Raw genomic sequence first — 115,343 nt, 5'->3', positions numbered from 1 at the left:
GCCCGTGATGCCGTTGAAGCGCCAGTTGCCGGGCGTGCCCTTCGGTTCGTGGAAGATGCCGTAGAGCGTGCCGAGCGCGCCCGCGAGTCGAGTCGCGCCGCTTGCCGCTCTGTCGTAGACGAGGACTTGCTGCTTCGGGCTGTTATCGGCAATGAGAATTTGTCCCGCAGGCGAAATGGCGAGGTCAGTCGGCACGGTGCCGGCGGGTAACGCGAGCGTGCCCGCCAATGGCGCGCCTGTCGACGAATAGTGCAGCACGCTCACGCTGCCCGTGCCGAAGCCGCTCATCACCCAGATAGTCGAGTCGGTATCGATTGCGATGCGTCCCGGTGCAGCGACATTCCATGAGCGCAGACGTCGCATCGTGTTTGCGTCGAACACGACGATCTGGTTGCCGTAGGTATCCGACGCATACAGTTCGGCGTCCGTCGCCGCGAGACCGCGAATGCCCGCATCGGTGCCTGTCGCGACGGCATTCACGCGCAGAAAGCTGTTCTTCGTCGCGTTTGCGCTGTTGCCGATGCCGCTGTCGAACGGCGCACCGACCGCGATGTTCGCAAGCGAGCGGCGCGTGATGCCGAACCACGTCTGTCCGTTCGGCGGATAATCCGCGCCGACCAGCCCATTGTTCTGATTGCCGATCGACATCGCCGCGTACACGTAAGCGTTATTCGACGCAATTGCGTCGCCGCCCGCCGCGCCCCAGCCATGCGTTGCGCCGGCAACTGCAATTTTGTCGCCATTTTTATAGGCGGCAATTTCGCTTCCGCTTTCGTCCCATGGCGAATTGGTGAATACGGTGCCATCCGGCGCAACGTTAATCGCCTGAATGTCCTGCTGCATCCATTTGCCGTCGCCGAATCCAAAACTATTGCCTATCCACGATGTCGTGTAGGTCAATTGCGATTGCGCAGCAGCGCCGAGGGGAATCAGGCTGCCGAGCGCGAAAAGCGCGGCAGCGAGGCGGGTCGAGACTTTCACGGTCGTGTCCTTGCGAGAAGCAAAACGTTTGCAAATGCAGATAAAGCGTTTCATCGATGTGCTTATCGAAGCGCATTTGCCATTCCGTACGAATTAATATCCAATTCGCATGGAATAGATTTATTGTGCTTGTTATCTTCTCAAATCAGAACGCGACCGTTTCTCCTTAAATAATTCGTTTAGCGATTTTTTCCGCTTTTATTCGAATCGAATTGGCATTAGCTTGAAGCATCACGCAGCGCGCGCACGTCGCACGAACAGACGCTGCGTGACGCCGAACGCGACGAGATTGCCCGCCACCACCAATACGAGTCCGACGACGGCAAGCGCCGACCATCGATAGCCTTCGAACACCGTCGACACAGCCAGCGCGACGAACGGAAACAGCACCGTGCAATACGCGGCGCGCTCCGGCCCGATGCGCCCGACCAGCATCAGATACGCGGTGAAACCGATCACCGAGCCGGGCACCGCGAGATAGACGAGCGCGCCGAGATAGCGCGCGTCCGTCTCCAGCGCGAACGGCAGACCGGCGGCGAGACTGCCGACCGTCAACACGCTCGCGCCGATCAGCATCGCCCAGCTGTTCGTGACGATGGGATGCAGACCCATCGACTGCATGCGGCTAGACAGCAGATTGCCCGCCGAAAAGCACATCGTCCCCGCGAACGCGACGGCAAGACCAAGCCACGCGGCGTGATCGCCGAGATGCCCGGCCATCTGCTGCAACGACAGACACACGATGCCCGCCAGTCCGAGCACCGCGCCGACAATGGCCGTCGGCTGCAACGGGCGGCCCATGAAAAGCCGTCCGTTGAGAGAGTTCAGAAGCGGCGCGGTCGAAAACACGACAGCCACGAGCCCGCTAGGCACGACGCTTTCCGCGTAATAGAAGCACAGGAAGTTCACGCAAAACAGCGCGAGACCCTGCGCGGCGAGAAAACGCCACGCCGCGCGCGGCGGCCACATCGGGCGACGCATGATTTTCAGCAGCGCGAACAGCACGATGGCAGCGAGCCAGAAGCGGCACGCAATCGAGACGGACATCGGCACGGCGCCGAGCTGCCACTTGATCGCGATCCAGGTCGTGCCCCAGATGAGCACGGTCACAACATAAAGAAACAGATTCATTGCAATAGGGCCACACAATACGAGTTGGCCCCGACTATGCACCTGCGCACGTCCGTTCGATTGTCCAGAATTGCGCACTTTTGGCATATCGCAGGGAGCGAAATGCGTGCTGGCCGTATACTCGATGCAAGCACTTAGTCTCCGCGTCCCCTTTTCGTTTCGCCGCATCCACGTGAACACACCGCTCATCCCCACGACCGACCCAGCCGATCCGCCATTCGGCCTGCATTCGGTCTGCAAGACGCTGAGCGACTCCAATGCGACTCTCGAACGCTTCGCGTGGCTGGGCGATCAGCTCGCCGTCGCGATCTGGACGCGCGAAACGAAAGAAGCCGAAACGGTGTACGACCAACCAGGTCATCACACGCTCTCGTGCTATCTGGACGGTGGCTATCGCACCGAGCGCCAGAAGCTGCCGGGGCGCTATGGCGCGCCGAGCCGCTTGTGCGCGCTACCCGGCGATCACGAATCGCGCTGGTGGGTACGCGGCCACATGCATTTCATGCATCTGTACTTCCTGCCCGAGCACTTCACGCAGCGCGCGATCCGAGAACTCGACCGCGAGCCGCGCGAACTGACGCTTGCCGACCGCACGTACTTCGAGGACGAGCACATTGCCACGCTCTGCCAGTCGCTCGCGAACGACGCGTGGGACGACGCCGACGGCCGTCTGCGCGCAAACGAAACATCGCATGAAATCCTGAGCCTGTTACTGCGCTCGCAGGGCGTACACCGTGCGAATGCGGTGCTCAAGGGCGGTCTTGCGGTGGCGACGCGCCGCCGGTTGCGCGAGTACATCGACCAGAACCTGACGCAACCGTTGACGCTCGGCGAACTGGCCGCCGTCGCAAATCTCTCCGAATTCCATCTTGCGCGGATGTTCCGTGCATCGTTCGGCTTGCCGCCGCATGCGTGGATTGCGCAGCAGCGACTCGAACGCGCGCGCACGCTGCTGCGCACGACAGCGTTGCCGCTCATCGATATCGCGACGCAATGCGGCTATGCCAACGCGAGCCACTTCGGCCACCGGTTCCGTCAAGGCGTCGGCGTGTCGCCCGCCGCCTGGCGCCAGGCGCTGCGCGCCGGCTGACATTTCGCGCCTGCGTCGCGTCCCGTTCGGGCGTACGCTGTTCTCCCATTCTCCATGTGCTGTCGCCGACGCGGTCTTCGCGTACACGCGTTCGCCATCGCTTCGTCTCGTCATGGACTCCGTTTGTCTATTTGAGACAAATAGTCTACACTCGACAGCAATCAACCTGCGCCGCGAACGTCTGACCAGCCGCGCCCTAGCCACTGCTTTCACACGAGGACAGAACTCATGCAAATCAGGGAATTTGGAGTCGAACGCTGGATGGATCTCTACGAGAACCAATGCGAGTTGAACCTGGCGGAAACGTGCGTCGAATCGCTGACGGTTGGCGAACTGCTGAAGATCGCGGGCAAGGAAGACGCGCTGCTCGGCGAGATTCTGCCGATGAAGCTGACGTATGGCGCAATCGACGGTACTGAGCGTTTGCGCAGCAATGTCGCGTCGCTGTATGAGAAGCAGGGCGTGCCGAATGTGCTGATTACGCACGGGGCGATCAGCGCGAATGCGCTGGTTTATGAAACGCTCGTCGAACCTGGCGATCATGTGATTTCGGTGCTGCCTACGTATCAGCAGCATTATTCGATTCCCGAGAGTTACGGCGCGAAGGTCGACATTCTGCGTTTGCGTGAAGAAAACGGCTTTCTGCCTGATCTGGATGAATTGAGGCGAATGGTCACGCCGACCACGCGCGTCATCGCGATCAACAATCCGAATAACCCGACTGGGTCGCTGATGGATCGCGAGTTTCTCGTGGAGATTGTGGCGATTGCGCGCTCTTGTGGCGCTTATGTGCTGAATGATGAGGTGTATCGAGGTACGGATCAGGAAGGGACCGGTTTTACTGCGTCGATTGCGGATGTGTATGAGAAGGGTATCAGCACGGGCAGCATGTCGAAGACGTGGTCGTTGGCGGGCTTGCGGGTGGGCTGGATCGTTGCGCCTGTTGAACTGCTACAGCGCGTCAGGACGCATCGGGACTACAACACGATTAGTGTTGGGATGTTGAATGATCTGTTGGCTTCCATTGCGCTGGAAAATCGCAAGGCGATTCTGGAACGTAATCACGGGATTCTGCGGACTAATCTCGCGGTGCTGGATGCGTGGATTGCTAAGGAGCCTTTGCTTTCTTATGTGAAGCCGAAGTCGGGGACTACTGCTCTTGTGAAGGTTAATGTTGATATGACTTCTCGTCAGTTCTGCGTTTCTTTGCTTGAGAAGACTGGGGTGATGTTTACGCCTGGTAGCGCGCTGGATGTTGAGGGCTATGTCCGGATTGGGTACACGAATAATCGTGAGGTGCTGGTGGCGGGGCTCGCGAAAGTGTCCGAGTTTTTGCGGGGTGTAGCGCGCTGAGATTTTTTTGCGCCTGCGCGGCGCGGCGGGTTGCGGTTTTTGCCTTTGCGGTGGGATCTGGGTTTTGGCTATGCGCTGGAATTCGGGTTTTGGGTTCGTGGCGCGGCTGGTTTGGTTTGCCTGTGTTTGCGCTGGCATCCGCGTTTTGTTAGCTTGCTTCAAGCGTCGCCCCTGTGCGGGGCGGCACCTACTTTTCTTTGCCGCCGCAAAGAAAAGTAGGCAAAAGAAAGCGGCTAACACCGCCAGTTCTAGTGTTTGCCTGAGGGCCCTCAACGGGTCTTACGCTTCACACGGCAATCACGTGACCTATGTTCGTTGCCAACGCTCTTGCGGTGCGCATCACCCGCTTCACGCACCCGCGTCCGAGCACGCCATGCCAGATAGTCCACCGCCGCCCAGGTGGCAAACTGTGTGTAGGCCGTAGCACCTCACACGCCTCACTTCGGACCGATTGCGCACGTGTCCCTCCATGTAAGAGCGCTAACGTGTACGTCGCGACAACCTACACACAGTTTGCCACCTAGGCGGCAGATACCATTCGCTGCCGTTTGCCCTTGTTCGGGTGTTTGAAGTGGGTGAGGCGCTCATTCGAAGCGTTGGCAACGACCGCGAACAGAAATGCTGCCGTGTGAAGCGTAAGACCGGTTGGGGGCCCTCAGGCAAGAAGAAATGTTGGCGGTGTGAGCCGCTTTTGTGGGGGCCCTCAGGCAAGAAGAAATGTTGGCGGTGTTAGCCGCTTTCTTTTGCCTACTTTTCTTTGCGGCACACAAGAACTGGCGGTGTTAGCCGCTTTCTTTTGCCTACTTTTCTTTGCGGCGGCAAAGAAAAGTAGGTGCCCCCCCACAGGGGCGACGCCTGAAGCACGCTAACAAATCGCGGATGCCAGCGAAAAAATAAAACACCAAACGGCATGCGCAGCAAACACCACCACCCAGCGTCGCAGACAAAAAAGAACCACTACCCTAAAGCCCGCACCAAAACCCGCGCGACATGCAGCGCGCTCACTCCTGCTCCATCATAGATCTGATGCCGACAACTAGTCCCATCCGCGACCATCAAGGTATGAGCGTCGATCGCACGCGCCGCAGGCAGCAATGACAATTCAGCCATCGCCATAGAAGCCTCGTAATGCTCCGCCTCATACCCAAAACTCCCCGCCATCCCGCAACACGAAGATTCAACCATCGACACCTTCATATCAGGAATCCACTTCAAAACAGTCTGCACGGGGGAAACCGCATCAAATGCTTTCTGATGACAATGCCCATGCACCAACACCTGGCTCGCGTCGTCAAGCGGCTTCAACTCGAGCTTCAATCGACCAGCCTTGTGCTCACGCACAAGAAACTCTTCAAATAGCATCGCGAGTTTCGACAGTCGCTCTGCCTCTTCCCCAAAACCATATTGAAGAAACTCATCCCGCAACGACAGCAAACAAGAAGGCTCCAACCCAACCACCGGCACACCACGTTCGACAAAAGGCCTGAACGCATCGAGCATCCGGCGGGCCTCGTGCTTCGCCTCATCGACGAGTCCTGCCGCAAGGAAAGTTCTTCCACAGCAAAGCGGACGCTCGCCCTCAACCGTATTGAAGTACACGGTATAACCCGCCGCTTCGAGCACCTGTTGCGCAGCGCGTGCATTCTCCGGCTCGATACTGTTGTTAAACGTATCGACGAATAGCAGCACTTCTTTTTGCGCGCTCTGCGCACCCACCGAAGCAGCCTTCACATATCCACTACTCAAAAAAGGCTTCACAAACCGTGGCAACGACCTCTGCGGCGCAAGTCCCAAAGAGCGCTTGAACCATGGCATATCAGCCGCGACCGAAAACACTCCAGGCAAACGCGCCGCCAACGCCGCATAACGCGGCATAAACGCGATCATCTTTTCCCGCAACCGCAGCCCATTCTTCTGTGCCCAAGCGGCACGCGCCTCGATCTTGAACTTCGCCATATCGATGCCCGTCGGGCAGTCGCGCTTGCAGCCCTTGCACGAGACACACAGATCAAGCGTGTCCTTCACATCCTGACTCGCGAGCCCCTCGTCACCCAGCTGCCCCGACAGCGCAAGCCGCAACGTATTCGCCCGTCCGCGCGTCACATGCTGCTCGTCCTTCGTCACGCGATAGCTCGGACACATCGTGCCCGCATCGAACTTGCGGCAATGACCGTTGTTGTTGCACATCTCGACGGCTTTCGCGAGACCGCCCGCCAGATCGTTGCCCGTGCCACGCGCGGTCTCAACGCCCGTCATCGGATCACGCTCCACATTCCACGTCGACCAGTCGAGCGCAGGCGTCAACGACTGGGCCTTGTAGCCTGGCGCGAAGCGAAAGTTACTCGCATCGTCCATCTTCGGCGGACGCACGATCTTGTCCGGGTTCATCCGGTTGTTGGGATCGAACAGCGCCTTGATCTCGCTGAACGCCCGGTTGATGCGCGGACCGTACTGCCACGCCACCCATTCGCCGCGACACAATCCGTCGCCATGTTCGCCGGAATACGCGCCCTTGTATTCGCGCACCAGCGCCGCCGCTTCTTCGGCAATGGCGCGCATCTTCGTCGCGCCGTCGCGGCGCATGTCGAGAATCGGCCGCACGTGCAGCGTGCCGACACTCGCGTGCGCGTACCACGTCCCTTCCGTGCCGTTGCGATGAAACACCTCGGTCAGCCGGCTCGTGTATTCAGCAAGATGTTCCAAAGGCACCGCGCAGTCTTCGATGAACGACACGGGCTTGCCGTCGCCCTTCATGCTCATCATGATGTTCAGACCCGCCTTGCGCACTTCCCATAGCGCCTTCTGCTCGCCTGCGTCAGGCATCTGCACGACCGAGTCAGGCAGACCGAGATCGGCCATCAGTTCGGTGAGTTGCTTGAGCGATGCGAATTGTTCGTCGCGGTTCTCGCCTGCGAACTCGACGAGCAGAATCGCTTCGGGCCTCCCGACCAGCGCCTTCTCGATCACCGGCCGGAACGCGGGATTGCTCATAGCCAGATCGATCATCGTGCGATCGACCAGTTCGACGGCGACGGGCTTGAGCTTGACGATGTGCTGCGTCAGGTCCATGGCCTGCCAGAACGTCGGAAAGTTCACGACGCCCAGTGTCTTGTGCGCAGGCAGCGGCGCGAGCTTCAGCGTCAACTGGCGGCTAAACGCCAGCGTGCCTTCGGAGCCGACCAGCAGATGTGCGAGATTGGCAAAGCCATCATCGGTATAGGCGCGCGGGTTCTGACAATCGAACAGATCGATGTTGTAGCCCGCCACGCGCCGCAACACTTTCGGTACCTGCGCGACGATCTCATCGCGTTCGCGCAACGCAATCGCCTTCACGTCTTCGACAATCTGTTGCAAACGCGCGCCCTGCGGCGCATCGCGCAGCGAAGCGAAATGCGCTTGCGTGCCGTCCGCGAGAATCGCGTCGATCGCTTCGACGTTGTGAACCATGTTGCCGTATTCGATCGAACGCGAACCGCACGAATTGTTGCCCGCCATCCCGCCGATCGTGCATTGCGCCGCCGTCGATACATCGACCGGGAACCACAAACCATGCGGCTTCAGCCATGCATTCAGATGATCGAGCACGATGCCCGGCTCGACCGTCACGGTGCGCTTTTCCTTGTCGAACGCGATGACCTGATTGAGCCATTTACTGGTGTCGATCACGAGCGCTTCGCCGACCGTCTGCCCGCACTGGCTCGAACCCGCGCCGCGCGCGAGCAGTGGCACGCGTTCGCTGCGCGCTACGTCGAGCGCGACGAGCAGATCATCCTGATCGCGCGGCACGACCACGCCGATGGGCATGATCTGATAGATCGACGCATCCGTCGAATAACGTCCACGGCTCGCGGCATCGAACAGTACATCGCCGCGCAATTCCTTGCGCAGGCGGTTCGCAAGCGGCGTGCTCAGGCGCGCCGACGACGGCACGAGATGAATCGGCTTGACCAGCAGAGAATCGGCGTTCGACATGTGCTTCGGCCTATAAAAAGCGAGGCGTGTAATACGAAACTATTCGAGCGTGACGCTGACGGGCGCAAGCCCGTCGATCTGCCCACGCGCAGTGCCCGCATGCTGCGGAAAGAACATGCCCGTATACGAACCCGTCGTGACGATCATGTCCGGCGTCACCGCAATGCGATGATGCTGCGTGCAGTGATTGACGAGCCACGTCAGCAGCCGCCGCGGATCGCCGCACGGATTCGAAGGCGTCGCCTTCACGACACCCTGTCCTTCGAACGTGAAGCCCAGCGCGGGCGCAACGAACGGAAAATCGCGCCGGTACTTCGTGAACTCGCCGACGATCAACGCACCGTGATTCTGCAAATCCGCGAGTTGCGCAAGCTTGTCGACGTTCGGCCACTGCGCGAAGCGGCTCGCGACGATTTCGATGGTCGCGGCCATCGAATCGATTGCATCGAGCACTTCGACTTCGTGATACGCATTGGCCGAAGGTTCGAAATGCCGCCCGAAGCGAAACGCGATCTCCAGTTCGAGGCCAAGCGGCGTGTAGTGCGCGCGCGGCAGACGCGCACCATCGGCATGCAGATCTGAAGAAGGCAGCGGCGCGCCCTGAATCGCGCCTTCGGCGGACTTAGCACCGATCTTCCAGCCGCCGATTCGCGCGCCGTGGATCGCCAGCAACTCGTGCTGGGTCGCGTAAGCGGCGCTCATGTCGGCGGGAATCAGTTCGGGCGAGAGCGACGCGAGCGTCGTGTGATCGGCGCGTGCGTCGGCGAGTTGTTGAGTCAGCATGGTCATTCAAACGTTAGCGAGGCTCACGCGTTAAAGCGCGTGGCGGGTTGTGTACTCGGCTCTGCGCCGGTTTCGAAACGGCTTTCGGGTTGCATGCGGAACGCAAGCACGACGCCGATCGCCATCAGCAGCATGCTGCCCGCGAACGGCAACTCCCAGCTGCCGAACGTATCGATCAGATAGCCCGACAGCACAGGCGAAATGATCGCCGCGAGCGCCGAGCCCGTGTTCATCATGCCGCTTGCGGTGCCCGAGTATTCAGGCGCGATGTCCATCGGGATCGCCCACATCGGACCGATCGTCATTTCGGCGAAGAAGAAGCCCGCCGACAGACACACCATCGATACATAAAGATTGTGCGTGAGCATCAGCGGCACAAGCGACGCGAGCGTGAGCAGCATGCAGATCGACACCATCCAGCTGCGCGCGCGCCTGAGGTTGCCCGTGCGCTCGAAGACCTTGTCGGTGACGATGCCGCCCAGCGTATCGCCGATCACGCCCGCGAAGAACACTGCCGAAGCGAATATCGCCGACTTCTTCAGGTCGAGTTGATAGCTATGCAGAAAGTACTGCGGAATCCAGCTCAGGAACAGCCACAGCGTCCAGCCATAGCAGAAGTACACGATGGTCACGGGCGTCATGCGTTTGAAAAGTGCTTTCCACGGCACGTTCGCCATCTTCGCTTTGGGCGGCGGCAAGAAGTCGAGTTCTTCCTGCGTGATGCGGCGATGTTCTTTCGGATACTCGGTGAACGTCAGCGCCCAGACGACGACCCACAGCAGACTGAACGCGCCGCAGATATAGAACGACTCGCGCCAGCCCCACGTCGTCATCACCAGCACGATCACGCCGGGCGCAACGGCATTGCCGATGCGCGCCGCCGCGTGCGTGATGCCTTGCGCGAAGCCGCGCTTTTCTTTCGCGACCCAGCGCGACATCGCAGCCGTCGCGGCCGGAAAGGTCGCGCCTTCGCCGAAGCCGAGCAGTACGCGCGCGAACAGCAGCGAAACGAGTCCACCCGCGAAGCCCGTCAGCAACGTCGCGAGCGCCCAGATCGCGCCGCACGCAATCAGCGTGCGCTTCGCGCCGAAACGGTCGCTCACCCAGCCGCCGATGATCTGAAACACGAGATAAGGATACGCAAAGGCCGAGAAAACAAGGCCGATTTCCGTATGCGAAAGATGAAACTCCTTGCCGAAGCCCGCCGCCGCCGTGCTGACGTTGACGCGGTCAAGGTAGGTGATGAAGTACATGATGCATAGCATCAGTAGAACGATACTGGTCGCACTGGTTACACGAAACCGCTTCATCGTCTGTCTCCGTTGCTGGCGGACGGGGCATTCGCACGGCGTGTTCGGCCTTCATGCCGCGCGAGCCGCCGTCCGCAGGGTCTGCCGTTGGCGTTGGTCGCGTTTGTGGTTCGCTTGCGTCTTTGTCTTTCTGTTCGCTGCTGTGCGTCGCGCTGGCCGGGCGCGTGGGTGCTTCGAGGATTGCGTCTGAGATGAGGGAAGCAACGTGTCGCCGTTTGCGCTTCCTTCGTCGTATGGTTATCGGCAGCTGATGCGGCTGCTTAAGTGGCCCATCAAGCGGCTGCTTTGAGCTTCGTGGCGTTCGGCTGCGACATCAGGAACTCCATCGCAGCAGGCAGGCCGCTCGCCGCGACAGGCACGCCCGCGATCTGGAGGCCCATTTCGACGCCTGAAAGCGTCGCCATCAGCGTGAGGTCATTGCAGTCACCAAGATGCCCGATGCGGAACATGCGCCCTTTCATCTTGCCGAGGCCCGTACCGAGCGACATGTCGAAGCGTTCGTAAATGACCTTGCGCACCGCATCGGCATCGACGCCATCCGGCATCATCACACCCGTCAGCACGGGGCTATACACGGACGGATCGGCACATTGAATCTCGAGGCCCCATGCGCGCACCGCACGGCGGCAGGCTTCGGCGAGACGGTCGTGCCGCGCGAACACGTTGTCGAGCCCTTCGCCGAGAATCATGTCGAGCGCCTCGTACAACCCATACAGCAGGTTCGTATTCGGCGTGTACGGCCAGTAGCCGCTCTTGTTCATCTCGATGATTTCGGTCCAGTCCCAGAACGCGCGCGGCAGTTTCGCCTGCTTGCCCGCTTCGATCGCCTTCGGCGACACGGCATTGAAGCTGATGCCGGGCGGCAGCATCAAGCCCTTCTGCGAACCCGACACGGTGACGTCGACGCCCCATTCGTCATGACGATAATCGGCACACGCAAGGCCCGAGATCGTATCGACGAGCAGCAGCGCCGGATGGCCCGCTGCGTCGATCGCGCGGCGCACGGCCGCAATATCGGACGTCACGCCCGTCGACGTTTCGTTATGCACGACGCACACGGCCTTGATCGCATGCTGCGTGTCCTCGCGCAGCCGCGCTTCGATCATTTGCGGCTGCACGCCGCGCCGCCAGCCTTCGATACCCGGCAAGCCCAGAAACTCCGGCTTCAGGCCGAGGTTCTCGGCCATCTTCTTCCACAGCGTGGCGAAGTGGCCCGTCTCGAACATCAGCACGTGATCGCCGGGACTCAGCGTGTTCGACAGCGCCGCTTCCCATGCGCCCGTACCCGACGCGGGATAGATCACGACAGGCTGCTGCGTCTTGAAGATCTTCTTGATGCCGTCCAGCACTTTCAGGCCCAGCGCGCCGAATTCCGGGCCGCGATGGTCGATGGTCGGATAGCTCATCGCCCGCAAGATGCGGTCGGGCACCGGGCTCGGACCCGGAATCTGCAAAAAGTGGCGGCCTGCGGGATGAAAGTCGAGTTTCAGCATCGGTCGATCTCCTCGATTGAATTTTGCATGCAAAAAACTATAACAAACGATTCGTGACAATCCCAAGGCGGTGTTTACCCTCGCAGCCAGCTAGAGGGTTGGATGCTTTAAAATCGGTTCAAATCGTGCTTGAGGATTTTTGTATGCAAAATTCGGACATTGATGCAGGCCTGACACCGCCTCCCCTGATGCCGAAGGTCGAACGCCAGCGTTTGCACGACACGGTGGTCGAACACATCCGGCGCTTCATCGTCGAAGGCACGCTGGAGCCGGGCAAGAAACTGAACGAACGCGAACTGTGCGAAACGCTCGGCATTTCGCGCACGCCGTTACGTGAGGCGCTCAAAGTGCTCGCGGCGGAGGGGTTGATCGATATCGAGCCGAATCGCGGCGCGTCGGTGTCCAAAATGGACGAAGCGGAATTGCGCGAGACGTTCGAACTGATGAGCGGGCTCGAAGCGTTTTCCGGCGAGCTTGCGGCGGAGCGCATGACAGCCGTCGAACTCACCGAAATCAAGGCGCTGCATTACGCGATGCTCGCGTGCCGCGCGCAGAACGATCTGGCCGGTTACTACAGCCGCAATCAGGCGATTCACGACAAGATCAACGAGGCCGCGCGCAACTCCGCGCTGCGTCAGACGTATATCGCCGTGAACCGTCGTTTGCAGGCGCTGCGCTTTCGCTCGAACTTCCAGATTCCGAAGTGGGACAGCGCGATTCACGATCACGACGAGATGCTCAAAGCGCTGGAGGCGCGCGACGGCAAGCGTCTGAGTGCGATCTTGCGGCAGCACTTGCTCGACAAGCGCGATGCCGTGTTGCAGGTGCAGTCGCGCGAAGATGCGGCGGCTGCGAAACTGAAGGCTTAAAAGCAAAACGCACGGCTCGATGCCGTGCGTTTTTTCTATCGCATCACCGACGCGTCACGCGCCAGCGCTCCCCGTATGGTCCTTCTGACGCAGCGATTGCGGCAGGCCATACAGAATGATCAACGCGCAGATCAGGCTCAACCCGCCGATCACATACAGCGCAGGCGTCGTGCTACCCGTCACGTCGCGCACGCGGCCCACCATCACCGGGCTGACGATACCGCCCAACTGACCCAGCGTATTGATCAGCGCGATACCGCCCGCAGCGCCCGCGCCCGTCACGAGCTTCGGCGGCAGCGCCCAGAACGCGGGAATCGAAGCGATCACGCCTGCGCCGAGCACAGCGAGCGCCACGACGAGCATCACCGTCTGCTTGTCGAAGAAGCCCGCAGCAAAGAAACCGATTGCCGCCATCACCAGCAGCCCGCTCACGAACTTGCGACGCTCTCCCGAAGCATCCGACAAACGGCCCACGATCACCATGCAGATCGCGCCGCAGATATAAGGCACGGCCGTCAGCAGACCGATGATGGTCGGGTTTTGCGTACCTGCGACGCGGATGAGATGCGGTGCCCAGAAATTCAGGCCATACGAAGCGATCTGAATCAGGAAGTAGATCAGGCCGAGCGTGAGGAAACCGGGCGTGCGAATCGCACCGAGCAGCGAGTGACCCTGCGTGGTCGGCTGCGTCTGTTGCGCGATCTGGCTCGACAGATACGTCTTCTCGGCAGGCGACAGCCAGCCAGCGTCTTCGATGCGATCCTTCAGCACCTTGAGCACGAGAATGCCGAGCACGATACAAGGCAAGCCGCCGAGCAGGAACAGCCAATGCCAGCCGCGAATGCCGAACACGCCGTCCATCTGACCGAGCACGAGACCCGAGAGCGGCGCGCCGACAAGACCCGAGAACGCCGAGGCGAGAAACAGCAGCGACGTCACGCGTCCGCGATAGCTCGCCGGAAACCACAACGTCAGATAGTAGAGCACGCCGGGCGCAAAGCCCGCTTCCATCGCGCCGATCACAAAACGCAGGCCGTAGAACTGCCATTCGTTCTGGACGAACACCATCGCGGCCGTCGCGAGACCCCACGAAATCATGATCCGCGCAATCCACCTGCGCGCGCCGACCTTGTACAGCAGCATGTTGCTCGGCACTTCGAACAGCACGTAGCCGATCACGAACAGACTCGCGCCAAGGCCGTATGCCGTATCCGAAAAGCCGAGATCGCTTTGCAGCTGGAACTTCGCGAAGCTGATGTTGATGCGGTCGAAGAACGCGAACAGATAGCAGATCATGATGAGCGGCATGAGCCGCCATGTGACCTTCTTGATGATGTCGGCTGTGGCCGCTAGTTTGTCGTCACGGCTGCCCGCCGCGACTGCGCCTGGTGTGCTCATGTTTGTCTCCTTGTAGGCCGGATTCGTCGTCCGGTCGTCGGTGTGGTTCAGTCGGGTGATGTTCAGATAGCGCGCACGTAATCAGGTACGGGATGCACGTCGCAATTGCGGCCCGCTTTCATCAGTTGGCCTGGCACGTCGTGACCGAGCAACGCAGGCAGCGTGCGCGACAGCGCGATCAGCTTTTGCAGATCGATGCCCGTCGGAATGCCGATTTCGTCGCACATGTTGACGAGGTCTTCGGTGCAGATGTTGCCGGACGCGCCCGGCGCGAACGGACAACCGCCCAGGCCGCCGAGCGCCGCGTCGAAACGGCGTGCGCCAACTTCATACGCGGCCAGCACGTTCGCGAGGCCAAGGCCGCGCGTATTGTGAAAGTGCAGCGTGAGCGCATCGGCAGGCACGCGTTGCAGCACGCGCTTGACGAGCCGCGCGACCTGGCGCGGATTCGCCATGCCCGTCGTATCGGCGAGCGTGATGCCGTCGATGCCCATTTCACGGTACGTATCGACAATCGACACCACGCGGTCTTCGTCGATCTTGCCTTCGAACGGGCAACCGAACGCTGTCGCCACCGTCGCATTCAACGACACGGGGAAATGCTTCGCGAGCCGCACGATATCGCCGAATGCGACCAGCGACGCTTCGCAGCTCATCCGCATGTTCGCGCGGTTGTGCGTCTGGCTCGCGGACATCACGAGGTTCAGTTCATCCGCATGTGCATTCAGCGCGCGCTCGGCGCCCTTCACGTTCGGCACCAGCGCGACGAAGACCACGCCCGCGCGGCGCTCAATCTGCGTGAACACCGCTTCGCCGTCGCGCAACGCGGGAATCGCTTTCGGCGAGACGAACGAACCGGCCTCGATGCGCGTAAAGCCCGCTGTCGACAGTTGATCGATCAGCGCGATCTTGTCGGCCGTTTCGACCCATGTCGGTTCGATCTGCAAGCCGTCGCGCGGCGCGACTTCCTGCACGATCAGCTTGTCGAATGTTTCGCGTTCGAAGTTCATTGCACGGCTCCTTCGCGGCGCAGCCGCTCGATTTCGCTTTGCTCATAGCCGAGATCGGCGAGCACGCTCGACGTATGCTCGCCGAGCGCCGGACCTTGCCAATGCACTTCGCCGGGCGTCTCCGACAGCTTCGGCACGATGCCCGGCATCTTCACCGACGCGCCACCCGGCAAATCAGCCTTCAGCAACATCTCGCGCACCTGATAGTGCGGATCGGCGACGATGTCGGCCACCGAATAGATGCGGCCCGACGGCACTTCGGCGCGTTCGAGCGCGGCCAGCACGTCGTCTATCGATTGATGCGAGGTCCATGCGGTGATCGCGGCATCGAGCATCGCGCTTTGCGCGACGCGGCCGTCGTTGCGGGCGAGTGCGGGATCGTCGGCGAGATCGGCACGGCCGATCACCTGCATCAGGCGCTTGAAGATCGGATCGCTATTGCCCGCGATCACGACAAAGCCGCCATCTTCCGTGCGATACGTGTTCGACGGCGCGATGCCCGGCAGCGCGCCGCCGCTGCGCTCGCGCACATGGCCGAGCAGATCGTATTCGGGCACGAGGCTTTCCATCAGGTTGAAGACGCTTTCGACCAGCGACACGTCCACGACCTGTCCATCGCCCTGCCCCGTCTTCACGCGCAGCAGCGACATCAGCGCGCCGATCACGCCGTGCAGCGAAGCGAGCGAATCGCCGAGGCTCACGCCGACACGAGCGGGCGCGCCATCGACTTCACCCGTCGTATAGCGGATGCCGCCCATTGCTTCGCCGATCGCGCCAAAGCCCGGCCGATCGCGATACGGGCCCGTCTGACCATAGCCGGAGATGCGGACCATCGTGAGCTTGGGGTTGATCGCGTGCAGCACGTCCCAGCCAAGGCCGAGCTTTTCGAGCGCGCCGGGGCGCAGGTTTTCGATGACGACGTCGGCGTCGGCGGCCAGACGTTTGACGACATCGGCGCCTTCTTGCGACTTGAGATTCACGCAGATCGACTTCTTGTTGCGCGATTGCAGATACCACCAGAGCGAGGTGCCTTCATGCAGCTTGCGCCATTTGCGCAGCGGGTCGCCCGTTTCGGGTGCTTCGATCTTGATGACTTCGGCGCCGAACTCGGCGAGCAGGCGCGCGGCGAACGGCGCCGCGATCAGCGTGCCGATCTCGACGACGCGAATACCCTGTAACGGACCACTCATGATGCTGTCTCCAATCTTGTTTCAGGTTGGAGACAAGGTTAGAAGGGGCGGCGCCAGAGCGTCCAACCGCATTTCGCCAAGGACCGTTCGCGTTCCGCGAACGCTCGGCGCTAAGCCTTGCCGGACAAGGCTTCGACGGAGCTCAGATGGTCGAACAGCAGCCGCGCGACGGGCGACAGACGCGCCGAATCGCGCGTCACGATGATGAGGCTGCGCTCGGACCATTCGTCTTCGAGCGCGACCGACACGAGACCCAACGGCCGCCCCATGATGCGATACACGTTGACGGGCAGCACGCCGACGCCCATGCCCGCCTGCACCATCCGGCACACGGCGTCGAAGCCCGGCACGTGAATGCGCAGCTTCAGCGCCTTGCCCGCCTGGCGCGCGGCCATGTGGGTGCGGGCGTTGATCGAACTGGCCGAATGCAGGCCGACGTGATCGCTGTCGAGCGTTTCTTCGAACGCGACGCTCGCGCGGCCGGCCAGCGGATGATCGTCGCGCATCACGACGCACAGCGTGTCGTGCCGGTAATGCGTCACCTCGAGACCGCGCGCATCCGCTTCGCCGGAACAGATGCCGAGATCGGCGAGACTGTCGGCCACGGCCTCGACCACGCCGCCGCTTGGCCGCTCTTCGAGATCGATCTTCACGCGGTCATTGACGGCCAGAAACGCGCGCAAATCCTCGGGCAAGAACTCGACGATCGCGGAGAGGTTCGCCATCATCCGCACGTAGCCGCGCACGCCGCTCGCGTGGCCCGCGAGTTCGATACCGATGTTCTCGATGCCGCGCATCACGCGGCGCGCGTGATGCAGCAGTGTTTCGCCCGCGGGCGTAAGCGTCATGCCGCGCGCGTTGCGCTGAAACAGCGTCGCGCCGACGGCCTGCTCCAGTTCGAGCAGCCGCTTGCTCGCTGCGGAGACGGCGATAGCCTCGCGTTCCGCGGCGCGCGTCAGCGTGCCTTCCTCATAAACGGCGATGAACAGTTGCAGCGTCGTGAGGTCGAGGCGGCGAAGCAGGTTCTTAAGGACCATGGCGGCAGTCGGATCGTACTGACAGAATATTCGCAATTGTGCTGCAAATGTCGTCCGGGTGCTCCGAAGTGAGCGATGGTTATCAACAAAGGAGGTTCGCGCACCCCCTCGTTCAGGGTAGTTATCCTGATTAATTCGCCTGACACACTGTCGTTCGAAAGGTGGGCGTAAGGACGCTGTCGCACGACGGCCGGCCTGCCTGTTCCATAACGGGAGACATGTATGTGTTCAAGCAGGCGAAGCATGATGGGCGCGATGCTATTGCTGGCCGCGAGCGGCGCTGCGGCGGAAACCGGTGTGACGCTGTACGGCGTGGTCGACGTCTTCGGCCAATACCTGAACAACGGTGGCAAGGGGTCGTGGTCGGAGCGCAGCGGTGGCAACAGCGGCTCGTACTTCGGGCTGAAGGGAACCGAGGATCTGGGTGGCGGCCTGAAGGCGGTCTTCAACGTCGAAAATGGCTACAACGTCAACAACGGCGCGTTCTTCGGCGATTCGACCGCGATGTTCTATCGCCAGGCGTGGGTGAGTCTCGCGCACGAAAAGTATGGCTCGATCACCTTTGGACGCCAGTATCAGCCGACATTCTGGGCGCTCTATCCGAGCGACCCGTTCCGCGCGAACGAAGTGCTGTCGCCGCTGGCTGCCGCCGCAACGACAGTCGACCGCAACACACTCGCCGTGCAAAGCGCAGGCGGCCGTTCGAGCAACGCCGTCATCTACAAAAGCCCGAACGTGGGCGGCGCGCAGTTCTGGGGCATGTATGCGCTCGCAGCCAGCGTCACCCAGCCGTTGCCGCTTTCCACGGGCAACATGCTCGATCTGGCCGCAACCTATTCCGGCTACGGTCTCTATGTCGGACTGGCGTATCAGAACCAGCATCCGGGTTCGAAGACGGTGCCGGGTTTGCCCGCCATGCTTCCGTCTCTGTCCACCGAGCATTTCACGAGCGCGCTCAGCTATCGCGTCGGCATCGTCAATCTGCAGTTCAACTACGGCTATCACCGGCCCAAAGATGCGGCCGCTGGGTCCCTCGCCGCCCGGCTCAACGCGGCCCATTCGTTCAGCATCTCCGAGCTTGGCGCGACGATCCAGGCCACACCCGCCGATGCTATCGAAATCGCGGGCTTCCAGCGCGTCGTGCGCGGCGCGCACGACAACACATGGAGTGTGCAGATCGGCGCGGACCACAGTCTCTCCAAACGCACAGCGCTGTATGCACGCGGCGGCTACATGCGCAACAACGGAACGGCCACGATGAGCTGGCCGGGCGTCGCGGTGTCGAGCCCTGGCACTAGCCAGACACTCGCGGTGGCCGGGATGACGCATCGCTTCTGAGCGCGAATCGCGCCGCTCAACCATTCAATCGATAAAAGGACCACAAATTGAAGATCATTCGAGCCGCTCATATTGTCGCTGGCGCCATGGCCGTCGCGATGTCATGTCATGTGTGCGCGCAGGCGAGCAGTGTCGCAAGCGTATCCGGAACGGTGGCGAGCCCGACCACGGTATCGAGCAAGACAGCTGACCGCGCGCTGCGCAAGCGCGTGCTGACAGCGCTTGCGCGCGCAAAGGGTTTGCGTGCGACGGGCATTACCGTGCGCGCGCGCAACGGAGCAATCCTGCTGGAAGGCTGGGTACCCGAAGAGGCGCAGCTCGAACAGGCAACGCGAGTCGCTCAAGGCGTGCCCGGCGTGGCTTCCGTGCAGAATGCGCTCACCCTTTCGACCTTCTGAGAAGCGCGATCCATCGGAAGATTTCCAGGCGAGGCCGCAACCGATCCTGCAAGGCCGGGCAATCTGACGTCGGGTCATCCAGGGCCGGGTCTCGTGCGACACGGGATCTGGCCTTCTGCTTGCTCCGAATCGGCTGATAAGCATATTTGCTATCCTCTTCCATCGTCATCGACTTGCCTGGGCCGTCCTGACCGGTCAGCGTGCAAGTCGTCTGCTGCCGTTTTCCATTACGCGTTGTCTGCGAGGTCACTGAATGCCGAGCGTTGCCATAGCGATCTTTCCGGGCGTCCAGGCGCTGGATGTCGCCGGTCCTCTCGATGTGTTCGCCGAGGCGAATCTGTTCATCGACGGCAAGGACCGCTATGAAGTGGCGCTGCTCGCGGCGGACAGCGAGCCGCTGCGCGCATCCAACGGCATCCGGCTCGTCGCCGACGAAACCTTCGATCAGCAGCGCAGCACGTTCGATCTCGCGTTGATCGCAGGCGGTCCCGCGTTGCCGGAGAGCACGCCCGACACGCGCCTTACCGCCTGGCTCGCAAACGTCGCGTCGCAATGCGAGCGCTACGGTTCGATCTGCACGGGCGCGTTCGCGTTGGGCCACGCCGGCCTGCTCGACGATCGCAACGTTACGACGCACTGGCAGCACGCGCAGCAGCTCGCGGCGCAGTTTCCGAAAGCACGCGTCGACTTCGACCGCATCTATCTGCGCGACGAGCGGCTCGTGACGTCGGCGGGCGTGACGGCGGGCATCGACCTCGCGCTGGCGCTCGTGACCGAAGATCACGGCCCGCAGACGGCGTTGAAGGTCGCGAAACGCCTCGTGGTGTTTTCGCAGCGCCAGGGCGGGCAGTCGCAATTCAGCCCGTACCTCACCGCGCCTGCCGACGAAGCATCGCCCGTTGCGAAGATCCAGACCCATGTGATGGCGAACATCCGCGACAACTTCACGGTCAGGCAACTCGCGGATGTGGCGGGCATGAGCGCGCGCAATTTCGCGCGCATCTTTGTGCAGGAAACGGGCGTGACGCCGCATGAGTTCGTCGAGCGGGCGCGGATGGATGCGGCGCGCAAGCTGCTCGAAAGCAGCGGCGCGGCGCTCAAGACGATCGCCTACGATTGCGGCTTCGGCACGGCGGACCGCATGCGCATCGTGTTCACGAAGCGCATCGGCGCGACGCCCAAGCAATACCGCGAGCGCTTTCGGCACGAATAGGCGAAGCGGCTGCACACGTCGAATGCGCGTGAGAAAATGATGGGCTGGTCAACGGTCTAATTGAATATCGGGCATATCGACATGAACGCTACTACTTCCGTTCGCGCCATCGTCACGGGTCATACGCGCGGTCTCGGCGAGGCCCTCGCACAACGGCTGCTTGCACAAGGCATCGCCGTGCTCGGCATTTCGCGCTCGCGCAATGAAGCACTCGCAAATCAGGCGGGCTTCGAGCAGGTCGCGGTCGATCTGGCGGATGCCGAAAGCCTGACGCAATTTCTCGCGGGCGACACGTTGCGCAACTTCCTGAAAGGCGCGCAAACCGCGTTGCTGTTCAACAATGCGGGTATGGTGCAGCCGATCGGTCCCATCGAAGCGCAAGACGTTGCCGCGATTGCGCAAGCCGTGACGCTGAACGTGTCGGCGCCGTTGATGCTGGCGAGCGCGTTCGCCACGGCGAGCCCGGACGCGAGCGACCGGCGCATCGTCCATATTTCCAGCGGCGCGGCGCGCCATCCGTATTCGGGCTGGAGTATTTACTGCGCGACGAAAGCCGCGCTCGATCATCATGCGCGCTCCGTCGAGCTTGACCAGAACCGCGCGCTGCGCATTTGCAGTGTCGCGCCGGGTGTCGTCGACACGAACATGCAGGCGGAGATTCGCTCGACAGGCCTGGAGAAATTCCCGATGCGCGAGAAGTTTGAAGAACTGAAGCGCGAGGGGAAGCTGGCGACACCGGAAGAGTCGGCGGGCAAGCTGGTTGATTATGTGTTGAGCGACACGTTTGGGGCAGTGGCGACGGCGGATGTGAGGGAGTTGCCGCAGGGGTGAAGGTTCGGTGAACAGTGCGTCGAGCTTGTTGCTCGACGCGCCGTACATTAACTCGACGAAGGCCGGCGCTTCGAGCGCGACGACTTGCTTCGCGCCGCATGCTCCGACTGCGACAGGAACGCGACCACCGTGTCGTAGCAATGCTGAAACGTCGGCCGGTACTCCAACGTAATGATCTTCTCGAACTCCACCTCCAACCGCTCGCGGTGTTCCTGCAACCGATCGATGATTATCTGTGCGCGCTCGCGCAACACTTTCGCCTCGCGCTCGCACTCATCCGGGCACCGTTCGAGCACGAGCGCCATGTCGAACAGATCTCGACTCGTGAAGCCTGCGGCGCGGTAAAAAGCCTTCTTTGCGACGATCTCAACGGGTGTTTCGGTCGTCACTGTTCTGCCGCGAATCTTCCTGACGGCCGTCGGCTCGCTCGTCAACGTCGGCGAAATGACGAAATCAATGTCGCCGCCCTTGCCGATTATCTTCAGGTAGTGCGCTGCCTCGACGTACTCTGTCGCGAACTCCTCAGCTGTATTGTTCAGGCGCGGCGAAAAGAACGTCAGGTACTGTGGATCGGTGATGAAGATATCGATGTCCTTGCTGTACCTGTGGTTGAAGTCCAGCATCAGCATCGTCCCGCCACCAAACCGCCACTTCGGCGGGCGTTCCCCAACCTTCTCGCATGTGTCGATCAACGCGACGGCATGATCGAATAAGCTCTCCCACGTTTTAGTATCGATATCAGGCAAGGCAAAATTCCTCGGGGACATTCAGTTTGCGTCGGGCGGCCCATTCCTTGAGCTTTTGGCGAATCAATTTTCGCGTTGCTGCGTCGTATCCGGCTATCACCTTCTCGAACAGCATCGGCGGCGATTCCTCGACTGCGTAGTCGATGTGTGTCCGCCAGCGCGGCGGGACGTCGCCCGTCAGCAGGAAGTTTTCCATGATCAGCGGCGGCAGATCGCCGGCATAGCTCGTCGAAGCGGTTTGGCACAACGCGAGCAGCGCTTTTGAAAAGCTCCCGGCTTCGTCGGGAACGATTTCGATGCGCTCGCCCAACCGCGACAGCACCGTCAGAAGTACATGCGTGCCGACATTCCGGCCGGCCTCCAGATCCGCGACCACACGACGGTTCACGCCTGCCACGCGAGCAAGCGACTCCTGCGTCAGACCAGCAAGTTTCCTTCGTTGCCGGATCTGCTCGCCAACAGCGGCGGGAGAATGGGATGGGATGAGCGGGTTCATGTACGTTTTATAGTACATTTTTTGCACTTGCACAACGATCCGAAGCAGAGCGTGTACGTGACGGCGACCAACCTTGAAGATCGCGATCGCGTAAATTCAATCTCCTGAAAACCCTCACCTTTGGGTCATAAGCGAGTATCACGCGTGTCATGAAGAGCAGGTCGTGGCCTTCCCATCGAAGCCAAAAGCGCCGAATCTCGCGGAAAACCGGGCTTTTTCGACCCTGCGACCGCGACAGACCACGCATGCGGTGAGTGAAAATCATCTCACTCGCCTCACTCCCGAAAACCCTCACCTCAAAGCAACTCGGGCCACGACACGCAATCACCCGCGCATCGTGGCCCGACTTTCAACTCATCAAGAGAAGCTTAAGCCTCCAGCTGCTCCAGCACCTTCCCCTTCGTCTCAATCCCCAGAAACTTCACAACAAGCGCCGCACAAAACGGCACGACAGCCAGCAGATAAAACGCCATATCCAGATTCCCGCCGACCATCGTCTTCGACACCAGCGTCGGCGCAAAGATCGCGGCGAGCTTCAACCACGCGCCGCCGACGCCGCACCCAAACGCGCGAATACTCGTCGGATACAACTCAGGCGTGTACACATAAGCCGTGATGAACCCACACGCCAGCCAGCCGAGCGCGAACGCACAGCACGTCGCGACCACATACACGGAAGCGTCATGAAACACGCCCGCCAACACCAGCGACAACGCGCACAACATGAACGACCAGTTGATGATCGGCTTGCGTCCGACCTTATCGACGAGCATCGCGCACAGCAGCGAACCGAGCACGCCGAGCACGGAAGCGGCAACAGCCAGATTCAGCGCGAGCTGCAACGGCGCGTGATACACCGTGCGATAAATCGTCGGCAGCCACGTCGACAGACCATACTGGATCACGCCGCACGTCATCCACAGCATCGCGACAGCCGCCGAGCGCTTCCAGTACACCTTGCCGAACAGGTCGCTCATCTTGCGCTTCGGGTGACGCGCAGCCATCGCTTCGAAACCGGCGGGATCTTCTATCGGCGGCAGCGCGGTTTTGGCAGTACGCTCGAACGCATGCACGGCATCGGCGGCTTCGTTCATGCGGCCACGTTCAGCGAGCCAGCGCGGCGATTCGGGTACGAGCTTGCGCAGCACGAAGAACAGAATCAACGGCATGCCGCCGATAAAGTACATCGCCTCCCAGCCAAAGCGCGGCACGATCCACGCGCCCAATGCATTCGAAGCAAGCAGGCCGACCGGGAACACGATCTCATACAGCAGCACGAACCGCCCGCGTCCATGTGCGCGGCAGATTTCATTGATGTACGTCGCGGCAACGGGCAACTCGCCGCCAAGACCGATGCCCTGCACGATGCGCAACACGAAGAACACCGCAAACGTCGGCGCGAAGCCGCACGCAATACTCGTCACGCCAATCAAACCTGAACTCAGCGCGATCGCCTTCACGCGGCCGTGACGCTCCGCGTACCACGGAAACAGAAACGCGCCAATCAGCTGGCCGACCGAGCTCGCGCCGATCATCAGGCCCACGTCCCACGGCGTCAGATGCCATTTGCCGATCAGGATCGGCAGCGTCGCGGCGATCGCGATGACATCGAAGCCGTCGAAGAACGTCGCGAGGCCGATCAGAATGCGCGCGCGCACCAGCATCGCGTTCGCGGGCAATCGTTCGAGCCGCGCAATGATCGAGCCGCGCGTCGCGGGATGGGAGACACCGGCGCTGCTGTGTGCCTCAAACGTATTGTCGATAGTGCTCATGCGTCGTTTCTCCGCCCCGTACTGTGATTAGGCAAGCGCTTTGTCGGCGTCGGCCAGAGCCGCGACGTCGACCGTGCGCCCCTGGGTCATCCATTTGCGCGCGAGCTTCAGGTCGCGCGGCGTGTTGATCGCGATCACGCCGCGCACGCCACCGTCCGCGACATGAAAGAGCGTCGCGCGGCGCGCGCTGACATCGCCGCGCACGACGAGTTCGGCATCGGCGGGAATGTCACCGAGAATCTGCAGGTTCACGTCGTATTGATCCGACCAGAACCAAGGAATCTCCGCATACGGTTCGAACTGGCCGAGCGCGGCCTTCGCGACGACGATCGCCTGGTTCTGCGCGTTCGCCCATGATTCAAGGCGGACGCGCCGCTTCAACCACGCGCTCGGATGATTCGCGACATCGCCGCAAGCGAAGATGCGCGGGTCGTTCGTCATGCCGTGTTCGTCGACGACGATGCCGTCGTTCACGGGCAAGCCTGCCGCTGCGGCAATCGATGTATGCGGTGTGAGCCCGATGCCCGCCACGGCGAAATCCGCATCGATGGATGTGCCGTCCGCGAGCGTCGCGCGCACTTTGTTTGCGTCTTCAGGATGCGTGTCGAGCGATGTCAACGCGGCGGACAAACGCACGTCGACGCCATTCGAACCATGCAAGTCGAGCAGGAAGTCCGAAACAGCAGGCGGCACCGAACGCGCGCACAGACGCGGCGCGCCTTCCACCACCGTCGCCGCCACGCCGAGCTTGCGCGCTGTCGCCGCGACTTCGAGACCGATCCATCCACCGCCGATCACGAGCACATGCTTGCTTGCGCGCAAACGCTCGCCGAGCGCCGACGCTTCATCCAACGTACGCAGATACGCGATGTGATCCGTCTTCACCAACGACGCCGGCAGCTTGCGCGCCGCCCCGCCCGTTGCGATCACGAGGCGGTCGTACTGCACTTCGCGGCCCGATTGCGTGCGCACGATGCGTTGCGCGCGGTCGATCTGCGTTGCAACGTCCGGTTGCCATGCTTCGACGTTGAGCGAAGCGAAATCGTCGGTGGCGAAGAGGCGCACCGTGTCGATATTGGCATCACCCGACAGCACCGCTTTCGACAGCGGTGGCCGCTCATACGGCAGATGAATTTCATCCGCGATCATCACCAGACGGCCTTCGAAGCTCGTCTTGCGCAGCGTCTTCACGACCCAGCCCGCAGCCTGGCCCCCGCCGATCACGACGATCGTTTGCGGTACGTCCGCGTTGCTCACAGCGTTTGAAATGGCAGCGTCAGTCATGTTTGCGCTCCGTCATGAACTTGCCTTCCGGCGCCTTCGCGTTCTTCTGACGGCGCGTGTTGCCGTCGATGCCGCCGTCGATCGCCCATTCGGCGAACACGGTCGGACCCGGTTCGAAATCGCGCGGCTGCCATTCGGGTGTGAGTTGATCTTCGTCGGCGTAGTACTCGATCAGGCCGCCCGCCGGATTCTGGAAGTACCAGAAGTACGCGGACGAAACGGGGTGACGCCCCGGCCCGAGTTGCGTTTCCCAGCCGCGACGGCTGATGTGCATGCCGCCGCCGAATACTTCGTGAATATCGCGCACAGTGAACGCGACGTGGTTCAGGCCGCGCTTTCCCGTGGGCAGTTGCAGCAGAAAGATGTCGTGATGGCCGCCGTGCGGCGCGCAACGCATGAATGCGCCGCGGCCTGGATAACGGTCCGACATTTCGAAGCCGAGTCGTTCCTGATAGAACTTCTCCTGCTCCGCGAGGCAGTTCGTGAAGAACACGACGTGGCCCACTTCGACGGGTTCCGCGCGTTCGTAGATGGGACTCGGGGTATCGACACGCAGCGTCTGGCCCCACACGTTCGACGGCGAACCGTGTACATCGACGGCGCGCTTGCGCGTCACTTCGATGCGGATCGCCATGCCGTTCGGATCGATGCAGCCGACGGCTTCATCGTTCGAGTAGTAGCCCGGCGTGCCCTTCAGGCTCTCGCGGTACGTGTCGAGGTCAGCGGGCGCGGCCACGCCCCACGTCACTTCGCGCAGCGTCGGACCTTCTTCGAATGCGGGCGGCAGCGACGGGTCGCTTGCCAGCACCGCGAGCACTGTGCAGCCGTTCAACGTTTCGAAGCGCGCGCGCGTTTCGTCGTGCGCGGTTTCCTTCATGCCCCAGTCGGCGAAAAAGCGCCGACAGGTCTCAAGATCCGTCACACCGTACGTGATCTGTTCAATGCCGAGAATGCTCATGTTGCGTGCCTCTTCAGTTCGCCCACGCCAGCGGGGCGTCGTTCAAGCCCCAGTAGAGGCTCTTTTGCTGCATATATTCACGAATGCCCAAGCGGCCTTTTTCGCGGCCCATGCCGCTTTCTTTCCAGCCTGAGAACGGCGTCGAAATCGAGAACAACTTGTACGTGTTGATCCATACGGTGCCCGCTTCGAGCGCACGGGCGACGCGCCATGCGCGCTTGTAGTCGCGCGTCCAGATGCCGGCGGCGAGACCGAATACGCTGTCGTTCGCTTCTTTCAGCAGCGATGCTTCGTCGTCGAAGGGCATCGCGACTAGCACGGGCCCGAAAATTTCTTCCTGGCAAATGCGTGCGTTGTTCGACAGGCCTTCGAGAATCGTCGGCTGATAGAAGAAGCCCTGCTCGCGGTTGTTGCCTACAGGCCGCTCGCCGCCGCACAGCAAACGCCCGCCTTCTTCGAGGCCGAGGGCCACATAACGCTCAACCGACTCGCGATGCTTCGCGGAAATCAGCGGCCCCATCTGCGTGTTCTCGCTCGCGGGATCGCCGACGCGCAACTCACGCGCTTTCGCGGTCAGCCGCTTCATGAACTCGGGATAGATCGAGCGCTGCACGAACAGACGCGAACCCGCAATGCACGCTTCGCCCGACGAACTGAAGATGCCGTACAGCACACCGTTCACTGCATGATCGAGATCGGCGTCTTCGAAGACCATCGTCGGCGACTTGCCGCCCAGTTCTAGCGACACGGGCATCAGCTTGTCGGCTGCGATGCGCGCGATGCCGCGTCCCACTTCTGTGCCGCCTGTGAACGACACTTTCCTCACCAGCGGATGACGCACCAGCACGTCGCCGATCACCGAGCCCTTGCCGGGCAGCACGCTCAGCACACCCTTCGGCACGCCCGCTTCCTCGCAGATGCGTGCAAGCGCGAGCGACACGAGCGGCGTTATTTCAGCGGGCTTCAACACGACGGCATTGCCGGCAGCCAAGGCGGGCGCGAGCTTTTGCGCATCGGAAGCGATGGGCGAATTCCACGGCGTAATCGCCGCGATCACGCCGATCGGCTCATGTACGCTCATCGTCAGATAGTCGCCGCGCGAAGGCGTTACGTCTTCATCGAGCGTCTCGAGGCACGCCGCGAAGTAGCGGAACGTGTTCGCCGCGCTCGCAACCAGCACGCGCGTCTCGCCAATCGGCTTGCCGTTGTCGCGGCGTTGCAGCTGCGCGAGCGCTTCGTGCTTCGCCATGATCAGATCGGCGATGCGATACAGGATCAGCGCGCGCTGATGCGGCTTCAGACCGGACCAGTTCGGCTTGCGCCACGCGATGTCGGCGGCTTCGACGGCTTCGCGCGCATCATCGGCATCGGCCGTCGTGATTTCGGTGTTCACCGAGCCGTCGGCGGGATAGATGCTCGCGTACAGCGCGCCGCGGCCACGTTTCCACTCGCCGCCGACGAAGATGTCGGCGGAAGGCACGAGGCTCGAAATGATGTCGGTGTGGGGCATGTCGTACTTCCTTTGACTATCGATCTTCAGATCACGCAGCGGGCCGCGCGATTGCGCAGCGCGCGGATCGCGCTGAACGCGGTCAATGCAGAGGTCTTCGGATTGTCGGGCAGCGGCTTGCCACTCATTTCGAGCGACATCTCGCCGAACGCGCCGCGCGCGACGATGCGATGCACGTTGCGCGTCACAGTGGGATCGGCGATCAGACGCACCATCGTCTGATCGAGGCCGAGACCCGCGAGCGCGACGGTCGCCGCGACATTCGCGTTCTTCGGATACAGGCGGGCCGCTTCACGCGCACTGCCTTCAAAAATCACGCGTGCTTCAGTCAGCGCTTGCAGATCGCAGAGTTGCTCGGCGGGCGTGCCGAGCCAGCCCGTAGGCGGCTTGCGGCCGATGTATTGCACTTCGTCGAGGCCGCCGAGCTTCGCCGCCGCGAGCGCATCGATGCCGCCGATTGCACCTGACAACAGCGTCACCGTTGCATGACCTTCATCGGCGGCGGCGTTCAGCGCTTCGAGCAGGCTCAGATCCGACAGCGCGCCGATCGAAGCAACCGCGCAATCCGTGCCCGCCTTCAGCAGCGGCACGACATGGCTCACCAGCGCGCCGTGTCCCGCGCATTCGAGCGCGAACTGCGGACGCGACTTCAATGCATCGACGGACCACACCACGTCCACATCCGGTCCGACCTGCTCGCGCACGGCGTTCGCCTGATGCTCGGGCACGATCACATGCGACACATGCACTTGCGGATCGGCGGCGACGGCGTGATACACGGTCTGACCGATCGCGCCGAAGCCGATCATCGCGATGTCGAGCGGCGTGTGATGATTGATGCCCGCAACGTTAGGCATGTTCAGGCTCCTGTTTGCGCACGGGCGGGCCAGCGAAGGCCGTGGCGAATGAACCGACCGACAGCATGTCCACTTCGACCAGCACCGGCCCGTTCTTCGCGATGCCTTCGCGGATAATGTCGTCGGCTTGATCCAGCGACGAAATGCGGTAGTGCGTGAGGCCGAAGCTCGCGCAGAACTGCGCAAAATCCGGTTGATGCAGCTGCACGTAGCACCGGCGGCCGCCATAGTGCGCGTCCTGAATGTTGCGGATCACGCCATAGCATTGATCGTTCATCAGCACGATCATCACGTTCGCGTTCTCCTGCACAGCCGTCACCAGTTCGCCGACGTTGACCATCAGGCCGCCATCGCCGACGAGGCAAACGGTCTTCGCCGCCGCATCCGCGAGCGCCGCGCCGATGGCCATCTGGATACCCTGGCCGATGCCGCCGCCCAACGCATGCACGCCCGCGCGCGGCTGGAAGATCTTCAGCATGCGGTTGCCCCACGTGCTGTTCGAGATCGTCACGTCGCGTACCCAGTTGTAGTCGCGGCCAACCGCATGTTGCAACGCGTCGACGAGGCGCTTGTACGGTCCCAAACCCTTACCCGTTTCAGCGACAGCGACTTCGCGCGTCGCAGCGAGATCGCCTGCAAATGCAGGGTCGATCTTCATGCGGCCTTCGAGCAGCGTCGCGAGTTGATTGAGCACGGCGACTGCGTCGCCATGAACGAACAGCTCGTTGCGATAGCCACGGTTGTCGGCGAGTGCGTCGGCGTCGACGCGGAACAGCGGCTGCGGCAGCGCGAGCTTGTACTTGAGCGTCTCGTTGCCGCGCAGACGCGAGCCGACTACGAGCAGCGCATCGCAGGTCTTGTAGAACTTCTCGACGGTCGGCTGCACGTTGAATGCGCCGAGCGTCGCGGGATGATCTTCGGGCAGCACGCCACGGCCCTGCACGCTGGTCACGACGCCGAAGCCGAGCTTCACGAGGCGCTCGACCTGCGCACGCGCATGACGCGTGCCTCCGCCGAGCCACAGCAACGGACGCTTTGCTTTCGCGAGTTCGTCGGCGAGCTGCTCGACGCGCTTCGTGTCGTGCGTCAGCGTGCTGACGTGCGGCGCGGCCATGTCGACGGGCCATTCGATTTCGGCGGCCTGGATGTCGATAGGAATCTCGACACTGACAGGGCCGCTCGGCGCAGTTTGCGCGACGCGCACGGCTTCGCGGATCGTTGCCAGTGCGGTCTCGACCGAGCGCACGCGGTACGCGGCCTTCGAAATCGACGAGAGCATCGCCAGTTGATCAGGCGCTTCGTGGATGTACGCGAGATCCTGATCCAGATACGTCGATTCGATCTGACCGGTGATATGCACGAGCGCCGTGCCTGCCGTCAGCGCTTCGACCATCGCGCCCGCCGCGTTGCCCGCAGCCGTGCCCGTGCTCGTGAACGCGACGCCGAGGCCGCCCGACACGCGCGCCAGCCCATCGGCCATGTTCAGTGCGCCCGCTTCGCCGCGTGCGCCGACATAGCGAATGTTGCCGCGCGTATTGATCGCGTCGAGGATCGGCATGTTGTGGATCGAGATCACGCCGAATGCGGTTTTGACGCCGCATTGCTCGAGGAAAGCGGCGATCAGCTCGCCGACGGTGGTTTTGTTAGACATGACGTGCAACGCCTCCGGAAACATCGATATGGCTTCCCGTCGTGTACGACGACAGGGGTGTAGCGAGATAAAAGAGCGCTTGTGCGGCCTCTTCAGGACGGCCGAAGCGGCCGAGCGGAATGTGCTTCGTGCGCGCGAGTTCGCCGGTCCAGTCTTCCCAGCTTTGACCCGGCTTTGCCTGCGTCTGATAGCGGCGGCGCCATTGGCCCGACTCGACGATGCCGATCAGAATCGAGTTCACGCGAATGCGCTGCGGCGCGAGTTCGACGGCAAGCGACTTGATCAGGTTCTGCACGCCCGCGCGCGCCGACGAGGTCGCGACCATATGCGGCTCGGGCTGCAGTGCGAGCAGCGAATTCACGCAGACGATCGAGCCGTTTCCTTGCTGCGCGGCTTGCGTGAGCATCGGCAGAAACGCGCGGGTCGGTCGGATGACGCTGAAGTACTTGAGGTCCAGTTCTTCGCGCCATGCTTCGTCGCTGGTATCGGCGAAGGTCGATACGCGGCCCTGGCCTGCGTTGTTCACGAGCATGTCGGCGCGGCCGAAGCGTTGCTGTACATCGTTCGCAAACTTCGTGACCTCATTCGCGTCGAGCACGTTGCAGCGCGCGGCGAGCAATTGCGCTTGCGGAAACTGGGCGCGCAGTGAAGCTTCTGCGCTCGCGAGCCGGTCGGCGTCGCGACCGCAGATCGCTACCGATGCGCCCGCGCGCAAAAAGAGTTCGGCCGTTGCGAGACCGATGCCGGACGAGCCGCCCGTCACCACTGCAACCTTTCCTGTGAGATCGATTTGAATCATCAGAGCCCCAATGCCTTCATATACCTGCTTTCCGCCGACGGCCGATAGTTCAACCGCAGCGACAGTTGCTCCGCCGCGCTGCGCACCTTGTCGATCAGGCCGCCATCCAGCAGCGCCGCGTCGATCTGCGGACGCGGAATCGTCGTCGTGATGACGGCGGCGATGCGGCCCGTGTCGTTGCGCACGGGCGCGCTGATCACGGAAATGCCGTTTTCAAAGGACGATTCGCTGATCGCGAAACCGCGCACCGCGTCGTCCTTCACACGCTCGTACAGTTCGTCGACGGTGGCGGGCGTGTGTTTCGTGAAGCGCTCGAGCGTCTTCTCCGGATACAGCGCGCGCAGTTCGTCGAGCGAGAGATCACCCATCAGTACATGACCGTGCGTCGTCGCATGCGCGGGCAACCGCGTGCCGACGTTCACCTTCACCGAGCTGAACACGGGCGCGTGGCTTTGCGCCTTCGCGACGAACACCACGTCGCGGCCGTCGCGGATCACGATGTGCGTGGTCAGCCCCGTTGCGTCGCGCAAGCCTTCGATCAACGGCAAGCCGAGATCGGTGAGTTCGAGCGAACTGAGATATTCGAAGCCGAGGCGCAGTACCGCGACGCCCAGGCGATAGTTGCGGTCCCGATCCGCGCGCTCCAGAAAGCCGAGCGATTCGAGCGTCTGCAGCAGACGGAAAACCGTCGTGCGCGGAATGCCGAGGCGCTTCGACAACTCGGGCGCGCCGAGCACCGGCTCGCGCGGCGAAAATTCCGTGAGAATGCGCAGGCCACGTTCGAGACCGGGCACGCGGTAATTCGCGTCGTTGCGGTCGTCTTCTGCTTCAGGCGCAGTGCCCGTCAATTCGGGGGTCATGCTTTGCTCCATTGGCCGTCGCTCGCGCGGCAGAAAGCGTCGATGAGCGCGGTGTATTCATTGCCCGCTTCGATATAGCCCGCGTGACCCGCGCGCGGGATGATCTGCAAACGCGTACGCGCCGCCTGTGCGATCCGCTCGCATGACGACGGCGGCGTGATCGAGTCTTCCGCGCCGACCGCGACGGCGATGCGGCTGTTGATCTTCGCGACATCGCTGGCGAGGTCCGCGTTGGCGAGCAGATGCGTCGCCTGCGCGTAACCGTGCGGCACGATGCGCGACATGTTCCAGCGCACCCAGTCGCGCGATGCGTCGTCGGCGTGCGGCGACAACATGTTGGCGCTACGTTGGTCCGCGAGTCCTTGCGGGCCGAGTTTGGCGAGCATCGCGAGGCGGCTGTCGCGCTTCGATGCGCGTACTTCTTCGGATGCCGCGCCGTAGCCCGCTGCGGGCGAAATCAGCAACAGCCCCGCGACACGTTCCGCATGCGACGCTGCGAACGAACCCGCGATGATCGCGCCGAGCGAATGACCGACCAGTACGCAACGTTCTATGTCGAGCGCGTCGAGCCATGCGTTGAGCGCGCTCGCATATTCATTTGCTTCAGGCGATGCCGACACGACTGGCGTCGATTCGCCGTAGCCCGGCGCGTCCCACGCGAACACGCGGCGTGTCGTGCCGAGCGTTTCGAACTGTTGCACCCACGAAGCCGCGCCCGATCCAATGCCGTGCAACAGCACGAGCGGCAACGCATCGGCATGGCCGGCGCCCGCTGCGCGATAACCCATCGCGCGTTGCGGCGCAATCGAGATCCGCTGTGCCGGGAAGTGCGAGAGGCGCGTTTCCAGCGTGGCGTTTCGATCGACAGTAACGGGCAAGGCTGCGGACATGGGCTTCGCTTCGTGAGTGATGTGTGTTGGTTTACTTCGCGAGATCGCGCTTGATCTTCGCGAGCGGGGAATCGGGCGGATACGTCGGCGTGATCGGCTTCGACGAACCGAGCATCACGCACATCAGCGCGTCTTCTTCACCGATGTTGATTTCCGTGCGATACACACCCGGCGGCACCGAAATCAGATCGCGTTCGCCGAGCACGGCTTCCCACGTTTGGCCATCGCGCTCACAGATCACTTTCATCTTGCCGCGCAGCACGAAGAAGATTTCTTCGACGTCGGTATGAATGTGGCTAGGGCCGATGTTGCCGGCGGGAATCACCATCGTCGAAAACGTGAAGTTGCCGGCGGGCACCGTGTTCATGTCTTTGGCGACACCCGTGCCGCCCGTGCCGACATAGCGCATTTGCGCGCGGCGGTACTTCGGGTCGTAGTCGGCCTGGAACTTCAGCGCGTCCCAGTCGTAGCGGCGCGTTTCGAACCGCGCGACGCGCGTGTCCATCCATTGTTCGAAACTTGCGTCGGCGGGTTGATCCCACGATTTGCGTTCGAGATCGGCGTCGGCCATTGTTTTCTCCATGTGGTTTGCTGGTTCGAGCAAGGTCAATTCATCACGAAGCCGCCGTTCACGGGCAGCAACTGGCCCGTCACGAAGCGGGCGGCATCCGTCAGCAGGAAAAGCACGGGGCCCGTTACGTCGTCGGGCACTTGTGCGCGGTTCAACGCGCGGCCTTTCAGGTAATACTCGTGGCGCTCGGCGGGTACGTAGGCCGTCGCTTCGACTTCCGTGAGGCCGGGTGCAATCGCATTCACCGTGATGCCGTGTACGCCGAATTCGCGTGCGAGCGAACGCGTCATTGCGATGACCGCACCTTTGCTCGCAACGTATGCGAGCAGCTTCGGCGCGCCCCACATCGCCGTGTCCGATGCGATATTGACGATCGCGCCGCGCTTCGAGTCGCTCAGATGCGGCAGCGCTGCCGTACACATCAGCCACGTGCCGCGCACGTTGACGTTCATCACGGCGTCCCACGTTTGCGTGGTCAGCTCTTCTGCGAAGCGTCCGCCAGAGTTGGTGATGGCGGCGTTGTTGATCAGCGCGTCGATGCCGCCGATCTTCTGCGCTGCCTGCGCGACGAACGCATTGATGCTGTCGGGACTTGCGAGATCGAGCGGAATGAAATGTGCGTTCGCGCCGAGCTTCTCTGCGAGCGCGCGACCTTCCGCTTCGAGCACATCACCGAACACGACATGCGCGTCTGCTTTGGCAAGCGCTTCGATGAACGCTGCGCCAAGCCCACGCGCGCCGCCTGTCACGACGACACGCCGTCCGCTCAGGCTGGAGACCGTGACATCAGGCATGAGCGTGCCCCGTCGACGCTTGCGCACCCGCCTCCGCCTGCTTCGCGTTGAGCGCTTCGAGATCGGCGAAATGCTGTTGCGCGCGTTGACGCAGCATGCGGCGCACGCGCGTCATGCCGACATCGTGCTGATAGAGGAATTCGTGGGCGCGTGCGTTCGGTGCGAGGCTTTCGAGCACATAGCGATCTTGTTCGAGCACCGCCCAGTGCAGCCCTTCAAGACGATTGCGATACAGGAAGCGCCATGCGTCGCGCTGCCAGCCGCTCACCTTGCGAGTGCGCCAGAAGTAGACCTGGCAGTTGTCGTTATCGACGGGCACCGCAAAGCCGACGATGCCGAAGCTGCCGCCAGGGCCGAACTTCTTCTTATAGGGAATCGCGAGACGCATCCACAGGCAACCCGTTTCGCCGAGTTCGACCCAGTCGAAATTCACGTCGCGCTGACCGACCTTCTCGAACATGAGGCCAGTCTCGGTTTTACGCACGCGCATGTCGGCCTGCTTGTCGCCTTCTGCCATCGAATGTGACGTCGCGTGCAGATACGCGCCGTGCATCGGGTCCATCACGTTGTCGATCGCATATTGATAGTTGCACTTCCAGTTCGATACGCACAGGAACTGCGAGTACTCCGCGCCGACCAGTTCTTCGGGCAGTGCGAGCGGCGTCGGCTCCTTGTGCGCGTCGTCGCCGAACCACAGGAAGATCGCGCCCGCATGTTCCTCGACGGGATACGACTTCACGCACTTCTGTCCTTCGAGGGGACAGGCCGACACGGCAGGCACGGCCTGCACGGTGCCCGAGCCGTCGACTTCGATGCCGTGGTACCAGCACGCGACGCGATTGCCGAGATTCCAGCCGAGCGACAGGCGCGCGCCGCGATGCGGGCAACGGTCTTCAAGGGCGTGGACTTTGCCGTCCTGATCGCGCCACAGCACGATCTGCTCGCTGAGTCGCGTGAGGCCGATGGGCGCATTGCCTACCTGCCAGCTCGGCGCGACGGGATACCAGTAGTTCTTGATGCCGCGGTCGAGATAAGCCTGAATCGGATCGGCTGCGGGGCTCGTTGTATTGAGAGACGTCATGGGGAAACTCCGTGTTCGCTTGGGTCGAGTGTTCGCGTGGCGCTTATTCCGCGAGCAGCCGCAGTTCCGCAGCGAGACGCTCTTCGCTCCACTGCGCGCCTTCCGGCGTGCGGAATCCAACGCTGTTCAGGCCCGCCACCACTTCATGCAACTCGACGGCACCTGCTTCGAACACCTGTTCCAGTGCATTGCCGAAGTCGTTTTCGTATTGCGTCGGCTCCGCCTTGCGCGTCTGCCAGATCATGTTGTCGGTCTCACCCGGCTTTTCGATCACACCCTTGCCGGCGACGTTGTTCGGCTGCGGCGCGAGCCACGGCTTCAGGAAAGGATTGAAGTTCACGACGGCTTCTTTCATGTCATTCCACCTTGATCTGGATTTCTTCACCCGCGAGGCGCACCGCGTACACCTTCAGGTCGCGGCCACCCGGCTCTTTCAGACACTTGCCCGTCGGGATGTGAAAAACGGCTTCGTGCAGCGGACATTCGACCGTGTCGCCGTCGATGAAGCCTTGCGTCAGCAGCGCATACGCATGCGGGCAGACGTTCTCGAGCGCGTAGACCTCATCGCCCACCTTGTAGATGCCGATTTCCTTGCCGTCGCCGAGCTTGAACTCGACGGGCGCGTCTTCGGATAACGCGCCGGCGTGTCCGGCGCAAAGCCACTGTTCACTCATTTCTCACCTTCTCCGACCAACCGGTTCCGACCGTTTGACGTTCCACCTAAGGAACATCAGTTTATGTATGGTCATTATAGAAACATGTTTGGACGAACAAAATAAAAATTCTGCGCTTCCAGGGAAAACACCAACAGCGGCTTTTTTGCAACGTAAGAAGCCCGTTAACCGGGCCAAATCAATGGGTTGCTGCGCATAAAGAGCGCGCGCGTACGGCATTCGAAGTGATCTGATGAATGAGGGTTTTCACTGTCGCAAAAACTTTTTTGATCGCTCAATTGACTCTCTATACTTTCCATAGGCGATACATGTGCCCATAGGTGGAACGTAAAGCGGATAGCCAACGTAGCAGGCGACCAGAAGGCCATCCAGAGAGATGACAGGCAAAGGAAGAGAAACCGGCACGTCCGGCTCTCGACTACACGATCAGGAGTACCAAGGGTGAAACGCATCATTGCTGCCGGCGTGGCAGGACTTGTGGTGACATCGACGGCATGGGCGCAAAGCAGCGTCACGCTGTACGGCAGCCTCGATGCCGGCATTGCTTACGTGAGCAACGTCGGCGGGCATACGAAGTGGATGGAAGAACAGGGCAACATGCAGCCGGACCGCTGGGGCCTGCGCGGCGTCGAAGATCTGGGCGGCGGTCTGCACACGATCTTCCAGCTGGAAAACGGCTTCTATACGAACACCGGCAACTTCGCGAAAGCGGGCACGCTGTTCAACCGGCAGGCGTACGTGGGCATCAGTTCCGACCAGTTCGGGCAGATCACGCTCGGCCATCAGACGCCGTTCAACTTCGACATGCTCGGCCCGCTCAGCACCGGGTATCTCGCGGCAAGCTGGTTTGCGTTCCACCCCGGCAACATCGACGAACTGGCTGACACGGGCGTCGTACCGTTCGACAACTCGGTGAAGTTCAAGTCAGTCAGCTACGCGGGCTTCACAGTCGGCGCGATGATGGGCCTCGGCAATACGACGAACTTCTCGACGGGCAAGACGATGAGTTTCGGCGTGAACTATGCGAACGGCCCATTCAAGGCGGCGGCTGTCTACTCGAACGAGCACAACCGCACGCCTTCGATCATCACGACGGGCATCAACACGTTCCAGGGCGTGCCGGCCGCAACCTACTCCGCCGACAAGGTCGAGAACATGGGCGCGGGCCTGTCGTATCAGCTCGGCAAGCTGCTCGTGCATGCGCTGTACACACGCGTGAAGTTGCAGTCGAACGGATTCTCGGACACGTATCAGAGCTGGGACGCGGGCGCGAACTATCAGTTCACGCCGGCCAACACGCTCGCGGGCGGCGCCGCGACGACGACGCTGTCGGGCCGCCGCTGGACGCAGTTCGAAATCGGCGATATCTATGCGCTGTCCAAGCGCACGCAGGTCTATGTGAACGTGCTCTATGAGCACGCGAACGAGAATGCGAACGCCGCGTTCTTCACGGCTGGCGTGTCGGGCGGCCGCAATCAGGCGATTGTTCTGACGGGCATTCATCACTCGTTCTGAGCGATGGTTTGAGGCCTTTTTTAAGGCTCGAAATGAAACAGGCGGCTCTTCGAGGCCGCCTGTTTTCGTTTTTCTGCCGCGCTATTGCGACGCGAGGGCGAGGCCGCGTCTAGCGACGCGTTTGCGCGAGCGTCGGATCGTCGGCGGACGGACGGTAGTTCAGACGCGCCGACAGATCGAGCGCCGCGCCGCACACCTTCGCGACGAGCGGCGCACGATCGTCGTCACCGATATCGGAACGCGGCACTGTCGTCGTCATCGCCGCGACGATCTTGCCCGTCTGGTCGCGCACGGGCGCGCTGACCACGGATATGCCGCGCTCGAACGATGCCTCGCTGATTGCATAGCCCTGCGCGGCCGTTTCGCGGATTCGTTCGTACAGTTCGTCGACGGTGGCGGGCGTGCGGTCGGTGAAGCGTTCGAGCTTCTGCTCGGGATAAAGCTGGCGCAACTGCATCAGCGAGAGATCGCCCATCAGCACCTGGCCGTGGACGGTCGCGTGCGCGGGCAGCCGCGTGCCGACATGCACCTTCACCGAACTGAACATCGGATCATGCGTCTGCGCCTTCGCGACGAACACGACATCGCGTTCGTCGCGTATCAGCAGATGCGTGCTCAAGCCAGTCTGATCGCGCAGCCGTTCGAGGATCGGTGTGCCGAAGTCGGTCAGTTCGAGCGAACTCAGATACTCGAAGCCGAGGCGCAACACCGCGACGCCAAGACGAAAATGCCGGTCGCCATTCGCGCGTTCGAGAAAACCGAGTGCTTCGAGCGTTTGCAGCAAACGGAATGTGGTCGTGCGCGGGATGCCGATGCGCTTGGACAGCTCGGGCGCGCCGAGTACGGGTTCGCGCGCCGAGAACTCGGCAAGAATGCGCAAGCCGCGTTCGAGGCCGGGGACGAGGTACGTCGAGCCGCCGCCGGCTTCCTCTTCGGCGGATTCCGCGATTTCCGTGCTGCGCGCGGTGTCCTCGTCGGCCGATGCGCGCGCCGCCTGAGGTCCCGCAGCCCGGTGTCCCACTCCTGTCGTGTTTTCTCTTGCCATGTCCGGCTGTGTCGTTGAACCGTGGAAGATAGAGATGATAGCGCGAAGGGGTGGGTGGGGCGGCGAGAGTCAATACCGGTCGATATCCCGGTTCAACATCTTCAGCCGGGTACGCCCGTCCGGCGTGAAGTGCGTGCCGAATCGCACGAGCCCTTGCTTGTGAAGATGGCACGACATCGTGAAACTCAGCAGCATGCCTGCCTCGGTCTCGTCGATCGTGATATCGATGCGTGCCAGACGCGGTTCATATTTGAGCAGCGTCAGCTCGATCTCGCGGCGGAGTTTGTGCGCCGACGCCGGCAAATGCCGGTAGATCTCCGATAGATCCGCGAGACCGTAGTCCGGCAGATGCACGAGTCCGTCGCGGCGACTGTTCAGAATGCGATGTATGTTGTCCTGCACGGACAGAAACGTCTGTGTCTGGGCGTCGAACTCGTCGACGGCCGCGCCGTTCGCAAAGTGCCCGGTCACCATTTCGAAAAGTCCGGGGCCGCCTCCCGTCACGCGGCGGCCTCATCGTGAAGCCACGCTTCTTCGAAATCCACGATCACGCCTTCCGTCTCGCTCACCGACAACCGTATCGAGGCCGGCAACTTGCCTTTCGCCGAACGCACCAGCAACTCACGCGACAGCACGGGCAGAATCTGTTGATCGAGCAAGCTGTCGATATTTCGTGCGCCTGAGTCCGGCGTCTGGCAGGCTCGGACAATTTCATCGATCAGCGTGTCGTCGCAGATCAAGGCGACTTCGAAACGCTTTTCGATCCGGTGCGCGACCTTATCGAGCTTCATGCGCACGATAGTCCCAAGCGCCGCAGCCGAAAGCGGCCGATAGATCACCGATTGAAACCGCGCGAGCAACGCCGGTTGGAAGTGCTCGACCAGCACGGGACGAACACGCTCCATCAGCAGTGCGTCGCTGACAGGCACATGGTCGGAGCCGTCCCGCGCAACTTCGCTCGCGGCTTCATTTGCCGTGTCGATCGCGGTCACGATTTGCTCGCTGGCCAGATTCGACGTCATCAGAATCACCGTGTTGCGGAAGTCGATGATGCGCCCTTCGCCGTCTCGCATGAAGCCACGGTCGAACACCTGATAGAACAGGTTCAAGACATCCCGATGTGCTTTCTCGACCTCATCCAGCAAGATCACGCTGTACGGCCGCTGACGCACCGCTTCTGTCAGCACCCCGCCCTGGCCGTAGCCGACATAGCCAGGCGGCGAGCCTTTGAGTTGCGATACGGTGTGGGCTTCCTGGTGCTCAGAAAGGTTGATCGTGATGAGCGCACGTTCGCCGCCGAACATCAAATCGGCCAGCGCGCGCGCCGTCTCCGTCTTGCCGACGCCCGACGGCCCCACCAGCAGGAATACGCCAAGCGGCGCCTCCTCGGACTTGAGTCCCGCTTTCGCGGTGCGCAGGCTCTTGCCAAGCGCGGCGAGCGCGTCGTCCTGACCGACGACGACGCGCGCAAGCCGCGTTTCGAGTTCGACCAGCGTCGCGAGTTCGTCTTCGAGCAGACTGCCGACGGGCACGCCTGTCCAGTCGGCGATTACGGACGCGATCGCAGCTTCGTCGACTTCCGCGTGAACCAGTAGTTCGGCGCCGCGCTGCGTCAGTGCCGCATGCGCCTCGCGGATGGACTGCAGCAGCGTGCCGCGCGCTGCTTCGTCAGCTGTTGCCCGCCATTGCTCGCGCAATTCGACGACCCGCGCCGCCGCTTCCTTTTGCGCGGCGAAAGCGGATTCCAGTTCGTGCAACCCGGCGCGCAGTTCGTCAAGCCGCTTGTCGATGGCGTTCACGCGCTCGCGAACGTCCGCGGATGCCGCCGCCTGATCCTCGATCAATGCATGGCGCTCGACTTCGAGCGACGCTTTCTCTGCCTCGCGCGTGGAAATGGCCAAAGGCGTCGCCTCGCAGCTCATGCGCACGCGGGCGGCGGCCGTATCGAGAAGATCGACGGCCTTGTCCGGCAACTGGCGCCCCGTCAGATATCGACGCGACAGCTTCACGGCGGACGCCACGGCCGCGTCGGTGATATGCACGCGATGATGTTGCGCGTAACGCTCTTTCAACCCACGCAACATCAGGCACGCGTTGTCGTCGTCGGGCTCGTCGACCTTGACCATCTGAAAGCGCCGCTCCAGTGCGGCATCGCGCTCGAAATACTGCTTGTACTCCGACCATGTGGTCGCTGCGATCGTGCGCAATTCGCCACGCGCGAGTGCCGGCTTGAGCAGGTTCGCAGCGTCCGCGCCGCCTGCGGAATTACCCGCTCCGATCAGCGTGTGGGCTTCGTCGATGAACAGCAGAACGGGCACAGGCGATTGCTGCACGGCCTCGATGACATTTTTCAGGCGCTGCTCGAATTCGCCCTTCACGCCCGCGCCCGCCTGCAGCAGACCCAAGTCGAGCGTCAGCACGCTGACGTCGCGAATTGCCAGAGGAACATCGCCTCGCGCGATTTTCAACGACAGACCTTCCACAAGCGCCGTCTTGCCGACGCCGGGGTCGCCCACCAGAATCGGATTGTTCTTGCGCCGCCGCGCAAGAATATCGACCATCTGGCGAATCTCGACGTCGCGGCCGAACACCGGGTCGATGCGCCCTTCGCGCGCCTTTTGCGTGATATCGATGGTGAAGCGCGAAAGCGCGTCGTTCGAGTGCTGGCGGCCGGATGCGTGAGCGCTTCCGTCTCTGGACACCGCGTCCGGCGTCACTTCGGCGTGTGATTGCGCAGCCGCGTTCGCGTCGCCGCGCGGCGCTTCGATCGAAATGCGGTCAAGTTCCGGCATCAGCCGCTCGATCTGCGCGGGTGATACCGACAGCAATGCCCACGCATCCGGCGCGCGAAGCAACGATGGCGTATCGGCTAATGCGGCCAGTAGATGCGCCGAGCGAATGACGGTGCCGCCCGTTCCAGACGAGTCCAGCGAAGCGCGCATCCACGCCGCTTCGAGCAACTGTCCAAGGCGGTTCGACAGCCCGGGCTTGCCGCGCAACTCATGCGGAAGCCGATCGATCGCGCTCAGCAAGCCGTTCCAGATTGCGTCGGTGTCCAGTTCATAGCGCCGCATGAGCGCCACGAGGTCGCCGTCTCCGAGTTCAAGTAGCTTGATGAGCCAATGCTCGACCTCGATATCGCGATGGGCGCGGGTTTCGCACAGGCTCGCCGCGTCGGCGAGGGCATGTGCGCAATGCTCGTTCAGGCGGCGCAGGAACAGGGAGAAATCTCTGGCGATCATGGCAGAAGATAGACGGGGCACAGGCCGGTCCGCTTGCGCGAACCGGAGACGATGACGATCCCTCAAGGCGTGTTGCCAGGCAGGACCGTCATGCTCGAACGCTTACGAACGCTCGTTCCACGTATCGCCGTGGATGATGTTGCCATCCTTGTACGACCACGTGATCTTTTCGTAGCGCAGTTCGATTTCTTCGAGATGGTTGTGCTTCTCGAATTCGGGGATCTTGATGTCGAGCATCTTCGGACGCACGGCCACGACCTTCACGTTGTCGAGCTTGGTGTTGAAGTATTCCTTTTCCTTGCCGGCGTCGTCGATCTTGTACCACTTGATCTCGACCGACTTCAGGGTCTGCCCGCTGGTCACCGCCTTGTACAGGTACGGCGTCGACGCGTCGGTCTCCTTCGTGAAGGTGATCGGCGCATGCACACGCGTGCCCGTCAGCTTGCCGGTGTTGCCGTCGGTCGGAATGTGGATGCCGTGATCGAACCGGACCACTTCCACGCTGCCTTCGCGATCGTGAACGGTGACCGAGCCCTTGATGTCGGCGCCGCCATCATCCTTGAGCCACATATATGCGGGAATTGCCATTTCTTCTTCTCCTTATGAGCAGGCCGGATGGCCATGGGTAAAACCGTCGCCGCGATCGACACGGCAGTCGGGTACTAGCGTGATCTCGACGCGCCTGTTCGCCGCGCGTCCTGCCTCACCGTCATTCGGCGCTTTGGGACGCGTGTCGCCGTAACCCTGTATCGCGAAGCGCGTGACGGACAGGCCGGACGCATCCGCGAGCCAGTCGCGGACGGCAGCGGCCCGGGCCTCGGACAACGCCAGGTTGCTGCCCGCGCTACCGACGGAATCGGTGTGGCCGGCAATCAACACCCGCTTGTCCGGGTGCGCCTTGATCATTTCGAGCGCGCCAATCAACGCACGGTTTGAGCCGGACTTGAGCTTCGAACTGCCGCTGTCGAAGAGCGACATGCTGTCGAGTTCGATCGTCGACGGCGCGGGGGCAGGCGGCTGATAACCGGCAATCAGTCGATTGACGACGGGCAGCAACGGCGCGCCGCGATACAACCCGAGACCGAGCCGCGGCGGCACGCCTGCGCTCGCGTAGTGCTCGAGCCGGTCGCGATCGCGCTTGAGCGCTGTGAGCGCGTCCACGCGCGCGGCGTCCTGTGCCGGCGGTATGGCCTCATAGCGCGCCATATGAGCCAGCACCCCGGAAACGAGCGCGCGGTTCTGCCACGCGGAAGCCGCCGCCGCCGCGCAGAACCATACGGAAAGCCACGCGAACGCATGAGCGAGCGCGACGGGCAAAGCGCGACGAACCGGCTGTGGCGCAATGCCACGAATCAGCGGTATCGGCAATGGATAACGCTGCGTGATGCCTGCAGCGGCAGGCAGATCGAGCGCCGTCGTTGCGGCGATGAACTGTCCGTATAGCGAATCGGGAAGCATCGGGCCAGCTACAGCCGTCACGCCGAAAGCGTTCAGCGTCAACGCCTGCAAGCCGCGCCGCGTATCCAGCAACGGTGGCAAAACGGCTTCGAAAGCCCAACGTGCGAGTGCGTCCAGTTGTGTCGCAGTGAACGCTCGCGGCTGGCGGTCCTCCGGCATCGCCCTTTCGGCAAATGCACCAAGCAGCACCGAAAGCTGCCCGGCCGTCGCAGGCAAGTCCAACGGAGCCGGAGCGGAAACGCCGAACCAGGGGCAATCCAGCGGCCTGTCGCGGGTTTCCGTCGCGTACATCGCGATGCATATCGGCAACCTGTATCCGAGCGCGCGGCTCGCTTCGTTGATCGCGACTCGCCAGCGCTTGAGCGTCGCCTGTAGGGCGACGGCGCTAGCCGGGTCGTCGGACGTCATCAGCCAGGCGACGGCGTCGGGACCCTGGCCGCCGCGCCAGCGCTTCAGGGCATCCGCGAGGTGCATCAGCTTCGACGGGTCATCGTGACGCACCCATATCGCCGTATCCGTGACGATGACCGCGCTTTTGTCAAAGACGCGCGAGAGCACGCTGCCCTGTTCGCCAATCGTCAGCACGAGCGGCGTATTGCGCTTGAGATCCGCGGGCAATGATGCGAGCGCTGCATCGATGGAGCGCACGACATGCTGTGTCGATGTGCGCCGTGCCCGCATGCGGCGGGTTGCGGTCGCGATGCAAACCAATGCCGCCAGCAATACGAGCGCGGCGCACGCCCCGTTCCAGCCGCGCGTCAACGGTGAGAACAACGCCAGCCACGTCAACGCGAGGAGCGCAATCCAGACGAAGGCGAACCGCCAGGGATAACCGGACACGGACACCATCATCAATGCGCGAGATTGTCGATCGCAGCGGACAGCCAGCGATCGAGCATCAGATACACCACCCCCGACGCCACGCAAGCCGCCACGACCCACGCTACTGCATTCATGCGGTGATACCAGGGACGCGACCAGGGCGCCGTCGTGATGACGGTCGTCGTGGATGGATCGGCACGCCGCCAGCCGCCACGCTCGAGCCGCTCGTCGATTGACCGCATCAGCGAGAGGCGTGCTTCGCCGCCGTCAAGTGCGAACCGGCCGTGGAATCCGAGACTCAACACCGCATTGAAAATGGCGAGCAGCATCAGCGATGGTTGTGGTTCCGAAAGCCGTCGCTCGATCCGGCGAATGAGCTCGTCTCCCGCGTCATGGCTGCGAAACTCTTCGACCTGCAATGGTTCGTGCTCCCAGTTGTCCCGGTCGGAACCGTTCAAATGGCTCAATACGGCTTCGTCCAGCAACGCGCATTGCGCGTAAGCTGCGTCTTCGACGACGTCGGCGGGATGTCCTGCGGTGGCCATCTGTTCGCGCAGTCGCCTGACCTGGTCCTGACACGTGTCGCGAAACTTCTTGTACACCTGCGGCGCGCCATCCTCCTTCAGGCCAGCGACAAGCACGGCCGTGTCGCGCAACGCGACAGGCAGCACAGCGGAAACGTTCGTCATGTCGGCAGCACCGCGTAGAGCTCGAGCGATACATCCGGGATCGAAGCCGGAATGTAAAACTGGCAGGCGCGCGCGGCGAGCATCCTGGCAAACGCGGGATGTGAGCCGTCGAGCGCGAAGTACTGGTTCTCGATGCGTACGGGAATCGCGGCGGGCAGACGCGACATCGTGCGCAGCGGAATGCCGGGCAGGGCCGAATTGACGATCTGCTCGACCTCATCCGGCGCGCCAGCCTTGCACAGGCGCGGCACCTGATCGAGCAATTGGTGCGCGGGCAAGCCTGCCTGCACGGACAGGTAGTAGTCGGCGTCCTCAACCAGCCGCTCATCGTTGAAGCGACCCACCCACACCGTCGGCTTGATGCGTTCAAGCACGACAGGCACGACGCGCGACGGGATAACGGTGTCGAGCAGCGTCCGGATCAGCGACTCCAGTTCGGCAAATACCGGCTCCGGCGCGCGATGATCGTAGGCGGGAATGGCCTGCAACGAGTCCGACATCGAAAACGTCAGCAGCGAGCCAGCCAGGCGCGCGAGCACCGCGTACAAGCGCTCGGGATGCTGGTCGGGCGCCTGGCATAGACGCGCGAGATCTGGCCACGTCGTATTGACGCTGTGCAGCAGCCAGAAAAGCGATACGTCCGCCACCGCATAATCGGCAATCTGATCCGAACGCTCGCGACGCCGCACCGCAAGGCTCGCACTCTTCGCAAGCAGGACTTCCGATAGCCGGTTCATCCGTCCAAGCAGTTGCTCGTTCGCGGACAACGTGAGGCAAGGCGGCACGAACGACGCGTCGAACTCGAAACGCCCCTGCGCGTTCCGCACGACCCGACCAATCGGACAGGTCACGTAATCCCCGTTTTGCTCGAAATCGAATAGCAACGCGAGCGCATGCCGCTCGACGCTGATCTCTTCCTTTCCATCACCGTTGATGTCGGCGACCTGCAAGTACTCGCGCAAAAAACGGCGCGGACGAGCGGGACGCTCACCGTCCTCGATGCAGTTGCCGCCTTGCGCATCGATCAGCGGCAGGCCGACCAATACGGTAGCCGCATCCAGTTGTGCAGGCACTTCATCAAGATCGCGCGCTGGCGGCAGTCGATCCGACGTTTCCGAATCGACATATGTTCCATCCAGCAGCCGTACCGCGAGCGACGCGAGTTGCAACCGGTTGATCGAAAGCGCGTGCGTGTCGAATGCGACGCGATGGACGCCCCACGGATCGGGACTGGCAATGCGCGCTACGCGCTCGTCAGCAAACCGGTCCCACATCGTTTGCTGTTGAAAGTGCTGCGGGGTCATGAAAATCCCCTGCGCCCACAGCGGCCTCGTAATCTTCATCATGCCTGGTTAATGCGCGAAGCGCGGCACTGGTTCGTAGTGCCGCACCTTGCAAAACGACGGGGCTGCACAGCGGCTCTCTGCCGCCGTGCAGTCTTCGCTATCTGAAGCAGCGTAATCAGTTCTTCGCCTTGGGCATCTGCGAAACGAGCGACAGGTTGATATCCATGCCCTCGATCTGGAAGTGCGGAACGATGAACAGCTTCACGCGGAAGAAACCGGGGTTGTCCTCGATGTCTTCGACCGTCACCTGAGCTTCGCGCAGCGGGTGCGACGCCTGCAGATCGTCGCCAGGATCAGTCATCTCGGTTACCAGAGACTTGACCCAGGTGTTCAGTTCGAGTTCGAGCAGACGGCGGTCCTTCGTCGTGCCGATGTTCTCGCGCTGGATCAGCTTCAGATAGTGCGCAATACGCGACAGAAGGAAAATGTACGGCAGACGTGCATTCACACGACTGTTCGCGGTTGCTTCCTTCGTCTCGAACACCGTCGGCTTCTGAGTGGAGTGCGCCGAGAAGAAGCATGCGAAGTCGTGATTCTTGTAGTACGACAGCGGAATGAAGCCAAGGTTGGCAAACTCGAATTCACGCGTTTCGGGAATCAGTACTTCGCTCGGGATCTTCGCCTGATTGCCAGTGCCCAGATCGTACAAATGGATGGGCAGGTCTTCGACCATTCCGCCCGCTTGAGGACCGCGAATCTGCACGCACCAGCCGTTCTTGATGAAGCTCTTCACCATGTTCGCCGCGAAGGCGAACGACGCATTGGCCCACAGGTAACGGTTATGGTCGGGACCCTTGACCGATTCCGTATAGTTGAAGGCTCGCACGGGAACGGTATCCGGACCGTACGGCAGCCGCGCAAGAAAGCGAGGCAACGTGAGCCCGATATAGCGAGCATCGTCCGATTCCCGGAAACTCTTCCACTTCAGGTATTCAGCGCGATCGAAGTAGTTGCCGATGTCGCGGATGCTCGCGACTTCTTCCATCGTCTCCTTGCCGAAGAACTTCGGCGATACTGAGCCGATGAAGGGCATATGCGCGGCGGCAGACACCTTTGCGATATTGCGCAGCAGCGCGATGTCCTGCGGGCCACGATCGAATTCGTAGTTCGAAATGATTGAGCCAATCGGCTCGCCACCCGGCGTGTCGTACTCCTGGATGTACGTGTGCAGGTAAAGACCGCTCTGGATGACCTCAGGCGTGTCTTCGAAATCCTGGCGTAGAGCGTCTTTGGACACGTCCAGCACTTCAATCTTCACGTTCTTGCGGAAATCGGTCCGGTCGACGAGGAACTTGAGCCCGCGCCACGCCGATTCGATTTGCTGGAACGTCTCGTTGTGCATGATCGCGTCAAGCTGACGGCCGATCTTCTGATCGAGATGCTCGATATGAAAATCGAGCAAACTGCGGTCGAGACGGTCGACCTGCTGTGACGAGTCTGCGATCATCTTCAGGAACACGTTCATCGCCTGGGCGACACGTTCGTCCAGTGACGACTCCGATAACGCGTCCGCGCTCTGGAACGAATCGGGCGGCCGGGCCGCCGTGACGGGCTTCAGGTTGATCTTCTCGCACAGCGACTCATAAACGCTCTTGCCCGGCGCGTCCAGCACCACCGTATCTGCCCCAGCCGTCTCGTGAATACGTGTTTCGTTCTTTGCCATGATAGCTCTGTTCTTTTGGATAAACGGGCCTTAAGCCGCCGGGGAACTGGACGCGCCGATCTTCGACAGATCGTCGCGCAGGCGGTCGGACAGTGCTGGGTCTTTCAGGATGCGTTCGAGTTCGCGGCGGAAAGTGGCGTTGTCGAGCAGATTGGATTTCAGATCTCGAAGCAGATTGCGAGCCGACATCAGCGCACGCAACTCGGGCACCTTGCTCGCGACGCTCTCGGGCTTGAAGTCGTCCATTGAGCGGAATTCCAGGTCGACGGGCAACTCCGAACCGTCTTCCGCGAGCGTGTTCTCGACGGCAATACGAGCCTTGGGTGCGTAGTCCGAAAGGACGGCATCGAAATTGTTCTTGTTGACGTTGACCTTTTCGCGTTCCGCGAGAGACCGGTTGTCCTGACCGTTGCTGTAGTCGCCCATCACGAGCAGTTTAAGCGGCAATTCAACCTTCTTCTGGGCGCCGCCCGTATGCAGATCAAGCTTAAGGTTGATCCGTGCCTTGGGCACCTCGTTCTGAAAACTTTCGGCCATGTCTGTGTCCTTAATGTCTTTTTGTCTTAGTTAGGATTCCCTGCCTTATAAGACAGATTTTTAACACGATGCGACCTAGAGCATCAGTGAAATTTACTTAGATTTGTGTCAAATTTTGTGAAAATTACGCGAACTCAACAAATGGTCAAAAGGCCACTTCACAACACGACTTCGAACGTTTATCTTGTGCTCCCAAACGGGTGGTTGTATCGCGACCCCGTCAATCTAACTTGTGTAGGATTGCGTACCACATAAAGGGTAAGGAATGTCCGACATTCAGAAATACACGACTCTTTCTCAATCGGAATCAGGACTCGTGACAGGCAGACAAGCCTATTTCCTGGATGTATTAGGCACCGGAAACGCAAACCAGTTATCCGTGGTTGCGTTCGAAGCCGTCGAGCGCATCGGCGAGCCTTATCGCATTACCCTCACATTGACGCATCCGGACCAGCTCGCCCGGTCCGACTACCTCGGCAAGGATGCGACGTTCTCGATCGTTCCCACCGATGCGCAACCTCGCAAGTTTTCTGGCTGGATCACCCGCTTCTCGAAGCTGAAGACGACAAAAGACTTCACGAGCTATGAGATCGTCGTCGAGGCGCATCTTTCGCGCCTCGCCTCGGTCCGCGCGAGCCGCGTCTACCAGCATCAGACTGCGCCCGAGATCATTGAGGCCGTGCTGCGAAAGCACGGTTTCCAGGGACATCAGTTCCGCTTCCGGTTACGTCGTCAATATCCACAGCATGCTTTCAGAATGCAGTATCAGGTCAGCGATCTCGCCTATGTGCAGATGCTCATGCAGAAGGAAGGTATCTGGTGTCGCATTGCGGAGGACGAGCATGGCGACGTGGTCTATTTCTCGGATGACATTGATCACTACGTCTATCAGCCCCGCCTCGATGTGCCTTATCGCGAGACGGCCGGGCTGGAAGCCTGTGTGGAGGCCGTTTATGGTCTGAGCACGCATGCCCATAGCGTTGCGCAGGGTTACACGGTTGCTGACTACAACCCGGATAAGGCGTGGGAGCGGTTCAAGGCCGACGCGAATGTCGCAAGCGAGGACGCGACAACCTATGGCAAGCCGTATATTTATGGCACGAGTCATCTGGATGCCGACGGCGCGCAGTGGGAGGCGCAGTTGCGTCATGAAGCGGCGATTGCATGGCAGATTTTGTACGAGGGCGAGAGCAACGTGCTCGCGCTGCAACCCGCGCGCATCCTGCATGTCGACGCGCCGCTCGCCGATGCGCCTGACGGTCAGGTGATCATTGAGGTAAGGCATCGCGGCGCGCGCGATGAGGCTTACACCAATTCCTTCAAGGCGATTCCTTCTGGACGACGATTCCGGCTCAGGCTTGATGAAGATGCGTGGCCTCGTGTCACCGGCTCGCTTAGCGCCCGCGTCACTTCGCCCGGTAAATACAAATATGCGTATCTGACGCAGCAAGGCTATTACGTCGTCCGTTTCGACCTGGATTTCGATGCATGGAATCCGGGCGGGGAAAGTGTGCCGCTGCGGCTCGCAAAGCCGTTTGCAGGCGCGCTGCAGACAGGGTTCCACTTTCCCGCGCTGGATGGCACGGAGGCCGTTGTCGAGTTTCGCGATGGCGATCCTGACAAGCCGTATATCGCGGCGTTTCATCACCATAGCCAGGCGGTCGATCACGTTACTAGCGATGATCGTTGGCTCTCGCGCAATGTCATCCGCACGCAGTCGAATAACAAGCTGAGGATGGAGGATTGGGAGGGGCAGGAAGGGATCAAGCTGTCAACTGAGCACTCGGGGAAGAGTCAGCTCAATCTTGGGCATCTCGTTGATGCGAAGAAGCAGACGCGGGGGGAAGGGTTTGAACTGCGGACGTCCGGATATGGGGCGATCCGGGGTGGGAAGGGGTTGCTTATATCGGCGGATGATCAGCCGGGGGCGGGCGGGCAGCAGCTTGAGATGGAAGCCGCACTAGGTCTGCTTCAGCAGGCCCTGCAGCAAAGCGAAGCATTGTCGGCGGCCGCGAAAGCCGCTCAGGCAATTGCCTCTGACTGTGACAGGCAGAAAGCCCTTCTTGACGGCACGCTCCACGAACTCAAAAAGGCAGGGATTCTCGTCAGCGCACCGGCAGGAATGGCACTGACATCGGGTTCGGACCTGCAGTTGACCACGGCTGAAAACCTGATAGGCACGGCTGGAGGGCATGCGGACTTCAGCGTATTGAAGCGCTTTACGATCGCAGCCGGAGAGGCTGTGTCCGTGTTCGCGCAGAAGCTTGGTCTCAAGCTGTTTGCGGCGAAGGGAACGGTTGAAATTCAGGCGCAAAGCGATGAGATGCGTCTGCTGTCAGACAAGAACATGACACTCACGAGTGTGAACGGGCGCGTCGTCATTGAGGCGAAAGAGGAACTTCTTCTGAAGTGCGGTGGCTCTTACATTCGGCTGTCGTCTACCGGTATCGAAGACGGCACGCGCGGCGATCGCACTATCAGGTCGGCCGCGTTCAGCAGGCGAGGACCGTCTTCGCTCTCCGAATCCATGAATACGTGGAAGCATGCCAATTTCGATGAGCAGTTCGCGCTGAAATGGCCGTTCGACGACCAGCCGGTCAGCAACAGGAAATTCTCGATCGTCCGGCAGGACGGGAGCGTAATTCGCGGCGTCACAGATGCCGAGGGGAAGACAGGCCTGCAGAAGAGCCTCTTTGTTGATGGGCTTCGACTTCGGATCGACCCGGAATAACCGGCCATCAACACCTAGCTTACCTGCGACATGAACGACAGAAGACACCTCAACCAGTTCTTATATGACTACCGTTGAACGCATCATTCCCGCCCACATCACCGATGACGGATCCGTGCACTACACCTCTGTCATGTCACCTTCTGACGACAGTATCGCCGTGTGTCTGATGGTACCCGACAGAGTGATACCTGTCGTCTTCGTGCCAGGGGTGATGGGTACCAACCTGATGGATCCCATTTCGCAAGCGCCTGTATGGCTTGTCAACGGTACGTGGAGCGTACTGAAAGACTGGGGCAGCAGAGGGCCGGAAAAGCGGAAGCAGGCTCTTGATCCTAAGATGACCGACGTTTATAGCGGAGGCGCCATTCCCCAGGGGACGGCGCAATCCGATACGGAATTGCGACGCAGAGGTTGGGGAGAGGTGGGCTACATGAGCTACGGAACATTTCTTCCGTGGCTTGAGAATGCCCTAAACGATCCAGTGCGCGCACGCGAGGGATTCCGCTCGGAGTTGATGAAACAGCTGGTCGCACAATCACATGGCGTCGATTTGCTCAGTCATGACGAAGTGGCCATGTCTTACAAGTATCAATTCCCGGTACACGCTGTCGGCTACAACTGGTTGCAATCGAATGCTGTTTCAGCAAATCGGTTGGATTCGAAAATCCATGAATTCATGCAGCATTATCGAAGCAAGGGATTCATGTGCAACTACGTCATTATCGTGACGCACTCGATGGGAGGCTTGGTAGCAAGGTACTACTCCGAAGTCGCAAACAAGCGCAACAATGTATTGGGCATTGTGCATGGTGTAATGCCCACAACGGGTTCTGCAACCGCTTATAAGCGTGTTAAGGCGGGTACCGAAATGCCAGCCGGTTTAGCACTGGGATCGGATTCCGCCCAGATGACGGCCGTATTTGCCCAATCTCCCGGACCTCTTCAGTTGCTTCCCAGTCCTGAGTATGGAATGGCCTGGTTAAAAATTAAAGACGGTGGACAACTGGCTCTACTTCCTAAGATGGACCCATACAGTGAAATTTACGTCAAGCGGGGTGCATGGTGGAGCCTATGTGATGACAAACTGATCAATCCGCTAGACAAACGAAAACTGACTATAGAACAAGACTGGGTTGCGTATGAAAAGCTCATAAATAATGAAGTACTATTTTTTCATGACGCGCTCGCAGGACCAGATCGAAATGGCCAGTATCACGGCAACACATATGCTTTCTATGGTGATGACGCAGCGCACAGTACATGGGGAGATGTCGTGTGGAAGCGCCGGATTGCACCATTTTATGAGTCTCGAGGCGGAATGCTACGCTTGGACGATCCACTCGGCGGGAGCGTGATTTCCGGTGATGGGAAAGGATATGTTGGTCTCCAATCTGCTAGTGACGGTAGGCCAGATCTCGCAATTTTTGATCTCCAACCGGCAGGTGACAACGGTGACGGTACCGTGCCAATACGTTCGGGACAGGCCCCCGGTCGGCGAATTAAAGCCTGCGTGCCGTTTCCTGGTGTTGATCACGAAGGTGCATACAAGGAACGTGCCCAGCAACTCTTCGCGCTGTGGGCAATCACCAAGATTGCTTACACCGTTAGATATACCGATATGGCGTACAAAACGTGAGATTGCTGGCATTACTGTTAATTGCAACTCCGGTGCTGTGCCTGACCGGATGTGATAGAGCTACGCACCTGACACCGCAGGAGAAAACCGTCGTGAATGAACTTACGGAAAAGCTTGATCCACATTGCGTTGGCCGCTATCTGATCGATGTACCACATGACGTCCTGACTTTCGGGCGCGTCGAAATTCAAGGTGTTTCCATTGGGACAACACTGTTGACTCAGCATGAATATGCTAGGGCAATGGAGGCACGCGAAGCAGCCCTTAAATCGACAAAAAGCGTATTGGGATATCAATTCTTGTACGAGCACGGAGAGGGCCAGCAAAAAGGGACACGGTACTTTGTCCACCTGAAGAGCGAGACGGACCCGAGCGATGCTAGCCGGGTCATTGAAGCCTACAAATGGGATTCAGGCTATCAGATAAAGTTGCAGATTGAGGCTGTGGACTTCACCAGGTCGAAGTTCAAGGATAAGCCGTCCATCAAGCAGATGATCATAAAGAATGACGTGCCAGAGAAATCTCACGCAATATTTGATCTTCTAGCAAGGGTTCGTGGTCGCCCGGAGAATGATATCCCGACCGAACCGGGAGTTTGTATCCGCGGCGGGTTCTTGCCTGGCAACGCTGGAGCCCAAGAAAACGTGGCGATGCAGTTCGTATTGCGCGATTCACCTGACGTGAGCTTCGATCTCCAGACAGATTCGGATATTCAGGAATCCACAACCCTCTTGGAGCGCGGAAGCAGTATTAATGAGGTTCTCAAGCATAACGATGGTCGAACGATCCGCAAAAGGCAGGTCAATTTAACTGGAATGCAGGCGGAAGAATGGCTAATGGCGGGAACGACGACGCTGGATATACCTGGTCATCATCTGACGCTGGAGGCAAATTCGAAGATCGGGAGTCCCAAGACTCCGCTAGTAACTCTCGATATGAATACAGGATCGTTGAATAACGTGCAGCGTGAGCATATTAATAAGGCTTCGCTGAGCGAAGGCGAAGTCGTTGCGTTGTGGGATGCCGTATCGAGGACGCTCCGACCACGCCCAAACGGCTTCTGATAGAACTCGAAGTGTCATGGACTTCAGCGACCTGTCACTTGGCGAAAATCGCGTGGGAATGTGTAAGCGTTCGCGATCTGAACCCTTCACAGATTGCAGTATCGCGAGACGACCGCAAAAGGGCGCCGACAACCACATCCAGGCTCCAATTTACCCCAAGCGCCCTCGATTGCTCGGGGGACGGTACCGTCCCATCCTATGCGGGCGCGGCCCGGGCTTTCAGCAAGCTTTGCGAACGGACGAGGCACTGCCAGGTACGCTGAGCATCTTTGGTTGCGACCAGGGCAGCTATGACGACAAGCAACAAGCACCATCGGTCGCTTTACGCCACGATGTACGCAATTGTCAAGATTGCGCAGTTTGCTCAATGGCATAAAAAGGACACGGCATGAATCCGCACTTGAAAACGCATGCTATTGGACGGCATTTCATTGATGCAGGAACGGCTGGAGGGCATGCGGACTTCAGCGTACTGAAGCGCTTTACGATCGCAGCCGGAGAGGCTGTGTCCGTGTTCGCGCAGAAGCTTGGTCTCGGCTGTTTGCGGCGAAGGGAACGGTTGAAATTCAGGCACAAAGCGATGAGATGCGTCTGCTGTCGGACAAGAACATGACACCCACGAGTGTGAATGGGCGCGTCGTCATTGAGGCGAAAGAGGAACTTCTTCTGAAGTGCGGTGGCTCTTATATTCGGCTGTCGTCTACCGGTATCGAAGATGGCACGCGCGGCGATCGCACCATCAGGTCGGCTGCGTTCAGCAGGCAAGGACCGTCTTCGCTGGCGCAGCACATGAACACCCTTTCCAAGACGGCGTTCAACGACCCCTATGTCCTTCGCAACAAGATTACAGGCGAGCTACTGAAACATCAGCCATACGAAATCGTGCGTGCGGACGGCACCCGCATCAAAGGTCTCACCGACGAATTGGGCCGAACCGCGGTCCAGAAGAGCCACGATGTCGAAAGCATCGTGATCCGTGTTTTGAGCAATCGGGGAGGCTCTGCGTGACAGGCCGTAGCGTACTCGCCGCGCGCCAGCCTATCGACGGACGGCGTGCCGCACCACAGCGACGTGTCCGGTACGTCTCGGAGCTAAGTCATGGCCGTTGATTTTAAGCTGTTACCGACAAACGTCGCCTCGCCGAACAATGCGCCGTCACGATTCGTCTGGACAGTCGCATTTTTCGTGATGGTTCTGGTTGGAGTCTTTTTGGCTTTGCTTTTCTGGCCGAAGGAACTGCCAACTCAAACATGGAAATTTTGGACTTGTCTCGTGCTGTTTCCCTTGGGGATTCCGGCATTGGTAGTCTTGCGCCGCTACAGCGCGTATGAGGGCCACAAACTCGACGCTGCCTTGAGCAATGAAGCGGTGCAAGAACTCAACACGCGAGTATTCGGGGCCGCAAGCATTCCCCTGGTCTTGATAGGCGCGGCTCATCGGTTTTCGTGCGATGGTAAAGAGAACACTACTGATGGCATAAAGAAAGGCTCAGTGGTTCTGAAAACACAAGACCCGATCGCGCAAGACGGTGAACCCGTGAAAGCGCGCTGGTTCGTTATCCCTGGCATGCGTACCACGTCCGGCAGTTCTATTGACGACCGCAACCGTCGCCGGTTCGTCACGGCGTGGATATTCGACGAACTCCTCGACGAACTGTCGCCCCATATTCAGGTCTTGCCTGATCACATCCCCCTGACTATATGTCTTTCCACATCCAACGGATTTACGCGCGAGGAAAACGAGAGTCTATGGCGAGAGCGCTGGTACGCCAGATCGCTTCGGACATCGGACATAGCTGCTGCGACGGATATGCCCGTCGACCTCATGATGCTCGACAGCTGGATGGACCAGATCCTATGCAACGCTAACTTGCGTGCCACGCTTTTCGTTGCCGTTCAGCTGCATCCACTGCTTGCAGGCACCCCGCCGCCGGGTACGTCGGAGGGCGGCGCTGCGGTGTTACTTTTGCCGGAATCGTTAGCACGGCAGCACAAGACGGCACGTGTGGCGACTCTGCATCGTCCGGTACGAGGCCCGGTCAATCAACCAGTCGATGCGCTATCACATGCCCTTAGATGGGCCAATGTCGAGCCGTCATGTATCACCCACGGCTGGCGAACGGGGCTGAACGCAACGCGAGCCGGTGCGTTACGCGAACCCGCAATGAAGCTCGGATTGTCCGCACACACGACGGATCTCGATACAACCGTCGGCCACGCCGGTATCGCCTCACCGTGGCTGGCGTTGGCTTGCGCTACGTCATCGCTGGACGCGGAAACCGCGGCACAGATCGTTTTTGTCGGCCAGGACGACCAAGTCGATTGCACCGTACTGAAATCTGCGAATGACGACATCGTGAGTCCAGGATTGGCTGAGGGACTTTCGCATGAACGCGCTGGGCAACGCTTTACGGTATCGCCCAGATCGCGCACAGCATCGAGACCAAAGCCGCATGAATCTAAACCCAATCCATTCGCGCACGCTGCGCGCCGCCTTCTTTCTATTGATGTGTGGCCTGTCTGCATGCGCGCAGACGGCCCCTTTGGAGCTTGTTACGACAACCAATTCCATGCTTGCCAACCAGCGTCCGTGGTGTATCGGCCGTTTCGTAATCGATCGCCCTGCGCGCAGCAAACTAAGTTCAGAGAGCTACGAATATTGGGGCGACGAGATCGTGATCACCAATGATGTCAATCCCGGCACGTTCCAGAATAAGGTTAGCGTCCGCGAAAATGAGTTGCGAACAAAAAACCGGACCGTCTCTCTGGATATTACTGATGAGATGATGCGAAACGGGGACAACGGAATTAAAGTAATTTCGGTTCCATGGCTTGAGAAGGCCGTATCTCCGACACCGAATTCCCGTTTGTTGATTTTCATAAACAAAGGGAAAGCGGACTACTCCTTTACAGCAGAGGGATATGTACTCGCCGGCAGCACGATGCTAACCATGACATCGCCAGTTAGGCCAGGCGACATTCAGAAGTCCATCCAGCTCACCATCGATGAGTACAAGAATATCACTTATCGTGAAAATTGGACCGTTCCCACCGAGCGCGGCTTCTGCGTCAATGGGGCGCTGATCGGCGGACCCGCGCGCAACAGCGAAGTGGCTAAACAGACCATCGTGCTACAACCCGGACGACCCTCTGCTTTGGCAATCCACATGCGCGATGCAGTGGATGTGGATCAGCAGTCTTCTTTGCTCAGAACGTTGCCCGACCTGCGCAAGGAATTGAGCGCGCAAGGCTATGGCAACAGTGTGCAAATCGTGCGTGACGACAAGCGCCGGATCGCTGGCATGGATGCAGAGGAAGTACTGTTTTCTATCAGAGAAGGCCAGATGCAGATATTCCGGTTCTATCTGATGGCACCAGGTAACCCAATTCGGTGGCACAACCGCACACCGAAATCCAGCTGATTCTTGGATCAAATGCGAGCAGCACGATGCCAGTGGAACTGGCGTCCTCACCGGTTGATGAAGCTGGCGCGATACAGATATGGGACACGCTGCTCAACAGCATGCGCCTGAGGCCAGGGGCGATGTAGTGGACACCTACCGGCTTCTAAGAATATGACGCGGGTGATGCGATCTGAAGTCACTCGACCCAAGCCGGGAAACTTAATAATGTATAGGGAATTTGATCGTGGTACGACGTTACGACATTTTGAGGGGCGACAAGACCACAGCGGGAGGAGTCGTCGAAGGCGGCGATGCAAACGACAAGGTGGATGGTCGTGACCAGGCTTACGAAAATGACCCGGTATGGTGTCCGGTCTGCAAAACAATGGGGCGCATTGTCTGTGTCGGGCCGCGCCGCTCGATGACTGCACCCGATGGCCGTGAGGGGGCGTTGAGCGACGATCTGTGTGTCTGCCTGTGCAATCCGAGCCCACTGCTGATTCCTTCTCAGTACACGTCGTACGTGGATGTCTGAGTGAGTGATCGCAAAGCAGTCTTATTTCTGCTCCACGTTGACGGTACCTCGTATCTCCCGCAGACGCGCGGCATCGTCATGAAGATATTTTCCGAATAATGAAGAAGCTTCAGATAGACCTCGTCTCGATACTAATCCTTGCACTTCTTGTCGCTACGGCAATCATGATCTGGGGCGACTATGCGGGCATCAAGACACCTGAAGCCCGAAGTGTCGCGTTAGGAGCCGTGGCGTTGGCAGCCTTGGTGCTGGCAATCATCGTGTCGTTCGACCATCTGGGCCGGTGGTCGGACGCTGTGCGCACTTTAGGCAAATGGCTGCATTTTCACAAGCCGGAGATGGCGGGTACGACGCAGGCAAGCATCGTCGCTACCAAAGAGGTGAAGAAATCGTCCGCGGACGTCCTTAAACCACTTCGTAGTGAACTGCGGGCCGAGCACGGCCTCCGTTGGCGCTATCGCCGTCCCTGGCTCTTGCTAACCGGCAACGACACCGCTATCACCAGCCTCGTCCCCGAATTCAAGAACCAGTGCTGGCACATCACCGACGACGCCGTCCTACTCTGGCAAAAGCCTGCATCCGACGGCCGTCCCGACGGCGCCTGGCTGCGTCAGCTATACAAGATTCGGCGTCGCCGCCCGGTCGACGCGATCGTGCTCGTCAGCGATGCCGCGTCCAACGCTTCAACGCAAGGCCGTGGCACCGACGCCGTCGGCATCCAGCTTACGCACATCGCATCGCGGCTACGCTGGTCCGCGCCCGTGTATGTGCTCGACTATGCCGAACTCACGACCAAGGCGGTTGCCGCGCCGCCCCTCATCGGCTGCGAGTTCGAGAATGCATCCAGCGCACGCGCAATCGAATCCGCGCTTCACGCGCTGAACACGCGACTCGCCGATGTAAGCATCGCGCAGGTAGCAAGCGACGCCAACAATCGCTACACAGGCCAACTATCCCAATACCTCGATGACCGCATCACGCCGCTGTCAACGTGGATCGCGGGCATTAACTCCCGCCAGCGCCGCGCAATCAACGTGCGCGGGGTATTCTTCGCTTCCCGCGCGCAGTCGGATTGGGCTGAGAGCACCGACGCGACGACGCCCGGCCTCGATCTCGCCCTCTGGCACCACCTCGCCACCGACGCCCCTCCGCACAGGCGGCCACCGTATCGGCCTGCACCCCGTCACGGTTTTCTCGGCAATGGTATTGGGCGCAGTCGCACTATGGACCACAGGCCTGCTCCTCTCCGCCGCCACCAACGCCCACGACCTCGTCCTCACCCGCGAAGCCGTGCGCAACCTGAACACCGCACAGGACTCCGCCGCGCGTCTACGCAACCTGCTTGCACTCCAGCAACGCATCGCACTGTACGAAGACCGCGTCCAGCACCACGCGCCGCTTCTAACCCGCTTCGGCCTGAACCACGACGCACAAACACTCGCCGCCGCCTGGAAACCCTACTCACGCGCCGCCCGCGACACGCTGATCACACCCGTACAGCAGAACCTCGAAGCGCAACTGGTCGATCTGAACCAGATGCAGACCACCCAGCTCGATAACCAGACGAGCCAGCTTGCGCAGGACGGTCACAAGACCTTGAAGACCTACCTCATGATGTCGGACCCCGCTCACGCCGATCCGTCCTTCATGACGCCGCTGCTGCCGCACTACTGGAACATGGCCGCCGACCTGCCGCCAGGCGAGAAGCTCGATCTCTCGCAGCGTCTGCTCGGCTTCTACGCGGATCATCTGAAGCAGCATCCCGAATGGCACATCGATGCCCGTGACGACCTCATCAACGGCTCGCGTCAGACACTGCTCGCCGTGATCGGCGTGAAGAACTCCGAAGACACGATCTATCAGGACATCGTCGCGTCCGTCGGCAGGAAGTATCCGGACCAGACGCTCGCCTCTCTGACCGCAGGCACCGACACACGCGGCCTGTTCCGCACCTCAGCCTCGGTCCCCGGCGTATTCACGCGCGAGGCGTGGGAAGGCACGATCGCGCAGGCCATCGACGATGCTGCAAAACACAACGGCACGACCAGCGACTGGGTGCTCGCCGGCGCCAGCACAACAAGCGGAACGCAGCAAACGCAGACCGCCTCATCACCCGAGGCCCTGAAGGCCGCACTCACCAGCCACTACTTCGCCGACTACGCCGAACACTGGCAGGCCTTCACGAACACGATCCAGTGGGAGATTGCACCGTCGATGCCCGCCGCTATCGGCCAGCTCAAGGCCATGGCTGACGCGCGCCAGTCGCCACTGATCGCGCTGATGAAGTCGCTCGAGTATCAGGGCGGTGCCGGCGCCCAAAGGACCTCGTTGTCCGACACGCTCGTCACGAAGGCGCAGAACATCTTCGGCGGCAGCAAGACCGATGAACCTCAGGCAGCCCGCCCCGATCCCGCGGGACCGCTCGGACCATCGTTCGGCCCTGTGCTACGCCTCGTCGCACAGGGCACCGACGGCGACGCGCCATCATCAGGCAACAAGACAGCGGCCAGCTACAGCGACCTGAGCCTGCAGCGCTACCTGGAACGCGTCACGACCTTGCGTTTACGCCTGCAGCAGATCGGCGACAGCCCCGACGCCGACGCGCAGGCGAGACAGGTCGCGCAAACCCTCTTCCAGGGCAAGGGCTCGGAACTCGCCGACACCCAGTCCTACGCGCGCCTGATCGCCGCGAGCCTCGGCGCGCAATGGGCGGGGATGGGCGATGCGCTGTTCGTGCGCCCTGTCGCGCAGGCCTTGCAGACCGTCCTTCAACCCGCGCAGGCAAGCCTGAACGAAGCCTGGCAGCAGAGCATCGTCTCGGCATGGAACCGCTCGTTCGCGGGCCGCTATCCCTTCGCCAGCACCGCCAACGACGCCTCGCTGCCCGAACTCGCGCGCTTCCTGCGACCGCAAGGCGGCCTGATCTCCGCGTTTCTCGCCAGCCAGCTCGCGGGCGTGCTGGAGTTGCAGGGCGAACAGTGGATGCCCGTCACTACGGCGACGTCGTCGCTTGTCTTCGATCCTTCGTTCCTTACCGCTATCAACACGCTGCAACGGATTGCAGGGCACCTGGTCGCGCAGGGCGAGCCGCAGTATCGCGTCGAGTTCAAACCGGTGCCGTCGCCGGGCATCACGGATACGCTGCTCACCGTCGATGGCCAGAAGCTGCACTACTTCAACCAGCAGGAAACCTGGCAACCGATGAACTGGCCGTCGAACGATCCGCAGAAAACGGGCACGCGCCTCGAATGGCAGACGGAGAAGGCGGGCACGAACCGCAGCCTGGAGTTCGACGGTCGCTGGGCATTTGTGCGGATGCTCGAACGCGCGCGCGTCGAACCCGTCGACAGCGCGACGTACATGCTGACCTGGCAGGCCTCGCCGTTCGTGCGGGAAATCAGGCCGGCGGCTGCGAAGTCTGCGAGCGACGCGGCCTACGACATCGACACGCTGATCGCGCAGGAGCCCGGCAAGCCCGCGCTGGGCAGCGACACGCACGCGCTGGGCTACATGATGCGCACCGACGTGGGCAAGGGTCCGCTCGAACTGCTTGCGCTCAAGGGCTTCGTATTGCCTTCGCGCATCTTCGTGAGCCGCTCACCAGGCGCGGCGAACCTGGCGAAGGACAACGGGCCGCCGCCTTTGCCGAAGGCGGCGCTTGAAGCAGGCAAACGCGCGGTCACACCACTGCCGCAAAGCTGAGCGGAACCGAAGAACAGCCCAATAAAAAACAATGAAATTCTCGAATCTCCTCGACGCGCTGTTCGGCACACGCGCGCCTTCCGATCTCGCGCGCTCGACGCAATCGCGTTGGGACGACTGGCTCGCGCCCATCAGCGAAGACATCCCAACGGGCAGCGATCCCGCCTACGACGACGATTTCCTCGCCATCAAGGAACAAGTGGCCAAACTCGATGGTATCGACGACACGAAGATCGTCGATACCGCCGAGCGGTTACTCAAACACAGCGCCAAGGACGTACGCGTCGCCGCCTACTACATTTACGGCCGCATGCGTCGCGACGGCGCGGAAGGCGTGGCATCTGGCTTTGAACTGCTATCGGCGCTCGTCGACCGGTTTGGCGAAACGTTGCTGCCCGGGCGCATCGCCACACGCAAGACCGCGTTCGAATGGCTCGCCGGAACGACCTTCGCCGATCGCCTGGATCGCGTACACGGACTGAGTGGGGTGCTGCTCGAGCGTACGCTCTCGGCGCTCGCGCTGATCGTCGAGCGCACGTCGCAATGGCCGGAAGCCGCGCGCCCGGCTCTGGAACCACTGTTCCGCCGTTTCGAGAACCGCTTCGAAACACCGCAACCATCAGATGTTGCGCCGGGCGTTCCTGGCCCTTCGGCATCGAAGGTGGCCACCAGCAGCATCCCTTCCGCCACGCTTGAAGGAAGCGCAACGGTCGCTTCGACAAGCGATCTGCTCGACCGCGCCCGGCATATGGCGCAATTCCTTCGCGAGCAACCGCATGGTTATCTGGCCGCATACCGGTTGATGCGATGCGTGCGTTGGGACACGCTCACGGAAGTACCGCCTCACGAGGCGAGCGGCAAAACGCGGCTCGTCGCGCCGCGCGCGGAACTGCGCGCAAACCTGAAACGGCTGCTGTTGCAAAAGCAATGGCCCGAACTGCTCGAACGCATCGAGAGTGCGTTTGCGGAGGGGGCGAACCATTTCTGGCTCGACCTCAGTACTACGCATTCACTGCGCAGGAACACGCGGGCGGCGAATACGCACGCGTGCGCGAACTCGTCGCAACCGACTGCGCACTGATGCTTGAGCGTCTGCCAGGACTGGAGCGTCAGTCGTTCACAGACGGCTCGCCTTTCGCCGACGACACCACGCTCGAATGGATCGCGCGTCACGCGACGGTGCGCGACGTCGAGAAGGGTGAGATGGTCGCGCCGATCAGTGTCGGATCGGCGGACAACGACTGGGCAGAGACGGAGTCGCAGGCGTACGACCTCGCGACGACCCAAGGCATCGAAGCCGCGCTCTCATGGCTGCAACGTCTGCCCACCCACGGCGGCGAGCATGGCGAACGCGAACACTTCCTTCGTCAGTTCGTGATGGCGCGTGTCGCAGAACGGGCGCAGCGCCCCGACACCGCCCTGCATCTGCTCGCATCGCTCGACGAGTTCACACGGCGCTTTCAGCTTGCCACATGGGAGCCGTCGCTCGCTTTCGAGGTCAAACTTCAATTGCTGAATCTGCTGAAAATCCGCGTCAACCGCAAGGACGCAGACAAGACCACGCTCGCCGCGCGAATCGACGCGCTGACGGCCGAACTGACGGCAATCGATCCGGCACGCGCCGTCGCGCTGGCCTGATCGCGCGACGGCCTCAACCGCTGACTAACCGGACACGGACACCCATCTGCAATGAGTTCTCCCACCAAGGACAGCGACATCCTCCGCTACTACGAAGCGGAAATGCGCTACCTGCGCGACGCCGGCAAGGAATTCAGCCACGCGTTTCCTGATCGCGCGCGCATGCTCAATATCGATCGCATCGGCGATCGCGATCCTCACGTCGAGCGCCTGTTCGAAGGCTTCGCGTTTCTGATGGCACGTCTGCGTCACAAGCTCGACGACGAGCTGCCCGAGTTGACGGAAGGTCTCGTCAGCATGCTGTGGCCGCACTATCTGCGCATGATCCCGTCGTTATCCATTCTGGAGATGATTCCGACGCCGGGCGCGCTGCAGAAGCACGAGACGCTGCCCGCCGGGCTCGAAGCGCTGTCCGAGCCAATGGGTAACGACGACGAGGCATGCATCTATCGGACGACGCAGCCAGTCGATCTCTACCCGCTTCATCTGACAGAAGCGAACACTTATGCGCGCGAAGACGGCCGCTCCGTGATCCGGCTTCGGCTGGAACTCCAGCCGCAGGCGCGGCGCGAACAACTCCAGGTGCCGCGCCTGCGTCTTTATCTCAACGCCGACCGCCCCGTTGCGCTCTCGCTGTATGCCGCGCTGACGGCCGCACCGCTCGCCATGCAGATTCGCGTGCCCGGCTTCCCGCAAGACCGTCCGGGCGTGCCGCAACTCGTGCCCGGCCTACGCATCGAGCCCGCGGGCTTCGCGGTCGAAGAGCGTCTCTGGCCGAAAGCCGATAACGCATTCGGTGGCTATCAGCTGCTGCTCGAATACTTCACGTTCCCCGAGAAGTTCATGTTCGTCGACCTCGTCGGTCTCGACATTCAGGCGATTCCCGCTTCCGCGAGCCACTTCGATGTCGAGATCGTGCTGGCTCAGCCGTACCCCGACGACATGCGTTTCAACGCGGACAACGTGCGCCTCTACTGCACGCCGATAATCAATCTGTTTGCGCTCGAAGCCGCGCCCATCACCGTCACGCAGTTCGAGACCGAATACCGCGTGAACGCGCGCGAGCAATATGGCGCGAGCGTCGAAGTCTATTCCGTCGATTCCGTCCAGGGTTTCGAAGCAGGCACGGGCCAGCGCTTCGAGTACGTGCCTTTCGCGGCGTTTCGTCATCGCGGCGGCATGCTGCGCCACGAAACGCCGGAGCGCTACTTCCATACCCGTGTGCGGCGTGGGCCAGCGGGCCGGTTCGATACATGGCTGGTGCTCGGCGGACACGTATGGGAACGGGCTGACGCGCTGCCGAAGGAGACGCTGTCGCTGTCGGTGACGGGCACCAACGGCATGCTGCCGCGCAAGGCGCTGCGCGAAGCAGGCATCAACCGCATGCGCGGCGGCTTCACGAACATCGGCGCCGTGCGCAATCTGTGCGCGCCGACGCTGCCCGTCTATCCGCCGACGGGCGACCGCTTCCAGTGGCGCGTGCTGTCGCATCTCGCACCGAACTACCTGTCGCTGCTGAACGCGGAAATCCTGCGCGGCAGTCTTGCGCTCTACGACTGGACGGATCGAGATTATCGTGACGATCGACAGCGGCCGTTTTGCGGGCGACGGCGATCTGCAACTGTTCGGCGGCATGTTGAACCGGTTCCTCGGGCTGTACGCGTCGCTCAACCTTTATACGAAGCTCGTGATCGTCTCGCAACCCACGGGCCGTCGTATCGAATGGCCCGACACCAAGAGTGAAGGAGCACCGTTTTGAACGGCCTGCATTCCACGCTTTCGCGATCCCCTCATAACGACGCCATCGACGCCACCAAGGCCGAGCACCCGCTGCTGCCCGCACTGCTCGATCACGCGACGCAGATGAACTTCTTCCGCTTCTGCCAGCTCATCGAACTGGCCGCGCCGGATCGCCCGCCCATTGGCACAACGGATTCGCCAACCGACGAACCGGTCCGCTTTCGTTCGCGCGCACGCCTGGGGTTTCCGCGTCGTGAGATCGATGCGATCCAAAGCGACTCCGACGATCCGCTGAAACCGCCTGCCGTCGTGACGACCTTTCTTGGGCTCTATGGTGTCGATGCCCGCATGCCATCGTACTTCGCCGACGAGGTCGCGCAGAACCGGGAAGGCGCCGAACCGCTCGCCGCGTTTCTCGATCTGTTCCATCACCGCATCGTCACGCAGTATTACCGCGTATGGCGCAAGTATCGCTATCCGGCGGGCTTCAGAAAGGATGGCACCGACGACGTCTCACGCTACCTGCTCAGCTATGCCGGACTCGGCATCGGCACGCCTGACATAGCGCGCGCGGTCGGCACGCGCAAGCTACTGTCGATGCTCGGTCTCGCAGGTCAGAAGACGCGTACGGCCGAAGGGCTCGCGGGCGTGCTTCGGCACGCGGTTCCCGATACGGATGTCGAAGTCGACGAATTTCATCCCGTTTGGGTCAACACGGACGGCGATCAACGGGCGGCGCTCGGCGAGTCCTGTCTGCTCGGCCGCGGCTTCTACGACAGGAGCAACAGCGTGCGCATCGTGCTCACGCCGAACACGCGCGAATCCGTGCTTGCGCTGCTGCCTGGTCACAACGGGCATCGCGAGGTGATGACGCTGCTGCGCTTTTACCTTGGCTACGAAGCGCAAGCGAACCTGGAAATGCAGGTCGCGCCCGATCTGATGCCGCAACAGAAGCTTAGCGCGGATGAAGTGCGGCTCGGCTTCACGACACGGCTGGCCGGCGCAGGCATGTCAAGCCGCAATAGCGGGCGAACGCGCGTGCAACTGGGCGTATGGACGGGCAGCAGCGGCGATCGCCCGCCGATGCATTGACCGACAGAAAACCTCAAACGAAGTCGAAAACATGAACAGGAAAATAAACGCGCCGGGCATGAGCGCATTGCTGTTGACTGCGCTGACACTGGCAGGATGCGGACTCACTCAGGCGGTGTCCGATAACACGGTGGATGCCGCGAAATGGGTTTTCACGACTCAGGTCAAGACCATGAGCGTCGATCTCGTCAGCCGCGCTTCACTGAACGAGAATGCCGCCGGGCAATCGCTGTCGACGGTCGTGCGGCTGTACCAGTTGAAGGATGCGCAGAACTTCCAGCAACTCGAGTACGCGCAATTGCAGACCAACGATCTGGACGCGCTGAAGGCCGATCTGCTGGCAGCCCGAGACGTCGTGCTGCGCCCCAACGCCAGCGCGAGCATCAACGAGCCGATGAAAGAAGATGCCCAATACGTAGGGGTCGTCGCATTCTTTCGCAACCCCGACCGCGATTCGACGTGGAAGCTGCTGGTGCCGAAAAAGCAGTGGAAGAAAACCGATCCCGTGAAGATCATCGTGCGCGGCAATGTGATGGAACTCGTGGATGCAAAGCCAGAAGCGGTGAAGCGCGACGCACCACAGCAGAGCGCGCCCAATGCCGCCAGCGCACCGGCCGCGGCGACGCCAAAAGCGAAGGCTGCTGCGTCGATCACGACGGGGTCAATCACGGCGGTTCGACCGGTCGAAGGCTAACCGCGCTTCGGCCGTCGACGCACACGCGCGCCGACGGTCAATCTACCTTCAACGCGGCATTGCCTGTCCGCGAGGCCACTTCCCACGCTGCCGTTAGCAGCACTTCTTTCGTCCCATTGCAGCACACACGGTGCTGCGCCATCCCCAAATCTGATCTGAACGATCGACCGGTGCTGCAAAAGCACTCGGTATCTATCCCTCCGTACAAACCCCCATCTGGAAGAAAATTTATTTTCACAACATGATTTTCATGTAAATTCACTTTCATTCCAGTTCAGCCTCACAGATCCACTCCGACACCCATGTCCCGCCACCGTCAGAACCCACCCACCGCCGCCGAGCCCGTCATCGCCGCCCGCATCACGGCCGCGATGCCGATCCTCACGCCTGTCCACCGGCGCATGGGCGAGTTCGTGCTGGCCAACCAGTTCCGCGCCGCGACCATGCGCATCGACGAACTGGCCACGGCCGTCGGCGCGTCCATCGCGACGGCGAACCGCTTTGCGCGCGCGCTCGGCTTCGATGGTTATCCGGCGTTTCGCGAGGCGCTGGTGCGCGGCTTCGAAGCGACACTCGCGCCCGTCGAGCGCCTCCGCACCGCGCAGGAATCGCAGACCAACGGCGACGAACTGTTCAGCGCGTCGCTCGAACAGGCCGCCACCAATCTCGGCACGACGCGCAGCACGATCGACGGCACAGCCGCCGAAGCCGCCGTCGACGCGATCATCGCCGCACGGCGGGTGTTCATCCTCGGCTCCGGCGCGAGCGCGTTTCTCGCGAGCCTGATGGAGCACAACCTGCTGCCGTATCACGACAACGTGCAGTCGCTCGCGTTGATCGGCGGACCGACGCACGCGGCGCGCCGCCTGTTCAATGCGGGCAAGGGCGATCTGGTGATCGCCATCGCGTTTCCGCGCTATGTCGACGACACGATCGAGCTCGCGCGCCGCGCGGCCAGCCTCGGCGCAGACGTGCTCGCGTTGACGGACGGCCCGACGTCGCCGCTCGCCACGCTCGCCACGCGCTCGCTCTTCATCCGCGCCGAGCGGCGTCTCGCCGCGACATCGGAAGCGACCGTGCTCGCCGTGATCGAAGCGCTGTGCGATGCCGTCGCGTTCCGCGCGAAGCGCTCCGCGCAGGCCGCCGCCAACATGACCGAGTTCGTGTTGCCGTGGCTCACCGACACATCCACGCTGTCCGCCCATTCGAAGACCGCCACGCGGCCCACTCCTAAACAGGCAAAGAAGAAGCAATGACCACCAAGGCAGTAATCGCGATTCATGGCGGCGCGGGCACGATCGTGCGCGCGTCGATGGCCTCCGATGCGGAAGCCCGCTATCACGCCGAATTGAGCGCCGTGCTCGTCGCCGCGCAACGCGTGCTCGCCGACGGCGGCAGCGCGCTCGACGCCGTCACGCAAGCCGTGCGGCTGCTCGAAGACTGTCCGCTGTTCAACGCGGGGCACGGTTCGGTTTTCACGTCGGCGGGCACGCACGAACTCGATGCGTCGATCATGGACGGCCGCACGCTCGAAGCAGGCGCCGTGTCGTGCGTGAAGCGCGTGCGCAACCCCATCGTCGCGGCGCGCCACGTGCTCGAATACAGCGAGCACGTGATGTTCACGGCCGAAGGCGCCGAAGCGTTCGCGCAGGCGCAAGGTCTGGAGTTCGTCGATCCATCGTACTTCCACACGGACGCGCGCTATCGCCAGTGGCAACTCGCGCGCGAGCAGCAGCGCGCGATGCTCGACCATGACGGCGCAGCGCTTGCCGCGCAAGAAGCATCGTCCGCAAACAAAGAAGCGCTGCCTCACGAACCCATCGATCCGAACAAAAAGTTCGGCACGGTCGGCGCAGTCGCAGTCGATCTGTACGGCCACGTCGCGGCCGCGACCTCGACGGGCGGCATCACGAACAAGCAGTTGGGCCGTGTCGGCGATGCGCCTCTGATCGGCGCGGGCTGCTATGCCGACGACGCAACCTGCGCCGTCTCGACCACGGGCTCGGGCGAAATGTTCATGCGAATGGTCGCCGCCTACGACGTCGCCGCGCAAATGGCCTATCGCGGCGTTTCGCTCGAAGAAGCGGCAAACGATGTCGTGATGAACCGCTTGCCGCGCATCGACGGACGAGGCGGCCTGATCGCCGTCGACGCGCACGGCAACGTCGTACTGCCCTTCAACACCGAAGGCATGTATCGCGGTTATGCGCGCGTCGGCGAAACGCCTGTCACGGCGATCTATCGCTAGCCCGCCGCCACGCTTACGCAATCCCCTGATTCAGATGCCGGGAGAAATCATCGTGCCGAACATGCCGAACCAGCCACGCCCGCTCGACAGCCTGCCGCCGCAACGCGTCGTCGATATCGATCGCCTCACGGTCGCGTTCCGTCGCGGCGAGACCACGTTCAACGCGGTGCGCGACCTGTCGCTCACCGTCGATCGCGGCGAGACGCTCGCCATCGTCGGTGAATCGGGCTCGGGCAAATCGGTGACGTCGCTTGCTTTGATGCGCCTCGTCGAACACGGCGGCGGAAGCATCGCAAACGGCAGCATCGCGTTTCGCCGGCGCAACGGCAGTGTGCTCGATCTTGCGCGGGCGTCGCAATCCACCATGCGTTCCGTTCGCGGCGCGGACATCGCGATGATCTTCCAGGAACCGATGACGTCGCTCAATCCCGTCTTCACGGTCGGAGATCAGATTGGCGAAGCGATCGCGCTTCATCAGAACATGAGCCGCAGTCAGGCGCATGCTGAAACGCTGCGTCTGCTCGATCTCGTGCGCATTCCCGAAGCGCGCCGCGTGGCCGCGCGCTATCCGCATCAGTTGTCGGGCGGCATGCGGCAACGCGTGATGATCGCGATGGCGCTGTCGTGCAAGCCGTCTCTGCTGATCGCCGACGAGCCGACCACCGCGCTCGACGTGACGATCCAGGCGCAGATCCTGCAACTGATACGCGGCCTGCAGGACGAGATGAACATGGGCGTGATCTTCATCACGCACGACATGGGCGTCGTCGCGGAAGTGGCGGATCGCGTGCTGGTGATGTATCGCGGCGACAAGGTCGAAGAAGGCGAGTCGGCGAAACTGTTCGCGGCGCCCACGCATCCTTATACGAAAGCGCTGCTCGCGGCCGTGCCAAAGCTCGGCTCGATGCAGGGCACTGACGCGCCCGCGAAGTTTTCGTTGCTCAAGCTCGACGGCGAGCATGCACAGCAGGCGCTTTCCGAAGACAAGACGACATCGGAAGCATCGAAGCAGGCACAGCCGATTCTCCGCGTACGCGATCTCGTCACGCGTTTCCCTGTGCGCAGCGGTCTGTTCGGCAAGCTCACAGGCCGCGTGCATGCCGTCGAGCGCGTCAGCTTCGATCTGCATGCAGGCGAAACGCTGGCGCTGGTCGGCGAATCCGGCTGCGGCAAATCGACGACGGGGCGCTCGCTGTTGAGGCTCGTCGAAAGCCAGAGCGGCAGCATCGAGTTCGACGGCAAGGACATCAGTTCGCTCACCGGCCCTTCGTTGCAGGCTTTGCGGCGCGATATCCAGTTCATTTTTCAGGACCCGTTTGCGTCGCTCAATCCGCGCCTGACGGTCGGCTTCTCGATCATGGAGCCACTGCTCGTACACAACGTCGCGAGCGGTAAGGAAGCGCAGGAGCGCGTCGCGTGGCTGCTCGACAAGGTTGGCCTGCCCGCCGACGCCGCGCGCCGCTATCCGCATGAATTCTCCGGCGGCCAGCGTCAGCGCATCGCGATTGCGCGTGCGCTTGCGCTCAATCCGAAGGTCGTGATCGCCGACGAATCGGTGTCGGCGCTCGACGTCTCCGTGCAGGCGCAGATCGTCAATCTGATGCTGGATCTGCAGCGCGAGTTGGGTGTGGCGTATCTGTTCATCTCGCACGACATGGCCGTCGTCGAGCGCATCAGTCATCGCGTCGCGGTGATGTATCTCGGCCAGATCGTCGAGATCGGACCGCGTCGCGCGGTGTTCGAGTCGCCGCAGCATCCGTACACGAAGAAGCTGATGGGCGCCGTGCCCGTCGCCGATCCTGCACGCCGCCACGCGAAGCGCATGCTCGCCGCCGACGAGTTGCCCAGCCCGATTCGCGCGCTCGACAACGAGCCCGTCGTCGCGCCGCTCGTCGCCGTGGGCCCGGATCATTTCGTGGCCGCGCATCGGATTGGCGGCGCTTACTAGACACAGTATTACCGGCAACAACCCCTTAGCCGCGCAGACCAGCGGCATAACAACAGGCAGTTCCCTCGCTCAGTGGAGTTCTGAAACGATGACTACGCTTCTCTTCTCTCAACCATTGCGCCTGCGTTCGCTCGTGACGAGCGGCGCGCTGGTCTTTGCGATGCTCGCGTCGGGCGCCGCGCACGCGGCAACGACGGCCGTGATGGCCGTCGATTCGACGTTCACGACGCTCGATCCGTACGACGCCAACGACACCCTTTCGCAAGCCGTGTCGAAGTCGTTCTATCAAGGTCTGTTCGGCTTCGACAAGGACATGAAGCTGGTCAACGTGCTAGCGACGAGCTACGAAGCAAGCCCCGATGCACGCGTCTACACGTTCAAGCTGCGCCAGGGCGTGAAGTTCCAGGACGGCACCGACTTCAACGCAGCCGCCGTGAAAGCGACGTTCGACCGCGTGACGGACCCGGCGAACAAGCTGAAGCGCTACAACATGTTCAGCCGCATCGAGAAGACGGAAGTGGTCGATCCGTACACGGTGAAGGTAACGCTGAAGGCGCCGTTCTCGGCGTTCATCAACGTGCTCGCGCATCCGTCGGCCGTGATGATCTCGCCCGCCGCGATGAAAAAGTATGGCAAGGATCTCGCGTTTCACCCCGTCGGCACGGGCCCGTTCGAACTCGTGAAGTGGGACCCGGCGGGCGATCTGACCGTGAAGAAGTTCGACGGTTACTGGAAGAAGGGATATCCGAAGATCGATGAGATCGACTGGAAGCCGGTGGTCGACAACAACACGCGCGCCGCGCTCGTACGCACGGGCGAAGCAGACTTCGCGTTCCGCATTCCGTTCGAGCAGGCCGCCGCGCTGCAATCGGAACCGAAAGTCGACATCATCGCCACGCCGTCGATCATCAACCGCTACGTCAGCCTGAACACGACGAAGAAGCCGTTCGACAACCCGAAGGTGCGCGAAGCGCTGAACTACGCGATCAACAAGGAAGCGCTCGCGAAGGTCGCGTTCTCGGGTTACGCCGTGCCCGCCGATGGCGTGATTCCCGAAGGCGTCGATTACGCGACCAAGCTCGGCCCCTGGCCGTACGATCCCGCGAAAGCACGCGCACTGCTGAAGGAAGCAGGCTATCCGAACGGCTTCGAGACGACGCTCTGGTCTGCGTACAACAACTCGACGTCGCAGAAAGCCATTCAGTTCGTGCAGCAGCAACTGGCGCAAGTAGGCGTGACGGCGAGCGTCGAAGCGCTCGAAGCGGGCCAGCGCGTTGCGAAGGTCGAAAGCGCGCAGGACCCGGCGACGGCACCCGTGCGCATGTACTACATCGGCTGGTCGTCCTCGACGGGCGAAGCGGACTGGGGCATCACGCCGCTGCTCGCGTCGTCGTCGATTCCGCCGAAGCTCGTGAACACCGCGTACTACAAGAACGATACCGTCGACAGCGATCTGTCGAAGGCGCTCGAAACCACGGACCGCACGCAGAAGGCCGCGCTCTATGGCGACGCGCAAAAGCGCATCTGGGCCGACGCGCCGTGGCTCTTCCTCGTCAAGGAGAAGGTCGTGTACGCGCGCAGCAAGCGGCTTGCGGGCGCGTACGTCGCGCCGGACGGCTCGTTCAACTTCGATGAAATCGCGCTGAAGTAATCGCTCGCACAGCGCTGGTCTCGATGTTCATGCGCAGAGGCCAGCGCGTTCGCTTCATGCAGCACATGCTTTTCGATGGCGGATCGCTCTCATGCTGAATTTTCTCATCAAACGTCTGCTGGGCCTGCTGCCGACGCTCGTGATCGTCGCCGGCCTCGTGTTCCTGTTCGTACACATGCTGCCCGGCGACCCGGCGCGGCTCGCAGCCGGTCCCGAAGCCGACGATGCAACCGTCGCGCTCGTGCGCGCCGATCTCGGCCTCGACAAGCCGATGCCAACGCAGTTCATGAACTTCTTCGCGCGCACCGCGCATGGTGACTTCGGTATCTCGACGCGCAGCAAGCGCCCTGTCTCCGCGGAGATCGGCGAGCGCTTCATGCCGACGCTGATGCTCACGCTCGTCAGCATGGTGTGGGCGGTGATCTTCGGCATGACGATCGGCATCGTGTCGGCCGTCTGGCGCAACAAGTGGCCCGACCGGCTCGGCATGACCATCGCCGTGTCGGGCATCTCGTTCCCCGCGTTCGCGCTCGGCATGCTGCTGATGGAAATATTCTCGGTGAAGCTCGGCTGGCTGCCGATTGTCGGCGATGGCTCGTGGCGCAGCTACGTGCTGCCGTCCATCACGCTCGGCGCGGCTGTCGCCGCCGTGATGGCGCGCTTCACGCGGGCATCGTTCGTCGAGGTACTGAACGAGGACTTCGTGCGTACTGCGCGCGCGAAAGGCGTCGCCGAGCAATGGGTCGTCATCAAGCACTGCCTGCGCAACGCGATGATTCCCGTCGTCACGATGATGGGTTTGCAGTTCGGTTTTCTGCTCGGCGGCTCGATCGTCGTCGAAGTGGTGTTCAACTGGCCGGGCATGGGACGCCTGCTGGTGGACGCCGTCGCGATGCGCGATTACCCCGTGATTCAGGCTGAAGTGCTGCTGTTCTCGCTGGAATTCATCGTCATCAATCTGGTCGTCGACGTGCTGTACGCCGTCATCAATCCGACCATCCGTTTCAAGTGAGGCCCGCATGAGCACGACCGCCGACAACACCCGCGCCGTCTCTTCTACCCACGAAGAACCTGCGATCCGCACGCCATGGAGCGAGTTCTGGCGCAAGTTCCGCAAGCAGCATGTCGCCCTCGCAGCGGGTGTGTTCGTGTTGCTGCTGATCGTCGTATCGATTGTGGGCCCACATATCGTTCCGTTCGACCCCGAGAACTATTTCGACTACGACGCGTTGAATGCGGGGCCATCGGCCGCACACTGGTTTGGCGTCGATTCGCTGGGCCGCGATATCTTCAGCCGCATCGTCGCGGGTACGCGCATTTCGCTTGCGGCGGGTTTCATGTCGGTGGCGATCGGTGCGATTATCGGCACGCTCTTCGGTTTGCTCGCGGGCTATTACGAAGGCTGGTGGGACCGCATCACGATGCGCGTCGCCGATGTGCTGTTCGCGTTCCCCGGCATTCTGCTCGCTATCGGTATCGTCGCGATTCTCGGCAATGGCATGATCAACGTGATCGCCGCCGTCGCCGTGTTCAGCATTCCGGCGTTCGCTCGGCTCGTGCGCGGCAACACGCTGATGCTCAAGCAACTGACGTATATCGAAGCGGCGCGCAGCATCGGCGCGTCGGACTGGACCATCATCATGCGGCACATTTTGCCGGGCACGATTTCGTCGGTGGTCGTGTATCTGACGATGCGCATCGGCACGTCGATCATCACGGCGGCGAGCCTGTCGTTTCTCGGCCTGGGCGCGCAGCCGCCGACGCCCGAGTGGGGCGCGATGCTCAACGAAGCACGCGCCGACATGGTGACGGCGCCGCATATCGCCCTCTTTCCGAGCCTCGCGATCTTCCTGACCGTGCTCGCGTTCAACCTGCTCGGCGACGGCTTGCGCGACGCGCTCGATCCGAAGCTGGACCGGCCATGAATGTGCTTTCGATGCCGCAGGTCGGCGTGTGGTCTGCGGGTCCGCTAGGCACGATTGCCGATGTGCCAGGCGTGACGGTTGGGCATTGCACGCTCGCCGATGGCCCGATACAGACGGGCGTGACCGTGGTTCGTGCCCATCGTGATGATCCGTATCGTCACAAGGTGCCCGCTGCTACGAGCGTGATAAACGGTTTCGGCAAGAGCATCGGACTCGTGCAGGTCGAAGAACTCGGCGTGCTCGAAACGCCGATTGCGTTGACCAATACGTTCGGCGTCGCGGCTGTCGCGCAGGCGCAGATTCGCGCTGCCATTGCCAGCAATCCGCAGATTGGACGCGATTGGTCGACCGTCAATCCGCTTGTGTTCGAATGTAACGACGGTTACCTCAACGATATTCAGGCGCTTGCCGTTGAAGACAAGCACTACGTCGCAGCGTTCGATGCGGCGGCATCCGGGTTCCAACGTGGCTCCGTCGGCGCAGGTCGCGGCATGTCGAGCTTCGATCTGAAAGGCGGTATCGGCTCGGCCTCGCGCGTGGTGAACGTGGCAGGCAAAGACTTCACTGTCGGTGCGTTGGTACTCGCGAACTTCGGGCGACTGCCGATGTTGACTATCGATGGCGTGCCGCTTGGGCGCGAACTGCATCGACGTAAGCAGTCGGCCACGACGGCAACGGCAACAAAACCCGAACAAGGCTCGATCATCATGATCGTCGCCACCGATGCGCCTCTCGATTCGCGCCAGCTCAAGCGCCTGTCGATGCGCGCCGCCGCGGGTCTCGCGCGCACCGGTTCGGTTTACGGACATGGCAGCGGCGATATCGCGCTCGCGTTCTCAACGGCGTGGACTGTTCCGCATGAAGGCGACTTCGTCGCAACGCCACCGCTGCTCAGCGACGCGCGTCTCGATCCGTTGTTTCATGCATGCGCGCAGAGCGTCGAGCAGGCAATCATCGATGCCTTGTGGTCATCCACCTCGGTCACGGGGCGCGACGCGCACACGCGTCTTTCGCTGCTTGAAGCGGCACCCGATCTCGAACAACTGTTGAAACGGCACACAGCATGAAAGTACTGATATCCGTCGATATCGAAGGCGTGGCAGGCGTTGTGAATTCGGAGCAGACGCGCGCGGGCAATGGCGAATATGAACGCGCGCGCCGCTGGATGACGCTCGAAGCAAACGCGGCGATCGAAGGCGCATTCGCGGGTGGCGCAACGGACGTCTGGGTCAACGACTCGCACGGCAGCTTTCGCAATCTGTTGCCCGACATGCTCGACGCACGCGCCAATGTGATACTCGGCAAGCCGCGCACGCTCGGCATGATGGCGGGCCTCGAATACGGGCCGCAACTCGTGTTCATGATCGGCTATCACGCGATGGCGCAAAGTCGCGGCATTCTCGCGCATACGATCAACAGCTTTGCCTTTACGCGCGTAACGATGAACGGACGCGATGTGGGAGAAGCCGGGATCTATGGAGCATTGGCTCGCGAGTACGGCGCGAGCGTTGTACTGCTTTCGGGCGACGATGTGTTCGCCGAAGAGACGCAGCCCATGTTTCCGGACGCAACCTTCGTGGTCACCAAGAACGCGACAGGTTTCGGAAGCGGTGTGACCCAAACTCCGGATCGTGCATGCACCGCGATCAAAGAATCAGCACGCGATGTTGTCGCGAAGTTTGAAGGACGAGCCGTTGCGCAACGCCTTAAGCCTGACCCCGTCCATATCGAACTGCGCGTGCAAACTACCGCGCTCGCCGATCTGTTTGCGCAGATGCCGTCACTGGAACGCGTGGACGGCGTGACGCTGCGCTTTTCGACACCGTCAGTCGAGCATGCGGTGCGCACGCTGAATTGCCTGTCGGCGATGTCGTTCATGTTGCGCTGACCTGTCTTTCCAGATCAGCGCAACCTCTTGAGTAAGCGGCAACCTCAAACGCGCCGCTTGCTCCGCCGGAACTGATCGAACAGCACTGCCAGCAGCAGAATCCCACCGCGAATCAGATACTGATAAAACGTCGGCACATTCAACAAGCTCATCGCGTCCTGCACCGAGCCCATAATCAGCACGCCGACCAGCACGCCGGAAATCGTCGCAACACCGCCCGTCAGCGAGACGCCGCCCAGCACGCAAGCCGAAATCACACCGAGTTCCAGCCCCACCGACGTCTTCGGATCGCCGAGACTCATCCGCGACGCGAGCATCACACCCGCGAAACCCGTCACCAGCCCTTGCAGCACGAACACCGTGATCTTAATACGCGTAACCGGCAGACCCGCCAGCAACGCGGCCTCGCTATTGCCGCCGACCGCCAGCACATTCTTGCCGAACACCGTCTTGCGCAGCAAAAATCCGAACAGCACGAAGCCGACGATGTTGCTCCAGATCGGAAACGAAATGCCGAGGAACGAGCCGCCGCCGAGATCGAAGAAGCTCTCTTCCGAGATCATCACCGCATCGCCGTTCGACGTGATGAACGCGAGACCGCGCACCACTTCCATCATCGCGAGCGTGACGATCAGCGAATTGATCTTGTAGCGCGCAATCAGCACGCCGTTCACCATCCCGACCGCGCCACCCGCCAGCACGCCCGCAGTGACGCCGAGCATCACACTATGCGTCGCCGTAATCAGCGTCGATGCAACGACGCCCGAAAACGCAACGATCGACGCCACCGACAAATCCACTTCGCCGAGCGCCAGCACGAACATCATCGTCACGGAGATCGAGCCGATCAGCGTGACCGAGAGCAACAGACCCTGCATGTTGCGGGTCGTCAGAAAGTCGGGCACCGCAAACGACAGCACCGCGAACAGAATGACGAACACCATCACGATGCCCGACTTGTTGATCAGGTCCCACGTGCGCGCCGCGTGCGCGGCCGCGCCGGGCGAGGCGGCGTGATTGGCTGCCGGCTCGGTCGCCGGACGTGTGCTCGGTGTTTGCATGGTCTTCCAGTTCCGTGGTCTACGTGGTGCGTTGTTGCGCGCGCTGCATTACTGCGGCAAAGCGAGTTTGATCAGTTGATCGGGCGTGGCCTGCGCTTTCGGCAGATCGCCGACGATGCGCCCTTCCTTCATCACCAGCACGCGGTCCGCGATGCCGATCACTTCCGCCAGATCGCTCGATACGACGATCACCGTGCGCCCCGCTTCCGCGAGGTCGTACAGCAGGTCGTAGATTTCCGCGCGCGCGCCGACGTCGATGCCGCGCGTCGGTTCGTCGAGCAGAAACACGTCGATGCGCTCGGCCAGCCAGCGCGACAGGATCACCTTCTGCTGGTTGCCGCCCGACAACGTGCCGATCACGGTTTCCGTGTTGCGTGTCTTGATCGACAGTTTGTCGATGTACTCGCGCGTCAGGTCGCGTTCGCGCTTGCCATTCAGCAGAAAGCTCAACGGGCTGAAATGCCGGCGCGCGCTGATGTTCAGGTTGTCGGCCACGGAAGCAATCGCAACGATGCCTTCCTGCTTGCGGTCTTCCGGGCACAGCGCGATACCTGCGCGCACCGCGTCGCGCGGCGTCGCAAACGACACGCGCTTGCCGTTCAGTTCGACATGGCCGCTTGCGGGCCGCGTCGCGCCATAGAGCAGCTTCATCAACTCGGAGCGCCCCGCGCCCACGAGCCCGAAGAAGCCGACAATCTCGCCCTTGCGCGCAGTGAAGGAGACCGGAGCGGAAAGCCCCGGCCCCATCAACTGCTTCGCTTCAAGCTGTACCTCGCCCGCCGTACGCGGACGATATCCATACACATCGCGAATCGAGCGGCCCACCATACAGCTGATGAGCCGGTCGCGATCCAGGTCCGCAACGGAATCGAAGGTCTCGATCCGGCGTCCGTCACGAAACACGGTGACGCGGTCGCACAGTTCGTAGACCTCGTCCATCCGGTGGGTGACGTAAATCACTGCGCGCCCCTGCGCGCGCAATGCATTGATGATCTTGAAGAGCCGTTCCGTCTCGCGTGCGGACAGCGAACTGGTCGGTTCGTCGAAGGCGATCACGCGCGCGTCGCGCATCAGCGCCTTGCCGATTTCGATCATCTGGCGCTGGCCGATCGACAGGCTCTTCACCTGCGTATTCGGATCGATCGATTCGCCCAGCCGCTCCAGTTCGGTCATCGCGCGCTTGACGAGCGCTTTCTCGTCGAGCACGCCGAAGCGGTTCGGCAACTGCCCGAGCATCAGGTTCTCAGCGACCGTCAGCTCGGGCACAAGATGCAGTTCCTGATAGATGATCGCGATGCCCGCCTCGATCGCGGCCTTCGTCGTCGTGAACTTGTGTTCGACACCCGCGAGGCGCAATGCGCCCGCCTGCGTCTGGTTCACGCCCGACAGCACCTTCAGCAGCGTCGACTTGCCCGCGCCGTTCTCGCCCATCAGGCCGTGTACTTCGCCTCCGCGTACGTCGAACGACACGTTGTCGAGCGCCACCACGCCTGGAAACGCGACGGTGATGCCGTCGAGCTGGAGATGCGTGGCGGACGCCGTCAACGGCTGTTCCGAGGGAGCAACGTAAGTGGCATTAGTGGCGTTGGCGGCGTCATTCGCGTTCATCGTGTTTTGCATCCGTTCTACTGCATCAGATTCCGAGTTCCGTACGCACGTCCTTCCAGTTCTCGCGCGTCATCAGCTTGCCCGTGGTCTGCGTGTCAGCAGGCGGCTGCTTGCCCGACTTGATCCAGTCGACGAGGTTCTGCGTGCTCTGCTTGCCGTGGTTCGTCGAGCTGACGGCGATCGTGCCGTAGAAGCCCGTCGGTTCCTTCTTCTGGAACTCGGCGAACGCTTCGCCCGCGCCGTTGATGCCCACGCCGATCACGTCCGAACCGGGAATGTGCAGTTGCTCGGTGGCGCGCACGCCGCCCAGCACGCTCTCTTCGTTCAGCGCAAAGATCACCCACTTCTTGATGTTCGGATGCTTCGACAGCACGGGCGACGCTGCGTTGAAGCCGCCTTCGTCGTCGGTGGTCTTTTGCGGCGCGTCGAAGATGTTGTCCTTCTTGAAGCCGTTGGCGAGCAGCGATTCCGTTGCGCCGTCGGTGCGCAGCTTGGCCGTCGGCAACTCGTAGTCGGTGATGCGGATCGCGCCCACTTCTTCCGGCTTCCAGCCGCGCTTCTTCATTTCGTCAGTGATCGCCGTGCCAACCTGATTGCCGATCTTGAACGCCGACATACCCAGATGCGGCACGTTCGCGAGCGGCTTGCCCGTCGAGTCGACCAGTTGATCGTCGACGGTCACGAACTTCATGTTGTAGCGCTTTGCACGCGCCTGAATCGCCGGTCCAAGACGCACGTCGGGCGGGCAGATCACGAAGCCCTGCGCGCCTTGTGCGCCGAGGTTGTCGATCGCGGCGAGCACTTTCTCGCCGTCGGGCGCGCCGATGTTCACGACCGAGAAGCCTTCCTTCTGGCCCAAAGCCGCCGCCGCTTTCTGCTCGTTGATGAACCATGCCTGCTCCGGCATTTTCACGAGCACGCCGATTTTCAGCGGCGTATCCGCGTGTGCGGTCATCTGCACGGCGAACGGCGCGGCCAACAGCGCGGCGGCCATCGCGGACAAAGTGAGGCGTCTAAGCTTACGGGTCATGCTTGTCTCCTTGGATCAGGTCGTTGCTTGTGGTTGTTCGAATCAGCGCTTAACAGGTCTAACGGGACGACCAGGCCCGCGCATCTCTCAGGCTCTAGTCGTGAAACGGCTCGACCTCGTGACGACGGCCAAGCAGGAATGCATCGGCGACCAGCCGCAGCGGGCGCACATCCACGTCGTGCTCGCCATGCGTGATCAGCCAGTGAAACCGCTCGTACAGCGACGGGTATTCGCGCTCGGGTCCGAGCTCGACCGGCTTGCCCGCGATTGCGAGCTTCTTGCCGCCTTCGCTCAGGTGCAGCACGCCGTCCGTCGTCTTCACTTCGATTTCCCATTGCTCGACGGGACCATGACGCCAGTCGAATTCGGCGCGCACGTGTACGCCCGCTTCGTCGATGAAATCGAGTTCGGCGGCAATCGGCGTCTGCACGTTGGCGGGCACCGAGAGCGTCGCCTCGCGCAGAATGACTTCGCGCGGCAGCATGTGCGTGATGATCGACAGCGCGTTGATGCCCGGATCGAACACGCCGAGTCCACCCGGCGTCCAGATCCACGCCTGGCCCGGATGCCAGCGGCGCACGTCTTCCTTCCAGCGCACCTGCACTTCCTGCAGCGTGCGCGAGGCGAGCCATTCACGCGCCGTTTCGACAGCGGGCGCGTAACGCGAATGCCATGTCGCGAACAGCGTGCGGCCCGCGTTGCGCGCCATCGCGCGCAATACGTCCACTTCATGCACGCTCGCGCCGGGCGGCTTTTCGAGCATCACGTGCTTGCCGGCCGCGAGCGCGACGCGCGCCTGATCGAAGCGCACCTGAGGCGTCGCGCACAGCGACACGGCGTCGAGTTGCGGCTCGTTGGCCAGCATCTCTTCGATGGTCTTGTAGTTGCGCACGCCGTCGACCTGCGCATTGCGGCTCGCGCAAGCAACGAGTTCGAAGCCGTCGAGCGCGGCGATAGCGGGAAGATGCTGGTCGCGCGCAATCTTGCCAACGCCGACGATGCCAATGGAAAGTCTGTTGTTCATATAGTGAGCTTCGAGGGACTAACGGATTGTTAGCGGCCTCAGCGTAACGCAAGCGTATTCAATACGCGTACGAGTTCGCATGAATCGACGCGTGCGGCATTCGACATCGAGTCGACCTGCGGAGCGAGTCGCACAACGTGGGATTCGAAGAAGCGTTTACCCGACATTGCCACTATTTGAGACTCCTCATTTTCATCACGCTGCCGACTCGCCTTTGAACATGCCGCCGACGAATTAGCCAAACTATATGCGCGGAGCCGAACGGTTGTGATTGGTGTTTTCCCCCATGCACAACACCAAAAAGTCATTCTATTTATCAAGTTGGGCAACGTGTACGAAGTATTACAGCGCACTACGTACCCGCTATTTAAGACATTCTGCCGACAATAGACTTTTCAAAAGTTTGCTTGTAAGCCCTAATGGACATCGACGCGAGTCGTGCATATAGTCTTACTATATTTGAACAATACTGAACGAGACACCATGACCGACCAACCCCGCAAACTGCGCTCCGCCGCCTGGTTCGGCACCGCCGACAAGAACGGCTTCATGTACCGCAGCTGGATGAAGAACCAGGGCATCCCCGATCACGAATTCGCTGGCAAGCCGATCATCGGCATCTGCAATACGTGGTCCGAGCTGACGCCGTGCAACGCGCATTTCCGCAAGCTCGCCGAACACGTGAAGCGCGGCGTGTATGAAGCGGGTGGTTTCCCCGTCGAGTTCCCGGTGTTCTCGAACGGCGAGTCGAACCTGCGGCCCACGGCCATGTTCACGCGCAATCTCGCGAGCATGGATGTCGAGGAATCGATTCGCGGCAATCCCATCGACGCCGTCGTGCTGCTCGCCGGCTGCGACAAGACCACGCCCGCGCTGCTGATGGGCGCGGCCAGTTGCGACGTGCCCGCGATCGTCGTGAGCGGCGGGCCGATGCTCAACGGCAAGCATGAAGGGCGCGACATCGGCTCGGGCACGGTCGTGTGGCAACTGAGCGAACAAGTGAAGGCGGGCAAGATCTCGATTCACGAGTTCATGTCGGCGGAAGCAGGCATGTCGCGCTCGGCAGGCACCTGCAACACGATGGGCACCGCCTCGACGATGGCCTGCATGGCCGAAGCGCTCGGCGTCACGCTGCCGCACAACGCGGCGATTCCCGCCGTCGATTCGCGCCGCTATGTGCTCGCGCATCTGTCGGGCATGCGTATCGTCGAGATGGCGTTGCAGGACGTGCGGTTGTCGAAGCTGCTCACGAAAGAAGCGTTCGAGAACGCGATCCGCGCGAATGCCGCGATCGGCGGCTCGACCAATGCGGCGATCCACCTGAAGGCGATTGCGGGCCGCATCGGCGTGAAGCTCGAACTGGACGACTGGACGCGCATCGGACGCGGCACGCCGACGCTCGTCGATCTTCAGCCTTCAGGCCGTTTCCTGATGGAAGAGTTTTACTATGCGGGCGGCTTGCCCGCCGTGCTGCGCAGGCTCGGCGAAGCGGGTCTGCTGCCGCACCCCGATGCGCTGACCGCGAACGGCAAGACGCTGTGGGAAAACAGCATCGACGCGCCGATCTACAACGACGAAGTGATCCGGCCGCTGGAGAAGCCGCTGCGCGAGGACGGCGGCCTGTGCGTGCTGCGCGGCAATCTCGCGCCCAATGGCGCGGTGCTCAAGCCGTCGGCGGCCACGCCTGCGCTGTTGAAGCATCGCGGCCGCGCCGTGGTGTTCGAGAACTTCGATGACTACAAGAAGCGCATCGCCGATCCCGAACTCGACGTGACGGCGGACTCCGTGCTCGTGATGAAGAACTGCGGCCCGAAGGGTTATCCCGGCATGGCGGAAGTCGGCAACATGGGCCTGCCGCCGAAGCTGCTTGCGCAGGGCGTGACGGACATGGTGCGAGTATCGGATGCGCGCATGAGCGGCACGGCATATGGCACGGTGGTGCTGCACGTGGCGCCCGAAGCGCGCGCGGGCGGGCCGCTTGCCGTGGTGCGCAACGGCGACTGGATCGAGCTAGACTGCGACGCGGGCCGTCTGCATGTCGATATCGACGAGAAGGAAATGACTGCGCGTCTTGCCGAATGGAAAGAGTCGCAACAACCCAATCCCGCCGATGCGAGCGGCTATCGCAACCTCTATATCGACCATGTGCTGCAGGCCGATCAAGGCTGCGATTTCGACTTTCTGGTGGGTTGTCGTGGCGCGGACGTGCCGGCGCATTCGCATTGAACGCGCCGCGCTACGCAGCGTAGCGAATCAGCTCAGGCTGTGCGCGGCGATGCCGAGAATCGTATCGGCATCGACGCGCGCGTTTTCCAGCTGCACGAGGCTCGCCTGACGCGCGGCCAATGCATCGCGATTCTGGATCGCGGTGAGGATTGCCTTGTGGCGCGGCAGCGATAGCGCATGCGTGTCGGGATGGCGGCTCGTCAGCTTGATCGATTCCGACAACGCCAGCGACATCATGTTGCCGATATACGCGAGCATGTCGTTGTGCGTCGCGGCCATGATCGCGCGGTGAAATTCGAGGTCCGGTTCGAGCAGATCGCCGGCGCTTTGCGCGTGCTCCATGCGGTCGTACGCGGAGCCGATCCGCACCAGATCTTCATCCGTGGCCGCCGTCGCGGCGAGCGCAGCCGCAGCCGGCTCGATGATGCGGCGCACCGTCATCAGCGACAGAAAGAACTCACCTTCGGGAATGCTGTTGAGCGTCCAGTAGAGCACGTCGGGATCGAGCATGTGCCACTCTTCGCGCGGCCGCACGACGCTGCCCACGCGCGGCTTCGAAACGACCAGCCCTTTGGCGACCAGCACGCGCGTCGCTTCGCGCAGCACGGGACGGCTCACGCCGTATTTTTCGCACAGCGTCGCTTCGGCGGGCAGACGTTCGCCTGGCGCCAGCCTGCCGCTGACGATCTCGATGCCGAGTTCCTGCACGATCCGCGCATGCAGGCTTTTGCGTTTCTGAAGATGCCGGTAGTCCATGATGTATTTGTTGTGGCCGTGCGAATGCGGATAGCTGTACCGTTCCCGTTGCGGGCTGTGCAAGCATAGCATGGGGCGCACGCCCCGCCTTCCGCTTTGACGCAGTACGACGTGCTGCCATTATCGCGCTGGCCTGATGTCGCCATGCGTGCGCTGCGCCGCGTTGGGTTCGTTTTTTGCTTGATCGTTTGTGGACGGGCTGCTTTACTCAAAGGCAGCCCGGAAAACCCGTGCATTCAACTCGACATGGACCACGGCAATGAAGCTCAAACCGCTACTTCTGCTGGTCGCATGCGTGGCGGCGGCGAACGTCGGAACGGCCGCTACGCGCGACGAGCAGACCAAGGCCTGCAAGCACGACGCGATCAAGTTCTGCGCGATCCATATTCCCAACAAGGAGAAGATCGAAGCGTGCATGAAGCAGCACTACGACAAGCTGTCGCCGAAATGCCAGGCGATGTTCGACCCGCCTGACAATGACAGCGGTAGCCAGTCGTCGAGCTAGCCGCGCTTATCAACGTGCTGATCGTGCTAGTCGTGTTCAGCCCGCTTTGACGAGCGGCACGGCCACTTCGACCCGGCCCGTTTCGAGGCCGACCGTGTTGCGCATGGCGCGCAAACGGAAACCGTCGAGCGCGCGATGCGCGGCTTCGTCGCCGATGCCGAGCTTCGCCAGCAGTTCCGCGACGATCGCATAGAGGATCGTCGAGTTGCCGTCTTCCACTTTCACCGCGATGCCGAGCGCGCCCCTCGCGCCGAGCTTCGCCGTCTGCGCCGACGCGCGCACGCCGATCGCATAGCTCGCATCCGCGCCGACCTTACCCACCAGCGCGCCTTCGAATGCGCCCATCAGCGCGGTGCAGAACCGCCCCTCGCCCGCGACCATTTCGGGGTGCGACGTCATCGCGCGATAGATTTGCGAAAGCGCCCGGTCTCTTTTCGAATCCGTCGACACATGCCCGTCGGCGGCCCGCGCGAGCTTCATGTAAAGACGCGCGAGACGGTCGAGCGGGAACGCGGGCGTCGGCAGATTGCAGCCGTCCACAGCCCATTGCACGCCTTCGTCGGGCAGATCGCAGGTGTCGGCAACCGTGCGCTTCACGAGCCGCTGCAACGGATGTTCCGGCAGATGGTAGTCGGCGAGCGCCGCACCGATCGCTCGCGCGCCCGCCAGCATGCCCGCGTGCTTGCCCGAACAGTTGCTGCACACTGCGCCCGGAATGAAGTCGCGCTTGATCCATTCGCGGTAGACGGCATCCGAAATGGGCGGATGGCCGCCGCAACGCAAATCGGCTTCCGTTGCCTGCGACTTGGCGAGCATGCGGCGTGCGCGTTCGATGTGTCGATCTTCGCTGCTGTGCGAGCCGCACATCAGCGCGAGGTCTGCGTCGTCGAAACCAAAGCGCTCGAGCGCGCCCGACTCGACAACGGCGAGCGCCTGAGCCGGCTTCGCTGCCGACCTGACCAGCGTGAAGCGTGACGGGTCGCCGCACGAATACAGCAGCGCCCCGTCCGTATCGACGACGGCCACATGCGCGATATGCGTGTTCTCGACAACATCGCCGCGATAGACGGTTGCAGCAACGGACATCCCGGTCTCCTTATGTGTTCGGTTCGGTCTGCGCAACGGCAGAGCATGCCGCCGGATTCTACAACCCTGCCAGGCGCGATACGTGCGTGTCGAGTACATTGGATTCACCCGGCCGCCCCGCTGCATCGGGCCGGGTTCATCCGACCGGGTTTATCCGAATCAGGCCGCGCAAGCGGAATCGATCGTAAAGCCATTACGACAGGAGAAAAGAAATGCACATCGCCAGAAAACTGATCGTCCTCCTCGCCTCGGCCTCGCTGGGCATCGGCGCGGCTGCGCCGGCATTTGCGCAAAACGACGCTTCGACGGGCACGGGCACGGGCGCGGCGGGCGTCGCCGCCTCCGCCGCGAAGCCGACCAAGCAGCAGAAAAAGCAGGCCCGCAAGGAAGCGCGCGCGAAGAAGAACGCCGAGTTGAAGAAGCTCGAAGACGCGGGCTACCAGCCTGGCCGCGCGAACGACTCGAACTACCCGCAGGATTTGCAAGACGCGCAGAAAAAGGCAGGTATTGGCCAAGGTGCGAGCCAGTAAACATCGTTCGATCGCGTCGGCCGCGCGCGGCGTTTTCTGCGTGCGGCCGCGCTGGTTTTTGCAGTGTCGAGAGTCGTGCTCTCCCCTCCCCGCCAGTCCTCCCTAAGCGCTCACTTTCTGTCCGGCCGTCACCGTTTCAGCGTCCTATTCCACGAACGCCCGACGCTATGTGATACTTTTCAACGCTTGTCCACACAACGAATTGCATCGCTGCAATCTGGGCATCGCTGTGCAGTCGCACATTCCGGCTACAACTAAAGACGCCAACGCTTTTTCCAGTCAAAAATGCCGAATCCATCACACGAGCCAGGCGGCACCGCAGAAAAATTGACCGCTGCCGCCGCTGTCGATCAGATCAGTTTTCGCCGCATCATTCGCCGCAATATCGCGCTGCCGCTCGCGCTCGGCGTCGTCACGATGGCGCTGTTCGTCGCGCTGATCGCCTATCTCGTCAACACGATGAGCTGGGTCGAGCATTCGGAGCGCGTGATCGGCAACGCGAATGAAATGCTGCGGCTTGCCGTCGATCGCGAGTCCGCGTTGCGCGGCTTCCTGATCACAGGCGACGAGACTTTCCTCGCACCGTATCAGCTGGGTCAGCCGCGTTTCGAAACCGAGATCAACACGCTGATGCAACTGGTCTCCGACAATCCGTCCCAGGTCGAACAGCTCAAACGCATTCGCGGCGTGCAGCAGCGCTGGGACCAGTTCGCGCAGGAGATGATCGATCTGCGCCGGCGCAACCTCGACTACACCGAGCAGGTGAAGAGCGGACGCGGAAAAATCGAGTTCGACGAAACGCGGCGACTCTTCGGGCAGTTTCTTTCTGTCGAGGAAGCGCTGCGTCAACAGCGCTCTAGTGACGTGCGCAGCGTCACCTCAATTCTGGTGGGCGTCTTTCTGCTGTTCAGCCTGTCGATCAGCGGCTTCATCGCGTATCGCGGGCGGCGCGATCTGGTGAATCTGTCCGAGTCGTACGGTGGCGTGCTCGCGCGCCAGGCCGAGCACACGGAAGTCTTGCAGCAGCAAGTATGGCTGCGCTCCGGGCAGCGCCTGCTGGCGGAGAAGATCATCGGCCAGTCGAGTTCGCCTCTCGTCGGCCGCGCGATACTCGACTTTCTCGCCGAGTATCTCGACGTCGCAGTCGCGGCCATGTACGTGCGCGACCGCGCGACCAGTAGCCTCAAACGCATCGCCACGTACGGCTTCAGCCAGCAAAGCGAACAGGCGGCGCGCACGTTCCGCGAAGCCGAAAGCCTGATCGGCCAGGCCGCCGTGTCGCGCCGCACGCTCGTGTTGCACGACGTCCCCGACGATTACGTGAAAGTCGTCTCCGGCACGGGCATGAGCCCGCCGCGCAATCTCGTCGTGCTGCCTATCGAAAACGACGGCATCGTGAACGGCGTCGTCGAACTCGGCTTCATGCGCAACATCGCGCCGCGCGATCACGAGTTCCTGCAACTGATCGCGAACAGCATGGGCGACTCCATCGAAGCCGCGCTGTATCGCGAGCGTCTGCAGGATGCGCTCGCCGAAACGCAGCAGTTGAATGAAGAACTTCAGGTGCAGCAGGAAGAATTGCGCGTGTCGAACGAAGGGCTCGAAGAACGTGGCCGCGCGCTCGTCGAATCGCAATCGCGGCTCGAAGCGCAACAGGCGGAACTCGAGCAGACCAACGTGCAACTCGAAGACTACGCGAAGCGCCTGGAGCGTCAGAAGGCCGATCTGCTCGAAGCGCAGGATGAACTCGCCGCGAATGCCGCGCGGCTCGAACAGTCGAGCCGCTACAAGTCCGAGTTCCTTGCGAACATGTCGCACGAACTGCGCACGCCACTGAACAGTTCGCTGATTCTCGCGCGCCTGTTGCAGGAGAACCGCACGGGCAACCTGACGGAAGAACAGGTGCGCTACGCGGAAACGATTCATGCGTCGAACAGCGATCTGCTGGTGCTGATCAACGACATTCTCGATCTGTCGAAAGTGGAAGCCGGGCAGATCACGATCGACAGCGTAACGGTGCCCGTGGACTCGATGCTGCAATCGCTGCGCGAAATGTTCGAGCCGATGGCGGCGGCGAAGCATTTGCAGTTCTACGTCGAACGCGTGCCCGGCGTGCCCGAGACGTTCGTCACCGACGGCCAGCGCGTCACGCAGATTCTGCGGAATCTGCTGTCGAATGCGTTGAAGTTCACCGAGCACGGCGAGGTCGCGCTGACGGTCGCCGCCGGCGACGCCGACACGCTGCGTTTCGACGTGCGCGACACGGGTATCGGCATCGCCGCCGACAAGCTCGAACTAATCTTCGAAGCCTTCCAGCAGGCGGACGGCTCGACGAGTCGCCACTATGGCGGCAGCGGCCTCGGCCTGTCGATCTCGCGCGAGTTCGCGCGGCTGCTGGGCGGCCGCGTGAGCGTCGCGAGCGAACCGGGCAAGGGCAGCGTGTTCACGCTATGGCTGCCGCTGCAAGGCCCGTCCGAAGCACGGGCCCGCGCAACGCAGGTGATCGAGCCGCTGACGCTGCCCGTGCGCAGCAAGCCCGCGCCGTCACCCGTGGCGCAAACCGCGTCCGTGGCCGCGCCCGTGCTGTCGGGCAACGCGCAGCCGACGATCGGCGACGACCGCGACAACCTCCGCCACGAAAACCGCCTGATTCTCGCGATCGAAGACGATCTCGTCTTTGCCGAAATCCTGCGCGATCTCACGCATGAGCTCGAATTCGACTTCGTCCATGCCACCGATGCAACGACTGGCCTCACGCTCGTGCGCGACATGCAGCCGACTGCCGTGCTGCTCGACGTCGGCCTGCCCGACCGCTCGGGGCTGACGGTGCTCGAATGGCTGAAGAACGATCCCGCCACGCGTCACATCCCGATTCACATCGTCTCCGCCACCGATCACGCTGAAAAGGCGCTGCATCTGGGCGCCGTCGGCTACACGCTGAAGCCCACGGCGCGCACCACGCTCGAAGCCGCGATCCGGCGGCTGGAGTCGCGCCTGCAGCAGCGTATGAAACGCGTGCTGGTGATCGAGGACGATGCGGCGATGCGCGAGAGCATGCGCGCGCTACTGCGGAGCGACACCACGGAAATCGTCGCCGTCGCGACGCTCGCGGGCGCGCTCGAGCAACTGTCCACAACGTTGTTCGATTGCGTCGTGACCGACCTCGCGCTGCCCGACGGCACCGGCTACGATCTGCTCGAACAGCTCGCCGCCGACGTGACGCATCAGGCGATGCCCGTCATCGTCTACACGGGCCGCATGCTGTCGGGCGACGAAGAGCACCGGCTGCGCCGCTACTCGAAATCGATCATCATCAAGGGCGCGAAGTCGCCGGAACGTCTGCTCGATGAAGTGACGCTGTTCCTGCATAGCGTCGAGTCGTCGCTCGCGCCCGAGCAGCAGCGCATGCTGCGCACCGTGCGCCAGCGCGACAACCAGTTCGAGGGGCGCACCATCCTGCTTGCAGAAGACGACGTGCGCAATATCTTCGCGCTGTCGCATGTGCTGGAGCCCCTTGGCGCGAAGCTCGAAATCGCGCGCAACGGGCGCGAAGCGCTCGAAGCGCTGAACACCGGACGCGAGGTGGATCTCGTGCTGATGGACATCATGATGCCGGAGATGGATGGCCTGACGGCGATAGCACACATCCGCCGCGACCCGCGCTTCGCGCATCTGCCCATCGTCGCGCTGACGGCGAAGGCGATGGCGCAAGACCGCACGCGTTGCCTCGAAGCGGGCGCCGACGACTACATCTCGAAGCCCATCGACGTCGACAAGCTGATCTCGCTGTGCCGCGTCTGGCTGCGGCAACGCTAGGCGCGAGGAACCGTCAGCCATGAGCCGCATCTCGTACGACGATTCGCCGCAACGCATGCACGATTTCGATATCGAGCTGAAGCTGCTGCTGGAAGCGATTTATCTGAAGTACCAGCACGACTTCCGCCACTACTCGATGTCTTCGCTGCGGCGTCGTCTCATGCAGGCGCTCGAAGAGTTCGGCGTGACGACGCTCTCGCAGTTGCAGGACAGGATCATGCGCAACGAGGCGGACTTCGTGCGGCTCTTTCACTACCTGACGGTGCAGGTCAGCGAGATGTTCCGCGACCCGGCGTACTTTCTCGCGCTGCGGGATCATGTGCTGCCGGTGCTGCAAACGTATCCGTCGATCAAGGTGTGGGTGGCCGGCTGCAGCACGGGCGAGGAACTGTGGTCGCTGAAGATCCTGTTCGACGAAGCGGGTCTCACCGAACGCACGCTCTTCTACGCAACCGACATCAACCCCGACGCGCTCACGCGGGCCGAGGCGGGCATTTACGCGCTCGACCGGATCGCCGGCTTCACGCGCAACTATCTGGCCGCGGGCGGCAAGCGCTCGCTCGCCGATTACTACCACGCGGCGTATAGCGGCGCGCGCTTCTCCGGCCCGCTAAAGGAGCGCGTGGTGTTCGCGGACCACAGCCTGTCGACCGATGAAGTGTTTCTTGAAGCGCATCTCGTGTCGTGCCGCAATGTTCTGATCTATTTCGATCGCGGCCTGCAGGATCGCGCGCTGGGGCTGTTCAAGGACTCGCTGGTGCGGCGCGGTTTTCTCGGCCTGGGCAGCAAGGAAAGCCTGCGCTTTTCGACGCAGTACGATGCATTTGAAGAATTCCGCGAGCGCGAGCGCATCTATCAGAAGCGCTAGACTGCCCGTGCCCCCCAACATCGAACGATCGATCGACGCGTATGAACACACCTCGCCGACCTTCTCCATTGGGCGCAACCGCGCCGATGGAAACGCGCGCGTTCGAGGCGGTGGCGATCGGCGCGTCGGCGGGTGGCATCGACGCGTTGAACGTGCTGTTGCCCGCGCTGCCGGCATCGTTCGGGATCGCCGTGGTGATCGTCTCGCACCTGCCCGCCGATTCGCCGAGCCGTCTGGCCGAAACGCTCGGCTATCGCTGCGTGCTGCCCGTCGTCGAGCCGGATGCGGGCGAGCCGCTCCTGCCGGGCCGCGTGCATCTCGCGCCGCCCGGCTATCACATGCTGATCGACGACGACCGCACGGTCGCGCTGTCGATCGATTCGACCGTGCGCTATTCGCGGCCGTCCATCGACGTGCTGTTCGAATCCGCCGCACACGTGTACCGCGAGCGGCTGCTCGGCATCCTGCTGTCGGGCGCGAACGACGACGGCGCGCACGGCCTCGAAGTGATCCGCGCGATGGGCGGCCTCGCGTGGGTGCAGGACCCACAAACGGCTGTCTCCGCGACGATGCCGCGCGCGGCCATTACGCGTGGCGCCGTCGACGAAGTGCTTTCTCCAACCCTGATGGCCCGGCGGCTCGCCGGTTTGCCGCCTCACACTAGAACGATGACATGAGGAACTCACCCGTCAACATTCTGATCGTCGACGATATCGCGCATAACATCACGGCGCTCGAAGCGCTGCTGGCGCGTCCGGGGATCGAGCTGCTGGTCGCGAACTCGGGCACGGCCGCGCTCGACCTGCTGCTCAAGCATGAAGCCGCGCTCGCGATCCTCGACGTCAACATGCCCGGCATGAACGGCTTCGAGCTTGCGTCGCTGATGCGCGGCAGCCCGCGCACGTCGCACGTGCCGATCATCTTTCTGACGGCCACGGCGGAAGACGCGTCGCGCACGTTTCGCGGCTACGAAGCGGGCGCCGTCGATTTCCTGCACAAGCCGTTCGACCCGCGCATCCTGCAATCGAAGGTCGATGTGTTCGTGCAGTTGGAGCAGCACAAGCGCCAACTCGCCGATCAGCTGTTGACCACGCGCCAGTTGCTCGAAGCGAACGAGATGTTGATGGCCGTGCTCGGCCACGATCTGCGCACGCCGCTCGGCACGGTGCTGGCGTCAGCGGAATTTCTCGTGCGCAACGCCTCCGACGAGCAATCGGCGACCGTCGCGGGCCGCATCAGGAACAGCACGATGCGCATGTCGCGGATGGTGCATCAGTTGCTCAACCTCGCGCGCCTCCAAGGCGGCCGCATGCAATTGCAACCGCGTGCAAGCGATCTGGCGGCGCTGTGCCGCGGCGTGATCGAAGAGTTCGCGACGCATGAGCGCGCCGGCCAGATCGTGTTCACTTCGCGCGGCAACACGACGGGCACGTGGGATACCGACCTGCTGTGGCAGGCCATTTCGAATCTGATCAGCAATGCGCTGCATCACGGCGAGCACGACAGCCCGATCACAGTCGACCTCAATGCTGAAGAGCCGAACCGGCTCCGCTTGACTGTCAGCAACCGCGGCGCGATTCCGCCCGCGATGCTGCCGCATCTGTTCGAGGCTTTCGGCTCGAACGGCGCGGGCGAGCGCTCGCGCGAAGGGCTCGGCCTCGGGCTGCACATCGTGGACAAGATCGTCCACATGCATGGCGGCAAGGTGACGGGCAAATCGGACGAGATCGTCGGCACTGTCTTTACGGTCGAACTGCCGCGCACCGCGCAAAGCTGGGTGCTCTGACACGGCGCGACGGCCGGCAGGCCGCGCGCCTGAAATACTTCGTAAGAGATACGCCAGCGGAGCGGGCGCCTTGCGCGGCATGGGCAAGCGTCCGCGCCCCGTTTCGCGCGCCGCCCGAGCGCGTGCGGCTGTCAGTCGATGTAATAACGGCTTGCCATCAAACCGCACTACAATGCTTGCCGTCCGATGCCCGTTGTTCGCCTCTTCATCATGTCCAGCCGCCCTTCCCGTATTGCTCTCGCGTTGACCCTGCCCGTGCTTGCCGCGCTCGGCGCGTGCTCGACGCCGCCCAAGGCGAAGCTGCAGGAAGACTTCGTCAGCAGCGGCGCGAGTCCGTACACGCGCACGTTTCAGGTGACGAGCACGGAGGCCTGCGAAGGCGCGCGCCGCGCGCTCCTGAGCCAGGGCTACATGACGACGCTGGTGCGCCCCGATACCGTCGACGCCAGCAAGAACTTCCAGCCTGCCAGCGACTCGCACTTCACCGTTGAATTCCACATCGTCTGCACGGCGGGCGACGACGCGACCAACAGCAGCATCGTCTATGCGAACGCGGTGCAGAGCGGCTACGCGCTCAAGAAGAGCGATACGTCGGCGAGCGTCGGGTTGAGCGTGCTCGGCTCGCTGTCGCTGCCGATCCGCCAGAACAGCGACGCGATGGTGAAGATTTCCAGCGAAACGATCCAGTCGGGCAAGTTCTACGACGGCTTCTTCAATCTGATCAGCCATTATCTGGCCAACGTGGTGCGCAGCGTGCCCGTGCCGGGCAATACCGTCGACGCGACGCCGCTGCCCATGCCCGCTCCCGCGCCCGCGCTGGTGGTCACGCCGATGTCGTCCATGCCCGGCGGCAACGCGGCGCCTGTCATCATGCCCGCGCCATCGAAGGAACAGGCCGCGCCGCTTGCAGCGGCAGCGACACCGGTTGCTTCGGCAACGCCCGTCTCTGCGACAACGCACGCGCACGAAGCCGCCGCTGCTTCGCCTGACAGCACGCCTGCGATCATCGAATCGCCGGCTTCGGATGCGGCGGCTTTGGCGCAGTGAAGTTATGCGGCCGTGTCCGCCGGTCCCCACCCTGGGATGTTCAGGTAATAGCGGGTCGATCGACCGGCACCGATCTTGGACAATAGCCCCATGTCCTCGAGTTCGATGAGTTCACGCGACGCTGTGGCCCGCGAGGTGCCACCGGCGCTCTCGTACTTTCTGGTGCTCATGCCCCCTTCGAAGCCGTTGGGACCGGCGTCGAGCAGAAGGTTGACGACTTTGCGCTGTCGAGGCGTAAGTACCTTGTCCTGATGGTTCATCCAGAAAATGGCTTTAGCGAGCGTGGTGTCCACGACACTGGACGCTTCTTCGCAGGACACTCGCACCTGTTCGACAAACCACAGCACCCATTCGGTCACGTCCAGCTCGCCATGCTGAGCGCGCTCGAGTTGCGCGTAGTAGTCGCGTCGCTTGTCGAGCAGGCGCTGTGAGGTACGAATCAGGCGGCTGACTTCACCGCTGTCGCGCGCCAGCACGAGGTCGATCAGCACTCGACCAATGCGGCCATTCCCGTCCTCAAAGGGGTGAATCGTCTCGAACCACAGGTGGGCGAGTGCCGCTTTGACCAGACTGTCGTGCCCGGTCGCTGCGTTGAACCAGTCCAGGAACTTCTGCATTTCGGTCGGGACATCCGCCGATGACGGCGCCTCGTAGTGGACCTTTTCACGTCCGACGCTCCCGCTGACGATTTGCATCGGCTCGGCACGCTCGCGGTAGGCGCCTACGAGAATTTTGACCATGCCCGAGTAGCCAGTCGGAAAGAGCGCCGCCTGCCACGCACACAATCGATCGTGCGTAAGTGGCGCTTCCCGTTGCCGCACAGCGTCATCCATGATGTCGAGAAGCCCTTCGACGCTTCGGGGCGCAATCGGGCCATCCTGATTCCCGACACCGAGTCGCCGTGCCACGGACGACCGCACTGCGGTGAGGTCGATGCGTTCGCCCTCGATGGCCGCCGTCGCGACTGCATCCTGGCTCCAGGCCTCGGCGGCAAGTTCGAGGCGCCGCTCGAAGCCAAGACCCGCCAGCTTGCCTTCAACGACGCCCTGAGCTCTGCGCGCGCGGGCCAACTCGCCGCCGACGCGAACAGCGTCGTAGTGCATGGCTGGCCACGATAAGGCTTTCCAGATGAGAGGTCGGGTTGGTGACATGGTGCTGAATGCGTTGAGGCGATTGCGGGCTCTAATCGACTCGAATTGTGAGTCGAAAACAGTGTAACCCACTTGAGTCGATTGCGCGCCTAATCGACTCAAATCATGAGTCGATGCACACCCCTGCGGACTGGACCACCGCATGTAGTGCCCGCTTTCAACAGATGCGCTGGCGTGCTTTGTTATTCACGAACTATTTTCACGCCACACTCAAGATTTCAGCCATGTTGCCGACCGCGGACAATTATCTGTTTTAAATCATCGATCGGTAAAAACCTTCTGAGTAAAAACGACCGAAGCATCGATACAAATCAAATAGTCGAAAATATTTTCCCGATTGGGCTTTGCCCGCACTTAAGCACGCCGCCGATCCAGCCGTTACTACCTTCACGGAATTAACAAAACGGTACGCAATTTCAGGCAGTAAAACCTGCCGATTCATTTGCGTGCCGCACGTTGCTAAAAATTGGAGAGGGTCCATGTTTGTCGCTATTGGTTGGGTGCTCGTTCTCGGCTCTGTGATCGGGAGCTTCGTGGGAGTGGGCGGCCATTTGCCCGCGCTGGTTCAGCCGTTCGAACTGCTGTGTATTTTCGGCGCGGCAATGGGCGCGTTCGTCGTCAGCAATCCCGTTTCGGTATTGAAGAAAACCATCAAGGCTTTGCCCGGATGCTTCAAGGGCGGCAGTTATTCGAAAGAGGTTTATCTCGAACTGATTGCGCTGCTCTACGAGCTGCTTCAGAAAGCGCGTAAGGAAGGCATGATGGCGCTCGAAGTCGACGTCAATGCGCCGGAAGAAAGTGCGCTTTTCCAGAAGTATTCGCACGTTTTGAAGGACCATCATCTGCTCGATTTCATTGTCGATTATCTGCGGATGATGGCGACGGGCAACGTCAACGTACACGAGGTGCAGGACCTGATGGACGAAGAGCTGGCGACGCATCACGCCGAATCGTCGGTGGCCGCGAACGCGATCCAGAAGATGGCTGACGGCCTGCCCGCGTTCGGCATCGTCGCGGCCGTGATGGGCGTCGTACACACGATGGGCTCGGTCGGCGCGCCGCCCGCCGTGCTAGGCGAGATGATCGCGGGCGCGCTGGTCGGCACGTTCCTCGGCATTCTGCTCGCGTATGGCTTCATCGGCCCCGTCGCGGATCTGCTCAACGCAAAGGGCCGCGCGGAAGCGAAGCCGTATCAGTGCGTGAAGGCCGTGCTGCTCGCGTCACTGTCCGGCTACGCGCCGCCCGTCGCCATCGAATTCGGCCGCAAAGTGCTGTTCACGGCCGACCGCCCGAGCTTCCAGGAGCTCGACGACGCCGTGCGCGCCACCAAGATGCCGAAGTCGGCCTGACGCGCGCGGAGAAGGAGACTGTCATGGCCGAAAGACGACCCCGCGGCGAAGAGGCGAGCGAGAAAGCCGCGCCCGTCATCGTGCGACGCTCGAAGAAGGGCGACGGGCACGGCGCGCATCACGGCGGCGCATGGAAGATCGCCTACGCGGACTTCGTGACCGCGATGATGGCGTTCTTCCTGCTGATGTGGCTGCTCGGCTCGACGTCGAAGTACGACAAGCAGGGCATCGAGGATTACTTCAACACGCCGCTGTCGAGCCTGCTTGGCGGCAACGAAGGGACGGCGGCAGCGCGTCCGAACGTCATCCAGGGCGGCGGCCGCGACATGTCCGACACGCGCCCCGGCGACGGCAAGAAAGCGCAGCAGGAGCCCGCGAAACCGACGCTCACGCAGGCGACGATGGCGCCCAACGACACCGCGCGTCTCGAACAACTGAAGGCGAAGCTGTCGGCGCTCATCGAGCAGACACCCGCGTTGAAGGCGTTCAAGGATCAGATCCGCATCTCGATCACGAACGAGGGCTTGCGCATCGAGATCGTCGATTCCTTGAAGCGTCCGATGTTCGCGACGGGCAGCGCGAAACTGCAGAGCTACGCGGTGGAGATTCTCACGCAGATCGGTGCGTCGCTGAACGATGTCGATAACCGCATTTCGATTGCGGGCCACACGGATGCCGCTACCTACGCGAACGGCCCGGCAGGTTATTCGAACTGGGAGCTGTCGTCGGAACGCGCGAACGCGGCGCGGCGTGCGTTGGTCGCAGGCGGCATGCGGGAAGACAAGCTGCTGCAGGTACGCGGTCTCGCCGACGTGCTGCCGCTCAACGCGAATGTCGCCGATGAGCCGACCAACCGCCGCATCAGCGTGCTCGTGCTGAACAAGGCCGCCGAGCAGGCGTTCTTCCGCGACGGCGGACGCACGTCGATCGATGAAGCGCTGCCTGCGAGCGAGGCGATTCCCGGCGTGGTGTCGAAACTGAAGGTAAGCACGCGCAGCGCGTATTGATCGCGATGTCGTGTGTTCAGCCGCGCGCTTCGAAAGGAGCGCGCGGCTTTTTTTGCTTCGTTTCAGCGCGAGTTCACTGAGCGAATTGCACGCACAATGAAACGGTCATACGCATCGTTTCGCCCAGCGACACATTCGCGTCGTCAATTGCCTCAGGTTTTGCGCTCAGGCAAGGCAATTTCAGCGCTGCACTTCACAACCGCAACACGTTTCTGATATTGGTAGAGGGAGCGTAGCTGTTGCGCTTGCGCGAGATCACGCGTGCAAACGTGCATTTCCCTTCCAATGCCTCATTGACGGAGAACGACAATGCAAAGAAGACACTTCGTGACAGCAAGTGCCGCTGCACTCGCATACGGCAGTCTGCTGTTGTCGGGCTGCAGCACGACGACGAGCAGCGGTGAATCGGCCGCGACCGACATGTCCAAGCGGCAGTCGATCGACTCCAGCGTCGACGGCGCGCTTTCGAAGCTCTACACGACCGTACAGGGCTCGCGCGAACTGGTCGGCAAGGCGCGCGGCGTACTTGTGTTCCCATCCGTGCTGCAGGTGGGCTTCGTGGTGGGCGGGCAGTATGGCGAAGGCGCGCTGCGCGTCGGCGGCAGCACGGCGGGCTACTACAGCACGATCTCCGGCTCGTTCGGCCTGCAGGCGGGCGCACAGTCGAAGGCGATCATCTTCCTCTTCATGACGCAAGACGCGCTCGACAAATTCCGCAACGCCAAGGGCTGGTCGGCGGGCGCCGATGCGTCGGTGGCGCTCATCAAGGTCGGGGCGAACGGCGCTGTCGATACAACGACGGCAACCGAGCCTGTCGAAGCAATCGTCATGACGAACTCCGGACTGATGGCCGACGTGTCGCTCGCGGGCACCAAGGTGTCGAAGCTGAACATCTGAGCTTGCTGCCGCGCGACGTGGCCCGCTCGCCGCCGTCGCGCATCGCTGCTTCGCGAAAAGAAAAACGGCTCGCCGAGACCGATGGCGGGCCGTTTGCTTTTTGCTTGCGATGCGGCGATCAGAAACGATACGTCACGCCGACCTTCACGATGGGGTACCAGCGCCACTTGTCGGCTTTGTCCTGCAGCGCCTGGCGCTCCTGATCGACGTTCGCCTGACCCGCTTCGGCGACGATGTCCGCGGGGACGTCGAGCGTCACTTCCGGGCGGCCATAGGTGACACCTGCATCGAAGAACGCCGAGAAGCCCTTCTGCGCGACAGGCGTATGACCGAAGCCAATGCCGATATACGGACGCACCGTCGGATACTTCGCCTTCGCGTGAACGGTCTCGCCATTCGTGGCGTAGTTGGTGCCGTTTATGTTGACCGTGCCGCTCGGGCTGTTCGCGTCGCCCGATACGTTATCCCCGCCGATCAACATGCCGGCCGTGATGCGGAACGGCACCGTGGCGGGCGCCGGGAAGAAGTCGAGGTACAGGCCGCCGTGATAGATCTTGGCCTTGCCGTCGTAGTTCAGGCCACCGGCGCTGAAGTTGTGCGAGAGCGCAAAGCCGTTGAATTCGGCGCGGATGTTGTCGCGCGTCCCGAGCGGTTCGGAGAAGCCGATACCGAGGCCTTCCGTGCCGACCTGACCATAAATTTCGTGAGCGTGCGCGACGGGTGCGGACAGCGCAAAGCCCGCCGCGAGCGTGACCAACAGCCTTTTCATCTGTGAGATTTCCATCGGGGTTCTGGAGGGCGCCTGACCTTGACGCCGCGTGTATCGGGAAAAATTGCCCGTCACACGCAATGACCTTGCGTTGCGGCGGCGTCCCAGACCCGTCTTATTACGGACCACTCACAGAAAATCTTTAGTGCATATTTAAAACGTTCTTGGCGTGCCGTCTCAAACCCTTTAAATGGCGGGCTCCTCAGCTGAAATCGATAAATTACACGGCCTTACCAATGCTTTAAATCCGTCATTCGATGCCGCGCGTCAATCGCTGGATCGCCTGAGGCGGCTGGCCGAACGCACGCAAAAAAGCCCGGCGCATGCGCTCGCGGTCGCCGAAGCCCACGTCGCGCGCCACCACGTCGACGCCGTGTCGCCCTGTCTCGAGCATCAGACGCGCCGCTTCGACGCGCAGCCGCTCGACCGCCTTCGCGGGCGTCTGCCCCGTTTCTTCCCTGAACGCGCGCGTGAACTGCCGCGGGCTCAGATGCGCGGCGTCCGCGAGCTGCTCGACGGAAAGCGGCGTGTTCAGATTGCGCCTCGCGTACGACAGCGCCGTCTGGATGCGATCGGACTTCGGCTCGAGTTCGAGCAGCGCCGAAAACTGCGATTGACCGCCCGCGCGCCGGTGATACACGACGAGCTTGCGCGCGACATGGCGCGCAAGCTCCACGCCCGCGTCCTTTTCGACGAACGCGAGCGCAAGATCGATGCACGCCGTCATACCCGCCGACGTCCACACGTCGTTATCGATGATGAAGATGCGGTCCTCTTCCACTTTCACAGCTGGATAACGTTTGCGCATGTCTTCGGCGTAGTACCAGTGCGTGGTCGCGCGCCTGTCGTCCAGCAGGCCCGCATCGGCCAGATGAAACGCGCCCGTGCAGGCGGCGGCAACGCGGCGCGCCGCCGGCGCCGCCCGCTTCAGGAACTCGATCAGCGACGGCGGCGACGGCTGCAAATCGTTGTCGCCGACAACAAGGATCGTGTCGAAGCGGCTGTCGTCGAACGGCTGGGTCGAGACCTCGAAGCCGGACGAGCACGGCACCGGCCCGCCGTGCTCGGACAGCAGAACGTATTCGTACAAGGGCTCGCTCATCTCGCGGTTCGCGAACTCCAGCACGCTCGTCATGCCGAGATTCATCACCTGAAAACCGGGGAACAGAACGATTCCGACGCGCAGCATGGCTTGGCTCCAGTGATGTCCGGAAAAGAGGCATATACGACATTGAGGCCATGTGAGTATGCACCTAATCTGACGGTCATGCAGACGACGCCGCGTCGCCTGCGCCCTCTGACCTCAGGAGCATTGATATGTCGAATTCTTCCAATACCGCAGCGAACCTCGGCACGGCCGTCGTGACGGGCGCCTCGTCGGGCATCGGCGCGATCTACGCGGATCGCCTCGCACGCCGTGGCTATGACCTGATCCTCGTTGCCCGCAACCGCGCGCGCCTCGAACAACTGGCGACGCGGATCTCGAACGAAACGGGCCGCTCGGTAGAAATCGTCGCCGCCGACCTGAACGACGACGCCGATATCCGCCGTGTCGAAAACGTGCTGCGCACCGACGCGAGCATCACGATGCTGGTGAACAACGCGGGCGTTGGCGCTGCGGCACCGCTGGTGGATTCCGACGTCGGCAAGATGGAAGCGATGATCAAGCTGAACGTCGTCGCGCTGACGCGGCTCACGTACGCCATCGCGCCCGGCTTCGTCGCGCGTGGCGGCGGCAACATCATCAACATTGCGTCGATCGTGGCCGTGGCGCCGGAGATCCTGAACGGCGTGTATGGCGGCACAAAGGCATTCGTGCTGGCGTTCACGCAATCGCTGCATCACGAACTGGCGAGCAAGGGTGTCAAGGTGCAAGCCGTTTTGCCGGGCGCGACGCGCACCGAGTTCTGGAGCGTCGCGGGTATGCCGATCGAGACCGTCGAAGAGATGGGCATTGTGATGTCGGCGGAACAGATGGTGGATGCGTCTCTTGTCGGCTTCGATCTGGGTGAACTCGCGACGATTCCGTCGCTGCCCGATTACGCCGACTGGCAAGCGTTCGAGTCGGCGCGCGCCGCGCTTGGGCCGAATTTGTCGCGTACGACGCCGGCTGCGCGGTTCAATGTGGCTTGATGTTGTGAGGTGAGTGCGGTGCGACGCGATGGGGGTTTCACGTCGCGTCGCGCTTTGCCGTGCGGGGTGCGGCGAGTTTATGCGCCTAGACCATGTGCTCGAAGCGTCAGGCTTCGCGAACGGTCAGAACGCGGTGAGGTGCGGAGTTTATGCGCCTAAACCGCATGCCCGAAGCGACGGACGTCGCGAGCGGCTAACACGCGGCGAGGCGCGGAATTTACGCGCCTGAACCGCATGCCCGAAGCGCCGCACGTCGCGAACAGCTAACCCGCGCGGAGGCGCGGGGTTTATGCGCCTAAACCGCATGCCCAAAGCAGCGTATGCCGCCAACGGCCAGCCCCGCGCCGAGGCGCAGAGTTTATGCGCCTAAACTCGACGCGCCTCACGCGCCCAGCAGCACGCCGGTACGGAACGCCCGCGTTCCCGTCACGCGGCCAAGCGGCGCGCCCGCCGTCACGAAGCGGATCGCGCGTCGCATATAGAGCACGCCTTCCGTATTGCTGGTGATCGTCGTGGTTTCGTCTGTCAACGGATCGACGATATCGAACAGCGCGTCGCCGGCGCGAATCCAGTCGCCGATCTTCACGCGATGCACGAGGATGCCGCTAACGGGCGCGTAGAACTGCTCGCTGCCCGCGAGCGGCGTCGCGGGCGTCGGCAGTTCCGGCAGCGGCTTCGCGCTACCTTCGATTGCCTTGCGATGCGTCAGATAGTCGACGAGCGCGTCGGCGTCCTGCTGCGCAACTTCATACGATACGTCACGCTGTCCACGGCATTCGATCGTCACCGCAACCGTGCCCGTCGGCACCGGCTTGCCGGCGGGCATCTGTTGCTGCAAATGCCACCACAAGAGGCTGTGCGCTTCATCGAACGCCTGGCCGCCCGAGTCCGTCGCGAGCAGCGACGCTTCCGAGCGCAGATAGCGCGCGAGCGGCTCGACCTCCGGCCAGCCCGCCTCGCTCGTGTAGACGTGCATCACCGCTTCGAGCGAGCAATGCAGATCGATCACGACGTCCGCGTCGTAAGAAAGCTTCAGCAACGCGAGTTGCAACGACTCGTACTCGGTGAGCGGCTTTTGCGCATCCAGTTGCTCACGCACCAGTTCGCGAATCAGATTGCGGTTCTGCTGCGCGTCGGCGCCGAGGCGGTCCTTCGCCCGATCCAGCAGCGTCGTGAACTGCATGAAGTGCCGATTGAAGTTCTTGCCGCTGCCCGCTTCGAACCGGCCGATGAACTGGCCGAGCACATGCTGCCCGAGCCCGACGGGATTCGCGACGGGCACGAGCACGATTTCGGCTTTCAGCAAGCCTTGCGCTTCGAGTTCCACAAGGCGCCGCTTGAGCAGCACCGTCGTGAGCATCGCGGGCGTCTCGTCCGCGTGCAGCGACGACTGGATATAGATCTTTTGCCCGCTGTTTTGCGGGCCGAAATGAAACGCGACGAGTTCGCGTGAGGTGCCGACAGCGGGCGAAAGAAGCGGAATCGATTGCCTGTTCATGTGACTCTTCTGGATGTCGTTCGACGTGTAACCGGATCAGTTACCGTACGGATCGAAGTCGAAATACTTGTGCGCGATCAGCGCGTAGGTGCCGTCTTTGCGCATCGACGCGATTGCGGTGTTGATCGACGCCTGCAACGCGGCTTCGTCCTTGCGCAAACCGATGCCGACGCCGCGATCGCCCATATCGAGCGGCTCGCCGACGAACGCGAAGCCCTTGCCTTGCGGCGTGCGCAGGAAGCCGTAGTCGGCTTCGACGGTGCCGAGCAACGCGCCGTCCAGGCGTCCGTTGACCAGGTCGCTGAATACTTCGTCCTGGCCCTTGTACGCCACCACATGGACACCAGCGGGCGCCCAGTGCGACTGCGCGAACGACTCGAACTGCGTGCCCGTTTGCACGCCGATCTGCTTGCCGGCGAGCGTCGTAGGCGCGCTGCCGTTCAGCGCGGTGCCCTGCTTTGCGACCAGTCGCGACTTGAACTGGAACAGCTTCGACGAAAAGAGAATCTGCTGCTCGCGCTTCGCGGTGATCGCCATCGACGACATGATCGCGTCGATCTTGCGCGCCTGAAGCGCCGGAATCATGCCGGAGAACTCCAGTTCGACCCATTCGCAATGCGCGTGAATGCGCTTGCAGATTTCATTGCCGAGATCGACGTCGAAGCCCTTGAGACTGCCGTCGGGGGATTTCGCATCCATCGGCGGATAGGTCGGGTCGATGCCGAGACGAATCGTGTCGTTATCGCGTGCGAACGCGCCCTGGCTTGCGAAACTCAGTGCGGCGAGGAGAAGTATCAGCGAAGTCTTCATGGCTTACGGGCCTATCGGTCGGCGGTGACGGGATGGATTCTGAGCCGATCCTACGATGCGCCTGTGATACAAAAAAGTGCAAATCTGTCTATCATGATCACTTCTTCTGATCGCCCGTTTTTCCGCCCCTGTCGACGATGGCCCTGACCATTTCCCAACTTCGCGTGTTCACGGCCGTGGCCGAGCACGGCAGCATCCGCGCCGCGTCGCGCGCGCTCGGTATCGCGCAAAGCGGGATCACGCAGCAATTGCAGAATCTCGAATCGATGCTCGGCGCCACGCTCTTCACGCGCACCAATCGCGGCATCGCGCTGACGGCGATCGGGCAGCGCATGCTGCAACGCGCGGCGACGATCCTCGGCGAATGCGCGCGCGCCGAACATGAAGCGCAGCAACTGCGCGGCGAGTACGCCGGACAGGTCACGTTCGGCCTGACGACCGAGCCGCTGATCGATGCGGGCGCGCCCGTGCTGACCGAATTTCGCGAGCGCTTTCCGCGCGTGGCCGCGCACATGCGCACGGGCACGTCGCGGATGATGATTCAGTGGATACGCGAGGGCACGCTCGACTTCGCCGTCGCGCTCGTTTCGAAGCACACGGACACGACCGACCTCTCCGTGACGAAGCTGTATCCGTCCGATCCCGTCGTCGTATGCAGGCGCGGTCATCCGATGGCGCACGCGAAGTCGCTTGCCGAACTCGCGGATTGCTCGTGGATCGCGACGCGCTCGCCCAATCTCACCGACGATCCTCAAGCGCATCGCCTCAACGATCTGTTCGCGAGTCACCGTCTCGCGCCGCCGAGAATCGTCTCGACCGTCGAAGGGCTGTTCGAGTCGCTGCATCTGGTGAGCGAGACGGATTGTCTGTCGCTGGAGGCGGCCGTGGTGACGAAGCGCGGGCCGTTCGCGCGCGTGCTGACCACGATCGACGTGCGCGAGCGCGTCGCCACGCAGGACGTCTGCGTATTGCAACGCGCCGCCGCGCCGCTCACACCCGCCGCCCAGGAACTCGCAACGATGATCGCGTCGTACACGCGAACCGTGCGCGCGCGAAATCATCGGACATAGTTGAGCCGGCAACCACCGCTCACTGTTCGGGCTCCCGTAAACCCTCACCTGAAGCACGTTCCGCCGGCCCTGGCAGAAAACCGCGCGCAGTTGGCAGCATCGCGTGTATCAATGCTTTTGCCGCGCGCGGAGGCTCTCCCTACACTTTGATCACACGCCGATCGCTCACTTCGACACAGCGAACGGCCACCACCGATCACGTTCTGGAGAACCCGAAATGAGCGAAATCATCGCTGGCATCAAGATCCCCGACAGCAAGATGGCGCGCGAAGCGACGCAGCTCGTGCGCGACACCGAAACCGATCTGCTCTATCACCACTCGCGCCGCGTGTTCCTGTTCGGCGCGCTGGCAGGCGAGCGCAAGCAACTGAAGTACGACCCGGAGTTGCTGTACATCGGCGCGATGTTCCATGACATGGGCCTGATGGAGAAATACAGCAGCGCGCACGATCGCTTCGAAGTCGATGGCGCGAATGTCGCGCGTAATTTTCTGCAGGGCTACGGCATCGACGAAAACGACATCGACATGGTGTGGGACTCGATCGCGCTGCACACAACGCCGGGCATTCCGCAGTACAAGAAACCCGTGGTGGCGCTGGTGACGGCCGGCGTCGAAATGGACGTGCTGGGTCTCGCCTATGACGAGTTCTCGACGGAAGACCGCAAGCTGATCGTCGCAGCGCATCCGCGCGGCGAGAGCTTCAAGGAAAACATCATCGATGCGTTCGCGAACGGCACGAAACACAAGCCGCTGACGACGTTCGGCAACGTGAAGGCCGATGTGCTCGCGCTGAAAGACCCGGAATACAAGCGCCTGAACTTCTGCAGCATCATCCTCGGCTCGGCGTGGAACGACTCGAATGTGCAGGCCGGCACCTGCCGCAATCCCGCGCACAACCACGGCTAAGCGCGACTGACCGCTCTCTCCTCGTCAAGGTCTGTTGACGATCAAGCCGCTTGCAGTCTCCGCTCAAGCGTGCCTTTGAATCCGCGTTCTCGCGAGCGCGGATTCTTTTTTTGGTCGGGACAGAACTGCGAACGGATGATGTGTTCGCGCTCCACTCATCGCGCCGGAATCGCGCGTGACGACCGTCGAACGGTGTGCGAAGGCAGTTCGCCAAACTGCGCCTTGTACGCATTGGCGAAATGCCCGAGGTGAACGAATCCCCATTGCGCGGCGGCATCGCTGACGGAGAGATCGGCCTGGCGCGTATCGAGCAACAGACGCCGCACCTGTGCGAGCCGCAACGAGCGCACGTAAGTCAGCGGATTGGTTTGCACGACAGCCTGAAAACTGTTCTGCACCGTGCGCCGGCTCACGCGCAATTGTGTGCAGAGGCTTTGAATGTCGATGAGCTCGTCGGGATGGTTGACCACGAAATCGTGAATGCGGCGCACGATATCGGCCTGACACGCATAGGTCAGCCGGTTCGACGATGCGGGCACGTGATACGCGAGCAGATCGACCAGCGCCTCGCTCACCTGATTTCGCACCGCGTGCTGCGCGCGGATGTCGTCGAACGCCTCGGGTTGCGCCAGCACACGTTCGATCAACGTCGCGAGTTGCAGCCCCGCGCGCGTACATGCGGCGTTCGGAATATCGAGCACGGTGCGGCGAAAGAGATTGTCGTCGAGTTCGACGCCCGCGCAATCGGCGACGCCTTGCAGCATGTCCGAATCGACCACGACGCCGATCAGCGCCATGTCGTCGGGCGAATGGAACTCGAACGGCATGCCGCCTTGCGCCATCACGAACCCGCCGCGATCGATACGCACGCCGCCGAACGAGAACGCCCCCGCGCCTGCGAGCGGAATGCCAAACGTCATATGATTGTCCGGCAACTGCCCGCGCTGCACGACGCGCAGATTCGCCGACTCGTGGAACACCTGCAGGCCGTCCAGCTCGATCTGCTTCACCGCGCTGCGAAACGTGCCTGAGCCGATCTGGTCGTAACGCTGATCCCAGCCCCGCAGCGCGGCCGCGTGGTCATCGGCATCGTTGAAGAACTGGTGATGAACGTACACGGTGCCCCCACAATCTCAAAAAAACCGCCAAGTTGCGTAGAATAAACCGACCACGCGGTCTGGGAAATGCTTCCGAGGGTTTGTCCTGGGCGTTTTCGTCGGCTGGACGCGACAGTCCGTGGATTTTGACGGACGCGCTGACTTCCCCATTCTAGTCGGCGTCAAAAATCCGCCGAAGCCTTCCAGAACACCAGGCGCACTAAAGAAAATCCTTAATGCCCGGCTGTTACCGGGCTAGATTTACTTATATCCTAGCGAATCGCTTTTTCCCGCCTGGATATCAATGGTGACGACCCGATCCCGCTCTGCCACGCCTCTCGCGATGCATCGCAATCTGCCGATGCTGCTGCTGCGCGCGCGCGAACTCATGATGGCGCGCTTTCGTCCCTTGCTTACGGCGCAGGGGCTGACCGAGCAGCAATGGCGCATCATTCGCGCGCTGCACGAAAACGGGCCGCTGGAGCCCCGGCAGATATGCGCGCTATGCACGATTTCGAGTCCGAGTCTCGCCGGTGTCCTCGCGCGTATGGAAGATCTTGGCCATGTAACGAAAGAGCGCTTCGAGGACGATCAACGGCGCGTGCGCGTGTCGCTGACTGCCCAGAGCGCGGAGATCGTCGAGCGGATGAAGCCGATGCTCGAAGCGGAATATCGCGCGCTGGAGGACAAAGTTGGTGCGAAGGTTGTCGGTGATCTTTATGCCGCGGTGGATGCGTTGATCAGGGAACTGGATGCGGAAGAAAGCCGCAATGCGGAGCGAGACGAACGCGGCACGTGAAGCGCGTGGCGCGTGACAGCAGCCGGATCTGCGAGCAGATATTGCTAGTGGTATCTGCGATTTGCCTTTGGGCTTCATGCGTTGCCGTTCGGTGTTTTGGCCTTTACGCTGGCATCCGCGATTTGTTAGCGTGCTTCAAGCGTCGCCCCTGTGCGGGGCGGCACCTACTTTTCTTTGCCGCCGCAAAGAAAAGTAGGCAAAAGAAAGCGGCTCACACCGCCAGTTCTTCTTCCTGCATGAGGGCCCCCAACGGGTCTTACGCTTCACACGGCAACCACGTGACCCACGTTCGTTGCCAACGCTCTCTCTGTACGCCTCACCCGCTTCACGCGCCCGCGTCGCCGCACGCCGTGCCAGATAGTCCACGGCCGCCCAGGTGGCAAACTGTGTGTAGGCCGTAGAGGCACACACGCCTCACTTCGAACCGATAGTACACGCGTCCCACCAGGTAAGAGCGCCGAGTTATACGACGCGACAACCTACACACAGTTTGCCACCTGGGCGGCGCAAACCATTCGCTGCCGCGAGCTCTTGTTCGGGTGTTTGAAGTGGGTGAGGCGCGCATTCGAAGCGTTGGCAACGAACGCGGACAGAAAGGCTGCCGTGTGAAGCGTAAGAACCTTTGGGGGCCCTCAGGCAGGAAGAAGAACTGGCGGTGTTAGCCGCTTTCTTTTGCCTACTTTTCTTTGCGGCGGCAAAGAAAAGTAGGTGCCGCCCCGCACAGGGGCGACGCTTGAAGCACGCTAACAAATCGCGGATGCCAGCGTAAAGGCCAAAACACCGAACGGCAACGCATGAAGCGCAAAAGCTACTCGCTTTCCCCCTCCCCCGCCGCTTCGATCAACTTCAACGACACATCCGCATCACCAATCTTCTCAATCGCCAGCAGCGCAAACCGCGCCAGAAACATCGGCGCATTAGCCTCGCCGACCTGGGTCATCGTCTTGCACAGCCGCGTATAGACGGTATCGAGTTCTGCATCGGTCATCGCGTTCTCCATTCGTTGAATCGGTTCATCAAGCAAGCGCGCGCGTAATCGCGGTCTCGACATCATCCGCGCTTGCATTGCGCCAGCGCCCCAGCACATGTCCATCCGGGCGCAGCAGATACACCGTGCCCGGCTTCGCGTCATAGCGCTCGAAGATGCGCCCCGTGTGATCCCACGCATGCACGCCCTGCGCCTCGGCATGCAAACGCGCGCTGATCGACACAACCTTGAACGGCACGCCACGTTCACGCATCGCTTGCCCAACTGCAGTGAAGTCAGCGGACACGTCGCCCTCTTCACCAAAACACAACACCGTAAACCGCGCACCGACGAGATCCGTCAAATGCGCTTCACGCGCATGCCCACCTTCAGCAATCGTCACCGGAAACTCGGCAAGCACCGCCCCCGGCACCGGCCCCGCCGCAAACCCATCGCCATCGGCAACATTCAACGGCGACTGCACATAAGTAATCGCCGACGTCTGCCGCGGATTAATCAGCGAGCGCACACCCGGATGCTTCACAGCAAGACTCAACACAGCCTTGCGCATCAGATCGAATGCAAACGAAGGCGGCGCCATGAACTCGGTACTCTTCGTGCCATAGCTCAAATTCTCATGCGTAGCGGCAACACGCTCATCCGAATAGCTATCGAGCAACTTCGCCGACGCCAATCCCTTCACAACAAACGCCAGCTTCCACGCGATATTGTCCGCATCATCAATACCCGAATTCGCGCCGCGCACGCCGAAGATCGGCACGAGATGCGCGGCATCGCCCGCGAACATCACGCGCTGGTGACGATAGCGCTCGAGCGTCAACGCGTTGGCCTTGTAGATCGTGATCCAGATGGGCGCCCACTCGCCTTTCTCGCCCATCATGTCGAGCAGGCTTTGCACGCGCGGCATCACGTTTTCAGGCTTCACAGCCTGCTCCGCGTCTTCGCCGTCGCGCAGTTGATAGTCGATTCGCCACACGTTATCCGGCTGCTTGTGAACGAGCACAGTCGAACCCGGATTCGACGAAGGATCAAAATACGCGAGACGTTCCGTCGGACGATCGCTTTGTAGTTCGATATCGACGATCACATAGCGCCCTTCGTAGCTCGTGCCTTGCAACTGCAAGCCGAGCGCTTCGCGGATCGTGCTGCGCCCGCCATCGGCGGCGACGACCCAATCCGTCTCTAGCGCGTAGTCGCCATCTGGCGTGGTCAATTGAAGCGTTGCGCCATCGTCACGCGAATCGATCGACTTCACGCGCGTCTGCCAGCGGATATCGATCAGATCGGCGCGCTTCTCCGCTGCATCCAGCAAGAACTGTTCGATGTGATATTGCGCGAGGTTGACCATCGGCGGCAGCTTCTGGTTCTCGTCCTGCGGCATCGTGAAGTGCAGCACTTCCGTCTCGCGATAGAAGCTGCGTCCGCCTGTCCACGGCAAGCCGGTTTTCAGAAAGCCGTCGAGTGCGCCGAGCCGTTCGATGATCTCCAGACTACGGCGTGAGATGCAGATCGCGCGGCTGCCATAGCAGACGGAGTCGTCCGCTTCGATCAGCACGCAGCGCACGCCGTGATTTGCGAGTCCGAGCGCGACAGCCAGTCCGACGGGCCCGCCGCCGACGATCGTCACCGCGTGACGCTGCGCGTCCACGCCCTGCGTCAGTTGCGGCACGCGCGCTGCGTATTTTTTCCCAGCGAACGGATACGGTTTGAATTGCTTGTTCATCGAATGCTCCAGATCGATTCGTTCAGGCGAGCCGCGCATGTGGCGCTTCGCGTTTATCCATCGGCAGCAACGTCACGATGATCACGCCGATCACCAGCAGCACCGCCGAATACAGCAGCCCCGCCGAAAAGCTATGCGTCGCGTCCCGCAGCCAGCCGACGATCAGCGGATTGAGCGCCGAACTGATGTTGCCCGTCGCGTTGATCACGGCGATGCCGATGGCGCGTGCGCGAAAGCTCAACGCATGATCGGGCGTGGTCCAGAAGATCGACATCGCCGTGTACGAGCCCGCCGACGCGAGGCACACGCCGAACATGCGCATCGCCGGGTTCGCCGAGTATGCGGTGCATAGCCAGCCCGCAGCGGAGAACAGCATCGGAATCATCAGATGCCATTTGCGTTCCTGCTTGCGGTCCGAACGGCGTCCCCACCAGATCATCGCGACGATCGTACACACCTGCGGGATCGCGGCGAGCAAGCCAATCGTGCGATTGCTCGCATCCGCGCTGAAGCTCTTCACGATCAGCGGCGTCCACACGGCGACCATCGCCAGCGTATTCACGAGGCAGAAGTACGCAATCGCGAACTTCACGACAGCCGGCGACAGCAGTTCACTGACGATGCTCTTCTCACTACTCGTATGAGCACTCGCAGTAGCGCCCTGCTTATGTTCCGCAGCAAGTGCCGCGGCAAGCGTGCGCTTTTCTTCGTCGTTGAGCCAGCGCGCCTGTTGCGGGCTGTCGTCGAGATACGCATACACGACAAGACCGAGAATCGCCGACGGCAAGCCTTCGAGCAGGAAGAGCCATTGCCAGCCCTTCAGTCCAAGCGTGCCGTCGAGTCCAAGAATGAAGCCCGACAACGCCGAACCGACCGCGGCCGTCACGGGCATCGCAATCATGAACAGCGCGTTGGCGCGCGCCCGGTACGCGGCCGGAAACCAGTAGGTCAGATACAGCAGAATGCCCGGCAGAAAGCCCGCTTCCGTCACGCCGACCAGTACGCGCAATACATACAGCGTGCCGGGACTCGACGCGAACATCGTCGCCGTCGACGCAAGTCCCCACGCGATCATGATCGTGCCGATCCACCTGCGCGCACCGATGCGCGCCAGCACGACGTTACCCGGAATCCCGAACGCAATGTAGGCGACGTAGAAGAGCGTCGTCGCGAGACCGAATTGCGTGCTGGTGAGCCCGAGGTCCTTCATCATCGTCAGGCCGGCAAAGCCGATGTTGATGCGGTCGAGAAACGAGAAGAAGAACAGCACGAACAGGAACCCCAGCAGATGCCGCGATACCTTCGCGATCACCGGTTGTTCGTGCGCATGCGGCGCGGTGGTGGCAGGCGTCGCATGCAGCGCGCCGGCTCGCGAGGAGGTGTCCATACCGTTGTCTCCGATGTTGTCGCATTCTGATGCGTCGCAGTATGGAGCGCGGCTATGTGCTGCCTGTCCTCATTTTGGGTACAACGTGGGGCCCGTTAAGGCCTGGGGAAAACGCGGATAAGTCAGCGGAAACGCGTGCTGAGGAAAAGAGGATTGCGTCAGACCTTACCCGGCCCGATGCACAGCGCGAACAGCTGCCGCTGGCTCGAAATGCCGAGCCGCCGGAACGCGCGCTTCTGATATGTGACGACGCTCGTCGCCTTGATGCCCATCGTGTCGCCGATTTCCTGCGCGGTGCGTCCTTCGAGCACGCCCGTCAGCACGTCGAGTTCGCGCTTCGACAGTTCGGGACAGAGGCCGCGCACGCGCGCGAGCATCAAATGCGAGATCGCCAGATCGCGCTGGCCGCAGATCGCGTAGTGATGCTTCGCTGCGTGTGCGATCAACGGCGCCATCGCTTCGATCAACGCGATCTCGCGCGGATGGTAATTGCCGAAGCGTCGGTCGCGATACAGGTTCACCGAGAGCCAGATATCGGGCGTCGGCTGCACGAGCAGCGACACGCGGTCCGACACGTTCGGCTGCTGATAACACGCCGCGCGATACGCTTCGTTGAGAATGTCTTCGCTGGTCTGCTGATGCAGCACGAGTGTCGAGCCGGGCTTGTCGTTGCGCGCCGACGAAACGATCTTTTGGTTACCGTCGAGCGCATAGAAATGACGCGCGTACGTATCCGCGACGTCGCGCAGAAAACGCCCACCGCGATGGTCCGCCACAGAAACAGTACGCGGCCGGTTGCCGAACTCGTACGCAAAGATCGTGCATTGCGAAATCGCCGCGATGTCGCCGAGCAGCTTGAGTACTTCGGCGGCGAGCGCATTCGAATCGTCGCTGCCGATCGACGATACGAGTCCCGTCGCGCGGCTGAGATCCAGCTGCCCTTGCGAGACGGGACGGTCGAGACGCCATGAACGCATGATCGGAGTGCGGCCGGAAGCAGCGAGAGGAAACGAGGAATAGCATCATTTTAATCTGCGCCACGTTTGCGCATGGGCGGCCGGCGCTCCGACATGCAAACCGGCGCAACTGCGCCGATCAGCACGTCACGCCGACGCTAACAATTCCGCAAGCTGCCGCGAAATTGCCTACAGTGAAAAGCTCAAACGCTCGTGCCGTTCTCATACGTGGCGCGCGCGACTCGCGTGCCGCATCGCAACATCTTCCGGAGATGAGTCATGGCGACATGGAAACCCGATCCGACCTTCTATCCTTCCGCGCGCATGGCAAGCAGCGCGCCGAAGGAGACCGTCGCGTATGTGGCGAGCTTCGATCCGTCGCGCGAAACGCCCGACGAACTCGCCGTCGTCGATGTCGATCCGGGCTCGGCGGAATATGGGCGCATCATCGGCCGCGTGGCGATGCCCAATACGGGGGACGAGCTGCATCACTTCGGCTGGAACGCGTGCAGCTCGTGCCTGTGTCCGAACGCGCCGCATCCGCATACGGAACGCCGCTATCTCGTCGTGCCGGGGCTGCGCTCGTCGCGCATCCATATTCTCGATACGAAGCCCGACAAGCGGAAGCCACAGATCGTCCGCGTGCTCGAACCCGCGGAAGTCGCGGAAAAAGCGGGCTATACGCGCCCGCATACCGTCCACTGCGGGCCGGCGGGCATCTACGTCGTGTCGCTCGCGAATGCGCAAGGCGAAGCGCCCGGCGGCATCTTCCTGATGGATCACGAGACCTTCGACATTCGCGGCCAGTGGGAAATCGATCGCGGCCCGCAGGAGCTGTCGTACGACGGCTGGTGGCATCTCGGCTACGACACCGTCGTGACGAGCGAATGGGGCCTGCCCGCGACTTTCGAAAACGGCCTCGTGCCGGAAGTGCTGCTGGGCGGCAAGTACGGGCATCGGCTGCACTTCTGGGACATGAACACGCGCAAGCACAAGCAGGTCGTCGACTTCGGCGCGGAGAACCAGCTGGTGTTCGAACTGCGTCCCGCGCACGATCCGACCAAGGCCTACGGCTTCGTCAATTCGGTGATCAGCCTCAAGGACCTGTCGGCGTCGATCTGGACGTGGTATCGCGACGGCGATCAATGGGCCGCGCGCAAGGTGATCGAGATTCCCGCCGAGCCCGCCGACGCCTCATTGCTTCCGCCCATGCTCAAAGGCTTCGGCGCCGTGCCGCCGCTCGTCACGGATATCGCGCTGTCGCTCGATGACCGCTTCCTGTACGTGTCGTGCTGGGGCACGGGCGACCTCAGGCAATACGACGTCTCCGATCCGATGAAGCCTGAATTGACGGGCACGGTGCGCATCGGCGGCATTGCCGCGCGGGCGACGCATCCGGCCGCAGGCGAGCGCCCGCTGAACGGCGGCCCGCAGATGGTCGAGGTGAGCCGCGACGGCAGCCGCGTGTACTTCACCAACTCGCTGTACGGCGCGATCGACGAGCAGTTCTATACGGAAGGGATCGACGGCTGGATGGTCAAGCTCGACGCCGGGAAGAACGGCGGCTTAACTGTGGCGAACGACTTCTTCGTCGACTGGCCGAAGTCGCATAGGCCGCATCAGATCCGGCTGGAAGGCGGCGATGCGTCGTCGGATTCGTATTGCTATCCGTGAGCGTGCAATGAACGGCGTGTGGGCGACGGTGATCGGCAGCGGCATTTTTCATGGCGTGAACCCGGCGATGGGCTGGCTGTTCGCGGCCGCGCTCGGACTTCAGCATGGCAGCCGCAAGGCCCTGCTGATGGCGCTGCCGCCGCTCGCGCTCGGGCATGCCGTCTCGGTGATGTTCGTGACGACGTCAGCCGTTGCGCTTGGGCTCTTCGCCCACACGGAGCATCTGCGCATGGTGATGGGCCTGCTGCTGATCGCATGGGCCGCGTATCACCATTTCTACGGCCACAAGCAGCGCGTGCGCGTCGGCATGACGGCGGGCTTCGTCGGGCTCGCGCTGTGGTCGGCGGCGATGGCGACGATGCACGGCGCCGGCCTGATGCTGCTGCCCGCGCTGTTGCCGCTGTGCGGCGCGGGGATGCCTATCAGTAGTTCGCTCGAATCGGTCGGTCAGGTAACGGCTGTGCATACCGTCGTCACGCTCGCGACGGCAAGCGCGATCGCGCTCGCCGCCTATCAGTATCTCGGGCTCGGCATGCTGCGCCGTGGCTGGGTCAATTTCGACTGGCTCTGGTGCGGCGCGCTCACCGTCACGGGCGTGCTGATGATCGTCACCGGCTAGCCGCGCGCAATGTTCGAACGGGTCCCGAATAACCTCACCTTTCGCTACAGTGCCGTGCGGGTTGCGAGCCAACTCACCGTTGCGCGGCTCCCGGATAGTCTCACCTGTAGCGCAATCGTGAGTGCATCGATGACAGGCAAGCTCACCATTCCGGAGACATCGCGATGACGACCGCCCGTCCATTCCTGCTGTTCCAGGACCACAACGCCGAACAAGCGATGAAGTTCTACGTCTCGCTGTTCGACGACGGCAGGATCGTCGAGATCGTCCATTACGCGCCCGACGCGCCGGGGCGCGAAGGTTCGGTGATGAAAGGCACGTTCCACGTCGCCGGGCAGACGGTGATGTGTACCGACAGCATCGCGAGGCACGATTTCACGTTCACGCCGGCGTTCTCGCTGTTCGTCGACTGTGATTCGGAGGCGCAGCAGGAGAAGCTGTGCGCGGCGCTGTCCGAAGGCGGCGTGCAACTGATGCCGCTCGACGACTACGGCTTCAGCCGCCGTTTCGCGTGGGTCAGCGACCGCTATGGCGTGTCGTGGCAACTGAACCTGCCCTGACCCCGCGCTTGACTTCCTTCATATCAATTCCGTTATAGGGCGCATAACGGA

General features: G+C 61.9%; 96 protein-coding genes and 2 pseudogenes (1 of these 98 only partly in view). 47 read left to right on the top strand and 51 right to left on the bottom strand.

Features of this window, described 5'->3' with window-relative positions; all coding sequences use genetic code 11:
* Both BLT65_RS22505 and BLT65_RS22500 read right to left on the bottom strand, forming a co-directional pair.
* Positions 1 to 981 carry the 5' portion of an NHL repeat-containing protein gene (locus tag BLT65_RS22505; RefSeq protein WP_091781191.1) on the bottom strand. The gene continues 1,203 nt to the left of window position 1, outside the view, so only the first 981 of its 2,184 coding nucleotides appear in the window; its start codon is at positions 979 to 981; its stop codon lies off the left edge, out of view.
* Positions 982 to 1,212: 231 nt separating this feature from the next.
* Entirely contained in the window at positions 1,213 to 2,112 is a 900-nt protein-coding gene (locus tag BLT65_RS22500) for a DMT family transporter (protein WP_042314658.1), read from the bottom strand.
* A 106-nt stretch (positions 2,113 to 2,218) separates the two neighbouring features.
* Here BLT65_RS22500 and BLT65_RS22495 point away from each other — a divergent pair, with 106 nt between their 5' ends.
* Together BLT65_RS22495 and BLT65_RS22490 are read left to right on the top strand one after the other, a co-directional pair.
* Positions 2,219 to 3,202, top strand: coding sequence for a helix-turn-helix domain-containing protein (locus BLT65_RS22495; RefSeq protein ID WP_091781077.1), 984 nt, complete (start codon positions 2,219 to 2,221; stop codon positions 3,200 to 3,202).
* A gap of 228 nt (positions 3,203 to 3,430) precedes the next feature.
* A complete protein-coding gene (locus tag BLT65_RS22490; RefSeq protein WP_091781074.1) occupies positions 3,431 to 4,555 on the top strand; it encodes an aminotransferase in 1,125 nt (374 codons plus the stop codon).
* Between the two features lie 957 nt (positions 4,556 to 5,512).
* Here the strand turns inward: BLT65_RS22490 and BLT65_RS22485 are convergent.
* From BLT65_RS22485 to BLT65_RS22470, 4 genes are all read right to left on the bottom strand, one after another.
* Entirely contained in the window at positions 5,513 to 8,527 is a 3,015-nt protein-coding gene (locus tag BLT65_RS22485; RefSeq protein WP_091781071.1) for an FAD-binding and (Fe-S)-binding domain-containing protein, read from the bottom strand.
* A 39-nt stretch (positions 8,528 to 8,566) separates the two neighbouring features.
* Positions 8,567 to 9,316: a 2-keto-4-pentenoate hydratase gene (locus BLT65_RS22480; RefSeq protein WP_091781068.1), complete on the bottom strand. Its 750-nt coding sequence runs from the start codon at positions 9,314 to 9,316 to the stop codon at positions 8,567 to 8,569.
* A 17-nt stretch (positions 9,317 to 9,333) separates the two neighbouring features.
* Complete coding sequence (locus BLT65_RS22475) at positions 9,334 to 10,620, bottom strand: MFS transporter (protein ID WP_091781065.1); 1,287 nt, start codon at positions 10,618 to 10,620, stop codon at positions 9,334 to 9,336.
* Positions 10,621 to 10,892: 272 nt separating this feature from the next.
* A complete protein-coding gene (locus tag BLT65_RS22470) occupies positions 10,893 to 12,113 on the bottom strand; it encodes a pyridoxal-phosphate-dependent aminotransferase family protein (protein ID WP_007587761.1) in 1,221 nt (406 codons plus the stop codon).
* 143 nt (positions 12,114 to 12,256) lie between these two features.
* Between BLT65_RS22470 and BLT65_RS22465 the strand changes: the two genes are divergently transcribed.
* Complete coding sequence (locus BLT65_RS22465; protein WP_042304494.1) at positions 12,257 to 12,982, top strand: GntR family transcriptional regulator; 726 nt, start codon at positions 12,257 to 12,259, stop codon at positions 12,980 to 12,982.
* Positions 12,983 to 13,036: 54 nt separating this feature from the next.
* On the opposite strand, the gene BLT65_RS22460 is transcribed toward BLT65_RS22465, so the two are convergent.
* The 4 genes from BLT65_RS22460 to BLT65_RS22445 all read right to left on the bottom strand — a co-directional run bounded on the left by BLT65_RS22460 (position 13,037) and on the right by BLT65_RS22445 (position 17,617).
* A complete protein-coding gene (locus tag BLT65_RS22460) occupies positions 13,037 to 14,380 on the bottom strand; it encodes an MFS transporter (protein WP_091781062.1) in 1,344 nt (447 codons plus the stop codon).
* 62 nt (positions 14,381 to 14,442) lie between these two features.
* Entirely contained in the window at positions 14,443 to 15,390 is a 948-nt protein-coding gene (locus tag BLT65_RS22455; RefSeq protein ID WP_091781059.1) for a hydroxymethylglutaryl-CoA lyase, read from the bottom strand.
* On the bottom strand, positions 15,387 to 16,580 hold the full coding sequence (locus BLT65_RS22450; protein ID WP_091781056.1) for a CaiB/BaiF CoA transferase family protein: 1,194 nt from the start codon (positions 16,578 to 16,580) through the stop codon (positions 15,387 to 15,389). Before BLT65_RS22450 ends, BLT65_RS22455 begins: the two co-directional genes overlap by 4 nt.
* 110 nt (positions 16,581 to 16,690) lie before the next feature.
* Positions 16,691 to 17,617: a LysR family transcriptional regulator gene (locus BLT65_RS22445; RefSeq protein ID WP_007587770.1), complete on the bottom strand. Its 927-nt coding sequence runs from the start codon at positions 17,615 to 17,617 to the stop codon at positions 16,691 to 16,693.
* A 222-nt stretch (positions 17,618 to 17,839) separates the two neighbouring features.
* Here BLT65_RS22445 and BLT65_RS22440 point away from each other — a divergent pair, with 222 nt between their 5' ends.
* The 4 genes from BLT65_RS22440 (at position 17,840) to BLT65_RS22425 (ending at position 21,397) form a co-directional block, all read left to right on the top strand.
* Positions 17,840 to 18,955, top strand: coding sequence for a porin (locus tag BLT65_RS22440; RefSeq protein ID WP_091781054.1), 1,116 nt, complete (start codon positions 17,840 to 17,842; stop codon positions 18,953 to 18,955).
* Positions 18,956 to 19,041: 86 nt separating this feature from the next.
* Positions 19,042 to 19,353 carry a BON domain-containing protein gene (locus tag BLT65_RS22435; protein WP_091781052.1) on the top strand — a complete coding sequence of 104 codons (312 nt, stop codon included), beginning with the start codon at positions 19,042 to 19,044 and terminating at the stop codon, positions 19,351 to 19,353.
* Between the two features lie 253 nt (positions 19,354 to 19,606).
* Positions 19,607 to 20,566: a GlxA family transcriptional regulator gene (locus tag BLT65_RS22430; RefSeq protein WP_091781049.1), complete on the top strand. Its 960-nt coding sequence runs from the start codon at positions 19,607 to 19,609 to the stop codon at positions 20,564 to 20,566.
* An 81-nt stretch (positions 20,567 to 20,647) separates the two neighbouring features.
* Entirely contained in the window at positions 20,648 to 21,397 is a 750-nt protein-coding gene (locus BLT65_RS22425; protein WP_091781188.1) for an SDR family oxidoreductase, read from the top strand.
* A 47-nt stretch (positions 21,398 to 21,444) separates the two neighbouring features.
* Here the strand turns inward: BLT65_RS22425 and BLT65_RS22420 are convergent, their stop codons facing one another.
* From BLT65_RS22420 to BLT65_RS22345, 16 genes are all read right to left on the bottom strand, one after another.
* Positions 21,445 to 22,143, bottom strand: coding sequence for a nucleotidyl transferase AbiEii/AbiGii toxin family protein (locus tag BLT65_RS22420; protein ID WP_167306524.1), 699 nt, complete (start codon positions 22,141 to 22,143; stop codon positions 21,445 to 21,447).
* The gene (locus BLT65_RS22415; RefSeq protein ID WP_167306523.1) at positions 22,136 to 22,639 is read right to left on the bottom strand and encodes a helix-turn-helix domain-containing protein; all 504 of its coding nucleotides are present in this window, start codon (positions 22,637 to 22,639) and stop codon (positions 22,136 to 22,138) included. Before BLT65_RS22415 ends, BLT65_RS22420 begins: the two co-directional genes overlap by 8 nt.
* 368 nt (positions 22,640 to 23,007) lie before the next feature.
* On the bottom strand, positions 23,008 to 24,411 hold the full coding sequence (locus BLT65_RS22410; RefSeq protein WP_091781040.1) for an MFS transporter: 1,404 nt from the start codon (positions 24,409 to 24,411) through the stop codon (positions 23,008 to 23,010).
* 27 nt (positions 24,412 to 24,438) lie between these two features.
* On the bottom strand, positions 24,439 to 25,695 hold the full coding sequence (locus BLT65_RS22405; RefSeq protein WP_091781037.1) for an NAD(P)/FAD-dependent oxidoreductase: 1,257 nt from the start codon (positions 25,693 to 25,695) through the stop codon (positions 24,439 to 24,441).
* A complete protein-coding gene (locus BLT65_RS22400; protein ID WP_091781033.1) occupies positions 25,688 to 26,653 on the bottom strand; it encodes a VOC family protein in 966 nt (321 codons plus the stop codon). The genes BLT65_RS22405 and BLT65_RS22400 overlap by 8 nt, the downstream gene beginning before the upstream one ends.
* A 13-nt stretch (positions 26,654 to 26,666) precedes the next feature.
* Positions 26,667 to 28,163 carry an aldehyde dehydrogenase gene (locus BLT65_RS22395; RefSeq protein WP_091781031.1) on the bottom strand — a complete coding sequence of 499 codons (1,497 nt, stop codon included), beginning with the start codon at positions 28,161 to 28,163 and terminating at the stop codon, positions 26,667 to 26,669.
* Between the two features lie 26 nt (positions 28,164 to 28,189).
* Positions 28,190 to 29,020: an aspartate dehydrogenase gene (locus BLT65_RS22390; protein WP_091781028.1), complete on the bottom strand. Its 831-nt coding sequence runs from the start codon at positions 29,018 to 29,020 to the stop codon at positions 28,190 to 28,192.
* The gene (locus BLT65_RS22385; protein ID WP_091781025.1) at positions 29,013 to 30,671 is read right to left on the bottom strand and encodes a thiamine pyrophosphate-binding protein; all 1,659 of its coding nucleotides are present in this window, start codon (positions 30,669 to 30,671) and stop codon (positions 29,013 to 29,015) included. Before BLT65_RS22385 ends, BLT65_RS22390 begins: the two co-directional genes overlap by 8 nt.
* On the bottom strand, positions 30,664 to 31,470 hold the full coding sequence (locus tag BLT65_RS22380; RefSeq protein WP_091781022.1) for an SDR family oxidoreductase: 807 nt from the start codon (positions 31,468 to 31,470) through the stop codon (positions 30,664 to 30,666). Before BLT65_RS22380 ends, BLT65_RS22385 begins: the two co-directional genes overlap by 8 nt.
* A complete protein-coding gene (locus BLT65_RS22375; RefSeq protein WP_007587790.1) occupies positions 31,470 to 32,330 on the bottom strand; it encodes an IclR family transcriptional regulator in 861 nt (286 codons plus the stop codon). The genes BLT65_RS22380 and BLT65_RS22375 overlap by 1 nt, the downstream gene beginning before the upstream one ends.
* Positions 32,327 to 33,220 (bottom strand): alpha/beta fold hydrolase, encoded by an 894-nt coding sequence (locus tag BLT65_RS22370; protein ID WP_091781019.1) that lies wholly within the window; start codon positions 33,218 to 33,220, stop codon positions 32,327 to 32,329. Before BLT65_RS22370 ends, BLT65_RS22375 begins: the two co-directional genes overlap by 4 nt.
* Before the next feature lie 31 nt (positions 33,221 to 33,251).
* Entirely contained in the window at positions 33,252 to 33,791 is a 540-nt protein-coding gene (locus tag BLT65_RS22365; protein WP_035999007.1) for a cupin domain-containing protein, read from the bottom strand.
* Positions 33,792 to 33,826: 35 nt separating this feature from the next.
* On the bottom strand, positions 33,827 to 34,585 hold the full coding sequence (locus BLT65_RS22360) for an SDR family oxidoreductase (RefSeq protein WP_091781016.1): 759 nt from the start codon (positions 34,583 to 34,585) through the stop codon (positions 33,827 to 33,829).
* Positions 34,578 to 35,666, bottom strand: coding sequence for an aromatic ring-hydroxylating oxygenase subunit alpha (locus BLT65_RS22355; RefSeq protein WP_091781013.1), 1,089 nt, complete (start codon positions 35,664 to 35,666; stop codon positions 34,578 to 34,580). The genes BLT65_RS22360 and BLT65_RS22355 overlap by 8 nt, the downstream gene beginning before the upstream one ends.
* A 43-nt stretch (positions 35,667 to 35,709) precedes the next feature.
* Positions 35,710 to 36,021 carry a recombinase-like helix-turn-helix domain-containing protein gene (locus BLT65_RS22350; protein WP_091781010.1) on the bottom strand — a complete coding sequence of 104 codons (312 nt, stop codon included), beginning with the start codon at positions 36,019 to 36,021 and terminating at the stop codon, positions 35,710 to 35,712.
* A 1-nt stretch (position 36,022) separates the two neighbouring features.
* Entirely contained in the window at positions 36,023 to 36,340 is a 318-nt protein-coding gene (locus tag BLT65_RS22345) for a non-heme iron oxygenase ferredoxin subunit (RefSeq protein WP_091781007.1), read from the bottom strand.
* A gap of 441 nt (positions 36,341 to 36,781) precedes the next feature.
* Between BLT65_RS22345 and BLT65_RS22340 the strand changes: the two genes are divergently transcribed.
* Entirely contained in the window at positions 36,782 to 37,855 is a 1,074-nt protein-coding gene (locus BLT65_RS22340; protein ID WP_091781004.1) for a porin, read from the top strand.
* A 109-nt stretch (positions 37,856 to 37,964) separates the two neighbouring features.
* Here BLT65_RS22340 and BLT65_RS22335 read toward each other — a convergent pair whose 3' ends face one another.
* The 9 genes from BLT65_RS22335 to tssB form a co-directional block, all read right to left on the bottom strand.
* Positions 37,965 to 38,900 (bottom strand): IclR family transcriptional regulator, encoded by a 936-nt coding sequence (locus BLT65_RS22335; RefSeq protein ID WP_091781001.1) that lies wholly within the window; start codon positions 38,898 to 38,900, stop codon positions 37,965 to 37,967.
* A 69-nt stretch (positions 38,901 to 38,969) separates the two neighbouring features.
* Complete coding sequence (tssE, locus tag BLT65_RS22330) at positions 38,970 to 39,404, bottom strand: type VI secretion system baseplate subunit TssE (protein ID WP_042304472.1); 435 nt, start codon at positions 39,402 to 39,404, stop codon at positions 38,970 to 38,972.
* On the bottom strand, positions 39,401 to 42,142 hold the full coding sequence (gene tssH / locus BLT65_RS22325) for a type VI secretion system ATPase TssH (RefSeq protein ID WP_091780998.1): 2,742 nt from the start codon (positions 42,140 to 42,142) through the stop codon (positions 39,401 to 39,403). The genes tssE and tssH overlap by 4 nt, the downstream gene beginning before the upstream one ends.
* 102 nt (positions 42,143 to 42,244) lie before the next feature.
* Positions 42,245 to 42,730: an Hcp family type VI secretion system effector gene (locus tag BLT65_RS22320; protein ID WP_007587801.1), complete on the bottom strand. Its 486-nt coding sequence runs from the start codon at positions 42,728 to 42,730 to the stop codon at positions 42,245 to 42,247.
* A 12-nt stretch (positions 42,731 to 42,742) separates the two neighbouring features.
* The gene (locus BLT65_RS22315) at positions 42,743 to 44,449 is read right to left on the bottom strand and encodes an OmpA family protein (protein ID WP_244186550.1); all 1,707 of its coding nucleotides are present in this window, start codon (positions 44,447 to 44,449) and stop codon (positions 42,743 to 42,745) included.
* A gap of 2 nt (positions 44,450 to 44,451) precedes the next feature.
* Complete coding sequence (locus tag BLT65_RS22310; protein WP_091780992.1) at positions 44,452 to 45,111, bottom strand: DotU family type IV/VI secretion system protein; 660 nt, start codon at positions 45,109 to 45,111, stop codon at positions 44,452 to 44,454.
* Positions 45,108 to 46,454 (bottom strand): type VI secretion system baseplate subunit TssK, encoded by a 1,347-nt coding sequence (tssK, locus tag BLT65_RS22305; protein WP_091781185.1) that lies wholly within the window; start codon positions 46,452 to 46,454, stop codon positions 45,108 to 45,110. The genes BLT65_RS22310 and tssK overlap by 4 nt, the downstream gene beginning before the upstream one ends.
* Positions 46,455 to 46,572: 118 nt before the next feature.
* Positions 46,573 to 48,120: a type VI secretion system contractile sheath large subunit gene (gene tssC / locus BLT65_RS22300; protein WP_091780990.1), complete on the bottom strand. Its 1,548-nt coding sequence runs from the start codon at positions 48,118 to 48,120 to the stop codon at positions 46,573 to 46,575.
* 30 nt (positions 48,121 to 48,150) lie between these two features.
* Complete coding sequence (gene tssB / locus BLT65_RS22295; RefSeq protein WP_091780987.1) at positions 48,151 to 48,657, bottom strand: type VI secretion system contractile sheath small subunit; 507 nt, start codon at positions 48,655 to 48,657, stop codon at positions 48,151 to 48,153.
* A gap of 265 nt (positions 48,658 to 48,922) precedes the next feature.
* Between tssB and BLT65_RS22290 the strand changes: the two genes are divergently transcribed.
* The 21 genes and pseudogenes from BLT65_RS22290 (at position 48,923) to BLT65_RS22200 (ending at position 76,555) form a co-directional block, all read left to right on the top strand.
* The gene (locus tag BLT65_RS22290; RefSeq protein ID WP_091780985.1) at positions 48,923 to 51,388 is read left to right on the top strand and encodes a type VI secretion system Vgr family protein; all 2,466 of its coding nucleotides are present in this window, start codon (positions 48,923 to 48,925) and stop codon (positions 51,386 to 51,388) included.
* 64 nt (positions 51,389 to 51,452) lie between these two features.
* Positions 51,453 to 53,027, top strand: a complete 1,575-nt coding sequence (locus BLT65_RS22285; RefSeq protein WP_091780982.1) for an alpha/beta hydrolase — start codon at positions 51,453 to 51,455, stop codon at positions 53,025 to 53,027.
* Between the two features lie 92 nt (positions 53,028 to 53,119).
* The gene (locus BLT65_RS22280; protein ID WP_143036538.1) at positions 53,120 to 54,091 is read left to right on the top strand and encodes a T6SS immunity protein Tli4 family protein; all 972 of its coding nucleotides are present in this window, start codon (positions 53,120 to 53,122) and stop codon (positions 54,089 to 54,091) included.
* Between the two features lie 585 nt (positions 54,092 to 54,676).
* Positions 54,677 to 55,099, top strand: a complete 423-nt coding sequence (locus BLT65_RS22275) for a DUF2345 domain-containing protein (protein WP_244186547.1) — start codon at positions 54,677 to 54,679, stop codon at positions 55,097 to 55,099.
* 90 nt (positions 55,100 to 55,189) lie between these two features.
* Positions 55,190 to 56,779 carry a hypothetical protein gene (locus tag BLT65_RS46530; RefSeq protein ID WP_143036537.1) on the top strand — a complete coding sequence of 530 codons (1,590 nt, stop codon included), beginning with the start codon at positions 55,190 to 55,192 and terminating at the stop codon, positions 56,777 to 56,779.
* Complete coding sequence (locus BLT65_RS47275; protein WP_244186546.1) at positions 56,661 to 57,512, top strand: T6SS immunity protein Tli4 family protein; 852 nt, start codon at positions 56,661 to 56,663, stop codon at positions 57,510 to 57,512. Before BLT65_RS46530 ends, BLT65_RS47275 begins: the two co-directional genes overlap by 119 nt.
* Positions 57,482 to 57,640 (top strand): T6SS immunity protein Tli4 family protein, encoded by a 159-nt coding sequence (locus BLT65_RS48745; protein WP_167306521.1) that lies wholly within the window; start codon positions 57,482 to 57,484, stop codon positions 57,638 to 57,640. The genes BLT65_RS47275 and BLT65_RS48745 overlap by 31 nt, the downstream gene beginning before the upstream one ends.
* 98 nt (positions 57,641 to 57,738) lie before the next feature.
* A complete protein-coding gene (locus tag BLT65_RS22265) occupies positions 57,739 to 58,029 on the top strand; it encodes a PAAR domain-containing protein (RefSeq protein ID WP_091781182.1) in 291 nt (96 codons plus the stop codon).
* A 1,200-nt stretch (positions 58,030 to 59,229) separates the two neighbouring features.
* A complete protein-coding gene (locus BLT65_RS22260) occupies positions 59,230 to 61,731 on the top strand; it encodes an ImcF-related family protein (protein WP_244186545.1) in 2,502 nt (833 codons plus the stop codon).
* A gap of 31 nt (positions 61,732 to 61,762) precedes the next feature.
* A pseudogene (gene tssA / locus BLT65_RS22255) lies at positions 61,763 to 63,369 on the top strand (type VI secretion system protein TssA).
* Between the two features lie 51 nt (positions 63,370 to 63,420).
* A pseudogene (tssF, locus tag BLT65_RS22250) lies at positions 63,421 to 65,128 on the top strand (type VI secretion system baseplate subunit TssF).
* Positions 65,125 to 66,201, top strand: a complete 1,077-nt coding sequence (tssG, locus tag BLT65_RS22245) for a type VI secretion system baseplate subunit TssG (protein WP_091780976.1) — start codon at positions 65,125 to 65,127, stop codon at positions 66,199 to 66,201. Before tssF ends, tssG begins: the two are co-directional and overlap by 4 nt.
* A 31-nt stretch (positions 66,202 to 66,232) precedes the next feature.
* A complete protein-coding gene (tssJ, locus tag BLT65_RS22240) occupies positions 66,233 to 66,895 on the top strand; it encodes a type VI secretion system lipoprotein TssJ (RefSeq protein WP_091780974.1) in 663 nt (220 codons plus the stop codon).
* A 302-nt stretch (positions 66,896 to 67,197) separates the two neighbouring features.
* On the top strand, positions 67,198 to 68,151 hold the full coding sequence (locus BLT65_RS22235; protein ID WP_091780971.1) for a MurR/RpiR family transcriptional regulator: 954 nt from the start codon (positions 67,198 to 67,200) through the stop codon (positions 68,149 to 68,151).
* A complete protein-coding gene (locus BLT65_RS22230; RefSeq protein WP_091780968.1) occupies positions 68,148 to 69,143 on the top strand; it encodes an isoaspartyl peptidase/L-asparaginase family protein in 996 nt (331 codons plus the stop codon). The genes BLT65_RS22235 and BLT65_RS22230 overlap by 4 nt, the downstream gene beginning before the upstream one ends.
* 61 nt (positions 69,144 to 69,204) lie before the next feature.
* Positions 69,205 to 71,091, top strand: a complete 1,887-nt coding sequence (locus BLT65_RS22225; RefSeq protein WP_425273140.1) for a dipeptide ABC transporter ATP-binding protein — start codon at positions 69,205 to 69,207, stop codon at positions 71,089 to 71,091.
* An 88-nt stretch (positions 71,092 to 71,179) separates the two neighbouring features.
* Positions 71,180 to 72,742 (top strand): glutathione ABC transporter substrate-binding protein GsiB, encoded by a 1,563-nt coding sequence (gene gsiB, locus BLT65_RS22220; RefSeq protein ID WP_091780963.1) that lies wholly within the window; start codon positions 71,180 to 71,182, stop codon positions 72,740 to 72,742.
* Positions 72,743 to 72,833: 91 nt separating this feature from the next.
* Positions 72,834 to 73,754, top strand: a complete 921-nt coding sequence (gene gsiC / locus BLT65_RS22215) for a glutathione ABC transporter permease GsiC (protein ID WP_091780961.1) — start codon at positions 72,834 to 72,836, stop codon at positions 73,752 to 73,754.
* Positions 73,755 to 73,761: 7 nt separating this feature from the next.
* On the top strand, positions 73,762 to 74,667 hold the full coding sequence (gene gsiD / locus BLT65_RS22210) for a glutathione ABC transporter permease GsiD (RefSeq protein WP_042304461.1): 906 nt from the start codon (positions 73,762 to 73,764) through the stop codon (positions 74,665 to 74,667).
* Positions 74,664 to 75,734 (top strand): DmpA family aminopeptidase, encoded by a 1,071-nt coding sequence (locus BLT65_RS22205; protein ID WP_091780958.1) that lies wholly within the window; start codon positions 74,664 to 74,666, stop codon positions 75,732 to 75,734. The genes gsiD and BLT65_RS22205 overlap by 4 nt, the downstream gene beginning before the upstream one ends.
* The gene (locus tag BLT65_RS22200; protein ID WP_091780955.1) at positions 75,731 to 76,555 is read left to right on the top strand and encodes a M55 family metallopeptidase; all 825 of its coding nucleotides are present in this window, start codon (positions 75,731 to 75,733) and stop codon (positions 76,553 to 76,555) included. Before BLT65_RS22205 ends, BLT65_RS22200 begins: the two co-directional genes overlap by 4 nt.
* 44 nt (positions 76,556 to 76,599) lie before the next feature.
* On the opposite strand, the gene araH is transcribed toward BLT65_RS22200, so the two are convergent.
* From araH to BLT65_RS22180, 4 genes are all read right to left on the bottom strand, one after another.
* Positions 76,600 to 77,616, bottom strand: coding sequence for an L-arabinose ABC transporter permease AraH (gene araH, locus BLT65_RS22195; RefSeq protein WP_007735812.1), 1,017 nt, complete (start codon positions 77,614 to 77,616; stop codon positions 76,600 to 76,602).
* 48 nt (positions 77,617 to 77,664) lie between these two features.
* A complete protein-coding gene (araG, locus tag BLT65_RS22190; RefSeq protein WP_244186544.1) occupies positions 77,665 to 79,224 on the bottom strand; it encodes an L-arabinose ABC transporter ATP-binding protein AraG in 1,560 nt (519 codons plus the stop codon).
* Positions 79,225 to 79,249: 25 nt separating this feature from the next.
* Positions 79,250 to 80,254 (bottom strand): arabinose ABC transporter substrate-binding protein, encoded by a 1,005-nt coding sequence (locus BLT65_RS22185; protein ID WP_035998961.1) that lies wholly within the window; start codon positions 80,252 to 80,254, stop codon positions 79,250 to 79,252.
* Positions 80,255 to 80,348: 94 nt separating this feature from the next.
* A complete protein-coding gene (locus BLT65_RS22180; protein ID WP_042304456.1) occupies positions 80,349 to 81,278 on the bottom strand; it encodes a Gfo/Idh/MocA family protein in 930 nt (309 codons plus the stop codon).
* Between the two features lie 483 nt (positions 81,279 to 81,761).
* Between BLT65_RS22180 and BLT65_RS22175 the strand changes: the two genes are divergently transcribed.
* Complete coding sequence (locus tag BLT65_RS22175) at positions 81,762 to 83,504, top strand: IlvD/Edd family dehydratase (protein WP_091780948.1); 1,743 nt, start codon at positions 81,762 to 81,764, stop codon at positions 83,502 to 83,504.
* A 27-nt stretch (positions 83,505 to 83,531) separates the two neighbouring features.
* On the opposite strand, the gene BLT65_RS22170 is transcribed toward BLT65_RS22175, so the two are convergent.
* Positions 83,532 to 84,260 carry a FadR/GntR family transcriptional regulator gene (locus BLT65_RS22170; protein ID WP_035538213.1) on the bottom strand — a complete coding sequence of 243 codons (729 nt, stop codon included), beginning with the start codon at positions 84,258 to 84,260 and terminating at the stop codon, positions 83,532 to 83,534.
* A 259-nt stretch (positions 84,261 to 84,519) separates the two neighbouring features.
* Here BLT65_RS22170 and BLT65_RS22165 point away from each other — a divergent pair, with 259 nt between their 5' ends.
* A complete protein-coding gene (locus BLT65_RS22165; protein WP_079487624.1) occupies positions 84,520 to 84,765 on the top strand; it encodes a hypothetical protein in 246 nt (81 codons plus the stop codon).
* 36 nt (positions 84,766 to 84,801) lie between these two features.
* Here BLT65_RS22165 and BLT65_RS22160 read toward each other — a convergent pair whose 3' ends face one another.
* On the bottom strand, positions 84,802 to 85,851 hold the full coding sequence (locus BLT65_RS22160; RefSeq protein ID WP_091780945.1) for an asparaginase: 1,050 nt from the start codon (positions 85,849 to 85,851) through the stop codon (positions 84,802 to 84,804).
* A gap of 212 nt (positions 85,852 to 86,063) precedes the next feature.
* On the opposite strand from BLT65_RS22160, the gene BLT65_RS22155 reads away from it, so the two are divergent.
* The 6 genes from BLT65_RS22155 to BLT65_RS22130 all read left to right on the top strand — a co-directional run bounded on the left by BLT65_RS22155 (position 86,064) and on the right by BLT65_RS22130 (position 93,898).
* Complete coding sequence (locus tag BLT65_RS22155; RefSeq protein ID WP_042304452.1) at positions 86,064 to 86,381, top strand: DUF4148 domain-containing protein; 318 nt, start codon at positions 86,064 to 86,066, stop codon at positions 86,379 to 86,381.
* A 327-nt stretch (positions 86,382 to 86,708) separates the two neighbouring features.
* Positions 86,709 to 90,197 (top strand): response regulator, encoded by a 3,489-nt coding sequence (locus BLT65_RS22150; protein WP_091780942.1) that lies wholly within the window; start codon positions 86,709 to 86,711, stop codon positions 90,195 to 90,197.
* Positions 90,198 to 90,216: 19 nt separating this feature from the next.
* Positions 90,217 to 91,065 carry a CheR family methyltransferase gene (locus tag BLT65_RS22145; RefSeq protein ID WP_091780939.1) on the top strand — a complete coding sequence of 283 codons (849 nt, stop codon included), beginning with the start codon at positions 90,217 to 90,219 and terminating at the stop codon, positions 91,063 to 91,065.
* A gap of 41 nt (positions 91,066 to 91,106) precedes the next feature.
* On the top strand, positions 91,107 to 91,742 hold the full coding sequence (locus BLT65_RS22140) for a chemotaxis protein CheB (protein ID WP_167306520.1): 636 nt from the start codon (positions 91,107 to 91,109) through the stop codon (positions 91,740 to 91,742).
* On the top strand, positions 91,739 to 92,851 hold the full coding sequence (locus tag BLT65_RS22135) for a hybrid sensor histidine kinase/response regulator (protein WP_091780935.1): 1,113 nt from the start codon (positions 91,739 to 91,741) through the stop codon (positions 92,849 to 92,851). Before BLT65_RS22140 ends, BLT65_RS22135 begins: the two co-directional genes overlap by 4 nt.
* Positions 92,852 to 93,061: 210 nt before the next feature.
* Positions 93,062 to 93,898 carry a DUF2242 domain-containing protein gene (locus BLT65_RS22130; protein WP_244186543.1) on the top strand — a complete coding sequence of 279 codons (837 nt, stop codon included), beginning with the start codon at positions 93,062 to 93,064 and terminating at the stop codon, positions 93,896 to 93,898.
* A gap of 2 nt (positions 93,899 to 93,900) precedes the next feature.
* Here the strand turns inward: BLT65_RS22130 and BLT65_RS22125 are convergent, their stop codons facing one another.
* A complete protein-coding gene (locus tag BLT65_RS22125; RefSeq protein ID WP_279634472.1) occupies positions 93,901 to 95,049 on the bottom strand; it encodes a Fic family protein in 1,149 nt (382 codons plus the stop codon).
* 479 nt (positions 95,050 to 95,528) lie between these two features.
* Here BLT65_RS22125 and motA point away from each other — a divergent pair, with 479 nt between their 5' ends.
* The 3 genes from motA (at position 95,529) to BLT65_RS22110 (ending at position 98,302) form a co-directional block, all read left to right on the top strand.
* Positions 95,529 to 96,398, top strand: coding sequence for a flagellar motor stator protein MotA (gene motA / locus BLT65_RS22120; protein ID WP_042304448.1), 870 nt, complete (start codon positions 95,529 to 95,531; stop codon positions 96,396 to 96,398).
* Positions 96,399 to 96,421: 23 nt separating this feature from the next.
* A complete protein-coding gene (gene motB, locus BLT65_RS22115) occupies positions 96,422 to 97,405 on the top strand; it encodes a flagellar motor protein MotB (protein ID WP_042304447.1) in 984 nt (327 codons plus the stop codon).
* 309 nt (positions 97,406 to 97,714) lie between these two features.
* Positions 97,715 to 98,302: a BPSL1445 family SYLF domain-containing lipoprotein gene (locus BLT65_RS22110; protein WP_042304446.1), complete on the top strand. Its 588-nt coding sequence runs from the start codon at positions 97,715 to 97,717 to the stop codon at positions 98,300 to 98,302.
* Positions 98,303 to 98,420: 118 nt separating this feature from the next.
* Here the strand turns inward: BLT65_RS22110 and BLT65_RS22105 are convergent, their stop codons facing one another.
* Positions 98,421 to 99,071, bottom strand: coding sequence for a hypothetical protein (locus tag BLT65_RS22105; protein WP_091780926.1), 651 nt, complete (start codon positions 99,069 to 99,071; stop codon positions 98,421 to 98,423).
* A 250-nt stretch (positions 99,072 to 99,321) separates the two neighbouring features.
* Entirely contained in the window at positions 99,322 to 100,260 is a 939-nt protein-coding gene (locus BLT65_RS22100; protein WP_042304445.1) for a GlxA family transcriptional regulator, read from the bottom strand.
* 128 nt (positions 100,261 to 100,388) lie between these two features.
* Between BLT65_RS22100 and BLT65_RS22095 the strand changes: the two genes are divergently transcribed.
* Entirely contained in the window at positions 100,389 to 101,204 is an 816-nt protein-coding gene (locus tag BLT65_RS22095) for an SDR family NAD(P)-dependent oxidoreductase (protein WP_091780924.1), read from the top strand.
* Positions 101,205 to 101,586: 382 nt separating this feature from the next.
* Here BLT65_RS22095 and BLT65_RS22090 read toward each other — a convergent pair whose 3' ends face one another.
* Together BLT65_RS22090 and BLT65_RS22085 are read right to left on the bottom strand one after the other, a co-directional pair.
* Positions 101,587 to 102,702, bottom strand: a complete 1,116-nt coding sequence (locus BLT65_RS22090) for a succinylglutamate desuccinylase/aspartoacylase family protein (RefSeq protein WP_091780921.1) — start codon at positions 102,700 to 102,702, stop codon at positions 101,587 to 101,589.
* A 36-nt stretch (positions 102,703 to 102,738) separates the two neighbouring features.
* On the bottom strand, positions 102,739 to 103,512 hold the full coding sequence (locus BLT65_RS22085; RefSeq protein ID WP_091780918.1) for a transporter substrate-binding domain-containing protein: 774 nt from the start codon (positions 103,510 to 103,512) through the stop codon (positions 102,739 to 102,741).
* Positions 103,513 to 103,649: 137 nt separating this feature from the next.
* On the opposite strand from BLT65_RS22085, the gene BLT65_RS22080 reads away from it, so the two are divergent.
* Positions 103,650 to 104,582 (top strand): LysR substrate-binding domain-containing protein, encoded by a 933-nt coding sequence (locus BLT65_RS22080; protein WP_091780915.1) that lies wholly within the window; start codon positions 103,650 to 103,652, stop codon positions 104,580 to 104,582.
* Positions 104,583 to 104,799: 217 nt separating this feature from the next.
* On the top strand, positions 104,800 to 105,489 hold the full coding sequence (locus BLT65_RS22075) for an HD domain-containing protein (protein ID WP_091780913.1): 690 nt from the start codon (positions 104,800 to 104,802) through the stop codon (positions 105,487 to 105,489).
* Positions 105,490 to 105,644: 155 nt separating this feature from the next.
* Here the strand turns inward: BLT65_RS22075 and BLT65_RS22070 are convergent, their stop codons facing one another.
* Positions 105,645 to 106,607, bottom strand: a complete 963-nt coding sequence (locus tag BLT65_RS22070; RefSeq protein WP_091780910.1) for a helix-turn-helix domain-containing protein — start codon at positions 106,605 to 106,607, stop codon at positions 105,645 to 105,647.
* Between the two features lie 283 nt (positions 106,608 to 106,890).
* Between BLT65_RS22070 and hpaR the strand changes: the two genes are divergently transcribed.
* A complete protein-coding gene (hpaR, locus tag BLT65_RS22065; RefSeq protein ID WP_091780907.1) occupies positions 106,891 to 107,385 on the top strand; it encodes a homoprotocatechuate degradation operon regulator HpaR in 495 nt (164 codons plus the stop codon).
* A gap of 808 nt (positions 107,386 to 108,193) precedes the next feature.
* On the opposite strand, the gene BLT65_RS22060 is transcribed toward hpaR, so the two are convergent.
* From BLT65_RS22060 to BLT65_RS22045, 4 genes are all read right to left on the bottom strand, one after another.
* Positions 108,194 to 108,373, bottom strand: a complete 180-nt coding sequence (locus BLT65_RS22060) for a hypothetical protein (RefSeq protein ID WP_042304510.1) — start codon at positions 108,371 to 108,373, stop codon at positions 108,194 to 108,196.
* Between the two features lie 28 nt (positions 108,374 to 108,401).
* Complete coding sequence (locus BLT65_RS22055; protein WP_091781176.1) at positions 108,402 to 110,096, bottom strand: FAD-dependent oxidoreductase; 1,695 nt, start codon at positions 110,094 to 110,096, stop codon at positions 108,402 to 108,404.
* Positions 110,097 to 110,118: 22 nt separating this feature from the next.
* Positions 110,119 to 111,483 carry an MFS transporter gene (locus tag BLT65_RS22050; RefSeq protein WP_091780904.1) on the bottom strand — a complete coding sequence of 455 codons (1,365 nt, stop codon included), beginning with the start codon at positions 111,481 to 111,483 and terminating at the stop codon, positions 110,119 to 110,121.
* A gap of 158 nt (positions 111,484 to 111,641) precedes the next feature.
* Positions 111,642 to 112,460: a helix-turn-helix transcriptional regulator gene (locus tag BLT65_RS22045; RefSeq protein ID WP_042304436.1), complete on the bottom strand. Its 819-nt coding sequence runs from the start codon at positions 112,458 to 112,460 to the stop codon at positions 111,642 to 111,644.
* Between the two features lie 258 nt (positions 112,461 to 112,718).
* On the opposite strand from BLT65_RS22045, the gene BLT65_RS22040 reads away from it, so the two are divergent.
* The 3 genes from BLT65_RS22040 to BLT65_RS22030 all read left to right on the top strand — a co-directional run bounded on the left by BLT65_RS22040 (position 112,719) and on the right by BLT65_RS22030 (position 115,292).
* Positions 112,719 to 114,113, top strand: a complete 1,395-nt coding sequence (locus BLT65_RS22040; RefSeq protein WP_091780902.1) for a selenium-binding family protein — start codon at positions 112,719 to 112,721, stop codon at positions 114,111 to 114,113.
* Complete coding sequence (locus tag BLT65_RS22035) at positions 114,082 to 114,732, top strand: hypothetical protein (RefSeq protein WP_244186542.1); 651 nt, start codon at positions 114,082 to 114,084, stop codon at positions 114,730 to 114,732. Before BLT65_RS22040 ends, BLT65_RS22035 begins: the two co-directional genes overlap by 32 nt.
* A 164-nt stretch (positions 114,733 to 114,896) precedes the next feature.
* Positions 114,897 to 115,292, top strand: coding sequence for a VOC family protein (locus BLT65_RS22030; RefSeq protein ID WP_091780896.1), 396 nt, complete (start codon positions 114,897 to 114,899; stop codon positions 115,290 to 115,292).
* Positions 115,293 to 115,343: the final 51 nt, after the last annotated feature.

It is taken from the genome of Paraburkholderia steynii (genome assembly GCF_900100565.1).
Lineage (GTDB): Bacteria > Pseudomonadota > Gammaproteobacteria > Burkholderiales > Burkholderiaceae > Paraburkholderia > Paraburkholderia terrae.
The sequence above is the reverse complement of the archived record's forward strand: the minus strand, read 5'-3'. Positions and strand labels throughout refer to the sequence as shown.

Excerpts from the sequence above, each read along its gene's own strand:
- BLT65_RS22500 (WP_042314658.1), bottom strand. The coding sequence starts at position 2,112 with ATGAATCTGTTTCTTTATGTTGTGACCGTGCTCATCTGGGGCACGACC.
- BLT65_RS22490 (WP_091781074.1), top strand. The coding sequence starts at position 3,431 with ATGCAAATCAGGGAATTTGGAGTCGAACGCTGGATGGATCTCTACGAG.
- BLT65_RS22485 (WP_091781071.1), bottom strand. The coding sequence starts at position 8,527 with ATGTCGAACGCCGATTCTCTGCTGGTCAAGCCGATTCATCTCGTGCCG.
- BLT65_RS22480 (WP_091781068.1), bottom strand. The coding sequence starts at position 9,316 with ATGACCATGCTGACTCAACAACTCGCCGACGCACGCGCCGATCACACG.
- BLT65_RS22475 (WP_091781065.1), bottom strand. The coding sequence starts at position 10,620 with ATGAAGCGGTTTCGTGTAACCAGTGCGACCAGTATCGTTCTACTGATG.
- BLT65_RS22470 (WP_007587761.1), bottom strand. The coding sequence starts at position 12,113 with ATGCTGAAACTCGACTTTCATCCCGCAGGCCGCCACTTTTTGCAGATT.
- BLT65_RS22465 (WP_042304494.1), top strand. The coding sequence starts at position 12,257 with ATGCAAAATTCGGACATTGATGCAGGCCTGACACCGCCTCCCCTGATG.
- BLT65_RS22460 (WP_091781062.1), bottom strand. The coding sequence starts at position 14,380 with ATGAGCACACCAGGCGCAGTCGCGGCGGGCAGCCGTGACGACAAACTA.
- BLT65_RS22455 (WP_091781059.1), bottom strand. The coding sequence starts at position 15,390 with ATGAACTTCGAACGCGAAACATTCGACAAGCTGATCGTGCAGGAAGTC.
- BLT65_RS22450 (WP_091781056.1), bottom strand. The coding sequence starts at position 16,580 with ATGAGTGGTCCGTTACAGGGTATTCGCGTCGTCGAGATCGGCACGCTG.
- BLT65_RS22445 (WP_007587770.1), bottom strand. The coding sequence starts at position 17,617 with ATGGTCCTTAAGAACCTGCTTCGCCGCCTCGACCTCACGACGCTGCAA.
- BLT65_RS22440 (WP_091781054.1), top strand. The coding sequence starts at position 17,840 with ATGTGTTCAAGCAGGCGAAGCATGATGGGCGCGATGCTATTGCTGGCC.
- BLT65_RS22435 (WP_091781052.1), top strand. The coding sequence starts at position 19,042 with ATGGCCGTCGCGATGTCATGTCATGTGTGCGCGCAGGCGAGCAGTGTC.
- BLT65_RS22430 (WP_091781049.1), top strand. The coding sequence starts at position 19,607 with ATGCCGAGCGTTGCCATAGCGATCTTTCCGGGCGTCCAGGCGCTGGAT.
- BLT65_RS22425 (WP_091781188.1), top strand. The coding sequence starts at position 20,648 with ATGAACGCTACTACTTCCGTTCGCGCCATCGTCACGGGTCATACGCGC.
- BLT65_RS22415 (WP_167306523.1), bottom strand. The coding sequence starts at position 22,639 with ATGAACCCGCTCATCCCATCCCATTCTCCCGCCGCTGTTGGCGAGCAG.
- BLT65_RS22410 (WP_091781040.1), bottom strand. The coding sequence starts at position 24,411 with ATGAGCACTATCGACAATACGTTTGAGGCACACAGCAGCGCCGGTGTC.
- BLT65_RS22405 (WP_091781037.1), bottom strand. The coding sequence starts at position 25,695 with ATGACTGACGCTGCCATTTCAAACGCTGTGAGCAACGCGGACGTACCG.
- BLT65_RS22400 (WP_091781033.1), bottom strand. The coding sequence starts at position 26,653 with ATGAGCATTCTCGGCATTGAACAGATCACGTACGGTGTGACGGATCTT.
- BLT65_RS22395 (WP_091781031.1), bottom strand. The coding sequence starts at position 28,163 with ATGCCCCACACCGACATCATTTCGAGCCTCGTGCCTTCCGCCGACATC.
- BLT65_RS22390 (WP_091781028.1), bottom strand. The coding sequence starts at position 29,020 with ATGCCTAACGTTGCGGGCATCAATCATCACACGCCGCTCGACATCGCG.
- BLT65_RS22385 (WP_091781025.1), bottom strand. The coding sequence starts at position 30,671 with ATGTCTAACAAAACCACCGTCGGCGAGCTGATCGCCGCTTTCCTCGAG.
- BLT65_RS22380 (WP_091781022.1), bottom strand. The coding sequence starts at position 31,470 with ATGATTCAAATCGATCTCACAGGAAAGGTTGCAGTGGTGACGGGCGGC.
- BLT65_RS22375 (WP_007587790.1), bottom strand. The coding sequence starts at position 32,330 with ATGACCCCCGAATTGACGGGCACTGCGCCTGAAGCAGAAGACGACCGC.
- BLT65_RS22370 (WP_091781019.1), bottom strand. The coding sequence starts at position 33,220 with ATGTCCGCAGCCTTGCCCGTTACTGTCGATCGAAACGCCACGCTGGAA.
- BLT65_RS22365 (WP_035999007.1), bottom strand. The coding sequence starts at position 33,791 with ATGGCCGACGCCGATCTCGAACGCAAATCGTGGGATCAACCCGCCGAC.
- BLT65_RS22360 (WP_091781016.1), bottom strand. The coding sequence starts at position 34,585 with ATGCCTGATGTCACGGTCTCCAGCCTGAGCGGACGGCGTGTCGTCGTG.
- BLT65_RS22355 (WP_091781013.1), bottom strand. The coding sequence starts at position 35,666 with ATGACGTCTCTCAATACAACGAGCCCCGCAGCCGATCCGATTCAGGCT.
- BLT65_RS22350 (WP_091781010.1), bottom strand. The coding sequence starts at position 36,021 with ATGAAAGAAGCCGTCGTGAACTTCAATCCTTTCCTGAAGCCGTGGCTC.
- BLT65_RS22345 (WP_091781007.1), bottom strand. The coding sequence starts at position 36,340 with ATGAGTGAACAGTGGCTTTGCGCCGGACACGCCGGCGCGTTATCCGAA.
- BLT65_RS22335 (WP_091781001.1), bottom strand. The coding sequence starts at position 38,900 with ATGGCAAGAGAAAACACGACAGGAGTGGGACACCGGGCTGCGGGACCT.
- tssH (WP_091780998.1), bottom strand. The coding sequence starts at position 42,142 with ATGATCGCCAGAGATTTCTCCCTGTTCCTGCGCCGCCTGAACGAGCAT.
- BLT65_RS22320 (WP_007587801.1), bottom strand. The coding sequence starts at position 42,730 with ATGGCAATTCCCGCATATATGTGGCTCAAGGATGATGGCGGCGCCGAC.
- BLT65_RS22315 (WP_244186550.1), bottom strand. The coding sequence starts at position 44,449 with ATGGTGTCCGTGTCCGGTTATCCCTGGCGGTTCGCCTTCGTCTGGATT.
- BLT65_RS22310 (WP_091780992.1), bottom strand. The coding sequence starts at position 45,111 with ATGACGAACGTTTCCGCTGTGCTGCCTGTCGCGTTGCGCGACACGGCC.
- tssK (WP_091781185.1), bottom strand. The coding sequence starts at position 46,454 with ATGAAGATTACGAGGCCGCTGTGGGCGCAGGGGATTTTCATGACCCCG.
- tssC (WP_091780990.1), bottom strand. The coding sequence starts at position 48,120 with ATGGCAAAGAACGAAACACGTATTCACGAGACGGCTGGGGCAGATACG.
- tssB (WP_091780987.1), bottom strand. The coding sequence starts at position 48,657 with ATGGCCGAAAGTTTTCAGAACGAGGTGCCCAAGGCACGGATCAACCTT.
- BLT65_RS22290 (WP_091780985.1), top strand. The coding sequence starts at position 48,923 with ATGTCCGACATTCAGAAATACACGACTCTTTCTCAATCGGAATCAGGA.
- BLT65_RS22285 (WP_091780982.1), top strand. The coding sequence starts at position 51,453 with ATGACTACCGTTGAACGCATCATTCCCGCCCACATCACCGATGACGGA.
- BLT65_RS22275 (WP_244186547.1), top strand. The coding sequence starts at position 54,677 with ATGCGTCTGCTGTCGGACAAGAACATGACACCCACGAGTGTGAATGGG.
- BLT65_RS46530 (WP_143036537.1), top strand. The coding sequence starts at position 55,190 with ATGGCCGTTGATTTTAAGCTGTTACCGACAAACGTCGCCTCGCCGAAC.
- BLT65_RS47275 (WP_244186546.1), top strand. The coding sequence starts at position 56,661 with ATGCTTGCCAACCAGCGTCCGTGGTGTATCGGCCGTTTCGTAATCGAT.
- BLT65_RS22260 (WP_244186545.1), top strand. The coding sequence starts at position 59,230 with ATGGTATTGGGCGCAGTCGCACTATGGACCACAGGCCTGCTCCTCTCC.
- tssJ (WP_091780974.1), top strand. The coding sequence starts at position 66,233 with ATGAACAGGAAAATAAACGCGCCGGGCATGAGCGCATTGCTGTTGACT.
- BLT65_RS22235 (WP_091780971.1), top strand. The coding sequence starts at position 67,198 with ATGTCCCGCCACCGTCAGAACCCACCCACCGCCGCCGAGCCCGTCATC.
- BLT65_RS22230 (WP_091780968.1), top strand. The coding sequence starts at position 68,148 with ATGACCACCAAGGCAGTAATCGCGATTCATGGCGGCGCGGGCACGATC.
- BLT65_RS22225 (WP_425273140.1), top strand. The coding sequence starts at position 69,205 with ATGCCGAACCAGCCACGCCCGCTCGACAGCCTGCCGCCGCAACGCGTC.
- gsiB (WP_091780963.1), top strand. The coding sequence starts at position 71,180 with ATGACTACGCTTCTCTTCTCTCAACCATTGCGCCTGCGTTCGCTCGTG.
- gsiC (WP_091780961.1), top strand. The coding sequence starts at position 72,834 with ATGCTGAATTTTCTCATCAAACGTCTGCTGGGCCTGCTGCCGACGCTC.
- gsiD (WP_042304461.1), top strand. The coding sequence starts at position 73,762 with ATGAGCACGACCGCCGACAACACCCGCGCCGTCTCTTCTACCCACGAA.
- BLT65_RS22205 (WP_091780958.1), top strand. The coding sequence starts at position 74,664 with ATGAATGTGCTTTCGATGCCGCAGGTCGGCGTGTGGTCTGCGGGTCCG.
- BLT65_RS22200 (WP_091780955.1), top strand. The coding sequence starts at position 75,731 with ATGAAAGTACTGATATCCGTCGATATCGAAGGCGTGGCAGGCGTTGTG.
- araH (WP_007735812.1), bottom strand. The coding sequence starts at position 77,616 with ATGCAAACACCGAGCACACGTCCGGCGACCGAGCCGGCAGCCAATCAC.
- araG (WP_244186544.1), bottom strand. The coding sequence starts at position 79,224 with ATGAACGCGAATGACGCCGCCAACGCCACTAATGCCACTTACGTTGCT.
- BLT65_RS22185 (WP_035998961.1), bottom strand. The coding sequence starts at position 80,254 with ATGACCCGTAAGCTTAGACGCCTCACTTTGTCCGCGATGGCCGCCGCG.
- BLT65_RS22180 (WP_042304456.1), bottom strand. The coding sequence starts at position 81,278 with ATGAACAACAGACTTTCCATTGGCATCGTCGGCGTTGGCAAGATTGCG.
- BLT65_RS22175 (WP_091780948.1), top strand. The coding sequence starts at position 81,762 with ATGACCGACCAACCCCGCAAACTGCGCTCCGCCGCCTGGTTCGGCACC.
- BLT65_RS22170 (WP_035538213.1), bottom strand. The coding sequence starts at position 84,260 with ATGGACTACCGGCATCTTCAGAAACGCAAAAGCCTGCATGCGCGGATC.
- BLT65_RS22165 (WP_079487624.1), top strand. The coding sequence starts at position 84,520 with ATGAAGCTCAAACCGCTACTTCTGCTGGTCGCATGCGTGGCGGCGGCG.
- BLT65_RS22160 (WP_091780945.1), bottom strand. The coding sequence starts at position 85,851 with ATGTCCGTTGCTGCAACCGTCTATCGCGGCGATGTTGTCGAGAACACG.
- BLT65_RS22155 (WP_042304452.1), top strand. The coding sequence starts at position 86,064 with ATGCACATCGCCAGAAAACTGATCGTCCTCCTCGCCTCGGCCTCGCTG.
- BLT65_RS22145 (WP_091780939.1), top strand. The coding sequence starts at position 90,217 with ATGAGCCGCATCTCGTACGACGATTCGCCGCAACGCATGCACGATTTC.
- BLT65_RS22140 (WP_167306520.1), top strand. The coding sequence starts at position 91,107 with ATGAACACACCTCGCCGACCTTCTCCATTGGGCGCAACCGCGCCGATG.
- BLT65_RS22135 (WP_091780935.1), top strand. The coding sequence starts at position 91,739 with ATGAGGAACTCACCCGTCAACATTCTGATCGTCGACGATATCGCGCAT.
- BLT65_RS22130 (WP_244186543.1), top strand. The coding sequence starts at position 93,062 with ATGTCCAGCCGCCCTTCCCGTATTGCTCTCGCGTTGACCCTGCCCGTG.
- BLT65_RS22125 (WP_279634472.1), bottom strand. The coding sequence starts at position 95,049 with ATGTCACCAACCCGACCTCTCATCTGGAAAGCCTTATCGTGGCCAGCC.
- motA (WP_042304448.1), top strand. The coding sequence starts at position 95,529 with ATGTTTGTCGCTATTGGTTGGGTGCTCGTTCTCGGCTCTGTGATCGGG.
- motB (WP_042304447.1), top strand. The coding sequence starts at position 96,422 with ATGGCCGAAAGACGACCCCGCGGCGAAGAGGCGAGCGAGAAAGCCGCG.
- BLT65_RS22110 (WP_042304446.1), top strand. The coding sequence starts at position 97,715 with ATGCAAAGAAGACACTTCGTGACAGCAAGTGCCGCTGCACTCGCATAC.
- BLT65_RS22105 (WP_091780926.1), bottom strand. The coding sequence starts at position 99,071 with ATGAAAAGGCTGTTGGTCACGCTCGCGGCGGGCTTTGCGCTGTCCGCA.
- BLT65_RS22100 (WP_042304445.1), bottom strand. The coding sequence starts at position 100,260 with ATGCTGCGCGTCGGAATCGTTCTGTTCCCCGGTTTTCAGGTGATGAAT.
- BLT65_RS22095 (WP_091780924.1), top strand. The coding sequence starts at position 100,389 with ATGTCGAATTCTTCCAATACCGCAGCGAACCTCGGCACGGCCGTCGTG.
- BLT65_RS22090 (WP_091780921.1), bottom strand. The coding sequence starts at position 102,702 with ATGAACAGGCAATCGATTCCGCTTCTTTCGCCCGCTGTCGGCACCTCA.
- BLT65_RS22085 (WP_091780918.1), bottom strand. The coding sequence starts at position 103,512 with ATGAAGACTTCGCTGATACTTCTCCTCGCCGCACTGAGTTTCGCAAGC.
- BLT65_RS22080 (WP_091780915.1), top strand. The coding sequence starts at position 103,650 with ATGGCCCTGACCATTTCCCAACTTCGCGTGTTCACGGCCGTGGCCGAG.
- BLT65_RS22075 (WP_091780913.1), top strand. The coding sequence starts at position 104,800 with ATGAGCGAAATCATCGCTGGCATCAAGATCCCCGACAGCAAGATGGCG.
- hpaR (WP_091780907.1), top strand. The coding sequence starts at position 106,891 with ATGGTGACGACCCGATCCCGCTCTGCCACGCCTCTCGCGATGCATCGC.
- BLT65_RS22060 (WP_042304510.1), bottom strand. The coding sequence starts at position 108,373 with ATGACCGATGCAGAACTCGATACCGTCTATACGCGGCTGTGCAAGACG.
- BLT65_RS22055 (WP_091781176.1), bottom strand. The coding sequence starts at position 110,096 with ATGAACAAGCAATTCAAACCGTATCCGTTCGCTGGGAAAAAATACGCA.
- BLT65_RS22050 (WP_091780904.1), bottom strand. The coding sequence starts at position 111,483 with ATGGACACCTCCTCGCGAGCCGGCGCGCTGCATGCGACGCCTGCCACC.
- BLT65_RS22045 (WP_042304436.1), bottom strand. The coding sequence starts at position 112,460 with ATGCGTTCATGGCGTCTCGACCGTCCCGTCTCGCAAGGGCAGCTGGAT.
- BLT65_RS22040 (WP_091780902.1), top strand. The coding sequence starts at position 112,719 with ATGGCGACATGGAAACCCGATCCGACCTTCTATCCTTCCGCGCGCATG.
- BLT65_RS22035 (WP_244186542.1), top strand. The coding sequence starts at position 114,082 with ATGCGTCGTCGGATTCGTATTGCTATCCGTGAGCGTGCAATGAACGGC.
- BLT65_RS22030 (WP_091780896.1), top strand. The coding sequence starts at position 114,897 with ATGACGACCGCCCGTCCATTCCTGCTGTTCCAGGACCACAACGCCGAA.